General features: G+C 66.3%; 106 protein-coding genes, 1 tRNA gene and 1 pseudogene. 45 read left to right on the forward strand and 63 right to left on the reverse strand.

What is annotated here, in order from left to right:
• Nucleotides 1-237: 237 nt before the first annotated feature.
• Both ACTHQX_RS16005 and ACTHQX_RS16010 read right to left on the reverse strand, forming a co-directional pair.
• Entirely contained in the window at nt 238-1170 is a 933-nt protein-coding gene (locus tag ACTHQX_RS16005; RefSeq protein WP_236803416.1) for a glutaminase, read from the reverse strand.
• Entirely contained in the window at nt 1167-2765 is a 1599-nt protein-coding gene (locus ACTHQX_RS16010) for a PucR family transcriptional regulator (RefSeq protein WP_236803415.1), read from the reverse strand. The genes ACTHQX_RS16005 and ACTHQX_RS16010 overlap by 4 nt, the downstream gene beginning before the upstream one ends.
• Before the next feature lie 188 nt (nt 2766-2953).
• Between ACTHQX_RS16010 and ACTHQX_RS16015 the strand changes: the two genes are divergently transcribed.
• Complete coding sequence (locus ACTHQX_RS16015) at nt 2954-3610, forward strand: cyclodeaminase/cyclohydrolase family protein (protein WP_236803414.1); 657 nt, start codon at nt 2954-2956, stop codon at nt 3608-3610.
• Nucleotides 3611-3630: 20 nt separating this feature from the next.
• Here ACTHQX_RS16015 and ACTHQX_RS16020 read toward each other — a convergent pair whose 3' ends face one another.
• Together ACTHQX_RS16020 and ACTHQX_RS16025 are read right to left on the reverse strand one after the other, a co-directional pair.
• Nucleotides 3631-3879: a hypothetical protein gene (locus ACTHQX_RS16020; RefSeq protein WP_236803413.1), complete on the reverse strand. Its 249-nt coding sequence runs from the start codon at nt 3877-3879 to the stop codon at nt 3631-3633.
• 135 nt (nt 3880-4014) lie between these two features.
• Nucleotides 4015-4800 carry an MBL fold metallo-hydrolase gene (locus ACTHQX_RS16025; protein WP_440158463.1) on the reverse strand — a complete coding sequence of 262 codons (786 nt, stop codon included), beginning with the start codon at nt 4798-4800 and terminating at the stop codon, nt 4015-4017.
• Between the two features lie 82 nt (nt 4801-4882).
• Here ACTHQX_RS16025 and ACTHQX_RS16030 point away from each other — a divergent pair, with 82 nt between their 5' ends.
• Entirely contained in the window at nt 4883-5701 is an 819-nt protein-coding gene (locus ACTHQX_RS16030) for an alpha/beta fold hydrolase (RefSeq protein WP_440158465.1), read from the forward strand.
• Between the two features lie 46 nt (nt 5702-5747).
• Here the strand turns inward: ACTHQX_RS16030 and ACTHQX_RS16035 are convergent, their stop codons facing one another.
• The 5 genes from ACTHQX_RS16035 to ACTHQX_RS16055 all read right to left on the reverse strand — a co-directional run bounded on the left by ACTHQX_RS16035 (nt 5748) and on the right by ACTHQX_RS16055 (nt 11368).
• Entirely contained in the window at nt 5748-6911 is a 1164-nt protein-coding gene (locus tag ACTHQX_RS16035; protein WP_236803410.1) for a serine hydrolase domain-containing protein, read from the reverse strand.
• 871 nt (nt 6912-7782) lie between these two features.
• Nucleotides 7783-7977, reverse strand: coding sequence for a hypothetical protein (locus tag ACTHQX_RS16040; RefSeq protein ID WP_236803409.1), 195 nt, complete (start codon nt 7975-7977; stop codon nt 7783-7785).
• Nucleotides 7978-8078: 101 nt separating this feature from the next.
• Nucleotides 8079-10469 carry an ATP-binding cassette domain-containing protein gene (locus ACTHQX_RS16045; RefSeq protein WP_440158466.1) on the reverse strand — a complete coding sequence of 797 codons (2391 nt, stop codon included), beginning with the start codon at nt 10467-10469 and terminating at the stop codon, nt 8079-8081.
• 35 nt (nt 10470-10504) lie between these two features.
• On the reverse strand, nt 10505-10915 hold the full coding sequence (locus tag ACTHQX_RS16050) for a VOC family protein (protein WP_236803407.1): 411 nt from the start codon (nt 10913-10915) through the stop codon (nt 10505-10507).
• Between the two features lie 9 nt (nt 10916-10924).
• The gene (locus ACTHQX_RS16055; protein WP_236803406.1) at nt 10925-11368 is read right to left on the reverse strand and encodes a helix-turn-helix transcriptional regulator; all 444 of its coding nucleotides are present in this window, start codon (nt 11366-11368) and stop codon (nt 10925-10927) included.
• Nucleotides 11369-11475: 107 nt separating this feature from the next.
• Here ACTHQX_RS16055 and ACTHQX_RS16060 point away from each other — a divergent pair, with 107 nt between their 5' ends.
• The 4 genes from ACTHQX_RS16060 (at nt 11476) to ACTHQX_RS16075 (ending at nt 15310) form a co-directional block, all read left to right on the forward strand.
• Entirely contained in the window at nt 11476-12657 is a 1182-nt protein-coding gene (locus tag ACTHQX_RS16060; RefSeq protein WP_236803405.1) for a type III polyketide synthase, read from the forward strand.
• 11 nt (nt 12658-12668) lie between these two features.
• Nucleotides 12669-13415 carry a class I SAM-dependent methyltransferase gene (locus ACTHQX_RS16065; protein ID WP_440158518.1) on the forward strand — a complete coding sequence of 249 codons (747 nt, stop codon included), beginning with the start codon at nt 12669-12671 and terminating at the stop codon, nt 13413-13415.
• On the forward strand, nt 13412-14545 hold the full coding sequence (locus tag ACTHQX_RS16070; protein WP_236803404.1) for an FAD-dependent oxidoreductase: 1134 nt from the start codon (nt 13412-13414) through the stop codon (nt 14543-14545). The genes ACTHQX_RS16065 and ACTHQX_RS16070 overlap by 4 nt, the downstream gene beginning before the upstream one ends.
• Before the next feature lie 75 nt (nt 14546-14620).
• Nucleotides 14621-15310 (forward strand): peptide deformylase, encoded by a 690-nt coding sequence (locus tag ACTHQX_RS16075; RefSeq protein WP_236803403.1) that lies wholly within the window; start codon nt 14621-14623, stop codon nt 15308-15310.
• A 43-nt stretch (nt 15311-15353) separates the two neighbouring features.
• On the opposite strand, the gene ACTHQX_RS16080 is transcribed toward ACTHQX_RS16075, so the two are convergent.
• A complete protein-coding gene (locus ACTHQX_RS16080) occupies nt 15354-17426 on the reverse strand; it encodes a S9 family peptidase (protein WP_440158467.1) in 2073 nt (690 codons plus the stop codon).
• A gap of 74 nt (nt 17427-17500) precedes the next feature.
• On the opposite strand from ACTHQX_RS16080, the gene ACTHQX_RS16085 reads away from it, so the two are divergent.
• The 4 genes from ACTHQX_RS16085 (at nt 17501) to ACTHQX_RS16100 (ending at nt 20778) form a co-directional block, all read left to right on the forward strand.
• Nucleotides 17501-18427 (forward strand): putative RNA methyltransferase, encoded by a 927-nt coding sequence (locus tag ACTHQX_RS16085; RefSeq protein ID WP_236803401.1) that lies wholly within the window; start codon nt 17501-17503, stop codon nt 18425-18427.
• Nucleotides 18428-18548: 121 nt separating this feature from the next.
• Nucleotides 18549-19010: an NfeD family protein gene (locus tag ACTHQX_RS16090; RefSeq protein WP_190605356.1), complete on the forward strand. Its 462-nt coding sequence runs from the start codon at nt 18549-18551 to the stop codon at nt 19008-19010.
• 103 nt (nt 19011-19113) lie between these two features.
• Nucleotides 19114-20100, forward strand: coding sequence for an SPFH domain-containing protein (locus tag ACTHQX_RS16095; protein ID WP_236803399.1), 987 nt, complete (start codon nt 19114-19116; stop codon nt 20098-20100).
• A 330-nt stretch (nt 20101-20430) separates the two neighbouring features.
• Entirely contained in the window at nt 20431-20778 is a 348-nt protein-coding gene (locus ACTHQX_RS16100; protein WP_003802221.1) for an RNA polymerase-binding protein RbpA, read from the forward strand.
• A 107-nt stretch (nt 20779-20885) separates the two neighbouring features.
• Here ACTHQX_RS16100 and ACTHQX_RS16105 read toward each other — a convergent pair whose 3' ends face one another.
• From ACTHQX_RS16105 to ACTHQX_RS16190, 18 genes are all read right to left on the reverse strand, one after another.
• Entirely contained in the window at nt 20886-21623 is a 738-nt protein-coding gene (locus tag ACTHQX_RS16105) for a polyprenol monophosphomannose synthase (protein ID WP_236803398.1), read from the reverse strand.
• Nucleotides 21624-22058: 435 nt separating this feature from the next.
• Complete coding sequence (locus ACTHQX_RS16110) at nt 22059-23720, reverse strand: amidohydrolase (protein WP_440158468.1); 1662 nt, start codon at nt 23718-23720, stop codon at nt 22059-22061.
• A gap of 75 nt (nt 23721-23795) precedes the next feature.
• The gene (locus ACTHQX_RS16115; protein WP_440158469.1) at nt 23796-26690 is read right to left on the reverse strand and encodes a DEAD/DEAH box helicase; all 2895 of its coding nucleotides are present in this window, start codon (nt 26688-26690) and stop codon (nt 23796-23798) included.
• A gap of 24 nt (nt 26691-26714) precedes the next feature.
• Nucleotides 26715-27509: a twin-arginine translocase subunit TatC gene (tatC, locus tag ACTHQX_RS16120; protein WP_236809321.1), complete on the reverse strand. Its 795-nt coding sequence runs from the start codon at nt 27507-27509 to the stop codon at nt 26715-26717.
• A gap of 48 nt (nt 27510-27557) precedes the next feature.
• Nucleotides 27558-27827: a Sec-independent protein translocase subunit TatA gene (gene tatA, locus ACTHQX_RS16125; protein WP_111904819.1), complete on the reverse strand. Its 270-nt coding sequence runs from the start codon at nt 27825-27827 to the stop codon at nt 27558-27560.
• Between the two features lie 35 nt (nt 27828-27862).
• Nucleotides 27863-28228 (reverse strand): hypothetical protein, encoded by a 366-nt coding sequence (locus ACTHQX_RS16130; RefSeq protein WP_440158470.1) that lies wholly within the window; start codon nt 28226-28228, stop codon nt 27863-27865.
• A gap of 58 nt (nt 28229-28286) precedes the next feature.
• Nucleotides 28287-30296: a helix-turn-helix transcriptional regulator gene (locus tag ACTHQX_RS16135; RefSeq protein ID WP_440158471.1), complete on the reverse strand. Its 2010-nt coding sequence runs from the start codon at nt 30294-30296 to the stop codon at nt 28287-28289.
• A gap of 122 nt (nt 30297-30418) precedes the next feature.
• On the reverse strand, nt 30419-30814 hold the full coding sequence (locus tag ACTHQX_RS16140; protein WP_440158472.1) for an FKBP-type peptidyl-prolyl cis-trans isomerase: 396 nt from the start codon (nt 30812-30814) through the stop codon (nt 30419-30421).
• Between the two features lie 49 nt (nt 30815-30863).
• Nucleotides 30864-31793, reverse strand: coding sequence for an FKBP-type peptidyl-prolyl cis-trans isomerase (locus ACTHQX_RS16145; RefSeq protein WP_440158473.1), 930 nt, complete (start codon nt 31791-31793; stop codon nt 30864-30866).
• Nucleotides 31794-31906: 113 nt separating this feature from the next.
• Entirely contained in the window at nt 31907-33271 is a 1365-nt protein-coding gene (gene pafA, locus ACTHQX_RS16150; protein WP_440158474.1) for a Pup--protein ligase, read from the reverse strand.
• Between the two features lies 1 nt (nt 33272).
• Entirely contained in the window at nt 33273-33980 is a 708-nt protein-coding gene (gene prcA / locus ACTHQX_RS16155) for a proteasome subunit alpha (RefSeq protein WP_236803390.1), read from the reverse strand.
• A gap of 1 nt (nt 33981) precedes the next feature.
• Nucleotides 33982-34803 (reverse strand): proteasome subunit beta, encoded by an 822-nt coding sequence (prcB, locus tag ACTHQX_RS16160; RefSeq protein WP_236803389.1) that lies wholly within the window; start codon nt 34801-34803, stop codon nt 33982-33984.
• 84 nt (nt 34804-34887) lie between these two features.
• On the reverse strand, nt 34888-35088 hold the full coding sequence (locus ACTHQX_RS16165; protein WP_076802936.1) for a ubiquitin-like protein Pup: 201 nt from the start codon (nt 35086-35088) through the stop codon (nt 34888-34890).
• A gap of 84 nt (nt 35089-35172) precedes the next feature.
• Nucleotides 35173-36792, reverse strand: a complete 1620-nt coding sequence (dop, locus tag ACTHQX_RS16170; RefSeq protein WP_236809319.1) for a depupylase/deamidase Dop — start codon at nt 36790-36792, stop codon at nt 35173-35175.
• A gap of 50 nt (nt 36793-36842) precedes the next feature.
• Nucleotides 36843-38588 carry a proteasome ATPase gene (gene arc / locus ACTHQX_RS16175; protein ID WP_236803388.1) on the reverse strand — a complete coding sequence of 582 codons (1746 nt, stop codon included), beginning with the start codon at nt 38586-38588 and terminating at the stop codon, nt 36843-36845.
• Between the two features lie 82 nt (nt 38589-38670).
• The gene (locus tag ACTHQX_RS16180) at nt 38671-39738 is read right to left on the reverse strand and encodes a tRNA (adenine-N1)-methyltransferase (RefSeq protein WP_236803387.1); all 1068 of its coding nucleotides are present in this window, start codon (nt 39736-39738) and stop codon (nt 38671-38673) included.
• A gap of 130 nt (nt 39739-39868) precedes the next feature.
• Complete coding sequence (locus tag ACTHQX_RS16185) at nt 39869-41038, reverse strand: site-2 protease family protein (RefSeq protein ID WP_236803386.1); 1170 nt, start codon at nt 41036-41038, stop codon at nt 39869-39871.
• 12 nt (nt 41039-41050) lie between these two features.
• A complete protein-coding gene (locus ACTHQX_RS16190) occupies nt 41051-41779 on the reverse strand; it encodes an HAD family hydrolase (protein ID WP_440158476.1) in 729 nt (242 codons plus the stop codon).
• Nucleotides 41780-41992: 213 nt separating this feature from the next.
• Between ACTHQX_RS16190 and ACTHQX_RS16195 the strand changes: the two genes are divergently transcribed.
• Nucleotides 41993-42898 (forward strand): PAC2 family protein, encoded by a 906-nt coding sequence (locus tag ACTHQX_RS16195; RefSeq protein WP_190605384.1) that lies wholly within the window; start codon nt 41993-41995, stop codon nt 42896-42898.
• A gap of 96 nt (nt 42899-42994) precedes the next feature.
• Here the strand turns inward: ACTHQX_RS16195 and mshC are convergent, their stop codons facing one another.
• Together mshC and ACTHQX_RS16205 are read right to left on the reverse strand one after the other, a co-directional pair.
• Nucleotides 42995-44278: a cysteine--1-D-myo-inosityl 2-amino-2-deoxy-alpha-D-glucopyranoside ligase gene (mshC, locus tag ACTHQX_RS16200; RefSeq protein ID WP_440158478.1), complete on the reverse strand. Its 1284-nt coding sequence runs from the start codon at nt 44276-44278 to the stop codon at nt 42995-42997.
• Between the two features lie 15 nt (nt 44279-44293).
• Entirely contained in the window at nt 44294-45127 is an 834-nt protein-coding gene (locus ACTHQX_RS16205; RefSeq protein ID WP_111904808.1) for an undecaprenyl-diphosphate phosphatase, read from the reverse strand.
• A gap of 50 nt (nt 45128-45177) precedes the next feature.
• Here ACTHQX_RS16205 and ACTHQX_RS16210 point away from each other — a divergent pair, with 50 nt between their 5' ends.
• A complete protein-coding gene (locus ACTHQX_RS16210; protein WP_102973614.1) occupies nt 45178-46116 on the forward strand; it encodes an aldo/keto reductase in 939 nt (312 codons plus the stop codon).
• A 23-nt stretch (nt 46117-46139) separates the two neighbouring features.
• Here ACTHQX_RS16210 and ACTHQX_RS16215 read toward each other — a convergent pair whose 3' ends face one another.
• The gene (locus ACTHQX_RS16215; protein WP_111904806.1) at nt 46140-46418 is read right to left on the reverse strand and encodes a hypothetical protein; all 279 of its coding nucleotides are present in this window, start codon (nt 46416-46418) and stop codon (nt 46140-46142) included.
• A gap of 39 nt (nt 46419-46457) precedes the next feature.
• On the opposite strand from ACTHQX_RS16215, the gene ACTHQX_RS16220 reads away from it, so the two are divergent.
• Entirely contained in the window at nt 46458-46691 is a 234-nt protein-coding gene (locus ACTHQX_RS16220; protein ID WP_111904805.1) for a DUF5703 family protein, read from the forward strand.
• Between the two features lie 90 nt (nt 46692-46781).
• Here the strand turns inward: ACTHQX_RS16220 and ACTHQX_RS16225 are convergent, their stop codons facing one another.
• The gene (locus ACTHQX_RS16225) at nt 46782-47942 is read right to left on the reverse strand and encodes an acyl-CoA dehydrogenase family protein (RefSeq protein WP_236809318.1); all 1161 of its coding nucleotides are present in this window, start codon (nt 47940-47942) and stop codon (nt 46782-46784) included.
• A gap of 27 nt (nt 47943-47969) precedes the next feature.
• Nucleotides 47970-49274 carry a M20/M25/M40 family metallo-hydrolase gene (locus ACTHQX_RS16230; protein ID WP_440158479.1) on the reverse strand — a complete coding sequence of 435 codons (1305 nt, stop codon included), beginning with the start codon at nt 49272-49274 and terminating at the stop codon, nt 47970-47972.
• Between the two features lie 194 nt (nt 49275-49468).
• Between ACTHQX_RS16230 and ACTHQX_RS16235 the strand changes: the two genes are divergently transcribed.
• Nucleotides 49469-49551: transfer RNA gene (locus ACTHQX_RS16235), tRNA-Leu, on the forward strand.
• 341 nt (nt 49552-49892) lie between these two features.
• Nucleotides 49893-50117, forward strand: a complete 225-nt coding sequence (locus tag ACTHQX_RS16240) for a helix-turn-helix domain-containing protein (RefSeq protein WP_440158480.1) — start codon at nt 49893-49895, stop codon at nt 50115-50117.
• A 188-nt stretch (nt 50118-50305) separates the two neighbouring features.
• Here ACTHQX_RS16240 and ACTHQX_RS16245 read toward each other — a convergent pair whose 3' ends face one another.
• Both ACTHQX_RS16245 and ACTHQX_RS16250 read right to left on the reverse strand, forming a co-directional pair.
• Nucleotides 50306-50443, reverse strand: a complete 138-nt coding sequence (locus ACTHQX_RS16245; RefSeq protein ID WP_236803380.1) for a hypothetical protein — start codon at nt 50441-50443, stop codon at nt 50306-50308.
• A 924-nt stretch (nt 50444-51367) separates the two neighbouring features.
• Entirely contained in the window at nt 51368-51895 is a 528-nt protein-coding gene (locus ACTHQX_RS16250; RefSeq protein ID WP_440158481.1) for a hypothetical protein, read from the reverse strand.
• 663 nt (nt 51896-52558) lie between these two features.
• Between ACTHQX_RS16250 and ACTHQX_RS16255 the strand changes: the two genes are divergently transcribed.
• The 3 genes from ACTHQX_RS16255 to ACTHQX_RS16265 all read left to right on the forward strand — a co-directional run bounded on the left by ACTHQX_RS16255 (nt 52559) and on the right by ACTHQX_RS16265 (nt 54011).
• Nucleotides 52559-52882, forward strand: coding sequence for a hypothetical protein (locus ACTHQX_RS16255; RefSeq protein ID WP_440158482.1), 324 nt, complete (start codon nt 52559-52561; stop codon nt 52880-52882).
• Nucleotides 52883-52975: 93 nt separating this feature from the next.
• Complete coding sequence (locus tag ACTHQX_RS16260) at nt 52976-53356, forward strand: helix-turn-helix domain-containing protein (RefSeq protein ID WP_440158483.1); 381 nt, start codon at nt 52976-52978, stop codon at nt 53354-53356.
• 16 nt (nt 53357-53372) lie between these two features.
• A complete protein-coding gene (locus ACTHQX_RS16265) occupies nt 53373-54011 on the forward strand; it encodes an IS3 family transposase (RefSeq protein ID WP_440158484.1) in 639 nt (212 codons plus the stop codon).
• A gap of 56 nt (nt 54012-54067) precedes the next feature.
• Here the strand turns inward: ACTHQX_RS16265 and ACTHQX_RS16270 are convergent, their stop codons facing one another.
• Both ACTHQX_RS16270 and ACTHQX_RS16275 read right to left on the reverse strand, forming a co-directional pair.
• Complete coding sequence (locus ACTHQX_RS16270; RefSeq protein WP_440158485.1) at nt 54068-54562, reverse strand: DUF3592 domain-containing protein; 495 nt, start codon at nt 54560-54562, stop codon at nt 54068-54070.
• Between the two features lie 496 nt (nt 54563-55058).
• On the reverse strand, nt 55059-61106 hold the full coding sequence (locus ACTHQX_RS16275) for an Ig-like domain-containing protein (protein WP_440174623.1): 6048 nt from the start codon (nt 61104-61106) through the stop codon (nt 55059-55061).
• 264 nt (nt 61107-61370) lie between these two features.
• Between ACTHQX_RS16275 and ACTHQX_RS16280 the strand changes: the two genes are divergently transcribed.
• From ACTHQX_RS16280 to ACTHQX_RS16290, 3 genes are read left to right on the forward strand one after another with little or no spacing between them, the layout of a single operon-like run.
• Nucleotides 61371-61742: a DUF3311 domain-containing protein gene (locus ACTHQX_RS16280; RefSeq protein WP_440158488.1), complete on the forward strand. Its 372-nt coding sequence runs from the start codon at nt 61371-61373 to the stop codon at nt 61740-61742.
• Entirely contained in the window at nt 61739-63415 is a 1677-nt protein-coding gene (gene mctP, locus ACTHQX_RS16285; RefSeq protein ID WP_440158489.1) for a monocarboxylate uptake permease MctP, read from the forward strand. The genes ACTHQX_RS16280 and mctP overlap by 4 nt, the downstream gene beginning before the upstream one ends.
• A 36-nt stretch (nt 63416-63451) precedes the next feature.
• A complete protein-coding gene (locus ACTHQX_RS16290; protein ID WP_440158490.1) occupies nt 63452-64570 on the forward strand; it encodes an aminotransferase class V-fold PLP-dependent enzyme in 1119 nt (372 codons plus the stop codon).
• Between the two features lie 169 nt (nt 64571-64739).
• On the opposite strand, the gene ACTHQX_RS16295 is transcribed toward ACTHQX_RS16290, so the two are convergent.
• Nucleotides 64740-65195: an SRPBCC family protein gene (locus ACTHQX_RS16295; protein ID WP_440158491.1), complete on the reverse strand. Its 456-nt coding sequence runs from the start codon at nt 65193-65195 to the stop codon at nt 64740-64742.
• Nucleotides 65196-65279: 84 nt separating this feature from the next.
• Between ACTHQX_RS16295 and ACTHQX_RS16300 the strand changes: the two genes are divergently transcribed.
• From ACTHQX_RS16300 to ACTHQX_RS16320, 5 genes are all read left to right on the forward strand, one after another.
• A complete protein-coding gene (locus ACTHQX_RS16300) occupies nt 65280-65822 on the forward strand; it encodes a hypothetical protein (RefSeq protein WP_440158493.1) in 543 nt (180 codons plus the stop codon).
• A gap of 109 nt (nt 65823-65931) precedes the next feature.
• Entirely contained in the window at nt 65932-66849 is a 918-nt protein-coding gene (locus ACTHQX_RS16305) for a LysR family transcriptional regulator (protein WP_236803369.1), read from the forward strand.
• A 136-nt stretch (nt 66850-66985) separates the two neighbouring features.
• Complete coding sequence (locus tag ACTHQX_RS16310) at nt 66986-68083, forward strand: tartrate dehydrogenase (protein ID WP_236803368.1); 1098 nt, start codon at nt 66986-66988, stop codon at nt 68081-68083.
• Between the two features lie 138 nt (nt 68084-68221).
• Nucleotides 68222-69709, forward strand: a complete 1488-nt coding sequence (dctA, locus tag ACTHQX_RS16315) for a C4-dicarboxylate transporter DctA (protein WP_236803367.1) — start codon at nt 68222-68224, stop codon at nt 69707-69709.
• Between the two features lies 1 nt (nt 69710).
• The gene (locus tag ACTHQX_RS16320) at nt 69711-70898 is read left to right on the forward strand and encodes a glycerate kinase (protein WP_440158496.1); all 1188 of its coding nucleotides are present in this window, start codon (nt 69711-69713) and stop codon (nt 70896-70898) included.
• A 58-nt stretch (nt 70899-70956) separates the two neighbouring features.
• On the opposite strand, the gene ACTHQX_RS16325 is transcribed toward ACTHQX_RS16320, so the two are convergent.
• Nucleotides 70957-71154 (reverse strand): hypothetical protein, encoded by a 198-nt coding sequence (locus tag ACTHQX_RS16325; RefSeq protein WP_236803365.1) that lies wholly within the window; start codon nt 71152-71154, stop codon nt 70957-70959.
• A gap of 139 nt (nt 71155-71293) precedes the next feature.
• Nucleotides 71294-71758, reverse strand: a complete 465-nt coding sequence (locus ACTHQX_RS16330; protein WP_236803364.1) for a GatB/YqeY domain-containing protein — start codon at nt 71756-71758, stop codon at nt 71294-71296.
• 189 nt (nt 71759-71947) lie between these two features.
• On the opposite strand from ACTHQX_RS16330, the gene ACTHQX_RS16335 reads away from it, so the two are divergent.
• The 4 genes from ACTHQX_RS16335 to ACTHQX_RS16350 are packed head-to-tail and all read left to right on the forward strand — an operon-like array spanning nt 71948 to nt 75211.
• Complete coding sequence (locus ACTHQX_RS16335) at nt 71948-72106, forward strand: hypothetical protein (protein WP_190243154.1); 159 nt, start codon at nt 71948-71950, stop codon at nt 72104-72106.
• 39 nt (nt 72107-72145) lie between these two features.
• Nucleotides 72146-72910 (forward strand): M50 family metallopeptidase, encoded by a 765-nt coding sequence (locus tag ACTHQX_RS16340; protein ID WP_236803363.1) that lies wholly within the window; start codon nt 72146-72148, stop codon nt 72908-72910.
• Between the two features lie 9 nt (nt 72911-72919).
• Entirely contained in the window at nt 72920-74071 is a 1152-nt protein-coding gene (locus ACTHQX_RS16345; RefSeq protein WP_440158497.1) for a glutathione S-transferase family protein, read from the forward strand.
• Between the two features lie 18 nt (nt 74072-74089).
• Nucleotides 74090-75211: an FUSC family protein gene (locus tag ACTHQX_RS16350; protein ID WP_440158498.1), complete on the forward strand. Its 1122-nt coding sequence runs from the start codon at nt 74090-74092 to the stop codon at nt 75209-75211.
• A 37-nt stretch (nt 75212-75248) separates the two neighbouring features.
• On the opposite strand, the gene ACTHQX_RS16355 is transcribed toward ACTHQX_RS16350, so the two are convergent.
• From ACTHQX_RS16355 to ACTHQX_RS16365, 3 genes are read right to left on the reverse strand one after another with little or no spacing between them, the layout of a single operon-like run.
• Nucleotides 75249-76160 (reverse strand): MaoC/PaaZ C-terminal domain-containing protein, encoded by a 912-nt coding sequence (locus ACTHQX_RS16355; RefSeq protein WP_236803361.1) that lies wholly within the window; start codon nt 76158-76160, stop codon nt 75249-75251.
• Nucleotides 76157-77491 carry a 3-oxoacyl-ACP reductase gene (locus tag ACTHQX_RS16360; protein WP_236803360.1) on the reverse strand — a complete coding sequence of 445 codons (1335 nt, stop codon included), beginning with the start codon at nt 77489-77491 and terminating at the stop codon, nt 76157-76159. Before ACTHQX_RS16360 ends, ACTHQX_RS16355 begins: the two co-directional genes overlap by 4 nt.
• Nucleotides 77484-78836, reverse strand: coding sequence for an acetyl-CoA C-acetyltransferase (locus ACTHQX_RS16365; protein ID WP_236803359.1), 1353 nt, complete (start codon nt 78834-78836; stop codon nt 77484-77486). The genes ACTHQX_RS16360 and ACTHQX_RS16365 overlap by 8 nt, the downstream gene beginning before the upstream one ends.
• Before the next feature lie 67 nt (nt 78837-78903).
• Between ACTHQX_RS16365 and ACTHQX_RS16370 the strand changes: the two genes are divergently transcribed.
• Nucleotides 78904-79584 carry a TetR/AcrR family transcriptional regulator gene (locus tag ACTHQX_RS16370; protein ID WP_236803358.1) on the forward strand — a complete coding sequence of 227 codons (681 nt, stop codon included), beginning with the start codon at nt 78904-78906 and terminating at the stop codon, nt 79582-79584.
• Nucleotides 79585-79636: 52 nt separating this feature from the next.
• Complete coding sequence (locus tag ACTHQX_RS16375; protein ID WP_236803357.1) at nt 79637-81721, forward strand: acyl-CoA dehydrogenase family protein; 2085 nt, start codon at nt 79637-79639, stop codon at nt 81719-81721.
• Nucleotides 81722-81843: 122 nt separating this feature from the next.
• Here the strand turns inward: ACTHQX_RS16375 and glgA are convergent, their stop codons facing one another.
• Nucleotides 81844-83040 carry a glycogen synthase gene (gene glgA, locus ACTHQX_RS16380; RefSeq protein ID WP_236803356.1) on the reverse strand — a complete coding sequence of 399 codons (1197 nt, stop codon included), beginning with the start codon at nt 83038-83040 and terminating at the stop codon, nt 81844-81846.
• 99 nt (nt 83041-83139) lie between these two features.
• On the opposite strand from glgA, the gene glgC reads away from it, so the two are divergent.
• The 4 genes from glgC (at nt 83140) to ACTHQX_RS16400 (ending at nt 87163) form a co-directional block, all read left to right on the forward strand.
• On the forward strand, nt 83140-84552 hold the full coding sequence (gene glgC / locus ACTHQX_RS16385) for a glucose-1-phosphate adenylyltransferase (RefSeq protein ID WP_236803355.1): 1413 nt from the start codon (nt 83140-83142) through the stop codon (nt 84550-84552).
• A gap of 63 nt (nt 84553-84615) precedes the next feature.
• Complete coding sequence (locus tag ACTHQX_RS16390) at nt 84616-86067, forward strand: SDR family NAD(P)-dependent oxidoreductase (protein ID WP_236803354.1); 1452 nt, start codon at nt 84616-84618, stop codon at nt 86065-86067.
• A gap of 39 nt (nt 86068-86106) precedes the next feature.
• The gene (locus ACTHQX_RS16395; protein ID WP_236803353.1) at nt 86107-86598 is read left to right on the forward strand and encodes a pyridoxamine 5'-phosphate oxidase family protein; all 492 of its coding nucleotides are present in this window, start codon (nt 86107-86109) and stop codon (nt 86596-86598) included.
• Nucleotides 86599-86680: 82 nt separating this feature from the next.
• A complete protein-coding gene (locus ACTHQX_RS16400; protein ID WP_236803352.1) occupies nt 86681-87163 on the forward strand; it encodes a pyridoxamine 5'-phosphate oxidase family protein in 483 nt (160 codons plus the stop codon).
• A 32-nt stretch (nt 87164-87195) separates the two neighbouring features.
• Here ACTHQX_RS16400 and ACTHQX_RS16405 read toward each other — a convergent pair whose 3' ends face one another.
• The 3 genes from ACTHQX_RS16405 to ACTHQX_RS16415 are packed head-to-tail and all read right to left on the reverse strand — an operon-like array spanning nt 87196 to nt 90558.
• Nucleotides 87196-88047, reverse strand: a complete 852-nt coding sequence (locus ACTHQX_RS16405; protein ID WP_236803351.1) for a transglutaminase family protein — start codon at nt 88045-88047, stop codon at nt 87196-87198.
• Entirely contained in the window at nt 88044-88970 is a 927-nt protein-coding gene (locus ACTHQX_RS16410) for an alpha-E domain-containing protein (RefSeq protein WP_111904779.1), read from the reverse strand. Before ACTHQX_RS16410 ends, ACTHQX_RS16405 begins: the two co-directional genes overlap by 4 nt.
• Nucleotides 88963-90558, reverse strand: coding sequence for a circularly permuted type 2 ATP-grasp protein (locus ACTHQX_RS16415; RefSeq protein WP_236809314.1), 1596 nt, complete (start codon nt 90556-90558; stop codon nt 88963-88965). The genes ACTHQX_RS16410 and ACTHQX_RS16415 overlap by 8 nt, the downstream gene beginning before the upstream one ends.
• Nucleotides 90559-90714: 156 nt before the next feature.
• Between ACTHQX_RS16415 and ACTHQX_RS16420 the strand changes: the two genes are divergently transcribed.
• On the forward strand, nt 90715-91740 hold the full coding sequence (locus tag ACTHQX_RS16420; protein WP_236809312.1) for a YeiH family protein: 1026 nt from the start codon (nt 90715-90717) through the stop codon (nt 91738-91740).
• 39 nt (nt 91741-91779) lie between these two features.
• Nucleotides 91780-94425: an aminopeptidase N gene (pepN, locus tag ACTHQX_RS16425; protein ID WP_440158500.1), complete on the forward strand. Its 2646-nt coding sequence runs from the start codon at nt 91780-91782 to the stop codon at nt 94423-94425.
• A gap of 61 nt (nt 94426-94486) precedes the next feature.
• Here pepN and ACTHQX_RS16430 read toward each other — a convergent pair whose 3' ends face one another.
• The 6 genes from ACTHQX_RS16430 to ACTHQX_RS16455 all read right to left on the reverse strand — a co-directional run bounded on the left by ACTHQX_RS16430 (nt 94487) and on the right by ACTHQX_RS16455 (nt 99139).
• On the reverse strand, nt 94487-95581 hold the full coding sequence (locus ACTHQX_RS16430) for a lipoate--protein ligase family protein (RefSeq protein WP_440158501.1): 1095 nt from the start codon (nt 95579-95581) through the stop codon (nt 94487-94489).
• 82 nt (nt 95582-95663) lie between these two features.
• Entirely contained in the window at nt 95664-95921 is a 258-nt protein-coding gene (locus ACTHQX_RS16435) for a type B 50S ribosomal protein L31 (protein ID WP_003802336.1), read from the reverse strand.
• A gap of 167 nt (nt 95922-96088) precedes the next feature.
• The gene (locus tag ACTHQX_RS16440; RefSeq protein ID WP_440158502.1) at nt 96089-96898 is read right to left on the reverse strand and encodes a TrmH family RNA methyltransferase; all 810 of its coding nucleotides are present in this window, start codon (nt 96896-96898) and stop codon (nt 96089-96091) included.
• A 37-nt stretch (nt 96899-96935) separates the two neighbouring features.
• Nucleotides 96936-97721: a sulfite exporter TauE/SafE family protein gene (locus ACTHQX_RS16445; RefSeq protein ID WP_440158503.1), complete on the reverse strand. Its 786-nt coding sequence runs from the start codon at nt 97719-97721 to the stop codon at nt 96936-96938.
• Between the two features lie 18 nt (nt 97722-97739).
• Nucleotides 97740-98525 carry an ABC transporter ATP-binding protein gene (locus tag ACTHQX_RS16450; protein WP_440158504.1) on the reverse strand — a complete coding sequence of 262 codons (786 nt, stop codon included), beginning with the start codon at nt 98523-98525 and terminating at the stop codon, nt 97740-97742.
• Between the two features lie 11 nt (nt 98526-98536).
• Entirely contained in the window at nt 98537-99139 is a 603-nt protein-coding gene (locus ACTHQX_RS16455) for a CGNR zinc finger domain-containing protein (RefSeq protein WP_440158505.1), read from the reverse strand.
• Between the two features lie 22 nt (nt 99140-99161).
• Between ACTHQX_RS16455 and ACTHQX_RS16460 the strand changes: the two genes are divergently transcribed.
• Nucleotides 99162-100424 (forward strand): MFS transporter, encoded by a 1263-nt coding sequence (locus ACTHQX_RS16460; protein ID WP_440158506.1) that lies wholly within the window; start codon nt 99162-99164, stop codon nt 100422-100424.
• Here the strand turns inward: ACTHQX_RS16460 and ACTHQX_RS16465 are convergent.
• Nucleotides 100401-101174: a phosphatase PAP2 family protein gene (locus tag ACTHQX_RS16465; protein ID WP_440158507.1), complete on the reverse strand. Its 774-nt coding sequence runs from the start codon at nt 101172-101174 to the stop codon at nt 100401-100403. The genes ACTHQX_RS16460 and ACTHQX_RS16465 overlap by 24 nt on opposite strands.
• 117 nt (nt 101175-101291) lie before the next feature.
• Here ACTHQX_RS16465 and serB point away from each other — a divergent pair, with 117 nt between their 5' ends.
• On the forward strand, nt 101292-102197 hold the full coding sequence (gene serB, locus ACTHQX_RS16470) for a phosphoserine phosphatase SerB (RefSeq protein WP_440158508.1): 906 nt from the start codon (nt 101292-101294) through the stop codon (nt 102195-102197).
• Between the two features lie 10 nt (nt 102198-102207).
• On the opposite strand, the gene ACTHQX_RS16475 is transcribed toward serB, so the two are convergent.
• The 3 genes from ACTHQX_RS16475 to ACTHQX_RS16485 form a co-directional block, all read right to left on the reverse strand.
• Complete coding sequence (locus ACTHQX_RS16475; RefSeq protein WP_440158509.1) at nt 102208-103068, reverse strand: VOC family protein; 861 nt, start codon at nt 103066-103068, stop codon at nt 102208-102210.
• A 145-nt stretch (nt 103069-103213) separates the two neighbouring features.
• On the reverse strand, nt 103214-103966 hold the full coding sequence (locus ACTHQX_RS16480; protein ID WP_440158510.1) for an SDR family oxidoreductase: 753 nt from the start codon (nt 103964-103966) through the stop codon (nt 103214-103216).
• Nucleotides 103967-104151: 185 nt separating this feature from the next.
• Complete coding sequence (locus tag ACTHQX_RS16485; RefSeq protein WP_111904768.1) at nt 104152-104877, reverse strand: beta-ketoacyl-ACP reductase; 726 nt, start codon at nt 104875-104877, stop codon at nt 104152-104154.
• A 139-nt stretch (nt 104878-105016) separates the two neighbouring features.
• Here ACTHQX_RS16485 and ACTHQX_RS16490 point away from each other — a divergent pair, with 139 nt between their 5' ends.
• From ACTHQX_RS16490 to ACTHQX_RS16505, 4 genes are read left to right on the forward strand one after another with little or no spacing between them, the layout of a single operon-like run.
• Nucleotides 105017-105466, forward strand: coding sequence for a DUF3099 domain-containing protein (locus tag ACTHQX_RS16490; protein WP_440158511.1), 450 nt, complete (start codon nt 105017-105019; stop codon nt 105464-105466).
• Nucleotides 105463-105723, forward strand: a complete 261-nt coding sequence (locus ACTHQX_RS16495) for a hypothetical protein (RefSeq protein WP_236803337.1) — start codon at nt 105463-105465, stop codon at nt 105721-105723. The genes ACTHQX_RS16490 and ACTHQX_RS16495 overlap by 4 nt, the downstream gene beginning before the upstream one ends.
• Nucleotides 105724-106596: an SURF1 family cytochrome oxidase biogenesis protein gene (locus ACTHQX_RS16500; protein WP_440158513.1), complete on the forward strand. Its 873-nt coding sequence runs from the start codon at nt 105724-105726 to the stop codon at nt 106594-106596. It begins immediately after the preceding gene.
• A gap of 16 nt (nt 106597-106612) precedes the next feature.
• Complete coding sequence (locus ACTHQX_RS16505; RefSeq protein ID WP_440158514.1) at nt 106613-107080, forward strand: YbaK/EbsC family protein; 468 nt, start codon at nt 106613-106615, stop codon at nt 107078-107080.
• A gap of 34 nt (nt 107081-107114) precedes the next feature.
• Here the strand turns inward: ACTHQX_RS16505 and ACTHQX_RS16510 are convergent, their stop codons facing one another.
• Nucleotides 107115-107693, reverse strand: coding sequence for a dihydrofolate reductase family protein (locus ACTHQX_RS16510; RefSeq protein ID WP_440158515.1), 579 nt, complete (start codon nt 107691-107693; stop codon nt 107115-107117).
• 305 nt (nt 107694-107998) lie between these two features.
• Here ACTHQX_RS16510 and ACTHQX_RS16515 point away from each other — a divergent pair, with 305 nt between their 5' ends.
• Nucleotides 107999-108901 (forward strand): pentapeptide repeat-containing protein, encoded by a 903-nt coding sequence (locus ACTHQX_RS16515; protein WP_440158516.1) that lies wholly within the window; start codon nt 107999-108001, stop codon nt 108899-108901.
• Nucleotides 108902-108972: 71 nt separating this feature from the next.
• Here ACTHQX_RS16515 and ACTHQX_RS16520 read toward each other — a convergent pair whose 3' ends face one another.
• From ACTHQX_RS16520 to ACTHQX_RS16540, 5 genes and pseudogenes are all read right to left on the reverse strand, one after another.
• The gene (locus tag ACTHQX_RS16520) at nt 108973-109245 is read right to left on the reverse strand and encodes an HNH endonuclease (protein WP_440174627.1); all 273 of its coding nucleotides are present in this window, start codon (nt 109243-109245) and stop codon (nt 108973-108975) included.
• Nucleotides 109246-109293: 48 nt separating this feature from the next.
• Nucleotides 109294-109956 (reverse strand): annotated as a pseudogene (locus ACTHQX_RS16525) (hypothetical protein); the annotation flags it as partial.
• Complete coding sequence (locus ACTHQX_RS16530) at nt 109857-110357, reverse strand: DUF222 domain-containing protein (RefSeq protein ID WP_440174625.1); 501 nt, start codon at nt 110355-110357, stop codon at nt 109857-109859. The gene ACTHQX_RS16530 and the pseudogene ACTHQX_RS16525, both read right to left, overlap by 100 nt.
• Nucleotides 110350-110712: a hypothetical protein gene (locus ACTHQX_RS16535; protein WP_440159060.1), complete on the reverse strand. Its 363-nt coding sequence runs from the start codon at nt 110710-110712 to the stop codon at nt 110350-110352. The genes ACTHQX_RS16530 and ACTHQX_RS16535 overlap by 8 nt, the downstream gene beginning before the upstream one ends.
• Before the next feature lie 247 nt (nt 110713-110959).
• Nucleotides 110960-112558: an ABC-F family ATP-binding cassette domain-containing protein gene (locus tag ACTHQX_RS16540; protein WP_440159059.1), complete on the reverse strand. Its 1599-nt coding sequence runs from the start codon at nt 112556-112558 to the stop codon at nt 110960-110962.
• Nucleotides 112559-112817: the final 259 nt, after the last annotated feature.

Here is a 112817-nt window from a genome sequence, read left to right on the forward strand (position 1 = left end):
ATCATCTGGATCTGCCGCGGTTTGAGGCTCTTGTGGTAGCCCTTGTCCTCCGCGTGGAGAAGGTTCTCGGTGGCATGCAAATGGTGCGGGACAGCCTGATGCAAAGCAACCTCGTCCTTGAAGTTGTCCTGAGGCATGTTGTTCCTTTCGATCCGGAAAGATCTGGCCGGTTAGGGGGAATGAGGTGGAGGAATGTTTGTCGGTCTGGGGCCGGCGGGGGGACGGCTGGGCAGCCCGTTAGAAGACCGACCAACCTGTGCGGTCGGAGAGATCGGCGAGCGCAGCGCTGCCAGCAAGGGAATTGCCTTTGGCGTCCAGCCGGGGACTCCAGACGCAGATGGCGCAGTGACCGGGAACGATGACCAGGATGCCTCCGCCCACGCCGCTCTTTCCGGGCAATCCCACGCGGTAGGCGAATTCGCCGGCGGCGTCGTACATGCCGCAGGTCAACATGATCGAGCCGATGCGTTTCGCCTCGCTTTGGGACACCACAGTTCCCAAGGCTCCGCGTCCGTCATGGGCGAGGAACAGGCCGGCCTTGGCCAGTTCCACACAGGTCATCATGATGGAGCACTGGCGGACGTAGTTTTCCACCACGGATTCGGCGGACTGCCTGAGGTTGCCGAAATTCTTGAGGAAGTGGGCTAGGGCCAGGTTGCGGCTGCTGTTGGAGAGTTCACTGGCGGCGGCCGCTGCATCGATGAAGGGCCCTGCCTGTCCGGTCAGTCCGGTGAGAAAGCTCAGGAGCGCGCCCGCGGCGTCGGGGGTCTCCTCCATCAGGTGGTCGGTGACCACCAGGGCGCCGGCGTTGATGAATGGGTTCCGCGGAATGCCGTGTTCCACCTCCAGCTGGACCAGGGAATTGAAGGCGGTGCCCGAAGGTTCGCGCAATACCCGGGACCACAGTGTTCCTAGGCTGTCCCGGCGGAGCGCCATGGCCAGTGTGAACACCTTGGAAATGCTTTGGATGGAAAAGGGGACATCCGCGTCACCCGAGAAAAAGACCTCCCCGGCTGCGGTGGCCACAGCTATTCCGAACCGGTTGAAGGGAACCTCCGCCAGGGATGGGATACTTGCCGGGACAGAGCCGGCTTCCCTCTGTGGCCTGTGGCAGCGGACGATGTCATCGAGCATCGGGCCCAAGGGCGGAGCGTCAAGTGTTGTGGTCATTTCCTGCCTTGAAGTTCGTTGTGCGTGCAGGCCCACTCCTGGACATGCAGCAGTGCCACCAGCGCATCGCGGGGCTTGCCGAAATCCAGGCCCGTGACCCGGGCGGCCTTGCTTATCCGGTAGTAGACGGTGTTCTTATGCAGTGCCATGCGTTTTGCACACTCAGCGACGTCGAGGGAGGAGTCGAAATATGCGCGCAGGGTTTCCGCGAGTTCGACGTCGTCCTGCAAAAGAGCGGACAGGCTCCGGTGGCGGAAAGAGGAGGACCCGAACCTCCGGACGGCGTCCTGGAATAAAATTTCGGGCTCGAAGTCAGTCACCGTGGCTACGGGGGTGTCAGGGGAGGCGCCGATGCAGTCCAGCAGGGCCTCGGTGATGGGGGTGACCGAGTGGAGAGCCAACAGATCCGGTGCCACCGGGCCGACGGCGGCGAAGGGGCTGATGCCCAGGTGCCTGGTTGCGTCCCGGACGATGGATTCGGCCAGGCTCCGGAGCCCAGGTTCCGCCGCAGCGGACAGCAGACCTGGAACGATGACGGCAGTGTCGCCCTTGTATTGCCCGACGACGGCGGACGCCTTGTAAGCGGCCGCGTGGATGGACGCCAGGCTGGCGAGCTCGCCGTGCTTCAATGCGGCATCGTCGGCCTGGGTGTCCGCGCGGGACATTCCTATCAGGATCAGCGCCGCGGGACGCTCCACCGGGATTTTCCCGCTCCGGGCACTCGCAGCGGCCTCGGCGGCGCCGGACAGAATCCGGGCAATGCGGTCCTCGCGCATGTGCACGGACTGCTGATTGCGGTAACGGATTAGCTCAGCGGAGGCCCGGGCCGCGGATCCCGTGAGCACATAGTCAACATCGGCGGTGAAGCCGTCCCCGGTTTCCTGAAGCCAGATATAGCCCATGATCCGGTCACCGGCGAACAGCGTGATGGCTACACGTTCCCTCAGGCCGTCCTGCGGCCTGGCCGGCACACGCACAGGGAGCCGGGTTCTGTGCAGTTCCCGGTAGGCACCGAGGTCCTTAAGCAGCAGTTCGTATTTCCGCGGGCCGCGCCGGGCCAGGATGGACGCCGTCCGCAGTTCGTCGATGTCGTTCGAGACCGTGGAGTAGGCCAGGACCTTGTTGGCGGCATCCTCAATAACCACATGGCTCGAGGTCAGGCGTGCGGTGGTCTGGGCGATGGCAAACAGGTCTTCTTCCAGCAGCGTCAGCACTTCACTCTGGTAACTGCGCGGCTGGATCCGGTCCTTGGCGATCGACAAGAGCCGGTCCCAATCGGCAGCCGGGTCCACCAGCAGCAGCCCCGTGCCCGCAGCGCCCAGCAGTTCCTCGGCGTCAGTCAGCTCTTCCCGGCTTCCCTTGACCGCAACAACCGACGGCGGGTTCTTCAGGAGCCGGCGCAGCACCGGCAAAGCCGAGCGGCCACGGACGCCGATCAGCAGGACAAAGGCTGCACCGGCGTCGGACGTTTCGTCGTCGGCATCGACGATCAGGAACCTTTCGACTGCCGAACGCTCGGGGGCGGGCCGCATGATGAGGGTGGCGAAACCCAGGGGGAAGTCCGAGAGGATATCGTCCACCGTAACCGCGGCCATGGTTTCCTTCTGCGTCGTCCGTCCGGACGGCTCTGTCCGGTCACCTCATGGTATCGACTGGATTTCCCCCGAAATATGTGACGGAATCCAAACGGGTTTGCGGCTTTTAGGGTTCCAGCCCAATGCGCTTGGATTCCGGTTCACGCGGCTAGCCCTGATCGTGCTCCGGCTTAAGGCAGACTGGTGCCATGAATGATGATGCGAAGGCTGTTACGACCCAGCGTTCGACAGTTGAGGACTGGACGCAGGCGTTGGCGGAGTCCGTTGGTTCCCCTGGCGGCGGCGCGGGGGCGGGCGTGATGCTTGCGATCGCCGCGTCACTAGCTTCGATGGTCGCCGGATACACGGAAGCTGACGGGGACCAGCGGCAGGACCTGGCCGATGTGCACGCGCGGGTCCGCTCGCTCAGGGAAGCCGCCCTTCGGCTGGCCGATGAGGATGCTTCAGCATCCCAGTCTTTCGGTGCCGCCTTCCGGCTGGATCCGGGGCCGGAACGGGAGGATGCCATACGCCGGGCATCCGTGGACGCCGCCAAAGCCTCTGCCGTGCTCGGCGAGCGCGCCATCGATGCCATTGGGGACCTGGAGTGGCTGGCGTCCAACGGGAACCCGGCGCTTGTTGCCGACGTCGTGGTCGCGTGCGGGGCCCTGAGGGCAGCGGTGACCGGGGCCCGTACCAACGTGAGTTTCGATCTCGCTGCGCTCACCTCCGCGGGCCGCACGCTGGAGCAGATTCGGGAAGAGCAGCCCGCCCTGTGGTCGACAGTTGAAAGCCTTGACGCCGCGGTTGACCGGATCGACCGGCTGACGGCAAAGATCAACCACCGTGCCCCATCCGCCGGCTAGGGCATCATCCTCCCCAGGCGTTACTCGGCTGGCGGTGGGAATTCGTCCTCATGGGCTTCCGGTAAGGGGAAAACACTGTGGCCCAGCGCCGTGCCGAAGAGTTCCCGGGGTTCGCAGCCGGATGCCCGGATCCAAAACAGTTCCCCGGAGGGCACGACGGTGTCCACGTAGCCCACGCGGATGACGCTTCCCGCCTGTTCCACCCTGACCTTTGTCCCTACGAGGTCTCGCGCATCATGTGTGGTTCCTGCAACTGTCGCCGGCGTCATTGTCGGTGGCTCCTTCGGCTTTGATCGGCGTCGGCCCGACTCTGTCCCGGGGCGGACGCAATAAATGAATGATATTCATTTTATGCGGTCTGGGCCCTTTTACATAACGGCATGCTCCGGGTTGCGCCGTTGCCTTCAGTGCCTCGAGGCCGGCCCCTGGCTCCGCAACGCTGCCAGCGCGTGCGCCAGAGGCATCCGGAGGGCAGGGCCATGGCCCGGCAGCACCACCGCGGCCTCGATTCCGTCGAGGCGGTGTGTTGCCGCCAGCGCCTGTGCGGCGTCTGTATGGAACATGGGGTGTAGCATCTGCGGTCCCTCTTGCCGGCTCAGCGGATGGCCGCTGACGAACGAGTCGCCCACCGCTATCGCTCCTGTTGCGGAAAGAAGGATCGCGACATTGCCCGGTGTATGCCCTGGCAGAAGAACGGCCTCAGGCTTCCCGGGAAGGCTACTGAGCGTATCGGCGCTCCAGGCTTGGGCGCCGGTTGCCGGTTTCGCCTTGAGGGCTCCCGCCCTGATGGCGTGGGCCATCCAGCGGAATACGCGGGGACGCCAGGCGCGCAGGACGACTCGGCCGAACGTGACCTGGTGCTTTTCCTTCCCTTGGACATGAGCCAACTCTTCCGGCGCACACAGGATGGGGGTTCCGTAGGTTTCGGAGAAGTAGGCAGCTGAACCGGTGTGGTCGACGTGGCCGTGCGTGATGAGCAGGGCCCGGGCGTCGGCGGGCCGCAGACCTATACGGCGGATGGATTCCAGGACCAGTGGGCGGTCGGAGGGATAACCGCTGTCGATAATCATGAATCCGCTGTCGTCGCGGACTACGATCCAGTTTGACGCGGGCCCCTGGACAAGAAAGACGCCGGGACACAGTTCCGATGTGCTGGAGGAGGGCTGCCATCTGGTGTTCTGCTGCTTCACATGCACATCCTAGACATCGGCCGCGGGGCCCGGCACCATTTAATCCGGGCACGAACCCACGCGCGCAGATTAGGCTGACGCTGTGGAGTACAGAGTCCGCGGGATACCCGTACATTATGTCGAGCACGGTAACGGGGCCCCGATCCTGGTACTACATGGTGCCGGCGTGGACCACCGCGAGATGGTCGGTGCCATGGAGCCGATATTCAGCGAGCTAGCTGATTGTCGGCGCGTTTACCCTGACTTGCCGGGCATGGGGCACACACCCGCGGGCGCGCTGGAAAGTGCCGACGACGTTCTTGACCTCCTGCTCGCGTTTATCGATGGGGTGATTGGCGACGGGCAGTTCCGGCTTATCGGCTATTCGGCAGGGGCGTACTACGCCCGAGCCATCGCCGGCAGACGCCCGGGGCAGGTGACGGGGCTGGCGCTGATCTGTCCGTTGGTCGAGAACGCCCGGAATCTTCCCACGCACCAAGTCCTGCGCGCGCTGGTCAATCCGCGCGAGACGCTCGGCCCGGACGAGGAGAGCGTGTTCCGTGATTACTTTGTCGTGCAGACGCAGGCCACGCTGGCGCGATACAAGGAGTACGTCCTGCCCGCCCTTGGCCTGGTGGACGAAGACGGTCTCGAGCGGATCGGCCAACACTGGCTGTTCAGCGCCGGTCCCGAAGGGGGCACGCCGTATTCCGGGCCCGTCCTCATAGTCACCGGACGCCAGGACTCCGTGGTGGGGTACGCCGCGCCATGGGATCTGCTCGAGCACTATCCGCGGGCTACATTCGCCGTGCTCGACGGAGCCGGTCATGCGTTGCCGCACGAACAGCCCGGCCTCACCAAGGCGCTCATCACCGAGTGGCTCGACCGCGTGCGCGAACGTCGCTTTGGCACTGACCTGTGAGTTTCGCGGCCATCGACCTGTTACTGCCACTCCCACTGCCAGCCGACTAGCAGAGTCTGTCCAAGGTTTCGTTGAGGGTGGACTCGATCTGGCCATTCAGGAGGTCACGCTTATTCTGGCTGGCCTCGTCCTCTAACTCAGTGGGCAATGGTGGCGTGGTGACGGTCATCGCGGCCTGGTATCGCCCGTCGTCGCTGCTGACCGCGACCGTCTGGTAGTCCCAGAAGCTGCCCCGGCCCTGGTGCCGTGACTCGATCGAGCATCCGTCCGCGTGCTGCCACAGTCCCAGCCCATACGGCACGAATCCGGGACTTGTCTTCATCTCCCGCAGCGATCCCGGCGAGAGGGCACGCCCCTGGAAGAGGCCTGCCATGAAGAGGTTCATATCTTTCACTGTCGACACGGCCCCGCCTGCCGGAGAACCGGCGGAGAAGCTGTTGTCTGTTGTGTCGACGCGTTCACCTCGCAGGGTGACGTAACCGTGCAAAAGGCCGGTCTCGTGCAGGTCGACACGGTCGAGGCTGGTGTTCTTCATGCCGAGCGGGTCAAAGACGTCCTCACGCATGACTTGGACGAATGGCTTGTGTCGCAGTGCCTGGATCAGGAGACCGAGAGCGAGGTAATTCGTGTTCGAGTACTTGAAGGAGCCCACACTGGACACGGGCCAGGGGAGCGTTCCGGCCAGCCTAATGCCCCGCTCCATCGTCATCCGCTGCGAGAGAACAGGGCGGAAGTCAACATCGTGCGGCAGCGCGTCGTTGACCTCGGGCATCCCTGACGTGTGGCTGAGCAGTTGCCTCACGGTGATCGGACCCGGAGGCTTTAGCGAGGCCGTGAACCCGGGGATGACGTCATTGACGGGGTCGTCGAGGCCGATCAGGTGGTCGTCCACAAGCTTGAGCACCGCCACGGCTGTCATGGTCTTAGTGACGCTGGCGATCTGTACCCGGTCCGTCGGCTGGGCTGGCGTCCTGGACTCGAGGTCCCGCACGCCGTATGCCTTGGACCAGTCGCCCTCCGGCCACCGGACATGGACGACGGTGGCCACCGCACCTTGATCCATGAATAGCTGGACCTGCCGCTCCAAAGATGCGAAGGCACCCGGCGAAGTTGGTGATTGTGCGGTGTCGTCCGTGGTGTAGGTGCAGCCAGAGACCGCGAGGACAAGGGCGAGGACCGCTCGCCTCCAGGTGCGATTCTTCGAGCGCATGCGAGCCCTCCGATGAGGGGAGAGATGGCACTGGTGTGGCCGTGTGCGGCACCACGCCCGGCCAGGCCTGTATTAGGCGCCGTCGCCCCAGCAAGTCAATGCTAAGGCTAGCCCTCATGTTGAGGAACCCGCCGCCGGGCTGGTTGGCTCATGAGAAGTTTGGCGCCTCCGTGCCGGTAACTGCGAAGTGGGGGAGACGTGGCAACAACACTGCCGGAGCGCAACACCTTAAGGACCAGTCGCCCTTCGTTCTGCTGGCCGTTGCAGCGTGCGCGGCCCGCATGTGACCCGACAAGAGCCGGATATCCGGTCGCATCTCGAACCGTCCAGACTTCTTGGTTCTTGAGCATTTCACGGTCAACGGCGCTTGCGTGCGCGGCGCTGGTGCTCACGAGCCGTCCTGCCAAGACTTTGCACTACTGCGCCGTGTACATGACGGCTCGGTCGATTTGACCGGGCTGCCGGGAGGACAGCGCGGGAGGGCAGAGCGGAGGAGGAGCGATCGGGCATCGGATGCAGTAATTTGGGTTTACTTTACATAATGCTGATTATCGGCGTTATACCGGTGGGTGCCGGAAGTGGGCGCGAGCGCGCTTCCATGGATGGCTACGCCGGCAGCTCGAATGAAGCACTCGGCCGGCGTCGACTTCACGCCTCCAGGATTCGAACCATGTGTCTGCGTCGCCAATGTCCCGATGGATGCTCATTGGACGATCACATCGTCCTGCCAGCTCACTTTGGACGAGCTCCGCGGGAACTCGCTGCGGCCGCAGCCAGCAGCCACCGCCTGTCGCAGCAGTTCGCCATACCGGCGTCAGCTCCGCCGTTTACTTGACATAATGTCGCTCAAGCGACCACCCCGGCTCCCGGCCTAGTTCGGCGTGTGGATGTCAGAGGCTGCTGCGCCAAGCACGTCAGCGCGGTCGTGGAATTTCCGCGCCAATGCGTAGGCCTCGCGGGACTCGTCCGTGTACTCCGCACCTGCAAGATCGCCTGCCCAGTCCAGTAGGTCGGCGATCTTCTTCAGGTGCTGATAACGAGGCTCGTCCCTCTGTTGCATATTCATGTGGGTCCCCCAATGTCTCGGTGGCAAGGCTGAATCCCTACCCCGATGTTTCTAGGTATACCACTGGCTTGGTTGAGGCTTCAATAAGTTGGCTTACTAAGTCAGCTGGCGCCGATGTAGGCGGAGAGATGTTCGCCAGTCAGCGTTGAACGGCCGGCAACAAGGTCAGCCGGCGATCCTTCGAAAACGATCTTGCCGCCGTCGTGCCCTGCCCCGGGTCCGAGGTCGATGATCCAGTCGGCGTGGGCCATGACTGCCTGGTGGTGCTCGATGACGATCACCGACTTGCCCGAGTCGACCAGCCGGTCAAGCAGGCCCAGCAAATTTTCGACGTCGGCCAAATGCAGTCCCGTGGTCGGTTCGTCGAGGATGTAGACGTCGCCCTTGTCGGCCATCTGCGCGGCCAGCTTGAGCCGCTGCCGCTCACCGCCGGACAGCGTTGTGAGCGGCTGGCCGAGGGTGAGATAACCGAGCCCGACGTCGGCCAGCCGGTCGAGGATCTTGTGAGCGGCGGGCGTGCGCGCATCGCCCTCCTCAAAGAACTCCTCGGCCTCGGCCACCGACATCGCCAGCACCTCGGCGATGTTCTTGCCGCCCAAGGTGAACTCCAGCACCGCTGCCTGGAACCGTTTGCCGTCGCACTCCTCGCAGGTGGTCTCGACCGTGGCCATGACACCCAGGTCCGTGTAGATGACGCCGGCGCCGTTGCATGTGGGGCAGGCGCCCTCGGAGTTGGAGCTGAACAGCGCGGGCTTCACGCCGTTGGCCTTGGCAAACGCCTTGCGGATCGGCTCGAGCAGCCCCGTGTACGTGGCAGGGTTGCTGCGCCGTGAGCCCCGGATGCCGGCCTGGTCGATCACCACCACGCCCTCGCGCTTGGCCACCGAGCCGTGGATCAGCGAGCTCTTTCCGGACCCGGCAACGCCGGTCAGCACGCACAGCACGCCGAGCGGGATGTCGAGGTCGACATTCTTCAGGTTGTTGGTTGACGCGCCGCGGATTTCCAGCGCGCCGGAAGCGGAGCGCACGGAATCCTTGAGCTGCGCCCGGTCATCGAGGTGGCGGCCGGTGATGGTGTCACTCCCCCGCAGCCCGTCGACCGTGCCTTCGAAGCAGACGGTACCGCCGCCGGTGCCGGCGCCGGGTCCGAGATCGACGATGTGGTCGGCGATGGCGATGCTCTCCGGCTTGTGTTCCACGACGAGCACCGTGTTGCCCTTGTCGCGCAGCTGGAGCAGCAGGGAGTTCATGCGTTCGATGTCGTGCGGGTGCAGGCCGATCGTGGGCTCGTCGAAGACGTAGGTGACGTCCGTGAGGGATGAGCCCAGGTGGCGGATCATCTTGGTGCGCTGCGACTCTCCACCGGACAGCGTCCCCGACGGCCGGTCGAGCGAAAGGTAGCCCAGTCCGATTTCCGCAAACGAATCCAGAAGGTGCTGCAGCCCGGCGAGCAGCGGGGCCACGGACGGCTCGTTTAGGCTCCGGACCCAGTCGGCGAGGTCGGTGATCTGCATCATGCAGACGTCGGCGATGTTCTTGCCCTTGATCTTCGACGACAGTGCTTCCTGGCTGAGCCGGGTGCCGCCGCAGTCCGGACACGTCGTGAAGGTGATGGCCCGCTCCACGAACGCGCGGACGTGCGGCTGCAGTGCGTCCACGTCCTTGGACAGCATCGACTTCTGGATCTTGGGGATGAGGCCCTCGTAGGTCAGGTTGATGCCCTCGACCTTGATCTTGGTCGGCTCCTTGTAGAGCAGGTCGTGGAGTTCCTTCTTGGTGAACTTGTTGATCGGCTTGTCCATGTTGAAGCCGGCTCCGCTGAAGATGCGGCCGTACCATCCGTCCATGCTGTAGCCGGGAATGGTCAGGGCGCCCCCGCTGAGTGACTTGCTGTCGTCGTACAGCGCCGTGAGGTCGAAGTCGCTGACGTTGCCCATGCCCTCGCACCGCGGGCACATGCCGCCGAGCCGGTTGAACGTTGCCTTCTCGGCCTTGGTCTTGTTGCCGCGTTCCACGGTGATAGCGCCGCTGGCCTTTACCGTCGGGATGTTGAAGGAGTAGGCGTTGGGAGAGCCGATGTGCGGCTGGCCCAGCCTGCTGAAAAGGATCCGCAGCATCGCGTTGGCGTCCGTCGCGGTGCCAACGGTGGAGCGCGGGTTGGCCCCCATCCGTTCCTGGTCCACGATGATGGCCGTCGTCAGACCCTCCAGCACATCGACCTCGGGCCGTGACAGCGTCGGCATGAAGCCCTGCACGAACGCGCTGTAGGTCTCATTGATCATCCGCTGCGACTCTGCAGCGATCGTGCCGAACACCAGCGAGCTCTTGCCCGAGCCGGACACGCCGGTGAACACGGTGAGGCGGCGCTTCGGGATCTCGACGCTGACATCCTTGAGGTTGTTCACACGCGCGCCCTGCACACGGATCAGGTCATGGCCGTCGGCGGTGTGCGGTCCGGATGACTGCGTGTCCGTCTTCGTCGTTATCGTCATCGTGTCTCCATCTGTTAAACGGATAGTAGCCGTGTTTAGCTAACCTCGTTGATGCGGATCAGGTTCCCGGCCGGATCGCGGAAGGCGCAGTCGCGGACACCGTACGGCTGTTGGGTGGGTTCCTGAACCACCTCTGCGCCGCTGGCCTGCACCTTCTCGAACGTGCCGTCCAGGTCGGAAGTGCCGAGCACGAGGCGGGCGTAGGTGCCCTTGGCCATCATTTCGGTGATGGTGCGCCGCTCGTCCTCGGTGATCCCCGGGTCGGCGGCCGGCGGTTCCAGGACAATGGACGTGCCGGGCTGGTCCGGAGGGCCGATGGTGAGCCAGCGCATTCCGCCATATCCCACATCGTTGCGGAGCTCGAACCCAAGGGTGTCGCGATAGAACGCCAGGGAGGCGTCGGCGTCGTTATGCGGAAGGAATGTCCAGTGAATGGTGAGGTTCATGCCGCCAGTCTAGGTGCGGCCGGACGGGACGGCTTCTCGATTCCTGACCGGTCTGCTCACCTGTTTCACCACGCATGACGGCATGCCTGCCGCCTCCCCCGCGGCCTGCGCCCGGTACGCACTGGGCGGCATGCCGACGAGTTCGGTGAAGCGGCTGCTGAACGTCCCCAGCGAGGAACAGCCGACGGCGAAGCACACCTCCGTGACGCTGAGGTCACCCCGGCGCAGCAGCGCCATCGCCCGCTCGATGCGCCGCGTCATCAGGTAGCTGTACGGGGGCTCGCCGTAGGCCTCCCGGAACTGCCGGCTGAGGTGCCCGGCTGACATGTTCACGCCACGGGCCAGCGCCTCGACGTCCAGCGGCTGGGCGTATTCCCTGTCGATGCGGTCACGGACGCGGCGCAGCAGCGCCAGATCGTCCAGGCGCTGCGCTGCGGCGGGTTTGCTGGTCACAATCGAGATGGTGCTACGTCGGGCGGAAGTTGTCCAGTCAGGAGTTGTCCAGCCGAACCCCAGTCCAATCCATTGTCTTAACCTGCGGTCTCGTTAAGAATGAACAAATGACGGTCTATGTGAGAGCCCTCGAAACCGCAGTTCCGCCGACTCTGCTCATCCAGCACGAGGCCCGTGACGTGTTCGCAGCCCAGCCCGGCCTGACACGCCTTGGCTCACGGCTCGTGTCAACGTGCTTTGATTCCGCCGCCATCGACACCCGGTACACCGCAGTCAGCGAACTGACCCTGGACTCCGCCGCCGAAAATCCCCAGTTTTTCGATCCCGCGACCGGTTTGCTGCGCAGCCCCAGCACCAAGGCACGCAACAACCTCTTCGCCGAGGAAGCAACGAAGCTTTTCATCGATGCGGCGGACGCGGCCGTATCCAAATGCGACGGCATTGATCCGCTGGACATTACCCACCTCGTCACGGTCTCCTGCACCGGTTTTTTCAACCCCGGCCCGGACTACAAGATCGTCCGCGCGCTGGGCCTCAACCCCGCCGTGCAGCGCTACCACCTGGGCTTCATGGGATGCTACGCAGCGTTTCCGGCGCTCCGTGCGGCCAAGTCATTCTGCGAGGCGGACCCGACGGCGGTTGTGCTCGTCGTATGCGCCGAGCTTTGCTCCCTGCATGTCCGGACCTCCAACGATCCCGACACCATCATGGGATCCGCGCTGTTTGCGGACGGCGCAGCGGCCGCCGTCGTGACAGCCCGCGCGGACCTGGAGTCCACGCCGCTGCTCCAACTGGATCACTTCGAGACGGTCCTGACTCCCGTGGGTGAGGACTCGATGGCCTGGAACATCGGCGATGAAGGCTTTGAGATGGTGCTCGGCAACTATGTGCCGCACATCATCGACGAGCACATCGTGGGCGCGCTCGAGCCGCTGCTGGCACGCGACCCCTCCCTGCGGGAACTCGCCTACCGCGACGTCACCCACTGGGCCATCCACCCTGGCGGCCGCAGCATCCTGGACAAGGTCCAGTCCCGGCTGGACCTCACCGACGAGCAGCTGCGTCCGGCCCGCGAGACACTTCGGAACTACGGCAACATGAGCAGCGCCACGGTGCTGTTCGTCCTCAAGCACATCCTGGACCTTCCGTCGCGGGAGGGGGACGAACGCGTCTGTTCCATGGCCTTCGGCCCGGGCCTGACCGTGGAGACCGGGCTGTTCACCAAGGTGAAGCAGCCGGCCGGTGAGCTTTACCCCATGGCCGGCGGGGCCCAGCCGTCGCTGGCCTGACGGCCGTGCGGATCCCAGGAAGCGGCCCGGGCGTCCTCGGCCTGCGGGACACGGACGCCGTCGAGGACATGGACCGGCCGGATTGCGACCCGGACCGGCTGCAGCGCACCTACAAACAGTTCGCACTGGTGAACCGCGTGGTGTCGGGCTGGCGCCGGCTGTACCGCAGCACGGTGCGTCCGAAGCTGGCAGGCGGTGGCACGCCAACGCTGCTGGACGTCGGCTGCGGCGGCGGGGACCTGGCCGTGATGCTTGCCCGCTGGGCGGCCAGGGACGGGATCCAGCTCCACGTGACCGGGATCGATCCGGATGAAAGGGCCTTTCATTTCGCCGCCAACCGCAAACCCGTCCCCGGGGTCGAGTTCCGCCAGGCAAGCAGCGGCGACCTGCTCGCCGAGGGCAAGTCCTACGACGTCGTCATCTCCAACCACGTGCTGCACCACCTGACCGCGCCGCAACTGCAGTCATTCCTGGACGATTCCGCCGGGCTGGCCCGCCGCCTGGCCCTGCACAACGATCTCAGCCGGAGTGCAGCCGCCTATGCCCTGTTCAGTGCCGGCGCCCTGCCGCTCGCCGGCTCCTACATCCGCGGCGACGGACTGACGTCGATCAGGCGCAGCTACACCGTCCCGGAGCTTGCCGCCGTGGTTCCCACCGGCTGGACGGTGGAGCCGCACTCCCCCTTCCACTGTCTGCTCACCTACCGGCCGCACGATAGCTACCGGCCGCACGATAGCTACCGGCCGCGCCAGGCATGACCGATGTCCTGATCGTGGGCGGCGGTCCCGTTGGGCTCTTCCTGGGTTCACTGCTGCTGCAGCACGGCGTCGCGGTGCGGGTCCTCGAAAGGCGGACCGGGCGGAATGCCCACACCAGGGCCATCGGAATCCATCCGCCGGCGCTCGCCGCCCTGGAACGCATCGGCGTTGCCCAGGAGCTGATCGGCCGGGGTGTTCCGATCCGTCAGGGCTTCGCCGTGAGCAGGGGCCGGAGGATTGCGCACATGCCGTTCGCTCCGGTCTCCGACCGTTTCCCGTTCGTCCTCGCCGTGCCGCAGCCCGTGACCGAGGAGGTCCTGGAGCGGCGGCTCCGGGAGCTGGACGGCGGCGCGCTGGTCCGCGACGCCCGCGTTACGGGAATGCACGACGACGGCGCCCGGGTCACGTTAAGCGTCACCACTGCCGGGGCTGCCTCCAGTTACACCGCCGCTTTCGCGGTGGGCGCCGACGGCGCCTACTCGACCACGCGGTCCCTTCTGCGGGTCGCGGCGCCGGAGAAACAGTATCCGGACGACTACCTGATGGGTGACTATCCCGAATCCAGCCCCTATGGCTGCGATGCCGCGCTGTTCCTGGAAAGCGACGGCATCGTGGAGTCCTTCCCGCTCCCCGGCGGCGTCCGCCGCTGGGTGGTCCGGCTGGGCAGCCCGCCGGCCAGCCCAAACGCGGAGCAGCTGGCGGCGCTCGTTGCCCGCAGAACGCGAGTGGCACTGGACCCCGGCGCGAACACCATGCTCAGCAGCTTCGGTGTCCGTTCACGGCTGGCCGCGCGCATGGTCTCGGGCCGGACGGCGCTGGTCGGTGATGCGGCGCACGAGATCAGCCCCATCGGCGGGCAGGGAATGAACCTTGGCTGGCTGGATGCAGAGGCGCTGCTGCCGGCGATCCTCGCCGTCCTGCGCGGGGATCCTTCCGCTGAAGCCCTCCGGCGCTTCGATGCCTCACGACGCCGGGCGGCAGTTGCGGCCAAACGCCAGGCCGAGGTGAACATGGCGCTTGGCCGGCCGCTTCCGGCCGGCCTGCTGGGGCCCCGGAATGCGGTCATTGCCCGTGCCGCCGCCGTACCGGCCTTCAACGCCCTCGTAGCCCGGCGCTTCACCATGCAGTAGCGCGCCACTGCACGGCACATGACCGCGCATCTCAAGACTTCACAGCCCTGCACCAGACAGCATTAGGCTGTCCCCATGAACCACGTTTCGCCGCCCACGACCTACAGCCCCGCCCGCATCAGGGAAACAGTGCAGGAACTGCTGGCCGCAGAGGGCTTGCCACCCATCGTGCAGGCCGGACACCCGGTCCTGAGGCAGCACGCCGCTCCCTTCGAAGGCCAGCTGGAGCCCGACGAACTTACCCAGCTGATCGTCCTGATGAGGAAGGTCATGCACGCCGCGCCCGGCGTCGGCCTGGCGGCGCCGCAGCTGGGTGTTCCACTGCAGCTGGCCGTCCTCGAGGACCAGTTCGAGATCGACGAGGCCACGGCCGCGGCTCGGGGCAGGGCGCCGCTGGAGTTCTTTGCCATGCTGAATCCGTCGTACTCCCGCCTGGGCAACGGGTCCGCCGCCTTCTTCGAAGGCTGCCTATCGCTCTCCGGACTGCAGGCTGTGGTGGAACGTCCCGAAAGCGTGCGGCTGGAGTACGTAACACCCGACGGCGGTCAGGTCACCAACGACTTCAGCGGCTGGCAGGCGCGGATCGTGCAGCACGAAACCGACCACCTCCACGGCAGGCTCTACATTGACCGGGCCGAGCTCCGGTCGCTCAGCACCAACAGCGAGTACGCCGCCCGCTGGGCAGAACCGGGCATTGGCTCCGCCAGCCGGGAGCTCGGCTTCCCGGCCGGCGCGCAGGCCGGCCGGGAAGCTTTCACGGATTAGGCAGGGACAGGTTTAGGCGGCGCCTGCTTGGGCCGGGTCCGACTCAGGCGGTGCCAATGCGGTTGCTGTCCGTCGGCAGGTACTTTGCCCACCAGGCCAGGATGTGTTCGAACCGCTGCCGCCGGTGATGCGGCGTTCCCGAGCGCGACAACTCGTGGTCCTCGCCCGGGAACACGAGAAACGCGGAGTCGACGCCCTGCTGCTTGAGGGCGGTGAAGTAACGCTGGCCCTGTTCCACCGGGCAGCGCAGGTCGTCCTCGCTGTGGATCACCAGCGTGGGTGTCCGGACCGCGGCCACCGTTTCCATGGGGCTTTGCGCGGCAATCTGCTCGGCAGCCGAGCCAACATACTCACCGCCAAAGAACCAGCCGATGTCTGACGAGCCCGTGAAGCTCACGGGATCAAGGAAACCCCGCTCCACGATGGCTGCCTGGAACCGGTGGTCCTGGCTGATGGTCCACGCTGTGAGGTAGCCGCCGTAGGAACCGCCCATGATTCCCAGGGCACCGGCGTCGAGGGAAGAGAACTTCCCGAGGCTTCCGTCCAGGAAGGCGAGCACATCCTGCATGTCCACGGTGCCCATCCGCTCCTTGATGCTCCGGCCGTGGGCCTGGCCGTAACCGGCCGAGCCCCGCGGGTTGCACATCAGCACCGCGTATCCCGCCTCGGCATAGACCTGTGCTTCATCGAAGAACGCGGTGGTGTACTGCGCGAACGGCCCGCCGTGGATGTTCAGCAGCACGGGGTGGGGACCCTTGCCGGGCGGCAGTACCAGCCAGCCGTGGACGGGATAGCCGTCCGGGGCGGGGAACGTCAGTTCCTGCGGTTCGATGATGCCTGCCTCGCTCCGCAGGGCGGCCGAGAAGTCGCTGAGCAGGCGGAGCTGTCCGTCTTCGAGGACCCCCACATCCCCCGCGGTGGCGGGGTCACTGTAGCTGAGGAACACCGTGCCCGCACCGTCGCCGGCCCCGGCGACCACCCGGTCGCCATGAACGAGGAGGGAGTGGTCCCCCGTGGCGCTGAATTCGAGCAGCTCCACCGTTCCCTGGGCACTGTTGAGCACCAGCGCACTGTCCTTGCCGTGGAGGCCGATGGTGGCACCGGGCGCTTCGACGTCCATGGTCTCCGCGTCGCTCAGGGCCGTGGCGTCGCCGCCCGCTGTGGGCATGACGTAGAGGACCGTGTTCTTGGCGACGAAGTCCTGGCGGGTGCTGCCCAGGTCCTGGCCAGTGAAAAACAGCCAGCGCCCGTCCGCCGACTCCCGGACGTCGGTAACGGTCTGGGCACCCAGGTTGGGGACCGGCACCAAAGCCGGTGTGCCGCCGTCGGCCGCCACACGGTAGATCCCGGATACCAGGTCCTGGTCGGCATCCTCGTGGAGGGCTGCGACGAAGTAAATGGCGCTGCCGTCGCTGCTGAAGGTTGCACCGGTGTGGTCGGTCGCCGACGTCGTGAGCCGGCGTGCCGCCGGGAAACCGCCGGATGCCTCGCCGGGCTGCGCCGGACTTTCAGGCTCGCCATTGGTCTTGGATTTCTCATTGTCGCTCCGCTTGGCGGCGCGCCCCACTGGCTTGACCCAGGGTTCGCCGCCCAGCTCCGGAACGTCGAGCAGGAAAAGCTGCAGCGGCTTGTCCCGGGTGTAGCCCTCACCGTTCATCCGGTACTTGTAGTCCTGGATGAGCCGGGCGTCCTCGGCGCCGGACCCCACGCCGTCGAGCGTTCCATAACGGCCCGCCTCCGGTTCCCTTGAACCGAACACGATGCGGTTCGAATCCGGCGACCAAGCGAAGGAGCTGACACCCATCTTCCTGTCGGTCAGGGCCTGCGGCTCCCCGCCAGCGGCCTCCACCACGTGAAGCTGGGGCGGGCGGCCGGGGGCGGCGCGGAGGAACGCCAGCACGCGGCCATCCGGCGAAAAAGCCGGCGCGGTGTCCCGGAAGCCCCGGGTCACGCGGCGGGGAAGCTTTTCCGGGTCCCGGGGCACACTCCACAGCTGGCCTACATAGGAGTCGGAGTCGAAGTCCGGCCGGACGACGGACACAACGGCCCTGGTGCCGTCGGGGTGCACGGCAGGGGCGGAGACAGAGTTGAGCAGCGGAAGATGTTCAGGCTTCATCCACGTGAGCCTAGCGGGTCAGGCAAGGGCACGGAACGGCAACCGAGGAAAACACCTGCCCTAGGATTGTCCTCATGCTCTCGCGCCTGCCCGTTCTGCTTTGTCCCGTCTGCCGCCAGAACCTCCGGCCCGTCGGCGACGGCGGCACCGGCCGGGTCCGGGCGCTGGCGTGCCGGGAGCGGCACAGCTTCGACGCCGCCCGGCAGGGGTACTTCAACATGCTGGTGGGCAAGGGAACCGCCTTCGAATCGGATACCGCCGAGATGGTTGCTGCACGGTCAGCCTTCCTCGACGCCGGTCATTACCGGCCGCTGGCCGAGGCGCTGGCCCAGGCAGCCGAGCCGGCGTTGAACGGCCCCGCCCCAACGGTCCTCGACTCCGGGACGGGAACGGGCCACTACCTGCGGGCGGTCCTTGACTATCTGGGCGATCACTTGAAGACCAGTGCACATGGTGAGGGCGGCGACGGCGTGGCCGCCGTCGGGCTGGACATCTCCAAGTTCGCCCTGCGCCGCGCCGCCAAACTCAACCCGGAAGCTATCAACCTGGTGGGTGACGTCTGGCAGCCACTGCCGCTCCCGGACGCCGCCGTCGACGTCGTCACCGTGGTGTTCGCGCCCCGCAACGCGGCCGAGTTCGCCCGCGTACTCAAACCCACGGGCAGGCTCATCGTAGTGACCCCGCGCGCAGGCCACCTCGGGGAAATCGCCAGCCAGGCCGGGATGCTGGGCATCGACCCCGCAAAGGACGAGCGCCTCGCCGACGCGCTCGCAGGCCGCTTCTCGCCGCTGTCGACGCAGGACCTCGACGTGGACCTGTCCCTTTCCCCCGAGGACGTGGCCAACCTGGCGCTCATGGGCCCTGCCGGCCACCACACGGACCGCGCCACACTGACCGAACGGCTGGCCGGCTTTCCGCAGACCACAAGGGTGTCCGCCCGGTTCCGGATCAGTATCTTCGTGCCGGCTGAATCCGTGCCTTCGGAAAGCCCCGCTCCATAACGGCTTGGCCACGTTCCTGCGCTGCCTCCCATTCTCCTGCCGGGCGGTCCTGCTTCGGTCTACGATGGAAGAAAGTTACTGAGGGTCTGCCCCGCAGCCCTTGGAATCAAGGGGGAACGCGATGTTTGAATGGCTTGGGCAAAACTGGTGGGCGCTGTGGCTCACCCTCTTCCTGGTGTTCGCCGCCGTGGAAATGCTGACCCTTGACCTGTTTTTCATCATGCTGGGCGGAGGCGCCCTGGCCGGTCTGGTGGCCGACTTCGCCGGCGCTGACCTCTGGCTGCAGATCGTGGTGTTCTGCGTCGTCTCGCTGCTGATGATCGCGTTCGTCCGCCCGGTGACACTCAAGCACCTCCACAAAGGCCCGCCCGAGCAGCGCACCAACATCGACCGCCTGATCGGCGAATCAGCGCTCGTCTTGGAGGCCGTTACGGCCACCGGCGGACGCGTGAAGATCGGCGGCGACATTTGGAGCGCCCGCTCGCAGTCCGGTGTCCTGCCCGAAGGCCAGCGCGTGATCGTTTCGGCCATTGAAGGTGCGACGGCGGTCGTGTCACCCCAGGCTGAGACCGCCGTCCAGTAGGCGGATCCCCATGAGTTTCTGCTCCCGCCGCGGCGGAGCGGCAGATTGCGGCGAGTTTTCGCCAGGTTAGAGCTTCACTGAAAGTTGGGGACAAAGGAGAAGTATGGATAGCCCAGGAGGAATCGCACTCACGTTCGTGCTGGTGGTTCTGATCATTTTCGTCATCATCGTGCTGGTCCGCTCCGTGCGGATCGTGCCGCAGGCCCGCGCCGGCGTTGTGGAACGGCTGGGAAAATACCAGCGGACGCTCAATCCCGGCCTGACCCTCCTCATCCCCTTTGTTGACCGGCTCCTGCCGCTGCTGGATCTGCGCGAGCAGGTGGTGTCCTTTCCGCCGCAGCCCGTGATCACGGAGGACAACCTCGTGGTGTCCATCGACACCGTGGTCTACTTTCAGGTCACCGATCCGCGCGCTGCCACCTACGAGATCGCCAACTACATCCAGGCCGTGGAGCAGCTGACCACCACCACCCTGCGTAACGTGGTGGGCGGCCTGAACCTGGAAGAGGCGCTCACGTCCAGGGACCAGATCAATGGCCAGTTGCGCGGAGTCCTGGACGAAGCCACCGGCCGCTGGGGCATCCGCGTTTCCCGGGTGGAACTGAAGGCGATCGACCCGCCGCACTCCATCCAGGATTCGATGGAGAAGCAGATGAGGGCGGAACGTGACCGTCGCGCCGCGATCCTGACCGCAGAGGGAACCAAGCAGTCCCAGATCCTGACCGCTGAAGGGCAGCGGCAGGCCGCCATCCTCAAGGCCGAGGGTGACGCCAAGGCCGCCATCCTGCGCGCCGACGGCGAGTCGCAGGCCATCCAGAAGGTGTTCGACGCCATCCACAAGGGCAACCCGGACCAGAAGCTGCTGGCCTACCAGTACCTGCAGACCCTGCCGAAGCTTGCGGAAGGCTCCTCCAACAAGCTGTGGATCATCCCCAGCGAAGTCGGCGAGGCATTGAAAGGCATCGGCAGCGCTTTAGGCGGAACCAACCCTGATCCCCGGTCCGGCGACCTGTTCGGGGGCACGGACGGCGGCTCGTCCGGCCAGTCCGACGGCCATCCCGGCGAGGCGGCAGCCCGGACCCAGGCGTAGAGTTCCGGGGCAAGCAAAGGGAGGCAGGCCGCTTGGCCTGCCTCCCTTCTGCTAGCGCTGCTGGACGCGTTGCTGCGTCCGGCCGGATTGCTACGCCCAGCCGAATTGCTGCCCTGTGCCGGATTGCTGTATGGCCGGATTGCTGCGGCCTGCCGGAATCCGTATAATGGGATATTTGTCCGGCCGGATCAGTCCGTGCGGAACAACAATGCTTGGCGAAGCGTTTCACCTAGTGATGCTACGTGAACCACACCGTAGTCCGGAGGCACCCTTATCAGGGCTTCCGGCTAGCGCGGAGTCCGCTCCGCGAACCGATTAGAGGGAGAAATCATGAGCGATCGCAGCCTGCGGGGCATGCGTCTTGGCGCCCAAAGCATGGAGACCGAATCCGGCGTGGAGCCGGCTCCGCGTCAGCGGGTTGAGTACCGGTGCGAGGACGGCGAACAGGTTTTCGTAACCTTTTCCTCCGAAGCCGAAATTCCCCCTGTCTGGGTTTCCAAGACCGGCAAGGAAGCGCTGCTCGTTGATGGCGAACGCCCGGACACCAGCAACGAAAAAGCAGTCCGTACCCACTGGGACATGCTGTTGGAGCGCCGCTCGCTTCCCGAGCTTGAGCAGATCCTCGAAGACCGCCTCACCATTCTGCGCGAGCGTCGCGGCGAACGGCGTTCAGCCTAACCGCTCCTAGCCGGCAGGCAGGCGCTACAGCCAAAAAGGCCGGATCCGCTGCACCATATGGTTGCAGCAGATCCGGCCTTTTGCGTATCCGCCCGGTCTTTGTGCCGCTAGTCGCGCGGGGTCTTGCCGGTCAGCTTCCGCCAGCGGGCGGTGAGGCCCCACTTGGTCACGTTGACCATGGCCTCAACCACGATATTGCCGCTCATCTTGGAAGCGCCCAGTTCACGCTCCACGAACGTGATGGGCCGCTCCACGATGTTCAGCCCCATCTTCGCTACGCGCCACGCGAGGTCCACCTGGAAGCCGTAACCCACGGAATCGACCTGGTTCAGGTTCAGCTTCTCGAGCGTGGTGCGCCGGAACGCCCGGTACCCGCCGGTCACGTCCTTGATCTTGAGGCCGAGCATGATGCGCGCATATGTGCTCCCGGTCCGGGAAATCGCCTGGCGGTACAGCGGCCAGTTCACGACGCTTCCGCCCTTCACCCAGCGGGAACCCATGGCGAGGTCTGCGCCCTGGTCCACGGCCTCCAGCAGGGAGGGCAGCTGTTCGGGCTGGTGCGAACCGTCGGCGTCCATCTCCACAAGGACGTCGTAGCCGGCGTCCAGTCCCCACTTGAAGCCCGCGATGTAAGCGGCCCCCAGGCCTTCCTTGCCCTTCCGGTGCAGGACGTGGACCTGGTTGTCCCCGGCAGCGATGCTGTCCGCCAGCTGTCCGGTGCCGTCCGGGCTGTTGTCGTCCACAACGAGGACGTCGGAAGCCGGCACGGCGGCGCGCAGGCGTCCCAGAGTCTTGGGAAGCGACTCCAGCTCGTTGTAGGTCGGGATGATGGTGAGGACACGCACAGGGGAGGCCTTTCCTGGATGGGAGCGGTCAGCACGCGCGGAGCCTGGCGGGAATGCCGGCTCGCAAAGCGCAACTCCCCATTATACGTGCCCCGGACGGCTCTTCCGTCCGTTTGGCCGGCATCGGGGCGGCAAGTGCCCGTTCGCGCTTGTTTTGCAGCAGCACGTGTGGCCGGGGTCGGGCTACGCCACGGGCGGGTCCACGCGCCACGGGCCAGTTGCCGATGCCGCGATGAGCGGATGGAGGAACTGTTTTCTGCTGCGCTTTGGACCCGCCCCGGAAGCTCAATGCTACGGACTGGCGGGGGGCTGTCAACAGCCCTCTGACCTGCCAGTTCATGTATCGCCGCAGGTCAGCGGCACTTCTGGGCGGGTGATGTGTCGTCAGATGGCGGCTGGATGGCGCAATAAGTCGCCGCCGGACCCGCGGGCTGTTCAGCCGCGCAGGGCCTCTGCGGAGAACAGCTCCAGCCCGCTGCGCACCGTCTGCAGGCACCGGGGGTCCGAGCCTGTGTCAAGTGCCGGCAGCAGGGGCGTGCGGGCACGGGGATCCGTGCTCCAGGACTGGACCCTGCCGTCAGCCACCTGGACCATGAGCTCATCCACTTCCCAGACGGCGAAACTTGCGGGTGCGCCAGGTACCAGCTGGCCGGCCATCGGGTTTTCATACCGTGCGGCGCGCCAGCCCGCCCGCGTGTGGCCGAGGAAGGCTGCACGGGCGGAGATCCGCTGTTCGGCGTCGTGGTGTTCGAGGCAGGCCCGCACGCTGGACCATGGACGGAGCGGCGTCACCGGGCTGTCGCTCCCGAAGCAGATCGGGACACCGGCGGAGTAGAACGAGGCGAACGGGTTCATGCCCCGGCTGCGGGTGCCCAGACGCTGCTCATAGAGGCGTCCCTGGCCGCCCCACGCGGCGTCGAAGGCGGGCTGCGCGCTGACCGTCACGGAGTACTTCGCGAGGCGGGCAATGGCGTCGGCGTCGGCCATTTCGACGTGCTCGAAGCGGTGCCCTGCGGCCCGGACCCGCTGCTCCCCCACCTCGGCGGCTGCCTCATCGAGGGCCTGCAGGGCTGCATCGAGGCCGGCGTCGCCGATGACGTGGAATCCGCCCTGGATACCCAGCACGGAACAGGCCGCCAGGTGCGCGGCCGCGTCAGCGACGGAAAGGTAGGTAGTGCCGCTCTCCTCCGGTGCGTCGGCGTAGGGTTCCCGCAGGGACGCCGTGCGGGAGCCGATGGATCCGTCGATGTTCAGGTCCCCGGCAAATCCGCGGGCCCGGACACCGAGCTCGGCAAGCAGCGCCTCGGCGTCGGCCGCCGTCGGTGTCAATTGCCCCCAGTACGGGAGCACCTCCGGCGCGGGGCGGGCGCCTGCCGCGTCATTCCATCCGGCCGCCAGCCGCAGGTCCTCCATGCTGCTGATTTTTGGTGCACCCATCTCGGCCAGCGCCACATACCCGTTGGCCGCAGCCTCGTCCAGCGCACGACGCTGGTATTCCTGCAGCGCGGCCGATGACAGGCGGCGGGTGGCCTGCCTGGCGGCACTGTGGGCCTGGCGCTTGACGTGACCGCCGGGCGCGTAGCCGTCCAGCTCCGCCAGCCCGGCACTGGCCATGAGTGACGGCGAGACGAGAGCCGAGTGCACGTCAACACGGGAAAGGTATACCGGACGGCCAGCGGCAGCCCGCTCCAGCTCTCCGGCATCCGGGAGCGTGGGGTTGTCCCAGCGGGACTCATCCCAGCCGTGTCCCAGCACTGCGCCGTTTCCGCCCGAGGCCGCGACGGCGTCCAGCAGTTCGCGGGCGGACCGGACACCGCCCAGCCGCAGTGAGTCCAGGGCGATGCCTGTCTCCGTCAGGTGGGCATGGGAATCGACAAATCCCGGGGCGACGAGGGCGCCGCGCAGATCGATGATGTCCATGGAGCTGTCTGCGATGGAAGCAGCAGCCTGCTCCGAACCGACCCACGCGACGGTGTCACCGTCCACGAGCATGGCCGTGGCGAAGGGATCGGCCGCGGTGTAGACGGAACCGTTGCGGTACAGCGTGACCTTTGACGGTCCGGTTCCCTCCTGCGGGCGGGCGGGGGCATCGGCCATGGAGGCGCTCCTTGGGGTGTTCAAACGGCGTGCTGGTACGGAATTGACTGGTGCGGGGACGGGCCGTGCGGGCCGTCAGCCCACCGTGGAGTAGGCGACGACGCCCCGCCTGATCTGTTTGATGGCCTCGGCGCAGAGCCGGGCCAGCCGGGGGTCCAGGCCGGGAATCTTGGCAAGCTGGTCCAGCAGGTCGATCACCTGCTTGACCCACCGGACGAAGTCACCGGCGGCCAGGTCGGTTCCGCTGAGCACCTCCTGCAGATGCCGGCCGCGGGCCCACTTGTACATGGGCCAGACCAGTCCAAGTTCTGGCTCGCCGGTAAGCGGCAGCTTGTTCTGTTCCTCCACGTCCTCCAGCGCGGACCACTCGTGAACCGCGATATCCACGGCCGTCTCAAGTGAAACGCTGGGCATGCGGGGCCGCAGGCCGCGGTCCTCACGCTTGGCCTGGTACACCAGCACGCTGGCGAAGGCAGCCACCTCCACGGCGTCGAGGTCATCGAACGCGCCCTGCCGCAGTGCCTGGGAGATCAGCAGGTCCTTCTCGCCGTAGATCCGGCGCAGCCGCTGGCCGTCAGTACTGATGCGGTGCTGCCCGTCCCCGGTGGATTCGAGGTAGCCGTAGGCCGACAGGACATCGCAGACCCGGTCGAACGTCTTGGCGATGGTGTTGGTGCGCCCCTGGATCTGGCGGACCAGGCCGTCGGTTTCCTTGCGCAGCTTCCACCAGCGTTCGGACCACCTTGCGTGGTCCTCGCGTTCGCTGCAGCCGTGGCACGGGTGGGCGCGCAGGGCACGCCGCAGGTCGGCGATCTTCTTCTCCTGGTTCTGCATGGCAGAGCCCAGCCCGAAGTCGGTGTTGCGGCTGCTTCCCCGGGCCGGCGGCCGGTTCTCCCGCAGCGCGTTCCGGACCGACGAGGCCAGGTCCCGCCGCGACTTGGGAACCTTGGCGTTGAAGGACTTGGGGATCCTGATCCGGGTCAGTGGGGCAATGGGCCCCTCGAGGTCATCGACGCCGATCCGGCGCAGCTGGTTTTCCAGCGTCAGGATCGCGGGCCTGGGTTCCCGGGAGCTGTGGTCGGAGCTCAGCACGACGGCAAAACCCGGGGCCCTCCCGGCCGGGACATCCACAACATCGCCCGGCAGGAGCCGGCTCAGGGAATCCTCGTTGAGCGACTTGCGGGCCCGCGACTTGCTCCGCGACGTGAAATTCTCAGCGTCGGAAAGTTCCCGCCGCAGCCGCGCGTATTCGGTGAAGTCGCCCAGATGGCATGTCATCGACTTGGCGTAGCCCGCCAGGGATTCCTCACGGCTGCGCACCTGACGGGCCAGCCCGACCACCGAACGGTCAGCCTGGAACTGGGCGAAGGAGGACTCCAGGATTTCCCTGGCCCGCTGCCGCCCGAACTGGGCCAGCAGGTTGATGCTCATGTTGTACGTGGGCTGGAAGCTGGAATTCAGCGGATACGTCCGGCGGGAGGCAAGGCCGGCAACGGCGGCCGGGTCCGTGCCCGGCTGCCACAGGACCACGGCATGGCCTTCGACGTCGATGCCGCGCCGGCCCGCCCGGCCGGTGAGCTGGGTGTACTCCCCTGCCGTGATGTCCACGTGGGATTCGCCGTTGAACTTGTCCAGCTTCTCCAGCACCACCGAGCGGGCGGGCATGTTGATGCCGAGGGCCAGCGTCTCGGTGGCGAAAACCGCCTTCACGAGGCCGTCGGCAAAGAGTTTTTCGACGACTTCCTTGAAGGTGGGAAGCATGCCGGCATGGTGGGCCGCGAAGCCGCGGAGTAGCCCGTCGCGCCAGTTCCAGAAGCCCAGCACCTCAAGGTCGTCAGTGGGGATATCCTGGCCCGCTTCGTCCACGCGCTGGGCGATGATGCGCTGCTCCCGCTCCGTGGTGAGCCAGAGTCCGGACGCCACGCACTGGGCGACGGCAGCATCACACCCGGCCCGGGAAAAAATGAAGGTTATGGCGGGCAGCAGGTCCTGCCGGTCAAGGCTTGCGATGACCTGCGGGCGGCTGGCCCTCCGTGCCGCGGTACGGGTCTCCTGCTGGGGCCGGTCGCCGTAGCGCTGGCGCTGCTGGCGCCGCTGGCTCCGGCCGCCGTGGCCGAAGCGACCCTGGAAGTTGAGCTGGCTTTCGGCCCGCGAGAGGGTCAGCAGCTCAGGATTGACCTCGAAACCGCGCTGACCGGCGTCCTCGGGTGACGGCGCCAGTGGCAGGGCATCCGCCGCCGCAGGGCTGCCGGCGGGGGCGATTTCGTCGAAGGTGGTCTCGCCCGCGAAAAGGTCCAGAATGTCCCGGCCCACCATGACGTGCTGCCACAGCGGCACGGGCCGGTGCTCGGAGACGATCACGTCGGTGTCGCCGCGGACGGTGTCCAGCCAGGCGCCGAACTCCTCGGCATTGGACACCGTGGCGCTGAGGGAGGCCACCTGCACCTCGCTGGGCAGGTGGATGATGACTTCCTCCCAGACTGCTCCCCGGAAACGGTCGGCAAGGTAGTGGACCTCGTCCATGACCACAAAACCGAGGTCGAACAGAGTGTCGGAATCGGCGTAGAGCATGTTGCGGAGGACCTCGGTGGTCATGACCACCACGGGTGCGTCGCCGTTGATGCTGGTGTCGCCTGTCAGGAGGCCGACGTTCGCCTCGCCGTATTTCTCCGTCAGCTCGGTGAATTTCTGGTTGCTGAGTGCCTTGATGGGCGTGGTGTAGAAGGCCTTCAGTCCGCGCTGGAGTGCCAGGTAGACGGCGAACTCGCCCACGATGGTCTTGCCGGCACCAGTGGGCGCGGCGACCAGCACCCCGCGGCCTTCCTGCAGGGATTTGCAGGCCTGCCGCTGGAAGTCATCCAGTTCAAAGCTCAGTGTGCGGGAAAACGCGCCCAAGTGGGTCTTTGCTTCCGCGGCCCGTTCGGCGCTGGCGCGGTACCGTTCGGAGGGCGACGGAGTGGTGGTGGACATTCCTCAAGCCTAGCGGTGGCGTGCCTAGAGATTCTTCAGCTCGCTGCTCGGAGTTCCGATATCGGCTGTGGCCTCTGTCTCAGCGGCGCGCTTCACTGCCCGGCGTGCCCGCCGGCGGTCGTTCAGGACGCACAGGCCGATGGCCAGGAAGAAGAGCAGGAGCATGGGGCCGGCAAGGTAGAACATGCTCATCGCGTCGCCGCCGGGGGCGGCCATGGCTGCGAACAGGCAGACAAGGAACACTGTGATGCGCCAACTCTTGATGAGCTGCTCCCCGCGGAGGATTCCGGCGAGGTTCAGCCCGACCAGGACAACAGGGAGCAGGAAGGCGATGCCGAACGCCAGCAGCAACCGCAGCACAAAGGACAGGTAGACCTGCGCGCTGATGAAGTTGGACCCACCGGAGGGCGTGAAGTCGGTGAGGACCCGGACTGCATTGGGCAGGACAAGCCATGCCATCGTCACGCCGCCGATGAAGAGCGGCACTGCGGCCGCCACGAAGGACAACGCCAGCCGGCGTTCCTTCTTGTGCAGTCCGGGGACGATGAACGCCCAGAGCTGGTACAGCCAAACCGGGCTGGCCAGGATCAATCCCAGGAACACCGACACCTGGATCATCAGATCGAAGGAGCTCGCCACGCCGTCGAAGTTGAGTGACGCCTGCCGGCCTTCGCTCTCGTTGAGGTCCTTGATCGGTTTGATCAGGGCCGCGAGCATGGGCTGGTAGACCAGGAAACCCGCAACTGTGGCAAGCACAACGGCAATGGCGGATTTGAACAGCCGGTTCCTGAGTTCGCGCAGATGGTCCAGCAGAGCCATCCGTCCCTCAGGGTTGGATTGACGACTCATGGTCAGTGCCACGAAATCCTAGGCGCGGTTGGGCGGCGGAACGTCGTTCCCGTCTGCGGGACGGTTGTCCGTGGCGGCGGAACGCGGGTGGTTGACCACGGTGCCTTCGACGGGATCCGAGCCGTCCTTGGCTTCAGGGGCTCCGTCCTTTTTCATTTCGCGGACTTCCGACTTGAAAATGCGCATCGACTGGCCGAGGCTCCGGGCCATGCCGGGAAGTTTCGGTGCAGCGAAGAGCACCAAAGCCAGGACGATGATGATGATGAGATGCCAGCCTTCAAGCCTCATGGTGGGTGTTCCTTTCGTTTAGCTACATCCTACGTTTATCTGAATTCGATGTCGCGCAGCCGCTGGGGCTGGCCCCGATCGGCCTTCCGGCGGACCCGGCGCTGGCGCCGGGCCTCCCTGCGGGCCTCTTTGGAAGCGCGGTAATCATGCTGCACCTGGTGCGGCGAGGCAAAAGGCGCCATGCCCGGCGCCACCCCGACGGCGTACGGGCCAGGCAACGGGTCCGCGCCCGCGGACGCTGCCGCCGCAACCGGAAGGCTGGTGAGCTTGTCGCCCGCTTCGCCGAGCTCCTTGACCGTTGCCATGAACTGGCGGAACAGGCGAACGCCCATGAGCACGAAGAACAGCAGCGACAGTGACACAAGCGCCACCCAAATAAGAATCCAGGACCACCAAGGCATGCTGAGTAGTCTAACTGCCGGACAGGTTAACCGTTGTACGGGCCAGCCGTTGTGCCGGCTAGCCCTTGTACTGGGCCAGGGCCGCCGCGATCCAGTCCCGCGAGGCGCGGGCAAGTGGCTCAGGTTCCAGGATCCGTGCCGTCCCGCCGTGCTGGGCCACAAACATGGGGAGCCATGCCGTGTTGCCGAACCGGATCTCGGCCACCAGGCCCCCGTCCGGCAACGGCGCTGTCCGCTCGGCATAGTAATCGTCCGCGAGCCCGGCACCGCGCGCGGTGAGCTGGACGGTGACCAGGGTGTCGTCGTCATTGGGGGTGAACAGCTTTGCCGGGAACCCGCCGTCGGGCTTCATGCCGGACGAGACCGGCCTTCCGGTGGGGGTGAGGCCCTCGATCCGGTCCAGCCGGAAATTCCGCAGCCCGGCCGCCGAATGGCAGTAGGCCTCGAAGTACCAGGTGTTGTCCATGGAGTAGAGGCGCAGCGGATCCACGTCCCGCTCCGACAGGGTGTCCTTCTGCGCGGAAAGGTAGACGAGGTGCAGCTGGGACCCTGATTCAATCGCGTCCCGGATAACCTCGAGGTTGGCCGAGTTGCCGGGTCCCACCTCCGGCCCGGAAAGGGCAGCGGCACGGAGCCCCTCCTCCCCCGCGGCCGCCATCAGCTTAAGCGTCACCGATTCCAGGGCGCTGCCCTCGGCCAGCTCCGGCAGGCCGTTCAGGGTCTCGAGGCCCGTGAGCAGCGCGCAGGCCTCGTCCACCGTGAAGCGGACCGGCCGATTCAGCTCCATGGACTGGCTGATGAAAACGTGCCCCTCCTCCCACTGGATGTCCAGCAGCTCGTCCGGGTATCCCTGCGGCAGCCCGGAACAGATCAGGATCAGCAGATCGCCCTCCAGTTCCTGGCGGGTCACCCCGAACCTGTCGGCGACCTCCTCGATGGGCAGGCCCTGGTTGCGGACCAGAAAGGGGACCAGCTGCAGCATCCGCTTGAGCTGGTCTTCCGACGTGCGCTTGCGGGTCCGTTTTCCCGACCCGGCATGCGCGAACGAATAAGTCGGCACCGGAGCGTCCATGAAGGCGGCGGCATTCTGCAGGCGGCGCTGCACGGCGGCGGACAGTTCCGCGGGGCCCACCACCCTGACGTTTGGCCCGTAAGAGGCCAGCTCCTCCCCGAGCACCTCAGCATCACGGTAGGGAACGGTCAGCCGGTCCCACCCGGCGTCGGCCTCCTTGTCCTGGGAGACGTCCCGGTACGCGTCCCGGGACGCAGTGGCCTCGGCGGCGCGCTTGCGCAGGCCCAGCAACTTGCTGCTGCGGACGTCCACGACGGCGGCCTGGACCGGAAGCTCCGGAAGGCTGTCCAGCTCGGCACGCACGTTGAAACCGGCGGGCGGGGTGAAGGCCTCCCGCTCCAGAATTGTCACGGCGGACGTGAAGCGCGACAACCGGTAGAAGCGCTTGGCGCCGCGGCCCCGGTCAAAGCCCACCAGGTACCACTGGCCGAAGCGGCTGCCGAGGCCCCAGGGTTCAACGACGCGCTCCTCTTCCCGCCCCGTGCTGCCGGCCAGGTAGAGGAAGCGGACGGCGTGCTGGGCGTGCATGGCGGCCACGAGGTCCTCGAACGCCTGGCCCGCCGGCTTGATGCGCGGCTGCACGCCGGCCGGAAGTTCGACGTCGGCCAGGCCGCCCGCTGCCTGAAGTTTGCGTAGCGCGTTGCTCGCCGCCGTGCCCAGCGCCGCCTGCTCCCACAGCTGCGAAGCCAGCAGCAGGACCGCCCATTCGTCCGGGGTCAGCTCCACGTCCGGGAGGCGGTTGGATTCCTTGCCGATCCGGTACCGCGTGGTGCCGGGATCGTCCGAACTCCAGCCCAGGTCCGTGACCGTCTCGACGTCGAAGCCGAAGTCGCGCAGGTCGTTCTTGTCGCGTTCGAACATGCGGCCAAAGGCGGCGTCGCTGGCCGCGCCGCCGGCATAGATTTTCTCCCGCAGCTCACTGCGCCGGAGGCCGTACCGCGAGTTCAGCAGGGCGATCAGGAGGTTCAGCAGGCGTTCAGTACGTTGGGCGGACACCCTCGTTACGTTACTAAAGCCGTTCCGGCAAAAACGCGAAAGCGCGGCAACAATCCGGAAAATCCTTCCGATTGTTACCGCGCTTAAGCATGAGGAGGCAGGTAAACCCACGCCGGTGGGGATTAGCGGACGCCCACCAGGTCCACGACGAAGATCAGGGCCTCATTCGGGCCGATGGCTCCGCCGGCACCGCGTGAGCCGTAAGCCAGCTCCGAGGGGATCTCAAGGCGGCGGCGTCCGCCGACCTTCATGCCGAGCAGCCCCTGGTCCCAGCCCTGGATGACCTGGCCGACGCCGACGCGGAAGTCGAGCGGGGCTCCCCGGCCCCAGGATGCGTCGAACTCTTCGCCGGTGGACCAGGCCACACCGACGTAGTGGGTGGACACGGTGTCGCCGGCCTTGGCCTCGGGGCCGTCGCCCTCAATGATGTCCGTGATGACGAGTTCCGTAGGCACGGGGCCTTCGGGGAACTCGATTTCCGGCTTTTCACGGTCGATTTTGCGCTGACCAAATGACATGGTTGCTCCTTCTGCTGGTGGTGTTTGAGTTGCTTACTAGACGCTTGGCTTATTTAACACCGAGGATGTCGACGACGAACACGAGGTCGCCCTTGGCGTCACCCTGGCCGGAGTCGCCGTAGGCGAGATCCTTGGGGATGACGAGCAGGACGCGCGAGCCGACAGTCTTGCCGGCGAGGCCCTGGGTCCAGCCCTTGATGACCTGGTTCAGCGCGAACGAGGCCGGCTCCTTGCGGTCAAAGCTGGAGTCGAACTTCTTGCCGCTGGCCAGGGCCACGCCGACGTAGTTGACCGTCAGGGTGTCCGTGGCCTTGACGGCGGCGCCCTTGCCCTTGATCAGGTCCTGGGCGATGAGCTTCTTGGGGGCCGCCACTCCCTTGACCGAGATCTCCGGGATGCCGTCCTTCTCGGTGACGGTCGGAAGGCCGGCCGGCGGGGTGACCGGATCGCCTTCAGGCTTCTCCAGGACCTTCGGAGCCTCCTTGGCCGAGATCACCTTGATGATGAGGAGCTGCGTCGGCTGGGCAGCCTGGCCTTCAGCCGCTGCCTTGCCCGGTACGGCGAGGGCGAGCTGTGAGCCCACCTTGGCGCCCACGAACGCGTTGTAGACGATCGCGCTGCCGGTCTTGAGTTTGTCGTTCAGTTCAATGGGCTCGGGATCGCGGGGGAAGCTGTCGTCCAGCGTGGAACCGTCCTTGGCGTTGAGGGCAAGGACGGAAATCTCGGCAATCTGGTTAGCCTTGACGCGGTCCCCGCCGCCTTCCGTGACAACCTTGACGGTGGGTTCGGTGACCTCCAGCGGCTTGGTGAACTCGACCTTGGGGGCTTTCTTGTCACCGTTGTCCGTCAGCTTGAGCGAGTCGAACTTGGCGGTGTTACCCGCGGACTGGCTGGTCGGTTCCGGGGCTGCTGGCTCCTGGCCACCGCAGGCGGTCAGCAGAAGCAGCGCGGGAAGAAGGATTGCTAGTAGTCGGCGCACGTAAGAACTTTCGTCGGGGCAAGATGGATGCCCTGCCGGTGGAGGTGCCGCACACGGCAAGGCAGTCAGGACCGCAGAACGGCCTCTTCCAGAGTAACGCGGAAAGCTGGGTATCAGCCCATAGAGTCCAGAAGGGCATCAACCCGCTCGTCAACGTTGCGGAACGGGTCCTTGCACAATATGGTCTGGTGCGCGCGGTCGTTGAGCTTCAGGTGGACCCAGTCCACGGTGTAGTCCCGGCCCAGTTCCTGCGCCTTGCGGACGAAATCGCCGCGCAGCTTGGCCCGGGTGGTCTGCGGCGGGGCGTCCACGGCGTCCTTGATGGCGGTCTCTTCGGTCACCCGGCGAACGGCGCCTCGGGACTGGAGCAGGTAATACAGGCCGCGGGAACGGGAGATGTCGTGGTAGGTGAGGTCCAGCTGCGCGATCCTGGGGGCGTCCAGGCCCAGGCCGTGGCGCCTGCGGTAACTGTCCATCAGCTTCTTCTTGATGGCCCAGTCGATTTCGGTGTCGATAGTGCTGGTGTCGCCGCTTTCGATGGCGCGCAACGTCCGCCCCCACAGGTCCAGGATCAGCGGCACATGCGGGTTGTGGGCGCCGTTGTCCTCGACGAACGCCGTGACCTTGCTGAGGTACTCCTGCTGGATCTCCAGAGCGGTGAGCTGGCGGCCGTTGGCGAGGCGGACCAGCGCGCGGCCGCTCAGGTCATGGGAGATCTCCCGGATGCTGCGGATGGGGTTTTCCATCCGCATGTCCCGCATGATCACGCCGGCCTCAATCATGCGCAGGATGAGGTCCACGGTGCCCACCTTGAGCAGCGCCGTGGTCTCGGACATGTTGGAGTCGCCCACGATCACATGGAGCCGGCGGTAGAACTCGGCGTCGGCATGGGGCTCGTCCCGGGTGTTGATGATGGGCCGGGAACGGGTGGTGGCCGAGGACACGCCCTCCCAGATGTGGTCCGCCCGCTGCGAAAACGCGTAGGTGGCCCCATGCGGCGTCTTCAGGATCTTGCCCGCACCGGCGATGAGCTGGCGGGTGACGAGGAACGGGATGAGGATCTCGGCCAGTCGGGTGAACTCGCCGCGGCGCGGAATGAGGTAGTTCTCGTGGCTGCCGTACGAGTTGCCTGCGGAATCGGTGTTGTTCTTGAACAGGTACACCGTCCCGTTGAAGCCCTCGGCGGCAAGCCTGGACTGGGCCTCGTCCACGAGGTCGTCCAGGATGAGCTCCCCGGCGCGGTCATGGGCGATCAGTTGGGCGAGGTCATCGCATTCCGCGGTGGCGTATTCCGGGTGGGAGCCCACGTCGAGGTACAGGCGGGACCCGTTGGTGAGGAACACGTTGGAGGACCGGCCCCAGCTGACCACCTTGCGGAACAGGTAGCGGGCCACTTCCTCGGGTGCGAGGGGCCGGGAGTCCGGGCTCGAGTAGGAAATCCCGAATTCGGTTTCGATGCCGAAAATCCTCTTGTCCATGTCAGCTCTCCTCAGCCAGCAGTTCCACAACGTCCTGGTCGGACAACCTGCGGAAAGCCCTCCGCGTCCCCCTGCTGCTTTCCGAACTGCGGTCCAGCACCGCCACTTCCAAGGCCTTGGCCGGCAGGTCGGGTGCCTCGTTGTCCGTCACGAGTCCCCGGACGGCGAGCCGGATCGCGGCCGCGAAGGACAGGTCCCGCTGCCAGCCGCCCTCGATCGCTCCGGACACCTTGTCCGCCTGGCCGCCCATCACTATGAAGTTGTGCTCGTCCGCGATCGAGCCGTCGAAGGTGAGGCGGTAGAGATGGTCGAGGTCCTGGCTGGCTCCCACCTCTGCTACGGCCAGTTCCACCTCGAACGGCTTCTGCTCCGCGGTGAAGACGGCACCCAGGCTCTGGGCGTAGACGCTGGCCAGTCCCCTGGCCGTGACGTCCTCGCGGTCGTAGGAATAGCCGCGGACGTCTGCATAGCGCACCCCGGCCTGGCGGAGGCTCTCAAACTCGTTGTACTTCCCCACCGCGGCGAAGGCGATCTTGTCGTAGATCTCGCCGATCTTGTGCAGCGACGGTGACGGGTTCTCGGCCACGAGGGCAATGCCGTCCTCGCAGCTGACCACGATCACGGACCGTCCGCGGGCGATGCCCTTCCGTGCGAAATCCGCACGGTCCTTCATCAGCTGTTCGGGAGAGACATAGAACTGCTGTGTCATATCAGGCCTCCCTCCGGGCTGCTGCCCGTGACTCGATGATGTTTCCGGCCATGGTGGCGAGTTCCCGCTCCGAGACCCGGCGGGCGCCGGCCCGGTTGACGGCATACACGACGGGCCACAGCTGCCGCACGGGGTCGGGGCCGCCGGTGGCGGAGTCGTCGTCGGCGGCGTCGTAGAGGGACTCCACCGCGACGGCGATGGCTTCGTCCTCGGGCAGGTTGGGCCGCCAAAGCTTCTTGAGTGCGCCGCGGGCGAACATTGATCCAGAGCCAACAGCGTGGTGTTCCTGTTCCTCGTAACGGCCGCCGGTCACGTCGTAGGAGAAGAGCCGCCCCGCTCCCGCGGCAGCGTCAAAGCCAGCGAACAGCGGGACCACGGCCAGGCCCTGCAGGGCCATTGGCAGGTTGCCGCGGATCATGGCTCCCAGCCGGTTCGCCTTGCCCTCCAGGCTCAGTGGGGTGCCTTCGATCTTTTCGTAGTGCTCCAGCTCCACCTGGAACAGGCGGGTCAGGTCGATCGCGATGCCTGCCGTGCCGGCGATGCCGACTACAGAGTACTGGTCGGCGGGAAAGACCTTTTCGATGTGCCGGCTGGCGATGATGTTGCCCATGGTGGCGCGGCGGTCGCCGGCCATCACGATGCCGCCGGCATAGGTCATGGCCACGATGGTGGTGGCGTGGGGCACGGCGGGCGGCGTGCCGGCGGCTGTGCCGGCAGCGAATGGTGCGTATTGGGGAAGCAGTTCCGGACGGTCTCGTTGGAGATGCTCAGTGAACGACGACGTCGCGTGGGCGGCTACCTTGTTGGCTGTTGTCTCCTGCACTGGTGCACTCCTTCAACGTCATAATTCAGCGGCTGTCCGGTAGCTGTGGCTTCCGTGCCCGGTGCGGGTGGCGTGGCTGCCGGTCTACTGGCCGCCCTTTTGCACGAACGCCCGGACGAATTCCTCCGCGTTGGACTCCAGGACGCCGTCGATCTCGTCGAGAAGATCGTCAACACCCTGCGTTGAAGCGGATGCCTGTCCTTCTGCTGGCGCCGGCGGTACTGGGACCTCTTCCTCGACCTCGGTGTCGCGTGGCTGTGGCTGCTGCTGCTCCTGGCCTGCCATGTCCTTCTCCTTCATCCAGTCCCCCACTCCGGAGGGACATCCTGTATGCCCATATTGCCACGCAAAGGGCCCTTGCGGGGTGCATTATGCCGGTGGCGGAGCCGGTGCCGTTCCGAGCAGTTCCGCAAGGAACGAACCCGCCTCGCGGTGCCTGGCAAACAGCCCTCCTGTGAGCGCCTTCGTGCCCCGCAGCGGCTCCCGGGTGGGCACGCGCTGCAGCCTTCCGTAGCCCGGCACGTCGAAGATCACCGAGTCCCAGCTGGCCCCCACCACGTCCTTGCTGAAGCTGCTGACGCAGCGTCCGCGGAAGTATGCCCGGGTGTCCGACGGCGGTTCCGTCACCGCGGCGGCAATGTCGGCGTCGTCCACGATCCGTTGCATCCTGTTCCGGGAGAGTAGACGGTAGTAGAGCCCTTTTTCGGGCCGCAGGTCGGACCATTGAAGATCGACCAGGCCCAGCCGGGCGTCATCCCACTGGAGCCCGTCGCGCTGGCGGTAGCCCTCCAGGATGGACAGCTTGGCCAGCCACTCCACCGACGTGGCGGCGGCAGAGCGGTCGCTGTCCAGCTGCGTCAGGGTGGTGGCCCACCGCTCCAGCACGGCGTGGGTATGGCCGTCGCCGTCGACGGCGTCCGAGACTCCCGTGTCCTGCGCCAGCTTGGCGGCGGCCTCGTGGTACATCCATTGCAGGTCAAGGGCCGTCACCCGGCGGCCGTCCTGCAGCCTGACCGTGGTGGTCAGGGTGGTGTCGTGGCTGATGGCCTGCAGCGCGGCCACCGGCTCGTGCACCTCGATGCGTGGCGCGAGGCCCGCCTCGATCAGGCTAAGCACCATGGCGGTAGTGCCGAACTTCAGGTAGTTGGACACCTGGCTGAGGTTGGCGTCGCCGATGATGACGTGCAGCCGCCGGTACTTGTCCGCCGTTGCATGCGGCTCGTCGCGGGTATTGATGATGGGGCGCCGGATAGTGGTTTCGAGCCCCACCTCCGCCTCGAAGAAGTCCGCCCGCTGGCTGATCTGGTAACCGGACCGGGAGCCGTCCTGGGCCATGCCCACGCGCCCCGAGCCGCAGATGATCTGCCGCGACACGAAAAAGGGGGTCAGCCCGCGGACAATGTCGCCGAACGGGACGGACCGCGGCATCAGGTAGTTTTCGTGGGACCCGTAGGACACGGACTTATTGTCGGTGTTGTTCTTATAGAGGTTGACGGCGGGCAGCTCGGTGTCGCTGGCCAGCCTGCGGACCGCGGCCAGGCCCACGAGGTCGCCGGCCGCGTCCCAGGCCACTGCGGCCGCGGGGTTGGTGACCTCCGGGCTGGAGTACTCGGGGTGTGCGTGGTCCACGTAGAGCCTCGCCCCGTTGCCGAGCACCATGTTCATCAGCAGCGAGCCCGATTCGTCCTCGCCGTCCAGCTCAAGTTCCTCACGCCCGTAGGCAAGCGCCACTGCCTCGGCGTCCAGCACAGGCGGCTGGTCCGTCAGCTGGCTCGGGTGGGCCTGTCCGCGCTCAAGCGTCCAGCCGCGGGCGTCGTGCAGCGGCTCCTCGTCCGTGTAGTCCCAGCGGGTCTCGGCGCCGCCCGCAGCCCGGAGCCGGGTGACCTGGGCGTAAGCCTGGACCACCCGGGCGGACATCATGGTGGCATTGGCGCCTGGAGCAGCCGGCGCGTGAATCCCGTATTCGGTTTCCGAACCCATGACCCGCATGGCGCCGCCAGCCGGCAGGCCACCTCCCAGAACCGACTCGGAGCCGGCCGTCACAGGTACTGGCCCGTGCTGGGCATGGTTTCGATGGATTTGCCGGGCTCCTGGCCGGCTTTGCCCTGGACGATGGTGCGGATGTACGTGATGCGCTCACCCTTCTTGCCGGAGATGCGTGCCCAGTCATCCGGGTTGGTGGTGTTGGGCATGTCCTCGTGCTCGCGGAACTCATCGACGACGGCGCGCAGCAGGTGGTCGATGCGCAGGCCCTTCTGCTGCGTGGTCAGGAGGTCCTTGATGGCGTACTTCTTGGCGCGGTCCACGACGTTCTGGACCACGGCCCCGGAGTTGAAGTCCTTGAAGTACAGCATCTCGGTGTCGCCGTTGGCGTAGGTGACTTCCAGGAACTCGTTGGACTTCTCCGTCGAGTACATCGATTCCACGGTGCGCTGGACCATGGCGTCGACGGTCTCCTGGACATCGCCGTCGTGCTCCACCAGGTCATCCTCGTGGAACGGCAGGTCCGGGGTGATGTATTTCCTGAAGATATCCGCCGCGGCCTCGGCGTCGGGACGCTGGATCTTGACCTTAACATCCAGGCGGCCGGGGCGCAGGATGGCGGGGTCGATCATGTCTTCACGGTTGGAGGCGCCGATGACAATCACGTTGTCCAGCCGCTCCACGCCGTCGATCTCGCTCAGCAGCTGCGGCACAATCGTGGTTTCGACGTCGGAGGAGATGCCCGTGCCGCGGGTGCGGAAGAGCGAATCCATCTCGTCGAAGAAGACCACAACGGGGCTGCCGTCCGAGGCCTTTTCGCGGGCCCGGGAGAAGATCAGCCGGATGTGGCGTTCGGTCTCGCCGACGTACTTGTCGAGGAGTTCGGGTCCCTTGATATTGAGGAAGTAGCTCTTCAGGTCGATATTTCCCGAGCGTTCCGCGGCGCGCGCGGCCAGGGAGTTGGCCACCGCCTTGGCGATGAGGGTCTTGCCGCATCCTGGCGGGCCGTAGAGCAGGATGCCCTTGGGGGCCTTGAGACCGTGCTCGCGGTACAGGTCCGGATGCAGGAACGGCAGCTCGATGGCGTCCCGGATCTGTTCGATCTGCGGGCCGAGTCCGCCGATGTCCTCGTAGGTGATGTCCGGGACTTCCTCCAGGACGAGGTTCTCAACTTCGGACCGCGGGACCTTCTCGAGGGCGTATCCGGTGCGCGAATCGATGGAGAGGGCATCTCCTACCCGCAGCTTTTCGCCCAGGAGCGGGCCGGCGAGCCTAATGACGCGCTCTTCGTCCGCACGGCCCAGCACCAGGGCGCGGTCCGGGCCGAGCAGTTCCTTGAGCGTGACGAGTTCGCCCGCGCGCTCGTAGCCGAGGCCGGCCACCACCAGGAGCGCCTCGTTGAGGAGGACCTCCTGGCCCACGGCCAGCTGGTTGATGTTGACCAGGGGGCTGATGCCAACCCGCATTTTGCGTCCGGCGTTGAAGATGTCCACCGATTCCTCGGTGACCGCCTGGCCGCTGCCGGCAGCCAGCCGGCGCGGGTTCAGCTGGAGGACGGTGCCAAAGCTGTACGGCGGCTGCCCCTCCTGGTCCAGGGCGTTCTTCAGCCGGAGTATTTCGGCCTTGGCAGTTTCCAGCATTGCCACGAGCTTGGTGTTGTTCTGCGTGGCAGCTGCCAGCTGGCGGTCGATATGCCTCAGTTTGTCCCTGAGGATATTGACCTGCCGGTCCGCGACAGACAGTTCGTTGGCGCCAGCCTGTTCAGCCGGCGTAGGCACGGAGTCCTTGTTTGGCGTCTCCATGATGCATCAGCCCCTTCCTGCGCTCTTCTTAAGACGATAGCCCCAAGTTGGCTGGTAGAGCCGACGACATCCGAAATACGGACTAGTTTGTGATCTCCGGTTCGTCCTTCACGTTTGTCCCCGCGATCGCGTCCCGGGCCGCACGGCGCAGCTTTTTGTCCGAGACCAGGCGTTCCCCCACGGCGCCCGGTGTCCAGGCGTTGACGTCCTCTTCGTTGAAATCGGTCTTGGACGGACGCCGCTTAACGGAGATGCCGGTGACGCCGTCGGCGAGCCGCCGGGTCACCAGCAAGAAGCCTGTGTGGGCGACCATGCGGTGGTCGGGGCGCACGGCGAGTCCTTCGAGGTGCCAGCCGCGGACCATGGATTCCCAGGCGTCCGGTTCGGTGAACCGGCCGTCAGCGCGGATGGCCTCGGCCGTGCGGGAGAGCTGGGTGACGGTGGCAACGTAGTTGATCCACACGCCGCCGGGGGCCAGGACGGTCGCCACTGCGTCCAGGCATTCCCAGGGGGCCAGCATGTCCAGGACCACGCGGTCGATGGAGCCCGGCTCTTCGGTGCGGACCACTTCATCCTGGAAGTCGCCCAGGGAGATCTGCCAGGCCGGGTGCGGGCCGCCGAAGATGGTTTCCACGTTGCCACGGGCAATGGCGGCGAATTCCTCGCGCCGTTCGAAGGAGTGCAGGTAGCCCTGGTCCCCCACAGCGCGCAGCAGCGAGATGGAGAGTGCGCCTGAGCCAACGCCTGCCTCCACCACCCGGGCCCCGGGGAAGATGTCAGCCATGGTGACGATCTGTGCGGCGTCCTTGGGGTAGACGACGGCGGCGCCGCGGGGCATGGAGAGGACGAAGTCGGACAGCAGCGGGCGCAGCGTCTGGTACTGCTGCCCGACGTTGTTGACCACCACCGAGCCGTCAACCTTGCCGATGATGTCATCGTGGTTGAGGAAGCCGCGGTGGGTGTGGAAGGCTCCGCCGGCCTCGAGGCTGATGGTATTCATGCGGCCGCGCTCATCCGTCAGCTGGACCCGTTCGCCTTCCCGGAAGGGGCCGCGCCGCCGGGCAGCGCCGGCCGGCTGGTCCGCCGTGCCGGCTGCAGTGCCGGAGGAAAGGCCCGTGCTGGTTCCGTTGGCGGCAGATTCGCTGCTCATGACTGTGTCCTCGCTCCTGTGAAAGCTGTGTTGGCGTGCACCGTGGCGGTCCGGCAGGGCGCCGTGCACCCGCTGCCGATTTCACGACCGGCACGTAACTCTACCGGTTCTGGCCCTGCCGGCGCGTGTTTTAGCGGGGGGCCTTGCCTGTTATGGCGGTCACCACGGTGGACTGCCGAAGCAGGCCGGTGACCCGGCCGTTGTGGTCAACAACCGCGTAGTCGTGTCCCTCGAGCTGTGCCAGGTACTGGAGCAGCTCCTGGCCTTTGGACCATTCCGGCACATACGCGCCGGCGCCGAGCGGGTAAGCCACCGCTCCGGCGGGGGTGGTGCCGGCCACGGCGGCGGGTACCGCGGCCAGGGCCGCCGGGTCTACCACGCCGCTGGGCCTGCCGTCGGGACCGCAGAGCACGACGGCAGTCCGCCCGCCTGCTGATACCCGGAGGACGTCGCTGACGCTCCCGGCATCGGGAAGCCCGACGGCGGGTTCGGCCAATGCGGCGGCGCTCACCAGGTGGAGCCGGCTGCGCAGGCGGCCCTGCTGGATCGAGGCGGAAGCGCCCATCCACAGGAATCCGCCCACCAGGATAGTAACGAGCAGCATGCTGGTGTCCGGGGCGCCTCCGCTGAGCAGCGGCAGGACGATGAACCATAGCCCCAGGGCGATGACGATGATGCGCCCGCCCCAGCCGGCCGCGACGGTGCCTTTGGCGTGGCTGCCGGTGGCCTTCCAGACAGCGGATTCCACCAGGCGGCCGCCGTCCAGCGGCAGCCCGGGCAGCACGTTGAAGATGCCGATCACGAGGTTCGCCCAGAAGAAGATGTTCAGGAGGGTGTCCGCTACGCCGGACAGGCCGCCCGAGGAGATCACCAGCCAAGCCGCCCCTGCCAGCACGAAGTTGGCGGCGGGGCCGGCCATGGCCACCAGCACGGACCGGCCGGGGGTGGCGGTGAAGCTTTCAAACTGGGTGTGGCCGCCCCAGAGATTGAGCACGATCTTCTCGCTGGGCCAGCCGTAGATCTTTGCGGTCAGCGCGTGAGCGAGCTCATGGACGAGCACTGACAGCAGGAGCAGCAGCGCGTAGGCGAAGGCCACGTAATACGCGCCGATGCCCAAAGAAGGGGTGCCATGCTGCAGCACCGGTCCGTACGCAATCACGGTGAAGGCGGCAATGATGAACCAGGAGTAGGCCAGGACGATGGGAATGCCGGCGATCCTGCCGAGCGGTATACCCTCGCGGCGGCTGTTCTTGGTCTGCACGTTCGGGGGCTGCTGACCGGATCCCGCGGGATCAGACACGTTCCGGGCTCCTTAGTTGACGTTCTCGAAGGTTGCCGCCGGCTCGCGCGAGCCGAGACGGAGCCTGACCAGCTCCTCGAGTTCGGCCACGGTGCGGTCTGCGAGGCTATCCCATGTGGTTCTGCGGGCATCGTCCGGCAGCGGCACGAGGTGCGGAATGGCCACGGTCACGGCGCCCGATGCCACGGCAGCGGCAGCACCCGGTTCCGAGTCCTCCAGCGCCACGCAGTGATCGACGGTGAGTTCAGGGTCCTGCTGCTTCAGCAGGTCCACAGCCTTGAGATAGGCCTCCGGGTGCGGTTTGCCCTGGGTTACGGTGTCGCCGGTAACGAGGAACTCGAAGTAGGGCCGGGGAAGGCTCGCCACGATCTCGCGCGCCAGCGGTGCCTCTGACATGGTCACAAGGGCACAACGCACGCCGGCAGTGAAAAGTTCATCCAGCAGTTCCCGGGCCCCCGGGCGCCACGGCACGTTCTCCCGGACGCGGCTGATGACCTGGCCCGTAAGGGTGTCGATGATCTCGCGGATCTCCAGGCGCACGCCGGCCCGCTGGAGGATGCCGGCCGAGTGGACCAGTGATTGCCCTACGAGCTGCATGGCCTGTTCGTGCGACCATGTCCCCCCGTACGACTCGACAAGGTTGTGTTCGGCTTCGATCCAGTACGGTTCTGTGTCAACGATGGTGCCGTCCATGTCCCATAAAACGGCTTTGAGCAAGGGCTGAGTGGCGGCAGATTCCATGCTTTCCACTGTACCGGGCCGCCCGGCGGCGCCCTGCCGCGGGCCCCGGCCCTACGCCGTCGGCGAATATCCGCGCAGGACCCGCCAGGGATGACGCGCAGGGATGAACAGCAGGGGTAACCGGCGGGGTGACCTGCGCGGACGTGGAGTTTGTCCGGATCTGCGGCGGTTCGTTCTATGCAACAGCAACACTTGTGGACGTAGGGTGAAGGGATGAACAGCTTTGACGGAGACACCAACGAACCGGGCACAGCGCCTGAGACGGAGCAGCTGCTGCAGCCTGTTCCCGAGGGCCAGCGTATTACTGTGATGCTGGCTGCGTTCGAGGGTTGGAATGACGCGGGGGAAGCCGCCAGTGATGCGCTCCGTTACCTCAACAAACTGTGGGGCGGGAAGAAAGTCGCCTCCATAGATGCCGATGAGTACTACGACTTCCAGTTCACCCGGCCTACGGTCCGCCGCACGGCCTCCGGAGAACGCAAGATCAAGTGGCCGTCCACGCGGATCTACAAGGCCAGCGCCCCCGGCACCAACGTTGACGTGATTTTCATCCAGGGCACCGAACCGTCCTACAAGTGGCGTGCATATACAGCGGAACTGCTTGTGCACGCCGAGGCGCTTCATGTGGATTACGTCGTCCTCGTCGGCGCGCTGCTGGCCGATGTGCCGCATAGCCGCCCGATCCCGGTCAGCACCTCCACGGACGATAGCGTGCTGCGGGAACGGCTGAACCTCGAGGCCTCGCAGTACGAGGGACCCGTGGGCATCGTCGGCGTGCTGTCCGAGGTATCCCTGCTGGCCGGCATTCCCACCGTCTCCCTGTGGGCGGCGGTGCCGCATTACGTTGCACAGGCCCCGTCACCCAAGGCGCAGCTGGCGCTCCTGCACCGCATCGAGGAACTGCTCCAGGTTCCGCTGGACACGCACGAGCTGGCTGAGGAGGCCGAGGCATGGGAGCGCGGCGTCAACGAGCTGGCCACCGAGGACCCCGAAATTGCCGCCTATGTGCGGCAGCTGGAGGAAGCGAAGGACACCGCCGACCTGCCCGAGGCCAGCGGCGAATCGATTGCGCGTGAGTTTGAGCGCTACCTGAAGCGGCGGGGCAAGGACAAGCCCTAGGCGTTAGCAGAACCGGCGCCCGCGCCGTTTCGACGGTTCCCTGCCCGCAAGACGTTGCGGAACGTCGTGGGGGCAGGGAACCGTCTAAACCGACGTTTAGAGTTCGACGCCGAGAAGGGCGTTCACGGCGTCGCGCACCAAAGTTCGGTCTGCTTCAGACGTGTCGTTGTCGCCGGCGCTGTTAAGTGCGCGCTCTGCCCATCGGTCGACGGCGGCCAGGGCCGCGGGCGCGTCCAGGTCGTTGGCCAGGGCCTCGCGCATCTGCCCGATCAGTTCCGCGGCGGTCACGGCCGGCGCCGCCGCCAGGGCTGAACGCCACCGTTCCAGGCGTGCCTTGGCCTCGTTGAAGCCTTCCGCCGTCCAGGACCAGTCGGACCGGTAGTGGTGCGCCAGGATGGCAAGCCGGATGGCCGCGGGATCTTCACCCGCAGCGCGCAGCTTGGAGACCAGGACCAGGTTGCCCTTGGACTTGGACATCTTTTCGCCGTCCAGTCCCACCATGCCTGCGTGGGCGAAGTGCTCGGCCAGCGGCACGCCGGAGAGCGAGTACGCATGGCCCGCGCCCATCTCGTGGTGCGGGAAAACCAGGTCCGAGCCGCCGCCCTGCACGGTGAAGGGCGCGGGCAGGTACTTCTGGGCGATGACGGTGCATTCGATGTGCCAGCCGGGCCGGCCCTCCCCCAGCTCGCCGCCGGGCCAGCTGGGTTCGCCGTCGCGGGCCACGCGCCACAGCAGCGGGTCGAGGGCCTGGCGCTTGCCGGCCCGGCCAGGGTCGCCGCCGCGCTCGGCAAACAGTTCCAGCATTTCTGCTTCCGGAAGTCCGGAGACGGCTCCGAGGGTCCAGGCGTCCACGCCGACGGCATGCTTGCTGGCTGCCTCGACGTCGTAGTAGACATCGCCGTCGGGCTCACCCGGGGTGCCGTTAACCCGGTAGGCCAGCCCCTGGCGCAGGAGCCGTTCAATCGCGGGGACGATCAGCGGCATGGCTTCGACGGCGCCCACGTAGTGATCGGGGGCGATGACGTTGAGGGCTTCCATATCAGTGCGGAAAAGCTCGATTTGGCTCTCCGCCAGCTCGCGCCAGTCAACGCCGGTGGCCTCGGCACGTTCCAGCAGCGGGTCGTCGATGTCCGTGACGTTCTGGACGTACGCAACCTGCTGGCCGGCGTCGCGCCAGGCACGGTTCAGCAGGTCGAACGCGACGTAGCTGGCGGCGTGCCCCATATGGGTGGCGTCATACGGGGTGATCCCGCAGACATACATCGATTTTTCGCCATCGGCATTCAGGGTTACGGCGCGCTGTGCGGTTGTGTCGAACAGTCGGAGCGCGGGCATTTCCCCCGGCAGGACAGGCACGGGGCGGGAGATCCAGGACTTCACAGACCAAGCCTAGTGCTAGGCGCTGATGACATTGAAACCGAGCAGGAGGTACAGGGCGAGGCCAAGGAAGATGCGGTACCAGACAAACAGCCGGTAGCTGCGCGTTGAGATGAACTTCAGGAACCACCCGATGATGACGTAGCCGACGACGAAGGCGATCACTGTTGCCAGGGCCGTCTCCCCCAGTCCGAACGGGCCGCTCGCTCCGTCCTTGGCGACCACCTTGAACAGCTGGTAGAGGCCGCTGCCGAAGACGGCCGGGATGGCGAGGAGGAAGGAGTACCGGGCGGCCGCTTCACGGGTGTACCCCATGAGGAGACCCGCGGTGATGGTGCCGCCGGAGCGCGAAACCCCGGGAATCAAGGCCATGGCCTGGGCGAAGCCGTAGAGGATGCCATGCTTGTAGGTGAGCCCGGAGAGGTCGCGGTCCTGCTTGCCGATGGCGTCGGCCACGGCCAGGATGAGGCCGAAGACGATGAGCATGGTGGCTACGATCCAGAGGCTTCGCAGGACGGATTCGATCTGGTCCTGGAACAGGAGGCCCAGGACGATGATGGGCAGGCTGCCCAGGATCACCAGCCAGCCCATCCGTGCGTCGGGGTCCTGGCGGGAGACCCGTCCGGACAGGGAGCCGAACCAGGCTTTCACGATCCGGACGATGTCCCGCCAGAAGTAGACGATCACGGCGGTCTCGGTGCCGAGCTGCGTGATGGCGGTGAAGGCCGCGCCGGGGTCAGCCGCGTTCGGCAGGAAAGAGCCCACGATCCGGAGGTGGGCGCTCGATGAAATAGGTAGGAATTCGGTCAGTCCCTGCACAAGACCCAGCAGGGCCGCTTCAATCCAGTTCACGCTAAGACCCTACGTCATGATGCGGGTGGTTTCCCCGTAAGCTAACTGCTATGCAGCAGCGTTACATAGGCAACAGTGGGCTCCGCGCGTCATCCCTCTCCCTGGGCACAATGTCCTGGTCCCGTGAAACGGACGAGCAGGATGCCTCGGAGCTGCTGCGCACGTTCGTGGACGCCGGCGGAACCCTCGTGGATACCGCGGCCTCCTACGCCGACGGCCAGGCCGAAGCCATGCTTGGGTCGATGCTCGGCGACGTCGTGTCCCGCACGGAAGTGGTCATCTCCACCAAAGCCGGTGTGTCGCCGTCGGACGGGCGGCAGCGGGTGGACGCATCACGCAACGCGATGCTGTCCGGGCTGGAAGCCAGCCTGGCGCGCCTCGGCACCGACTACGTCGACCTCTGGTTCGCCCAGGCGTGGGACCCCAATGTCCCGCTTGAGGAGACGTTGTCCGCCCTTGACTTCGCCGTCCGCAGCGGACGGGCACGCTATGCGGGAATCGCCAACTACAACGGCTGGCAGACCGCCAAGGCGGCCGCGGTCGCCGGGTTCCCGCTCGTCGCCAACCAGTCCGAGTATTCACTGCTGCGCCGCAAGCCCGAGGCGGAACTGGTTCCCGCCGTCGAGGATGCGGGCCTGGGACTGATGGCGTGGGCGCCGCTGGGCCGTGGCGTGCTCACCGGCAAGTATCGCGGGCATGTGCCTTCCGATTCCAGGGCAGCGGGTACACGGCTGGCCACCTACGTGGAGCCCTACCTCGAGCAGCCCGCGTCGCAGGTGGTCGAAGCTGTTGCCATGGCCGCCCGCGGCCTGGGTCGGTCCTCCCTGGACGTTGCGCTGAGCTGGCTGCTGTCCCGGCACGGGGTGGCGACGGCCATCGTGGGCGCGCGCACGCCGGTCCAGCTCAAGGAAATCCTGGATGCCCAGCTCACGCCGCTGCCGGCGGAAATAGCACGTGCCCTGGAGGATGTCTCCAGCAGCCTGGCTTAGCCGGGCCCGGATCCCGCCGGGATCTAAACCGAGCCGGGTCTCTCCTCGACGATTTCCAGATCCTCGTCATCCACTTCGCTGTCTTCTTCTTCGTCTTCCTCGTCATCGAACACCTGGAGCGGCGTCACTTCGTTGTAGGCCTCATAGAGGGCGTCCTCGTAGACTTCGAAGGCATCGGCAACTGCAAAGAATGCCGCCTCCACCGAAGGGTCACCATCCCCGCGGCGGGCTGAGGCGGCTGCAAGATGTTCTTCCAAGGCGGCAGTCAGGGACTGAAGCGCGACACGCGGATCGATGCTCATGCCTTCACGTTAGCGGGAAAAGGACGAAAATGGAGAGCAATGAAGGAACATTTTCTGACCAGCTCGGTCCTGCGGGAACGGGACTATGCCCGGCAATACGAGTACCTCGTATTGACCGTCGGTCCTGAGGATTCCCTGCCCGAAGCCCGGCGCCGGCTCGTGGAACATTCGGAGTACGGCAAGTGGGAACTCGAGCGCAGCAGGCTCTATGTGGGCGGGGGCAGGCGCTTCTGGCTTCGCCGCCGGGTCACCCAGGTGCAGCGCACGGCCTAGGCCGCTTGGGCGGGTGGGCGCGCGCCTTGGATGGCGTGCGCCCACTTTCGTGCTGCCTGCTTCAGGTGTCCGAGCCGGTGAACGCTGCGGTCATTCTTCGAGCGGGCCCAGCCAGGCGTTGGCAACGGTGTTGTGCGCCGACTCGTCGTCCGAGGGGTGGAACATCCCGGCCAGGACGTCACGGTACAGGCGTTCCAGTTCCGACCCCCTGAAGTAGCTGGATCCCCCGGAGACCCGGACGGCAAGGTCCACCACCGTCCGCGCCGTTTCCGTCGCTCGGATCTTGACGCCCACGAGCTTCGGAAACCACTGGCTGCCGTGGTCCGCCAGCCGGTCCACATCGCCGGCCACCACGGAAAGCTGGGGGTACAGGGCGTCCATGGCGAGGGCTGCCTCGGCCACCTTCCAGCGGATATCGGGGTCCTGGGCCAGGCTCCGGCCCCCATTCTTGAATGATGTCCTGCGCTTGGCGGCGTCCACGGCCAGCACCAGGGCCCGTTCCCCGATGCCCGCGTAGACGCCGGCAAGCAGTGTTTCAAAGCACGCGAAGATGGCGAAAATAAGGGGATCCGCGTTGGGCCCCACCGGAAGCTTTCGGAAGATGCGGCCGGGCGGGACAACTGCGCCGTCCAGAATGGTGGTGTTGGACTGGCTGGCGCGCATGCCCAGCGTGTTCCAGTCCTCCCGGATCCGGTAGCCGGCTGTGTCCCGCCGGATGAAGCCGTGCACCAGTTCACCTTCACCCTCCCGCGCGGCCGGGTCCTTCCCGAAGATGCCCAAGCGCGTCCAGGCCGGCGAAAGGCTCGTGAAGATCTTGGTGCCCGTGAACGAGTAGCTGCCGTCCCCCAGGGGCTTGGCCTCCGTCAGCGAATCGAAAAGAACGGAGTCGTTGCCGGCCTCGGAGTTGCCGAAGGCGAAGATCTCCCCCGCCGCCGCTTCCTGCAGCACGAAGTCCAGGGAAGAGTCGCCGCGTTCGGCCAGGACGCGCGCCACCCCGGTCCAGACCAGGTGCATGTTGACGGCCAGCGCGGTGGCCGGGGCCGCCGTCGCCAATCGCCGTTGGCAGCGGACCGCAGCCTCCAGTCCAAGGCCGGCCCCGCCGTCGGCCTCCGGCACGAAAAGCAACAGGTACCCGGCGGCGGCCAGTTCCTCGAGGTCCTCCGTGAAGAAGCTGTTCCGCTCGTCGTATCCCGCCGCTCTCCCCCGGATCCGTTCGAGCAGGTCATCAGGCAGCAGCCGTTCGGCGTCCAGGGGTGTTTGGGGGTCCACTCGCGTCCCTCAGTAGTTCGTGAGCAGCGTGTTCAGGACGCGTGCGCCGAACTTCAACGAATCCGCCGGGACGCGCTCGTCAACGCCGTGGAACATGCCGGTGAAGTCGAGGTCGTCCGGCAGCTGCAGGGGCGCGAAGCCATAGCCTGTGATGCCGAGCTTGCTGAGCGCCTTGTTGTCGGTTCCGCCGGACAGCGTGTAGGGCAGGACCTTCGCGCCGGGGTCCTCGGAGTGCAGCGCGTCGATCATCGAGTCGACGAGGTTGCCGGAGAACGGAACTTCCAGGGAGACATCCTGATGGACGTAGCTGACGTCGACGCCGCTGCCCGCCAGTTCACGGACGACCTCCAGGACGTGCTCCTGCTGGCCCGGCAGGGTCCGGCAGTCCACCAGCGCCTCGGCCGATTCGGGAATGACGTTGTGCTTGTAGCCGCCCCTCAGGAGCGTCGGGTTGGAGGTGTTCTGCAGCGTGGCGCCCACGAAGCGCGCCACAGTGCCCAGTTCCTTCAGCAGCCTGTCGGGGTTGTCGGGATCAAACTCGACGCCGGTTAGTTCCGTGACTCCGTCGAGGAACTGGCGTGTAGTGGCCGTCAGCTCGATGGGCCACTCGTACTCGCCGATGCGGGTCACGGCTGCCGCGAGCCGCGTAATGGCGTTGTCCGTGCTGATCTGGGACCCGTGGCCGGCGCGGCCGTGGGCCACGAGGCGCAGCCACGAGATGCCCTTCTCCGCCGTCTGGAGGAGGTATGTGCGCTGGCCGCCGATGGTGGCGGAGAATCCGCCCACTTCGGAGATGGCCTCCCTGGCTCCCTCGAACAGCTCGGGCCGGTGCTTCACCGCAAACTGGGAACCGTGAACGCCGCCGGCTTCCTCGTCCGCGAAGAACGCGAAGATGATGTCTCGCTTCGGCTTGCGGCCAGTGCGGGCAAAGTCCCTCAGGACGGACAGGATCATGGCGTCCATGTCCTTCATGTCCACCGCGCCGCGGCCCCAGATGAGCCCGTCCTTGAGCTCGGCACCAAACGGGTCCACAGACCACTGCTCACGGAGGGCGGGCACCACGTCCAGGTGGCCGTGGACCACGAGGGCGCTTGCGGAGGGGTCCTCCCCCGCCATGCGGGTAACCACGCTGGCCCGGCCTGGTTCCGACTCGAAGATTTCCGCGTCCAGCCCCACCTCGCTGATCAGGCCGGCGGTGTATTCGGCCGCGGCACGTTCGCCGGGACCCGAACCATCCCCGTAGTTGGATGAATCGATGCGGATGAGCTCCTGGCAGATGCTGACGACTTCATCCTCTGGCCGGATCTGTGTCATTGATCACTCCTAATAGCGGGAAAAACGCGGATTCATGCGGGTTGTGGCGGATTTTGGCCGCCGGAACACCCAGGTTCAGCCTACCCAGTCGACTCGATTCCATCTTTCCGGAAAGTTCGTGTTAGAGTTTTTCTCGCTGCTTCGGAGAGATGCGAACCGCTTGAAGGCGGAGAAAGTCCTTCGAAATACCACCTGCGCGGGTGGCGGAATGGCAGACGCGCTAGCTTGAGGTGCTAGTCCTCGAAAGGGGGTGGGGGTTCAAGTCCCCCTCCGCGCACAAAGGGAAAACCCCGGGAATCCAATGGATTCCCGGGGTTTTTTCGTTTGCCAAAACACGGATCCCTCATAATCCGCGCGAGTGTCACAATGCGACACCTGCAAACGCTATCGCCGCAAAGCCGGCCGTTTGTGGCACAGCCGAAGCAAGAAAAGTTAATGTGCTTCCGTTACCCGCAGCGGCGTCCGCGGACTATCGGACGTAAATCCCGGCATGGCCCCTGCTGGGTAGCCTCGATGGCCGGACCACAGTCCTCGGCCGAGCCAGATACTGCCCTTGAAGGAACCCACCGAATGCCGGTCAGAATTGACGAACTGTTTGAGAACCTGCCCATGTTCTGAGTGTCACCGCCCCTGACGCGGATCCTTGGCAAAGACAGGACCACTGTCTACCGGTGGCTGAATAAGGGCGAGGTTCCCGGCGTCCTCATCGACACGACGTGGATCATTTACCGGGACGAAGTTAAGGGCTTCCTGCTGAGCCGGCATAACCAGGCAGGCGGCGCTCCGCAGCCGAGCAACCCGGACCAGGACACTGACTCCCGAGACAAACCGAGTGCGGACTAGGTAAGCCGCGCGGGAGATCGACCTCGAACAGTCCGGCCACTCACCGTTGGATACGTGACTATCCTCCCCGCTTCATCGAACGGGTCGCTCGCACCGTTGCCACCCGGGACAGCGATTTTGGTGTCAAAAGGCCGCCCCGACCAAGAACGGTGAGGGCGGCCCTTTGGGTGACGCTAATACGGTTGGACTTAATGCGGCCACCAGCCGACGGTTGCGTGGTTAGCCGTGGTGGTGTCCTTGTCCTTTGGTGCGGCGTTGGCCGGAGCAGCGAACCCTGCTACGGCGAGAATGCCGGTCATCAGAAGTGTGGCGGCAAGTTTTTTCATCGCAATTTCCCCCCTCGTGGTGTTGCTGATGTTGCACGTGTACCACGTACGGCGTCAATATATGCCTCCATTCTCAAGCCTCAAGTGATGATCGGACCGGCAGTCTGACTTGCCGGTCACATAGACTCCTCGAGGATTCCCGACCCCGACCGCAGAGACAGCTATGCCCGCCCTTGACCCCTAGTATCTGAGCTTCCATTACAACTGCGAGTCCCGCGGCGTCCCGGACCATGACCCGGGCGACTTTCCCATCGGCTGGTCTGCGTCGGTCACCGGGACCGACTGGTCCGATGGCGAGGATGGCAACGGCGAGGGGGTTCATGTCGGCGGGGCATTCGACAGGATCGTCCCCGACGCCGGCGCCATGACCTGCTCTACACCATGGATGCCGTCGACTCGGAGATGATGGCGTGGCAGAGATGCTCGCCCACGAGCGACCCAATCTTGTGCGTTCCGGCGTGAAGCACGGCGGTGACCTGCTCGTTCTGTCGTCCATGACTGTCGAGCCCAGGTTCCGGCAACCGCACCGGCCATGCGATGCTGGGCACCGTGGGCCGCAACGCCGCCCTGGTCGTCCTTGAGGCCGCTCCCCAGGTGAGTGTGGACGTCGGCGGCGGACTGGGTTAGGAAGCCAGGTCCCGGAGGGTGGACCGTTGGCCCACCGCCGCCGACTGACGTAGACGGCGCCACATCGGGCAAGGACTGTCAGAAGGGAAATGCGCGTGCGCTTCGCTGAACTGACCGCAACAGGTAGCAGGGCCGCTGTGAGCGACATGAGCTCTCCAAGGGAAATGGAGGCATGGCGGATTGATCGGGCTTCAGGGATTCCTTGCGATGTCAGGGGAGCGTTCGTGCTGCTGACTTGGTGCAGGAAGCCGGATCGGCAAGCCTCGGAGCACTTATTTCATGTGTGCGGAGGCTGCGTTAGCCGTCTCCGGGGGTCGGCCGGCAGCGCTCCATCCAACGGTCATAGAGTGCTCCTCGGTCTTTCAAGAGCGTCGTGGTCCGCCGTATGCCGACCCCTACCAGCGGCGCCCAGACCGACAGCATGGCGGAGATCGGGATGACGTCGGGGGCTGTACCCCTGGGGGTCAGGAACGTCATCGCCAGGAGGATGGCTGCCATGAGGGCGTTGGAGAAGACGACGACGCCTGGGTTGATGCGTATTGCCTGCTCAGCCCGCCGCACATCCATGGCCGGTTTCGGCAGCTTCCGGGAAAATCGCTTCGGTGCTGACGCGAGCCAGCCCAGAGCCGCCAGCGCCGCACCGAGGACGATCATGAAGGCGCCGGTTTCCGGGTTGTTGCCGGTGAGCCAGGAGGCGAGGACGTAGGCGGTGCCGGCAGCTGCGATCAGTGCCCCGTACGCCCAGGACCACATCACCCAGGAGCGTTGCTGGGCGTAGGCGAGAGCGTAGTTGTCGGCGGTGGCTTCGGCGGCGGTGGTCTTCAATATTCCTCGTTCGTCGGGTGGTCAAACCTATCTTGCCAGAGCGCCGGGCGCTGGCCCCGGCAGCAGTGATCGCTCACGGCGGCCGACCTGGGCCACGTCGGCCGCCGTGAGCGTGGTCCGCTGGCCTAAGCTAAAGCATTACAAAGCTTGGAAGTCGTTTGCGGCGCACTTACCGGTCCAATCACGCAACCGTCGGAGCTCGTCGCGGGGCTGGTCTTGGACGAGGAGCTACGGATCGTCGGCACAACCACCCGCTTTAGGCCACAACCGCGAGGGGGCTCGTCCGGTGGTTGAAACCACCCCACGGCATTCACCCCTGGCCCACCACTGTAAAGGGCACCACTTGGGTCAGATTCAACCGCGAGAAAGCACCCCTGCCCCTCACACTGGTGGAGCCACTTGTGGTTGAAATCACCGCGGACACCGCCCGGTTCGGACGAGACCACCCCTAGATCAGCCAATAACCACCTGCGCCGAAACCGCTGCCCGTCTGGGCCTCGACGCCATGGTGGCCGCCGCTCGCCCTCGTCCAGCTGCACCCGGGGTCCCAGCGCCAGTGGCGGCTGAAGGCACAGTCCGTCCGGGACAGGCAACTGGCCGACACCGTGGCCCGCCGCCGGGCCTCCGGCAGCGCCCGCGCGCCTGGCGATGCGCCTAGGTCTCATGGCCGCGGCTATCGCGCCGCCGGCGTACATTGTGGCCACCGATCAGGACGGCTACTTGAAGCTCCTGATCACCGGCATCCTTTGCCTCGTGGCAGCCCTGATCGGCGGGCACTTCCTGACCATCCGCGCCCGGGTCCCGGTCATGCCGAACATCCGCGGGCCATGGCTTGCAGAGCTTCCGGAGGACGTGGTCGACGCGACCCTGGTGGCCATCCCGCAGAACAAGGGCGCCGGCCTTGATTCGCGCACAGCAGCCGCCGGCCAGCGCGGCTGGGACAGTATCTTGGCCGCGTCAAAGGCCCTGGCAGCATTCCACAGTTGACCGTTCCGCAGACGACGACGCCCCTGCACGTTTTGTACTGCTCCCCGGAAGTTGGACTGAGAAATTCAGTTCCGACTTCCGGGGAGCAGTTTTATGCATGCAAGTAGTTCGTTATCCGAGGCTCAGCGCGAGGCCGCGGCAGCGTGGTTTGAGAAAGGCCATGCAGATACGGCGACAGCCACCTTGCTGGGCGTGTCGCGCTGGCCGGTCAAGCTTCTGTATCGGCGGTGGAGGATCCATGGTCAAGGAGCGCTGGTGGCCAAGCCGAAACAGTCGTATTCGTTCGACTCCAAGCTCGCGTTGGTGGAACGGATCCTCACGGGTGAGACTGCCCCGGATCTGGCAGCCGAGGCTGAGTTGTCTTCACTGGGCTTGGTGAAGACGTGGGCTCGTGCCTATTGTCGCGAAGGCGTGGATGCCTTGCGCCCCAAGCCCAAAGGCCGACCCCGGACCTGGGAAAATTGCGGGCCTTGAGGGCTCAGAAACAACGGTGAAGGTTCAGGCTCTCATCGCCCTCAAGGCGGACTTCTCTCTTCCGGTTCTGCTGCAGGTCTCAGGTCTTGCCCGATACACGTTCTTCTATCACCAGGCCCGGCTCCTGGCCCCTGACCCGCAGGAGGAACTCAAGTCCTCCATCATGGACATCTTCAAGAAGAACTATGACCGTTACGGGCACCGCCGCGTGCATGGGGAACTGCTCAACCAAGGCTGGACGGTCGCGAAGAAAACCGTGCTGAAGATAATGCGCGCACTCGGGCTGTCTGCAAGGTCCGGCAGCGGAAGCGCTACAACTCCTACCAAGGCGAACAGCGGGCAGAAACCGCTCGTGCATTCAGACCAGGGATTCCAGTACCGGCACACCTCGTGGCGGACGCTCCTGGGGAGCGCCGGCGCCGTCCAATCAGGGTCCCGCAAAGGCAACTGCTACGACAACGCCGTGATCGAGAACTTCTTTGGACACCTCAAGGAAGAGCTCTTCCACCACGTCCGATTCCTCAACACGGATGCACTGGCTACGGCACTGCACGAATACATCCGCTGGTACAACACCGAGAGAATCTCCACAAGGCTAAAGGGCCTGAGCCCGGTGCAATACCGTGCTCAGGCCCGTGGCCTAGGCTCTAACTAAACCGTCCAACTTCCGGGGACCAGTTCATTTCCTCGTGCCGGGGTTTCTCTGTGCTGTCAGGCGGTGCGCTGTTTCCGTCGCCTCCGGAAGTTCTTGATGATGAGGACCAGGCCCAGCGGGATGGTGAAGATCAGTGTGAAGAGGGCGCCGATCCCGCCGACGGACATGCCGCCGCTTTCGTAGCCCACCACGACTGACTCGTTGGGGTTCGATTCGCGGTAGATCACCGTGACGTCGTCCCCGACGGTCGGGTGCTGGTCGTGATCCACAGAGGCATACGTCGAATATGGTGAGCCGTCCGCCGACATGTACTTCACCGAGATGTTCCGCTGTGAGGCCCTTCTGGCGTCGGAGAAGTCGACGATCGTTCCGGCGGTGTGAACACCCGTGCGCGCGAGCTCCTCATCGGCGTGGGTCATGGAGGAACCGATCCCGATCATCACCGGACCAGTCAGGAGCAACAGCGCGACGAACGCGATGCCTCCAAGTTGTGACCAGAAGGTCTGGGCTTTGCGGGCTACAGCGGTGTCCGGGGAGTTCACGATGCCCATTCTTCCTGATTATTCGCCAGCTATGCGCCGGCCCGGAGGATCGACGAAATTCCGCGTCCATTACGTACTAGGTCCTACGGACCGATCCGGATACAACTCCCCACGCTGAAGCTTCGCTCGTGACCTCACCCTCCTGCCGGTCCAGCCCACGCGCCGAAAGTGCCGGTTCCGCCGCCGCCACGGTCGTCATCCTTGCCGCACCGCAAACAGCGCTTATACAGACTCCCGTCGTCGGTATGTTCGACGTGCCATTCGTTGAGAATGTTCAGCTTGCACAGCAGGGCCTTAATCATGACCTTCTCCGATCTGAGTGCACCGCCGCCGCCCGGCACTCCTATGATGGCCGCTTCCTCTCCGCAATCGAAAAGGTCAGGTATGACCACGGCACGTTGACCTGCACCGCTCCGTGATTTTCGCGCTGCCCTGAACGGCGAACTCCCCGGCCGCGCAAGCGGCCGGGGAGTTCAGCTGGATAGTCCGGGGCCCCAAGGCCACGTCAGCAGGCCGGAACCCCCGAATCCACCGGCCCGTCGGTCGGACGGATCCAGAGGTTGTTGATCACCTTGTACCAAACGTTGCTCGTGGACCCGGTGGGGCGGCCGGTGGCTCCGTCGTAAATGGTGTACGCGGCACCGGTGGTCACGCACTGCACCTGCACCCGCGTGCCCTGCGCCACGAAGGTTCCGCCGCCGGCGGCACAGTTGGCCGCTGTGTCCGGAGAAGAGGTGCCGTTGGTGGGCCATTCGCAGGTGCCGGGACTCGCGGTGCCGTTGTCCACCATGAGGTACTTCGCCGGGGCCGTCCTTCCGGACGCCGAGACCGCTGTGCGCTGGCCGAGGTCATCCACGACTGTCACGGTGAAGGAGATGGATTGGTCGTACCCGTTACCGGTGGTGACGGATCCTCCCCCGGCACCCAACGTGCCTGACTTCCCGTCCGATGACTGGTACTCCAGCGCCACGACCCGGCGTCCGTTATTGACCACGGCACCGACGTCGAACCTCACCGTCGTGGTCACAGTAACGGGGTTGACGCTCGCCGCATGCGGTTTGCCGTACGGCGCCACTGGGTTGGAGTTGGTGACCGGCCCTTCGTAGGTGGCGCCGTCCGCGCTGTTCACGGCGCGCACCCCGATGGTGTAGTTGCCGTTGTTGGGCACACCGGACCGGATGACCTTGTCCGACGGCACTGCCAAGAAGCTGCCTCCGTTGACCTGGTACTGGTAGCTCGGTGTGGCACCGTTGCCCGCGGCCGCACCGAAGGAAAGCTGCACCGCGTTGTCCAATGGATCGGCCCGGACGCCCGGGACGGCACCGGGCGCGCCGAAAGCACGGCGGGGGTCCGACGGAGCACTCGCCGCTGACGTACCTGCCTTATTTTTGGCCACAACCGTGAAGGTGTAATCGGTGGCGGAGTTGCCGACGGTCACAGGCACGCTCAGCTGACTGCCGGACACGGTGCTGCTCGCTACCGTGGACCCACCCTGCATTGCGTTGACGGTGTAGGTGTCGATGGAGGCGCCGTTGTCCGCTGCCGGCGTCCACGACACCACCATGATCGATTCCGTCCCGCCGGAGGTGGTCCGGGTGGTGCTGGGCTTGCCGGGAGCTCCCGGCGCGCCGGCCGGAATGACACTGGCTGAATAGGCGCTCCACTCCGATGGATCCGGCGCCTTGTTGGAAGCCTGGATCCTGACCTGGTACGGCGTCCCGTTCTGGAGGCCCGTCCACCGGTAGGACGTCCCCGTAACCTTGCTTGCCCTAATGTTTCCTGCCGGAGGTGCGGGTGAGATCTCCAGGTTGTAGCTCTCCACCGGTGAGCCGTTGCTCTTGGGAGGTACCCAGTTCACCGTGAGGGATTTGTCGCCAAAAACCAGCGCCGGCGCTGCCGGGGTATCCGGCTTCGCGTCAGGACGGGCAGGTGCCGAAGCCGGAGACGGTGCCGAGTCGCCCAGCTCGTTCGTGGCTACCACAGTGAAGGTGTACTCCACGTTGTTGGTCAGGCCCGTCAGCGTGCACGTGGTCGCAGGGCACTGCTGCGAGAACCCTCCGCTGCCACTGACCTTGTACCCGGTGATTGCGGCTCCGTTGTTGGCGGGAGGCGACCAGTTGAGGACCACGGTACGGTCGCGCACTTCCCCGACAGTTGGCGTGGACGGAGCGTCCGGCTTGTCCTTGACGGTGAGCCGAACGCGGCCGTCAACTTCGCGTTCCGCGTCCTGCGTTTTGTCCTGGACGCGGTAGCGGACCACCATTGTGCCAACGAACTCCTCGGCGGGCGTCACGACGACGATGCCGCCCTCCACGGCTGCCGTACCCGCTCCGGTTTCGACGGCGGCGCTGAGTATTTTCAGCGGTGATTCCGGGAACGGGTTAATGTCGTTGTCCAGCACCGGTACCTGCTGTGATTGCCCGGCCCGGGCGCTGGCGATGACGTCGTCGTTCGCTGCGGCAAGGGGACGCTTGGACGCGACCACCCGGACGTCCACGGCACCTGCAACCGGTGCGCTGCGGCCGTCCGAGACGGTGACGCGCACGGTCAGCGTGCTCCCCTTGGCTGCACTGCCGACGGTGGCCTTGAAAAGGCTGCCGTCCAATGAGGCCTTGATGCCGGCCGGCGGTGTCCCTTGGAGGGCAAAGGTGAGCTTGTCCCTATCTGCCTTGTCGACGTCGGTAGCCACCTGGCGCAGGTCCAGGGTGGCTTCCTCGCCCACCGCAGCGTCTACGGTGCTGGACGGGAAAGCCGGCGGATGGTTGCGCCCCGGGTCGGGAAGGACCCTGATGCCAATGGTCAGGACCGCAGTACGTCCGTCAGGGTCATCAACGCTCACGCCGTCGGTGACCTCGAGGGAAACCGCTGCCGGGCCTGCGTAGTCGTCGGCGGAAGTGAACACGATGGTGGTCGCGTCCTTCACCAGCGGCGCTCCATTGGAAGCGACCGCCTGGACCTTGGTGTCCTGGGTGATGCGGGGGCTCTTGCCGGCACGGACCACCACCAGGTCCCGCAGGTTCATGGTCAGCTGTTGGCCGCTGACCACGTCCAACGGTGCGGTGCTCCGTAGAGCGGGTGCCTGGCCTTGCAAGCCGGGTACCACGATGAACGCCGTTGAGCTGAGCTTGTCCACGTCGGTGACGGTGTATGCGATGATCTGCGGCTGGCTCTCCAGCCGCACCGAAACCTTACCGGGAGCCGAGATGCTGGCAGTGGGTGCCGCTTCCGGGAAGGTTATCTTCAGTTCCGCGGCGACTCCGTCCGGGTCTTCGTCGTTCTTCAGGACGGGGACTTCGACGACGGCCTTGCCCAGGGTTTCCGCGAACGCCACCCGGTCGTCCCGGGCGACTGGCGCCAACGTGGCGGCGTCCTTGCGCGCCTGGACTTTGAGGGTTCCGACGGCGGTGCCGCCGCGGCCATCGCTGATCTCGTACCGGACGATCGCTGTGGTGGAGGCTTCGGAAGGCGACGGTGCGGTGAGTTGCACCCGTCCGTCGATGACCTCGGCCTCCAACTCCGGGGCAGCTTCCAGCCGGTTGGATGTAAGGGTGACATTGTCGCCGTCGGGGTCGGAATCGTTGGCCAGCACGTCCACTGCCACGTGCCGCCCCGGGAGGACGGTGATGCTGTCCTCAACGGCCACGGGACGCTGGTTGGATCCGGGCGCGGGTGCGATGCCCACGGCCACGCGGGCGGTGGACCGTGCCCCGAACCGGTCCTCCACCACGTAGGTGAAGGTGTCCTGTCCGGCGGCGTTGGTGGGCGCAGTGTATTCGACATAGTGGGCACCTACCACAGCTGTTCCCTTGCGCGGTGCCTGCTCCAGCCCCACCAAGGTGACAGAGTCGCCGTCGGGATCAATACCGTCCAGCGGAATTGCGATCCTTGTGGTGTTGCCGGCTACGACCCGACCGGTGACATTGTGGGGAAGCGGCCTGGAGTTCGTGCCCTCGCCGCGAATGTGAATGGTCACTTGCGCCGAGTCTTCCTGCCCGTCGGGGCCGGTAACGGCGTAGATCGCGTGCACCGTTCCTCCTGCCCTGCCTGCCTTGAACCGAAGCACGTCCCCCGACACAGCGAGGAGGCCTTGGGCTGGGCTGATTCCCTGCACGAGGACCGGCTTCAGCTTCAGCTTGGCGCCGTTCGGGTGGGCGTCATTGGCAAGCACGGCGATGGTGGCGACGTCGTTCGCCCGCACTGTGATTTCATCCGGGGCCGCGACAGGCGGGAGCAGTTTGGCAGGAGCCGGAACGGGCAGGATGGTTACCTGCCCGGTTGCGCTGGCCACGCCGTTGGACACCGTGTACGTCAGGCTCGTGGGCGCAGTCAGGCCACGGACGTCGGTAATGCGCAGGATCTGGTGATTGACCACGGCGACGGCTACAGCCGAGTTCCGGGGAAGCCCCACGGACTGGATGACAAGAACGCCACCGGCCGGGTCCGAGTCGTTGGCGAGCGCGTCCAGCAGCACTTCGCCTCCCACCGGCAGCAGTGCTGTATCGGCGACGGCGACCGGCTCACCCCGCCCAGCCCCGGCGGCACGGACATCGATCCGCACGAGTCCCTCAGAGCTGTCAGGTCCATTGGTCACCAGATACGTCACGTAATACGTTCCGGCGTTGGCTGCACGGAAGGTGAAGGTCCCCGCCTGGTAGTCGGGGGTAATTGCCTGCTCCTTCGCGCCTGCCACGCGTGTCAGCCGCAGTCCTTCGCCGGTGGGGTCGCTGTCATTCTTCAGCGGAGAGACCAGAATGTCCTGCCCGGCGGTACCCGAAACGTGGTCCGCGTTGGCCTTCGGCGGAAGGTCGCCTTTGGCGCGGACATCCACCACCACCGTGCCCTCGACCTGGTCCCGGCCGTCGGAGACAGTGATCACGACGTCCTTTTTGCCCAGCGTTGATCCCACGTCCTTGAAGGTCAAAAGACCGTCCGCCCGGGTACGCACCTGGTCGCCTTCGCTGGAAGTGCGTGCTCCCAGAAGCAGCAGGTCGTCGCCGTCGGGATCGGCCCAGTCCGTGAGGACGTTCTGGGAGATACTTTTGCCCTGCTCCAGGATGATGGTGGGCGCACGTTTCTGTGCCGGCGCCCCGTTGCTGGCTGGGTCCTTTACGGTCAGGGTAACCGTGGCTCCGGCGGTGCCGCCGCGGCCGTCACTGGCCAGGTACCGGAACTGTGACGTTCCGGTTGCATTGGCTGGCACCTTCACCTGCAGGCCGGTTCCGTTGTAGACGGCCTGCACACTGCCGGCGCCGGGGTTGTCGCCCTGGAGCTGGACGGTGAGGACGTCTCCGTCCGGGTCCGAGTCGTTGTCCAGAACTGGCAGTAGCGTTGTCCGGCCGGGCCGCACTCCGAACTGGTCGTCCCTGGCGGAGGGCGGCCGGTTCTCTTTGGTGCGATCCGGGAGAGTGTCCACCAGGTTGTCTTCCGCGGCGGGTTCGTCCTGTGCCTCGGTCTTGCTCGGCGGAGGAATGATCTCGTCCCAGTTGGCTACGAGCCTCATGTTCTCGGTGACTAACCAGACGTTGCCGGACGTGACGTCGTTAAGGACCACGATGTCCCGGTTGACGCGAAAGACCAGGTTGGAGCGGGCGCCTGCACCGGGAATGTCAGCCCTCCGGCTGTCAGCCGCGTTTGCACAATCCCGCAGATATTTGCCTGCCCCGGACCACGCCGCGTAGACGCAGCCGTTCACATGGACCGGAGTGGCAGGTGTCCCCGACGTTCCGAGCTTTACAACCGTCGCCGCAGAACCGTCCAGGGGTTGCTTGATCAGGCCCTTCTTTGTGGCGACGGCGACAAAGTCCGCGGCGGGGCCGCTTTGCTGCAGCTTGGCGTCCGCCGCATCCGGCACCTGCGCCAGCCGGCCGGAAGGCAGGTGAAGGGTCCCGGCGTCGGCGTCGAATATGACGGGCTGATCCCCGACGGCGGCGACCTGGACATTTTCCTTATTCCGGATCGACTGGTACTCCACGGTGTTGCGGGAATCCACTCCGCCGGTCGCATTCACACGAAGGGAAGTTACTTCCCCGCGCCCAGGGTCCGCGGCATAAACGACGTCATCGGCTCCTACCGTCGCGACGATGCCTTTGGCATCGCTCAGGACGGGCTCCTGTGAATCGAAGTCGACAGAGCCGAGCATACTGCTCTGCGTCACCCAGAGCCGGCCCGAGTTCGGGTCAGCCAGCGCCACCGCTTTTTCCCCGAAAGCCGGGACCGCCGATCCCGGAAGCTGCTGGGGCGGTTCAAGGGTGACCTCGGAAACCTTGACCCTGCCCAGGGAGGCGTTGCCGCGGTCAGACACGAGCACAGTGCTGCTGTGTTGGAGGACGTCAAAGTCGGAGCTCGCTGCCATGAGGCCGCCGTCCAACGTTTTGGACTGAAAGTTCAGGTGGCCCACGAGGTTCATGTCGGAGTTTGTTACCCACACGCCGCCGTCGTTCAGGTCGATCTGCGTGGTCCGGAATCCCGGGTGGATGACTGCCACCGCCACAAGCAGTCCAATGGCCGAAAACGTCGTTGCCGACGCCAGTGCGCGTTGTTTTGCACGCGTCAATAAACGAAGCGGCATCCGTCCCCCAGTCTCGTGATTAGCCCGAAGCTAATATACGCGGACATACCGGCAGTTTCCGAGCCAACGCCGGCGTCGGGAGCGCTACCGGTGCCGGTCCCCGCACCCCCTGCCTCGGCCGGAACCGCTCTCTTCCAGAGCGGGCTGGAGCGGCGTACAAAGGAACTGGAGGGCAACGTTTGTAACCTCCGCCCCACCGCCCTCCGGGGATCCGGAGTCCGGGAGACGGGCTGACAAGGAGGTCGTGGGGTGTCCCATCAAGATCGTCCTGGCCCGAGGCAGCGCCCCATCCCAGGGGTTCCCCCCGGCAGCGGACAGCCAACCCGTAACACCGCAACCCGAGGCCCGGCGCGGCGCGGGCGGTATGTCATCGCCGGCGTACTGCTTTCCGTCGCGATCCTGCTACCGCTCATGCCGCAGACTTACTCCTTCAACGCGCCGACCTTGGGCGGCATGCCGTTCTTCTACTGGTACCAGCTGCTCTGGGTTCCACTTTCCGCTGCCTTAAGCGGCGTGGCGTACTGGCTCGTGAACACGGAAGACCGACGACGGCGGGCAGCGGCCCGAGCTGGATCATCCGGGCCAGACGGTGAAGCAGCGGACGGAGATGAAGGGCCGTGAACGGGCGCCAGATCAACTGGGTCGCCCTCATCATCGTGGTGCTGCTCTTCGTCGTCGTCGCCGTCATGGGCTTCCTGGCCGCCCGGTGGCGCAGGACGGCGGAGAGCGAGGGGCTGCACAGCCTCGACGAGTGGGGGCTGGGCGGACGAGGCTTCGGGACATGGATCACGTGGTTCCTGCTGGGCGGCGACCTCTACACCGCCTATACGTTCGTTGCCGTTCCTGCCGCGATGTGGGCCACTGGGGCCGTCAGCGGCTTCTTCGCGGTGCCCTACACGATCGTCCTCTACCCGATCATCTTCATCATTATGAGCCGGCTCTGGTCGGTGTCCCACCGGCACGGCTACGTCACCTCGGCGGACTTCGTGGGAGGCCGCTACGGGAGCCGCTGGCTGTCCCTTGCCGTCGCCGTCACCGGCATTGTGGCAACCATGCCGTACATCGCCCTCCAGCTCGTGGGCATCAAGGCTGTCCTCACCGTGCTCGGCCTGGGCAGCTCCGAGAATGTGCTGCTGACGGACCTGCCGCTGATTCTGGCGTTCGTCGTGCTGGCCGCGTACACCTACACCTCTGGGTTGCGGGCACCGGCGATGATCGCCGTCGTGAAGGACCTGCTCATCTACCTCGCAGTGATCGTCGCGGTCATCTACCTGCCGATCAAGTTCGGCGGGTGGGACGCGATCTTCGGGGCGGCGAAAACGAAGCTGGACACCGTCAACGAGGCGACCGGCAAGCCCACCGGGGTATTCATCCCATCGGGCGCCAACTACTCGGCCTACTGGACGCTGGCACTCGGATCGGCCATGGCGCTGTTTATGTACCCGCACTCCATCACCGGCGTGCTCGCGTCCAAGGGACGCAACACCATCCGGCGCAACGCCGCGATTCTGCCGCTGTACTCCCTTATGCTCGGATTCCTCGCGCTGCTAGGCTTCGTGGCCATTAAGGCCGGCACCAAGCCGATCGACCTGAACGGGGCGGTCAATCCCCAGCTAGTGGTGCCGCAGCTGTTCCTGGACCACTTCCCGGCTTGGTTTGCGGGGGTGGCCCTGGCTGCCATCGCCATCGGGGCGCTGGTACCGGCAGCCATCATGTCCATTGCCGCGGCCAACATGTTTACTCGCAACATCTACCGGGACTTCCTCCGGCCCGACGTGGATCCGAAGACTGAGGCGAAGGTGTCCAAGATTGTCTCGCTCGTGGTGAAGGTCGGTGCGCTGATTTTCGTCATCGCCATGGACCAGTCCGCGGCCATCAACATGCAGCTGCTGGGCGGCATCTGGATTCTGCAGACGTTCCCCGCTGTCGTGGCCGGCCTCTATACGCGGTGGTTCGACCGCTGGGCACTGCTGGTGGGATGGGCGGTAGGAATAGCCTTCGGCACCGCCTCGGCCTACAACGTCATCAATCCTGTCACGCACGCACACTTCGGCGGTTCCATTGCTCCCCTCCCGGGGACCGACTTCACTGTGTATATCGCCGTGGCGGCGTTCGTGCTCAACCTGCTGGTCGCCGTCGTGCTGACCCTGGTGCTGAGGGCACTGAAGGTGCCCCAGGGAGAGGACAAGACACGCCGGTCTGACTACGGCGCTGATGAAACGGACCCGAAGGTTGCCGAGATCGAACGGACCCAGCGTTTCGTCGAACCGGGAGGACCGTCACCCGTGGCTTAGATGCACCCGTGGCCTAGATGAAGGACGGCCCATGCCATGAACGTCAGCGACATCCGGGGGCTTTTCCCCGGGCTCAAAGACACCATCTACCTGAACACTGCCACCATGTGCGTCGGCTGCGCACCTGCCAGGGAAGCATACGAACTGGCTGCGGAGCGCTGGGCGGCCGGGCGGTTCGACTGGATGGAGGCCGAGCAGGCGGGTGAGCACGCCCGCGGCATGTTCGCGGAGATCATTGGAGCCACAGCGGCGGACATCGCCATCGTCCCCGCCGTCAGCACTGCGGCGGGGATTGTTGCCGCCAATCTGCCGCCCGCCAGGCGCGGGGAGAACATCGTGGTGGGCGAGAACGAATTCACCTCGAACTACTACCCCTGGCTCTTGCTCCGGGAACGCGGCTACGACGTGCGGGCCGTCGCTGCGGACGGGGAGGTGGTGCCGGCCGAAGCCCTCGGCCGGGCTGCCGACGGCGGAACCCGCCTGATCGCTGTCAGCGCCGTTCATCCCGTTACCGGATTCCGGGCGGACCTGGCGTCGGTCAGCCGCATCGCCGCCGGCTCAGGAGCCTGGTTTTTCGTTGACGCCTGCCAGGCGGCCGGTGCCGTTCCCCTTGACGTGGCGCGCGACGGAGTGGATTTCCTGGCAGCCGCCAGCCACAAATTCCTTCTCGGGTCGCGGGGCATGGGTTACCTCTACGTCCGCCCCGGGCTGCTCGACCGCCTTCAACCCATCGTGCCGGGCTGGAAGGCCGCCCGCCTGCCGTTCGAGAGCTTCCTTGGCCCGGACATGGACCTGTCGCCGACGGCGTCGAAGTTGGACGCTTCGTTGGCGTGGTTTCCGGCGCTGGCCGACCAGGCGGGGCTCTCTGTCCTTCGCCGGTTCGGTATGGGTGCGGTCTTGGAGCGTAATGCCCGGCTGGCGCTCCACCTGCAGAACGCGCTGGAAGCGGCTGGCGTCAGCTTCCGGTCCTTCCCCGCAGAACACCGCTCCACCATCATCTCCGTTCCGGTGAGCGCCCCGGACGAGGTCATGGCCCGGCTGCGCGGTGCAAACGTGGTTGTGTCACTCCGGGCCGGCAGGATCCGCCTGGCGACCCATTTCTATAATCTTGAGGAAGAGCTGGTTCGGGTCGCAGAGCTCATTGCGGGCCGGTGAGATGAGCAATGCGTCCGTAGCAATGGAGCAGCGCTGTTGGGCGAAGGCACGGAAAGGCAGGCAGCCACTGCGCCCAGTCGCGGAAGTCCCGGAAGGCGGCAGAACACGAACTTGCCGTGCAGGAGCTAGCAGTTCAGTAGGCGGTTGCTTGGGCTTGGCCGCCGGAGCATCACTCAGCCCGTGCTCCGGCGGTCAGGTGCTGGTTGCGCGTCTCAATGAGCTTGCGGAGGTAGCGCGCCAGGAAGAGTCTCTCCGCGACGCGTCCCAGAAGCCCGAACGGCGCCGCGAAGTCGATCCGGTCCACCATGACAGTTCCGGCCGGGACCTCACTGAATTCGTGGAGGTGGCGAAAGCGGAGGAACGGCCCCCGGACCTGTTCATCGACGAAGTAGTGCGGTGCCTGCATCTCCGTGATCCGGCTCGTCATCCGTATAAGCAGCCCGAAGTGCCAGGCGCGCCAGGTGACCTCCTGCCCCAAAGCGATAAGCCCGGACGTGACGCCTCCAACGGCTTCCTCCCGGGAACGGGCCATCGAGTCCTTGTGGGCGTCGATGCTCCGGGAGAGGTCGAACAGCTCGGTCATCCCGATGGTTGTCCGCGAGGTGCATTCGAAGGTGACGGCCATGCTCAGAGTATGCCAGCCGTTTCACCGGCGCGTTGACAGCCTTTGAACGCTTGCCCTCGGCACCGCCTCACGTAGGCTCGGGGCATGTCAGGACTTGGGGGAACACGGCAGGCACGGATACTTTTGGCAGGCCTGCTCGTATCCGGCAGCATGGCCGGCTGCGAGTACGCAACCGAACGAGACACACCGACGGACGCCGTGTCACCAGCTACCCGCCGCCCGCCGCAGCCGGCAGACGATCCCGCGCTCGCTGCCCGCATCGCCAGCAACCGAACCAAACTGGACCAACTCCTTGGCAGCGCACCGGCCACCGGGCTCGTCCTGGCCGACTCCGTACTTGTCGGCGGCGGGCAGTCCATGGGCTCTTCCAAGACCGGACAGGTACCGGCGGCCGGGCAGTACACAGTCACCTTCGCGTGCGTTGGCGCCCCGGACGCGCAGCTGTCGGTCAGCCAGGCGAATCAGGGGGACCCTGAGATCGTGGAGACTGCGTTCGACTGCGGCGAGGTCTCAGAGCACGCGGCCAAACTGGAGCGCGGCCCAATCCAGGCGCGTTTGCTGCGGCTCGAGTCCGGTCACCCCTCCGGCGCCGTGGCGGGCTTTCGGATCACGTCCCGCGGCCGCTGATAGGCGTAAGCTATCAGAGCCCCGCCGGGCCTCCGCCACGAAGGGAAGGGCCAGGTCCGGGCCAAACGAACGGACCGGGCCAAACGAACGGACCGGAGAAGGAGCTGGCGTGGACACCCGGAAGCTGAAGTATTTCCTGGCGGTGGTTGACCACGACGGATTCAACCGCGCGGCAGAACACCTGCTCATCGCCCAGCCGTCCCTGTCCCAGACCATCGCCAGCCTGGAAAAGGACCTGGGCGTGCCGCTGTTCCACCGCATCGGGCGAAGGGCTGTCCTCAGCGAGGCCGGAAAGGAATTGGTAGGCCCCGCCCGGCTGGTGATGCGGGATCTGGACGCGGCCCAGTCCGCCGTTCAGTCGCTTCGCGGCCTGCGGAGCGGCCGCCTGGACATCATCACCATGCCCTCCCCCGGCATCGAGCCGCTGACATCCATGACCGCCGAGTTCACCAGGCTGCACCCGGAGGTCCGCCTCAACGTCAGCGCCGCCTTCACTCCGGAGGAGGTGGTCGAGTCGGTCCGCAGCGGCAGCACCGAAATCGGCCTGGCCGGATCCTCGAGTCCCATCCGCGTCCCCGGAGTCAACGTCCTGGACCTGGAACGCCAGCCGCTCATCCTCATCGTCAACCCCCACGCCGACACGTTCACCGCCGGGAGCACCATCCAGCGGGAGGACCTCGACGGGCACCGGCTGATCGCCAGCCAGCGCGGATCACTGATGCGGTGGCTCGTGGACGACGCCCTTGCCCATGGCGTCAAAGCAGAAATCGTCGTCGAAGTGGCGCACCGGACCTCGATCCTTCCCCTGGTGCTGGCGGGCGTCGGACATGCCGTCATGCCATCGTCCTGGGCGCCGACGGCACACAAGGCCGGACTGCGGACCGTTCAGATCGAACCCGTTTCCCATCTGGACGTGGCCATCCTGAGCCGGAAGGACGGCCTGACGCCCGCTGCCCATGCCTTCCTGAAAGTTGCTGAGCTGCACGTGGTCAAGGAACCGGACGCCGACCGGACGCTGGAACGATAGGCAGAACCTATCTGCCGTATCGAAACTAAGTCTTGGACGCGAACAGCCGCCGGACCGTCTACTTGAAGAGGAAGAAAACAGTGTGACCCCGCTAACAGGGCCACGCTGCCAACAAACTCAACGAGGAGGTCGGCACATGAGCGCCACCCAGAAATTCAGCATCGCTTCAATCCCCGCAGACGGCGTCGGCAAGGAAGTTGTCTCCGCCGGCCGCCGCGTCCTGGACGCCCTGGCAGAGAACTCCGGGGGCAAGTTCGCCTTCGACTGGACCGAGTTCCCCTGGGGCTGCGGCTACTACGAAAAGACCGGCCAGATGATGGACCCCAACGGCCTGGACGCCCTGAAGGACTTCGACGCCATCTACTTCGGCGCCGTCGGCTGGGAAAACGTCCCGGACCACATCAGCCTGTGGGGCCTGCGCCTGAACATCACCCAGAACTTCGACCAGTGGGCCAACATCCGCCCGGTCAAGTTCCTCCCGGGTGTCGAGTCCCCGCTCCGCAAGGCGGACAACACCGAACTCGACTGGATCGTGGTCCGCGAGAACAGCGAAGGCGAGTACGCGGGCCTCGGCGGCCGGAACCTCAGCGGCCGCGGCCCCGGCAACGAAGTGGCCCTGCAGACCGCGCTGTTCACCGAGAAGGGCTGCGAGCGCATCATGCGCTTCGCCTTCGACCTGGCCCGGACCCGGACGGTAAAGAAGGTTTCCTCGGTCACCAAGTCCAACGCCCAGCAGTACGGCATGGTCCTTTGGGATGAAGTCTTCAACCGCGTGGCCCTGGACTACCCCGACGTACAGACCGAAAGCGTCCTGGTGGACGCCATGAGCGCGAAGTTCATCCTCAAGCCCGAGGACCTCTCCGTCGTCGTGGCCTCGAACCTGAACGCGGACATCCTGTCCGACCTGGGCTCGGCACTGGCCGGCAGCCTGGGCCTGGCCGCCAGCGCCAACCTGAACCCCGAGCGCCGCTTCCCGTCCATGTTCGAACCGGTCCACGGCTCCGCCCCGGACATCGCCGGCAAGGGCATCAGCAACCCGATCGGCGCGATCGCCAGCGCCGCGCTGATGCTGGACCATTTCGGCCTGCACGAGGAAGCCCGCAAGGTGGAGGCCGCCATCGAGCAGACCACCGGCGCCGGATACCTGACCCGCGACATCGGCGGCGACGCCAACACCGAGGACGTCACCGAGGCGATCATCAAGGCCCTGACCAGCACGCTGGCAACCGTCTAGCCACAACACCTCCCGCGCCCGGCCCGCCGAGCGCACAAACCAGCACCGGGACGGGCGGCGAGGTAACTAACTCCCGCCCGTCCCGCACATTCATTCTTCAAGACATCTCCAGCGACATTCCACAATGAGGTAGGAATCATGGACCACATCACCACCGCCGGCCAGGCAGCCCCTGCCCGCAAAACCCGCTGGTACAGGCAGCTGTACTTCTGGGTACTGACCGCCATTCTCATCGGCATCCTGGTCGGCTGGCTCGCGCCGTCCACGGGCATCGCCATGGAACCCATCGGCACCACGTTCGTGAACTCGATGAAGATGCTCATCGGCCCCATCGTGTTCCTCACGATCGTGGGCGGCATCGCCAGCGTCGCCGACCTGAAGAAGGTCGGCATGACAGGCCTGAAGGCCCTGACCTACTTCCAGATCGGCACGATCTGCGCCATGGTCTTTGGCCTGGTCGCCATCAACGTCTTCCGCCTCGGTGACGGGGTCAACGCCGACGCGTCCACCATCAAGACCTCCGAGTCCGCCGCGAAGCTCATCGACGCCGGCGCGCACCAGGAATGGTGGCAGTTCCTCACCCACATCATTCCCAACAGCATCGTTGGCCCGTTCGTTGAGGGCGACATCCTGCAGATCATCTTCATCGCCGTCGTCTTCGGCATCGCCCTGAACGCCATGGGCAAGGTCGGCGCCCCCGTCCTGGACGGCGTGCAGCGCCTCACCGGTGTCATGTTCAAGATCCTGAGCTTCATCATGAAGGCCGCCCCGCTCGGCGCATTCGGCGCGATGGCGTTCGCTGTCGGCAAGTACGGCGTGTCCTCGCTGACCAGCATGGGCGGACTCATCGCCCTGTTCTACGTCACCTCCATCCTGTTCATCGTGGTGGTTCTCGGCTCGGTCATGGCGTTCCTGAAGCTGAACATCTTCACGATGATCCGGCACCTCAAAGAGGAATACATGCTCATCCTGGGCACCTCCACCGCCGAACCGGCCCTGCCCGGCCTGATGCGCAAGCTCGAGCACGCCGGCGTGAAGAAGGAAACCGTCGGCCTCGTCGTTCCCACCGGCTACAGCTTCAACCTCGACGGCGCCGCCATCTACCTCTCCCTGGCAGCCCTCTACATCGCCCAGGCAACCAACACCGACCTGACCATCGGGCAGCAGCTGGGCCTGCTCGCCGTCATGCTGCTCACCTCCAAGGGCGCAGCAGGCGTCGCCGGCGGCGGCTTCATCGCCCTCACCGCAACCCTGACCACCATCGGCACCATCCCGGCCGCCGGCATCATGCTCATCTTCGGCATCGACAAGTTCATGTCTGAATGCCGGGCCATCGTGAACTTCACCGGCAACGCCGTCGCCACCCTCTTCATTGCCTGGTGGGACCGGACCCTCGACGCCGACCGCGCCCGCCGCGTCTTCGCCGGAGAAACCGTCGAGCCGATGCCCGCTGAGGATCCCGTGCACGTCGACGACGTCACCGACATCGACGACGACCTGACCGAATACGGCCACCACTCACCCAGGCAGCACCCTGACGGCGAAAATTCGACACCCCGGCACGTAGCCGACGCCGAACGCTCACCGTTCGCTGATCGCCGCCCCGCCTACTCGGAAAACGTCTGACATGACCAGCACCCCCGCCCCGCAGACCGTGCGGACCCTCATCGCCCCCGACAAGTTCAAAGGCAGCCTCACCGCGGCCGAAGTCGCGCAGGCGCTGGCCGCCGGGCTCCGCTCGGCAGCTTATGTGCCCGGTACGGCCGGAGCGGTCCGGTGCGAACTGCTTCCCCTGGCCGACGGCGGCGACGGCAGCGTCGACGCCGCCGTCGCCGCAGGCTTCACCCGCCGCAGCTACACGGTGGCCGGCCCCACCGGCCAGCCCGTCCAGGCCAGCATCGCGTTCGACGGCTCCACCGCAGTGGTCGAGGTCGCCAACACCTGTGGACTGGCACTCCTGCCGGAAGGCAAGCTGGCGGCGCTGAACGCCTCCAGCCGAGGTTTCGGCGAAGCCGTCCTGTTTGCCCTCAGCCTTCGTCCTGCGAGGATCGTCCTGGCTCTGGGCGGAAGCGCCAGCACCGACGGCGGCATGGGAATGCTCACCGCCCTGGGCTACCGCTTCCTCGATGCCAACGGGCGGCGGCTGGACGGCAACGGCAGGACCCTGGGCCGGATCCGCTCCATCCACCCCGCGGTTCTGCCGGAACTCGCGGATACAGACCTCATCGTGGCCAGCGATGTGCACAATCCGCTGCTCGGTCCCACCGGTGCCCCCGCCGTCTTCGGACCGCAGAAAGGCGCCGGGTCCACGGAGATCGCGGCCCTCGACGCCGGCCTGGCGCACCTCGTGGCCAAACTGTCAGAGGCAGGCGTTCCCCAGGCCGGGGCCCTGGCAGGGCACGAAGGGGCCGGAAGCGCCGGAGGACTCGGCTACGCCTGCCTGCTGCTCGGGGCAAGGCAGGTGTCAGGTGCCGATTACTTCCTTGACCTGCTGAACTTCAACGCCCGCAAGGACAGCTGCGACGTCGTCATCACCGGCGAAGGCAGCATCGACGAACAGACCCTGGCCGGCAAGCTTCCCGCCGCCGTCGCCCGCCGGTCGGGCGGCCGCCCGATCATCGCGGTGGCCGGACGGTCGCTGCTCCCGCAGGAGCGCTGGTCCGAGATGTCCTTGGACCGGGTCTACACCCTGGCCGACTACACGGACCAGGACTCCTCCAAAGACCCCGAACTGTCCGCCGCACTGCTGCACCGGATCGGACAGGACATAGCAGCGGGACTTCGGCAGCGAAGCACTGGCCATCCGGCCTCCTGACGGATGGCCGCAAGCAGAAAGAAAGGCCCCGCCGCTGCGGGGCCTTTCTTTGCTGTGCCTATGCATTCTCGCGGATGCGGTCACGCCCACGGTCAGCGGTTTCCTCCAGCCGGGCGAGGTAGGCCCACATCCTGCTTTCCTCTGCCTGCACCTGGGGTTCGGGGGTCTCGGCCGGCCTTGCTTCCGGGCGTCCCTCGGCCTCCTTGGCCGCTTCCTTCCTGTAGTTCCGCCATCCTTCACACGATGAATAGCACATCACCGACCTCCTAACAGTTGGTGTACTTTTATCGTCCTCCCATTGCCGGGCAGTGTCGATTGCCGTTCAGTGTCGATCACCGGCCAGTGCCGGTTGGCAGGCAGTGTGGATGGCTTGAGGTCGCCCCGTCCCACCCTGCTCAGGTCAGCCTCTGCCGGACGATATCGCTCACCGCCTTGCCGTCGAAACGGCCTGCCACCCGGGCCGTCACCGGCTTCATCACGGCGCCCATGTGCCGCACGGACAGCTCCGTGCCGTCCGCCCGCAAACCTTCGATGACCTCGTCCACGATGCCCTCCACCTCGGGTGCGGTGAGGGCCTTCGGCAGGTAGGCCTCAATAACCTCTGCCTCGGCGACTTCCGCGGCGGCCCGCTCCGTTTCCCCCGCTTCGGTGTATATGCGGGCGGTGTCGCGCCGTTTCGCCGCCTCCTTCTGCAGCAATGCCGTCACCTGCGTGTCGTCGAGCGCCACCGGCGTCTTGCCCGACTTCTCCCGGGTCTCGATCTCGCCCAGGACACTACGCACGGTGCCCAGGGCCACCTTATTGTGCTCCTTCAGGTGTGCTACGACGTCCCCGTGCAGGCGTTCTTTCAGCGTGGCCATGACTTCCTTCTCTCGACAGGGTGTGTACCTCAATCGTGGACCCGCTGGCCTGCAGCGACTAGGACACAGCAATGCCCAGGACCCCGCATCGCGCAGAAACCCGCGCTGCAAGGGACCGGTACCGCCCAGGATCAGGTGTTGCCGCGTGTCCTTCCCCGCTGCCACGGTCTTCGCACATATGTTCTATGTATGGAAGAGGAACATCCCGGGGAGCTTGCCGGGCAGATGTCGATCAATGAGCTCCTGATCGCGATGGGCGAAGCCCCCGTGGAAAGCATGCTGCATTTGGTGGTCCCTGACGACGCCTCATCGCTGATGGAGGATCCGCCAACCCTGCCCGGGCTGTGACCCGGACCCGAAAGGCATTCCCCTGTAGCCTTGATTCCTATGGTTTATGTGCAACTCCCCGGCCCATCCCTGCCCGAACAATGGTGGGACCGGGTGGCTGCCGGATTCACCCAGACCGCTATTCCAGCGGTCTCCGTCACCGAGCTCCTGGCGGTCGTGCTCATCGCGGCGGCGCTGTCCGTTCCCAATGCCACATGGCGATATTTCGGCCTGCTCGCCACGGTGACCCATGAACTGGGGCACGCCTTTGCCGCACTGACCAGCGGCCAGCGGCTGGGCGGCATCCGGCTGCAGCTGAATCACGGCGGGACCACCACGTCCTATACCCGCGGGCGCGCCGCCGCCGTGTGGTCAGGATTCTGGGGCTATCCAGTTCCCGGAGTGACCGGCGCCGCCCTGGTGTGGGCGGGCTTCAGTGGTTGGGGCCCGGCCGCCATGTCTGCCGGACTGCTGATCCTGCTGGCGTCACTGCTCTTCATCCGCAACGCCGCCGGCGTGCTCATCCTCCTTGGGGCGGTGGTGGCGGTGGCGGCCATGATCATCAATGTGCCCGCCGCGTTCACCGGCCACGTGGCTATCATTCTTGGCGTCGCACTTCTCGTTGCTGCCGTCCGGGACCTGCTCAAGCTGACGAATGTCCACCTCCGCCGCCGCGACCAGCTGCGGTCCTCCGACGCCTACATCCTCTACCGCGCCACCGCAGTGCCCTCCGGCGTCTGGATCGTCCTCTTCTCCCTGGTGGTGGCGGCCTGCTGGCTGGTTGCCTGGCAGCCGATGTCGCGGGTCTTTGGAGCGGCAACATAGTCTGGAACCATGAGTGAGAAGACCAGCACAGTCGAAGCACACGGCGGGGGACGCCACGCGGGGGAACCCCAACGCACCGAATTTCACAGCGCCGAGCCCCGCAGCAAAGAACCACACAGCAAAGAACCACACAGCACCAAGGGCGCGTACGTCACCGGCGGCGAGTTCAACCGGGACACCAACTACATCGAGGACCGCATCACCCGGGACGGCACACCCGGCCAAAACGGTGAACCAGGCTGGCCCGTGGAACCGGGGCGCTACCGGCTGATTGCCGCGCGGGCATGCCCGTGGGCCAACCGCACCGTCATCGTCCGCAGGCTCCTGGGGCTCGAGGACGTCATCAGCCTCGGCCAGCCCGGCCCCACCCACGATTCCCGGTCCTGGACCTTTGACCTGGACGCCGGTGGCAAGGACCCCGTGCTGGGCATCGAGCGGCTGCAGCAGGCATACTTCCGGCGCTTCCCGGACTACCCCCGCGGCATCACAGTTCCTGCTGTGGTGGACATCGCCAGCGGCGCGGTGGTGACCAACAACTACCCCCAGATCACGCTGGACTTCTCCACGGAATGGACCGCGTTCCACCGGACGGGCGCGCCGCAGCTGTACCCGGAACACCTGCGCGGGGAAATCGACAGTGTTAACAAGCGGGTTTTCACCGAGGTCAACAACGGTGTTTACAGGTGTGGCTTCGCTGGGTCCCAGGAGGCTTATGATGCCGCCTACACCCGTCTGTGGAACGTGATGGACTGGCTCGAGGAACGGCTCAGCGGCCAGAGATACCTGGTGGGCGAGTCCATTACCGAGGCGGACGTCCGGCTCTTCACCACCCTCGCGCGCTTCGATGCCGTGTACCACGGCCACTTCAAGTGCAACCGGAACAAGCTCAGCGAAATGCCGGCGCTGTGGGGTTACGCCCGGGACCTGTTCCAAACGCCCGGCTTCGGGGACACCATCGACTTCGTGCAGATCAAGCAGCACTACTACATAGTGCACGAGGACATTAACCCCACGCAGATCGTTCCCGCGGGCCCGGAGCTGTCCGGCTGGCTGACCCCCCATGGCAGGGAGTCCCTGGGCGGGAGCCCCTTCGGCGACGGCACACCTCCCGGCCCGGTGAAGGCGGGCGAGGAAGTGGCCGCCGGCCACGGAGCCGGATAGCGCCGCGCGCGGGGCCCGATGAGCACCTCGAAACAGCACCAGGCAGCTGCCCGTGATCCCCTGCCGCGCAGGGTCTGGCGGTCAGTGTCCACCAGGGTTGCCCGCGCCCTCGCCGCGCCGCGCCTTCAACTTGCCGCCAAGGCGGGTCTTGCGGCGGGTATCGCGTTCTGGGTGGCACCCTTCATGCCCGGGGCCGCCGCCCACTACGCGTATTACGCCCCGCTCGGCGCCCTGGTGGTGATGTACGAGAACGTGTCCGGTTCGATGCGTCAGGGTCTCCAGACCCTGGTGGGACTGGGTGCGGGCATCGCCCTGGCATTTCTCCTGCTCAGTTTCGGCGCCACGCCACTCAGCGTGGCAGTGGTCATGGCATTCGGCGTGCTGCTCGCGGGGCTTCCGCGCCTGGGCGCGGGCCGGGACTGGATTCCGACGGCGGCCCTGCTGGTGCTGCTGGTGGGCAGGCAGAACCCGGACGACTTCTCCTACGGCTACCTGCTGCAGATGGGCGTGGGCGTGGTGGTCGGCGTCGCCGTCAACCTGCTGGTCTTTCCACCGCTGCATTTCAACGCCGCCGCCCTGAGCCTCGCGGAGCTCCGGTTGTCGCTCGCACGCCAGCTGCACGATATGGGGACGGCCATGCACGAACAATGGCCTCCGGAACATGAGGACTGGTCGCGCCGGTCCGAGGACCTGGCGCAGTCAGCCCGCTCCGTACGGGCAGCGGTGCAGAAGGCGGACGCCAGCCGGGAGGCCAATCCGCGGCGCCGCTTCCATCCGCGCGACGTGGACAAGGACTACCAGAGCGTCCGCGACCTTGAGCAGATCACCTTCCACATCCAGGACATGACCGAGGTGCTTGCCGACGTCATCTGGAGCGAGGACATGCCCTTCACTATCCCCCTGCCCTACAGCGAACCGCTTGCGGAGGCCCTTACTGCCGTGGGTGAGGTGCTCCGTTCGGCAGAGGAGGACGACGCCGAACGACAGGTGGAGCTGTTCCAGGCAGCCCATGCGGCGGTCGCCTCGCTCGAAGACCGCACCGCCGCCGAAGGCAACGGGGCCGGCACCCCGAGCGCGGCAGGATCAATCCTGCTTAGCCTGCACCGCATCCTTCGGGTCGCCAACCCCAACGGCACGTAGCCCCGGCTGCACCCGCGCGGGCTGAGGCATTCCCGTGCTAGAGCGCCGCCACCGACCCGCTGAAGTGCTTGCGGCCGGACCGCGGACTCCAGGCCACGTAGCCGGACCGCAGCCAGCCGCCGTCCCCGGCCTCCGCCGTCGAAATGTCCAGCGCCACCCGTGCGGGAAGGAAAACCGGGGCCTCGAACGCCACCTCCCAGCGGAACGCGTCGCCTTTGGCCGCGCCCACGTCCGCCAGCGCCCGCGACGCCAGGTACATGCCGTGGGCGATGGACCGGCGCAGGCCCAGTGCCTTGGCGGAAAGCACACTCAGGTGGATCGGGTTGAAGTCCCCGGACACGGCAGCGTAGGCACGGCCGGTGTCCACGCCGAGCTGCCAGAGGGCCGTAGGGTCCGGAGCCGAAAAATCCTTTGGCGCGACTGCCGCCGAGGCCTTGTCGATGCCGGGCAGGAACACGCCCTTGGCCAGGTAGGTGGACACTCCGCTCCAGCAGATGTCGCCGCCACCGGAAGCGCGTACCTCCGCCACGATGTCCAGCTGTGTTCCGGCGCGGTGTGCGCGAAGCCTTTCCGCCCTGGCCACAATGTCCAGCGGTTCCGTGAACCTGACCGGCCTGCGGTACTCAATCACGTTCCGCAGATGGATCATCCCCAGCAGTGGCAGCGGGAAGTCCTCGCGGTTCATGACGCTCATGGCCACGGGGAACGCCAGGGCATGGATGAACCCTGCCGGCAGCACGTCACTGGCAGTCTCACCCAGCAGGTGCTGGTACGCCGTGAGGTTTTCGACGTCGGGACGGACGTCCCGGACTTCGTGGCTCACGGCGGGCAGCACGACGGCGGCATGTGAGCCCAGGATCCGGCGGCGCGCCGCCGTGGCCGCCGCGTTCACATACAGCTTGGAGAGGGACGGCATTTCTCCCAGGATGCGGGGCTGGGCGCCGGTCATGCCCCCACCAGGTTTTGTCCGCACACCCTCAGTACCTGTCCGGAAACGCCTCCTGCGGAATCGCCGGCGAGGAAGGAAATAGCCTCGGCGACGTCCTCCGGCCGCCCGCCCTGCTGCAGGGAATTCAGCCGCCGGGCAATCTCCCGGGTGGCGAAGGGAATCCGGGCGGTCATCTCTGTTTCGATGAAGCCAGGCGCCACGGCATTGATCGAACCTCCGTATTCCGCAAGCAGCGGCGCGGTGGCCCTGACCATGCCCATCACCCCGCCCTTGGATGCCGCATAGTTGGTCTGTCCGCGGTTGCCGGCAATGCCGCTCGTGGAGGCAACCGAAACGATGCGCGGCGCGGAACGGAAGTGCTCGGAGGCCAGGAGCGCGTCGTTGATGCGCAGCTGGGCGGCGATGTTCACATTGATGACCGAACCCCAGCGGGGCTGGTCCATGTTGACCAGCAGCTTGTCCCGGGTGATGCCGGCATTGTGGACCACGACGTCGAGCCGGCCGTGGCGCTGCACGGCATGGTCAATGATTCGTTGCCCGGCATCGTCGCGGGTGATGTCCAGCTGCAGCGCGGTCCCGCGGATGCTGTTAGCGACCTCCGCCAGGTGGTCCCCGGCCGCGGGAACGTCCACCGCCACCACGGTGGCGCCGTCGCGGTGCAGTGTCCGGGCGATGGCGGCCCCGATCCCCCGGGCCGCGCCGGTCACCACGGCGACCTTTCCCGCAAGCGGTGCGTCGGCGTCGTCGGGCACCCTGCCCTCCGCGGAACTGACGCGGACGAACTGGCCGTCCACGAACGCTGACCGGCCGGACAGGAAGAAGCGCAGGGCGCCCAGGGCTGACGGGGCGGTGGGACTGATGTCTTCTTCCAGGAGGATGCCGTTGCCGGTGGCGCCCGCGCGCAGTTCCTTGGCCAGGGAACGCAGCAGCCCGTCCACGCCTTGCCTGGCGGCGGCGATGGCCGGCGTTCCGCCGGGGACGCGCGAGACAGTCACCACGCGTCCGCCGGGGGCAAGATCACGAAGTGACGGCGCTGCCGCCAGGACCGGCTGCTCCAGGTCGGCAGGCGCTTCGACGTCATCAAGGACCAGCACGATTCCGCCAAGCTTTTCCTTGGGAACAGTGTGGCGGCGGACGTCGAGGCCCCAAGAAAGCAGCGCCGCCGCGATCCCGTCTGCGCCTGGTCCGGAGCCGCCCACCAGGACTGGTCCGTCGATCAGCGGCTGGCCCGGCTGGTAGCGCCGAAGCTCAGTCGGCTGCGGCAAGCCGAGCTTCCGGGCCAGGTCCCTTCCGAGGCCGTGGCTGACCAGCTTTGCGTAGGTGTCAGTCATGGATGTCCCCCAGGGTGTTGCCTTCCGTGTACGCCTCAAGCAGCGCGACGACGCCCTGGCCGCCGGCGGCACAGACGGACACGAGCCCCAGTGCGGGGCGCCCGCCGGAAGTGCCCTTTTCATGCAGAATTTTAGCCAGCGTGGCCACGATGCGGCCGCCGGTGGCAGCAAACGGGTGCCCGGCGGCCAGCGACGAGCCGTTGACGTTCAGCCTGGAGCGGTCAACCTTGCCGAAGGCACCATCGAGCCCGAGGCGCTCGCGGCCGAACTTGTCGTCCTCCCAGGCGGCGAGGGTGCTCAGCACCGTCCCGGCAAAGGCTTCGTGGATCTCGAAGAAGTCGATGTCATCCAGGGTGAGGCCGTTGCGTGCCAGCAGGCGCGGGACTGCGAACACCGGCGCCATGAGCAGCCCGTCCTTGCCGTGGACGAAATCGACGGCGGCTGCCTCGCCGTCCAGGACGGTGGCGAGCTTGGGCAGGTCGTGCGCGTCCGCCCAGTCCTCCGAAGCGAGCAGCACCGTGGAGGCGCCGTCCGTCAGCGGCGTGGAGTTGCCGGCCGTCATGGTGGCTTCGGAGCCCAGGTTCCGGCCGAATACGGGCTTCAGCGACGCCAGCTTCTCGGGGCTCGTGTCCGGCCTGAGGTTGGAGTCCCGGGTGAGACCGCGGTAGGGCGTGAGGAGATCATCGAAGAACCCGGCATCGTAGGCGGCCGCGAGGTTCCGGTGGCTATTGAGGGCGAGCTCGTCCTGCGCCTCACGGGAGATGTTCCACTGGGCCGTGGTCAGGGCCTGGTGCTCACCCATCGACAGTCCGGTCCTGGGCTCGCCGGTATTCGGCGCGTCCGGGGCGAGGTCCTTGGGGCGGAGCCGGGCCAGGATCTGAAGCCGCTGCGGGAGTGTCTTGGCGCGGCTGAGGTCCAGCAGCACCTCGCGCAGGCCTTCGCTGACGGCAATGGGGGCATCGGAGGCGGAGTCCACGCCGCCCGCGATGGCCGAGTCCAGCTGGCCGAGCCTGATCTTGTTGGCCAGGCCCAATACTGTTTCCAGGCCGGTGGCGCAGGCCTGCTGGAGATCGTAGGCGGGAGTTTCCGGTGACAGCGCCGAGCCGAGGACTGCTTCACGCGTCAGGTTGAAGTCCCGGGAATGCTTGAGGACGGCGCCCGCGGCCACCTCGCCGATGCGCTCCTCCTGCAGGCCGAAGCGGGCGATCAGGCCGTCCAGGGCTGCGGTGAGCATGTCCTGGTTGGATGACTTGGTGTACGCACCGCCCGTCCGGGCGAACGGGATCCTGTTGCCGCCGACCACCACGGCCTTCCGCACGGTTTGAGGCTGTCCATCCACGGGCATGTGCTATCTCCTTTGATCCGGCTGATTATCGATACCCAGCGTACCTGATACGCTGGGTATCGTGAACATGACTTCTCCGCCCGCGGCTCCGGACTCCTCCTCAGAACCTGTGGACGGCCGCGCCTCGCGCTGGCAGGGGCACCGCGAAGAACGCCGGCGGGAACTCATCAAGGCTGCCCGGCGGGCGGTGCACATGCTCGGCAGCGACGCCTCCATGGAGGACATTGCCGCGGCGGCCGGCACGTCGAAGTCCGTGTTCTACCGGTACTTCGGAGACAAGGCCGGGCTGCAGCAGGCGGTGGGCGAAGTGGTGCTGGGACAGATGCAGCAGCGCATCAGGGAGGCGGCGCAAAGCGCGCAGACACCCCGCGAGGGCTTGTTCGCCATGGTCTCGGCCTACCTCCAGATGGCTGAAACCAGCCCCAACGTCTACATCTTTGTGACGCGATACTCCGCTGCGGAGTCCGACGGCGGTCCCACCACCATTACGACGGCCGGTGCCCTGGGCCACTTCTTTGAGGCCATTGCAGACATGATTGCCACGCCCATGCGCACTCATCTCGGCGAAGGCAGGGAGTCCGTGATCGGCTACTGGCCCAACGCCGCTATCGGCTTGGTCCGCAACGCCGGCGAGCAGTGGCTGGCCAGCCCGGACTCCCCCGCCAAGCCGGACCAGGAAACCATGGCGCGGCAGATCACCGACTGGCTGTGTGTCGGCATCGCGCCGGAACTCAGGGACATTCAGTAGCACCGAAACCTGCCAGAAGCAACGAGGGACCAGTACCAACGAAGGGATCGACATGACTGAAGTAGCGGACCGCCCGGCGGGCACCACCCATGCAGCAGCAGCCGGGATGGCAGGCCCATCGCCCGCCGTCGACGTCGCTGCCCTGGGTGAGCTGTTGCTGGGCCGGTGGGCCGACGTCCGCCGGCAGGCGCGTGAGCTGGCGGCCCGCGAGGAGCTGCACAAGGCGGAAGGGCTTACGCACACGGAGCACCGTCAGCGCACCTTCGGCCAGCTGAAGCACCTGGTGGACTGCGGCGCCGTGCACCGCGCCTTCCCTGCTAGCTTCGGCGGATCCGACGACCACGGCGGCAACATCGCCGGATTCGAGGAACTGGTCACCGCTGACCCGTCCCTGCAGATCAAAGCCGGTGTGCAGTGGGGCCTGTTCGGCTCGGCCGTGATGCATTTGGGCACGGCGGAGCACCACCGGAAGTGGCTGCCCGGCATCATGAACCTGGACATCCCGGGCTGCTTCGCCATGACCGAGACCGGACACGGTTCGGACGTCGCCAGCATCGCCACCACGGCAACCTACGATCCGGACGCGCAGGAGTTCGTGATCCACACCCCGTTCCGTGCCGCCTGGAAGGACTACATCGGCAACGCGGCCGTCGACGGGCTCGGTGCCGTGGTGTTCGCCCAGCTCGTGACACGCGGGGTCAACCACGGCGTGCACGCGTTCTACGTGGACCTGCGCGACCCCGTCAGCAAGGCGTTCCTGCCGGGGATCGGCGGCGAGGACGACGGCGTCAAGGGCGGGCTCAACGGCATCGACAACGGCCGGCTGCACTTCAACCATGTCCGTGTGCCCCGCACCAACCTGCTCAACCGCTACGGCGATGTGGATGCCGAAGGCAACTACAGCTCGCCCATCGCGAGCCCCGGACGCCGGTTCTTCACCATGCTCGGCACGCTGGTGCAGGGCCGCGTGAGCCTGGACGGTGCCGCCGTCGCCGCGTCCAAGCTCGCCCTGAAGACCGCCATCACCTACGCAACCGAACGGCGGCAGTTCAACGCCTCATCCCCCGTCGAGGAAGAGGTGCTGCTGGACTACCAGCGGCACCAGCGCCGGCTCTTCACCCGGCTGGCCACCACGTACGCCGCGGGCTTCGCTCATGATCAGCTGCTCGAAAAGCTGGACGACGTCTTTTCCGGCGCCCATGATTCCGACGAGGACCGCCAGGACTTGGAAACCCTCGCTGCGGCGCTGAAGCCGCTAAGCACCTGGCACGCACTGGATACGCTGCAGGAATGCCGGGAAGCCTGCGGCGGAGCCGGGTTCCTGATCGAGAACCGCTTCGCCTCGCTCCGCGCTGACCTGGACGTTTACGTCACGTTCGAAGGCGACAACACCGTCCTGCTGCAGCTCGTGGCCAAGCGGCTGCTGGCCGACTATGCCAAGGAATTCCGCAGCGCCACCTTCGGCGTGCTGGCACGCTATGTGGTGAACCAAGCAGCCGGTACCGCCGTCCACCGCACGGGCCTGCGCCAGGTGGCACAGTTTGTGGCTGACACCGGCTCCGTCCAGAAGGCCGCCATTGCCCTCCGCGACGAGGAAAGCCAACGTGCCCTGCTCACCGACCGCGTCCAGACGATGGTTGCCGAAGCGGCCGCTGCCCTCAGGGGGGCCAACCGGCTTCCGCAGCGCGAGGCGTCAGCGGTGTTCAACCAGCACCAGGACGAGCTCATCGACGCCGCCCGGGCACACGCCGAACTCCTGCAGTGGGAAGCCTTCACCGAGGCGCTGGACAAAGTCACGGATCCCGGAACCAGGACTGTGCTGACCTGGCTACGGGATCTTTTTGGGCTATCCCTCATCGAGGACAACCTCTCCTGGTACCTGATGAACGGCAGGCTCTCGATGCAGCGCGCACGGACGGTAGGCGGTTACATAAACCGGCTCCTGGTCAAGCTGCGCCCGCATGCGCTGGACCTTGTGGATGCCTTCGGCTACGGCCCGGCGCACCTCCGCGCCGCCATCGCCACCGGCGCCGAAAAGGTCCGCCAGGACGAGGCACGGGATTACTACCGCGTCCAGCGTGCCAGCGGAACAGCCCCCGTGCCGGAGAAGTCGCTGCGCTCCCCAACCGCTCCCTAACCTCGCAAGCTCGGCCAGGGGACCCTGCGGTCGTGGGCCCAAACCGCCAATAAGTCCAATGCCCGACGGCGACGCTCCCCTTTCCGGAGACCGTCGCCGTCGTTGTTTGCCTTTGCGTGAGGCTAGCTGAGGACTGACCGGTAGACGTCCAGCGTGGTCTGGGTGATGGACTCCCAGGAGAAGTGCTCCTCGGCGCGCTTGCGGCCGGCCCGGCCCATTTCGCGTGCACGCGACGGGTCGGACACAACCTCGGTCAGGGCCGCGGCGAATTCAGTGACGAACTTCTCCGGATCCAGCGGCGTGCCCGTACCGTCGGTCACCTGCTCGAGCTCCACCAGCAGGCCGGTCTCGCCGTGGTTGACCACCTCGGGGATGCCGCCGGTTGCACTGGCCACCACGGCAGCACCGCAGGCCATCGCTTCCAGGTTCACGATGCCGAGCGGTTCGTAGATGGAGGGGCAGGCGAAAGCGGTGGCGTGGCTCAGCACCTGGATCAGCTCATTGCGGGGAAGCATGCGCTCGATCAGCACCACGCCGCTGCGCTGGCTCTGCAGCTCCTCGATCAGGCGGGCGGTCTCCGCTGCGAGTTCCGGCGTATCCGCCGCGCCGAGGCAGAGGACCAGCTGGACGTCCGCGGGGAGCTTCGCGGCGGCCCGCAACAGGTACGGGACACCCTTCTGCCGGGTGTTGCGCCCAACGAACACCACGCTGGGGCGGGCGGGGTCGATGCCCAGGGTTCGGATGACGTCATCGTTTTCGTCACGGTTCCACAGGCTGACGTCGATGCCGTTGTGCACCACCTTGACCTTCTCCGGGTCAACCTCCGGGTAGCTGCGCAGGATGTCCTGGCGCATGCCCTCGGACACGGCGATGATTGCGGCAGCCGCCTCATAGGCGGTCTTCTCCACCCACGAGGACAGCGCGTAACCGCCGCCCAACTGCTCAGCCTTCCAGGGCCGCAGCGGTTCCAGGCTGTGAGCGCTGAGCACATGCGGGATGCCGTGCAGCAGCGACGCCAGGTGGCCGGCCATGTTGGCGTACCACGTGTGCGAGTGCACCAGGTCCGCGCCGGCAACGTCCGGAACAATTCGCAGGTCCACGCCGAGTGTCTGCACGGCGGCGTTCGCCGCACCCAGATCCTCGGGCACCGAGTAGGACGTCACGGCGGCGCCATGGTAGTCGGCATCCCGGGGCGCGCCAAAAGCGCGCACCTGAAGGTCGACATGCTGGGCCAGGACCCGGCTCAGCTCGGCCACGTGGACGCCCGCGCCCCCATAGATTTCCGGCGGAAACTCTTTAGTCACAATGTCTATTCGCACGTTACCCAAGGTAGTCGTTACGGTTGAACTGTTCTAGTGTGAAGAAAGTCCGGACAAACCGGATTTTTTGGGGAGATACGAAGGCGTACAGGAGCGACCATGCCGTCAACTAAGAAAGTCCTGGCCATAGTCCTCGCCGGGGGCGAGGGAAACCGACTCATGCCGCTGACGGCAGATAGGGCCAAACCTGCTGTGCCGTTTGCCGGCAGTTACCGGCTCATCGATTTCGCGCTGTCCAACCTCGTCAACTCCCGGTACCTCCAGATCGTGGTCCTGACGCAGTACAAGTCGCACAGCCTTGACCGCCACATCTCCGAGACGTGGCGAATGTCCACGCAGCTCGGCAACTATGTCGCGTCCGTTCCGGCCCAGCAGCGCGTGGGCAAGAGCTGGTTCCTCGGCAGCGCCAATGCGATCTACCAGTCCCTGAACCTGATCCACGACGCCAACCCCGACATCGTCGTCGTGGTGGGCGCGGACCACGTTTACCGCATGGACTTCTTCCAGATGGTCGAACAGCATGTCAAGAGCGGCGCCAAGGCCACCGTGGCGGCCGTCCGCCAGCCCCTCAACATGGCCGACCAGTTCGGCGTTATCGAAGTCGATCCGGAAGATCCCCAGAAGATCGCCGCATTCGTGGAGAAGCCCGCATCCACGCCCGGGCTGGCCGCTGATCCCACCCAGTTCCTGGCCTCCATGGGCAACTACGTCTTCGACGCCGACGCCCTGGTGGACGCCCTCCACGTCGACGCCGAACGGCTGGACACCAAGCACGACATGGGCGGGGACATCATCCCCTACTTCGTCAACCAGGGTCAGGCCGGCGTCTACGACTTCACCCTCAACGACATTCCGGGCTCCACAGAACGGGACCGGACCTATTGGCGTGACGTAGGGACCATCGACTCCTTCTACGACGCCCACATGGACCTGATCTCGCCGCTGCCGGTGTTCAATCTGTACAACTCCGAGTGGCCCATCTACACCCGCCAGAGCATTTCCCCGCCCGCCAAGTTCGTCCGCGGTGACAACAACACCGTGGGAACGGCCCTTGATTCAATCGTGGCCAGCGGCGTGGTCATCTCCGGCGGAATCGTGGAAGGGTCTGTGCTGTCCAACGACGTCTACATCGGCTCTGCCAGCCGTGTCATCGACTCAGTGCTCATGGACAAGGTTCAGATCGGCAAGGGCGCCGTGGTGCGCCGGGCCATCATCGACAAGAACGTCAAGGTCCCCGCGGGAGCGGCCATCGGCCTGGACCCGGACCTCGACCGCGCCCGCGGCTTCAAGGTGACGGATTCTGGCATCACGGTCCTCTCCAAGCACCAGATCGTGCCGGAACCCGACGACGCCGAGCGTGCGCTGTCCGCGGCGAACCTGCACCTGGTTCCGGACGCCGTGAAGGCTGCAACGGAGAACTGGCCCGAGATCCGCAGCTCGGTCGAACACGTGGGCAAGGTTCAGGCCGCCGCCGCTGGTGTTAACTCCCCGCAGCAGGCCGTCCGTTCCTGATCCCCTGTTCAAGCAACGCCCTTGAGGCAGGTCTGACCCTCCACAGGCTGTAAAATCAGATCAATGAGCTCCGCCGATCTGACGCCTGAAGAGATTCAGGCCTGCCTCAAGGTTTTGAACACCATCCACGTCTATGACGAGGAGCACCCTGACTACGTCTCGGTGCGCCGCGCCACCGGCAAAATGTTCAAGGCCGTCAAGCGGCACCGCCGCGTCACCAAGCGAGACCTGATCGCCGAAGCGGACCGCGCCGTGTTGGCCCAGACCGCCACCGCTGCGCCGGACCGGATCGACGACGAGACGCGCGGCAACAAACTCGCCACGTCCGCCACGGGGAACGTCGCAGGCCACCTCATCAGGTCCCGGCCCTGCTACATCTGCAAGCAGCATTACACCCAGGTGGACGCCTTCTACCACCAGCTGTGCCCCGAGTGCGCGGCGTTCAGCCATTCCAAGCGCGATGCCCGCACCGATCTCACCGGCCGGCGCGCCCTCCTGACCGGCGGCCGCGCCAAGATCGGCATGTACATTGCCTTGCGGCTGCTGCGCGACGGCGCGCAGACCACCATCACCACGCGGTTCCCCAAGGATGCCGCGCGGCGCTTCGCGGCCATGGAGGACAGCGGTGAATGGCTGCACCGGCTGAAGATCGTGGGCATCGACCTCCGCGACCCCTCGCAGGTCATGGCCCTCACCGACAACCTCAATGCCGCCGGGCCGCTGGACATAATTATCAACAACGCCGCCCAGACGGTGCGCCGCTCCGGCAATGCCTACAAGCCTTTGGTCGACGCCGAGGACGAGCCGCTCCCAGCAGCCCTGGAGGCAGCCAACGGGGGCCCGGAACTGGTCACCTTCGGCCACGCACACGACAAGCACCCGCTCGCGATTGCCACCAGCGTCACCGAACACCCGGTCCTGGCAGGCGACGCCGTCACGTCCCTTGCCCTGTCCACCGGTTCGGCGTCACTGGAGCGGATCGCCGCCGGAACAGCCATCGACGCCGGCGGCCTGGTCCCGGACCTCGCCACCATCAACAGCTGGACGCAGGTGGTGGACGAGGTGGACCCGCTGGAGATGCTCGAGGTGCAGCTGTGCAACGTCACCGCGCCCTTCCTGCTGGTCAGCCGGCTGCGGGAGGCCATGAAGCGGTCCACTGCGCACCGCAAGTACATCGTCAACGTGTCCGCCATGGAGGGCCAGTTCTCCCGGGCCTACAAGGGACCGGGCCACCCGCACACCAACATGGCGAAGGCGGCCCTGAACATGATGACCCGGACCAGCGCCCAAGAGATGCTGGACTCGGACGGGATCCTCATGACCGCCGTCGATACCGGCTGGATCACCGACGAACGCCCCCACTTCACCAAGGTCCGGCTAATGGAGGAAGGCTTCCACGCGCCGCTGGACCTGGTGGACGGCGCAGCCCGCGTCTACGATCCGATCGTCATGGGCGAGAAGGGCGAAGACCAGTACGGAGTGTTCCTGAAGGACTACAAGTCCAGCCCCTGGTAAATGCTCGCGACTGCTGCCGTCGTTTCGTAGCATGGGTCCATGAACAGGCCATCAGACGACAGCGCACTGCAGGACAGGGCATCACAGGACGGAAAGCTCACCTTCGACCAGTGCTGGGACCTGCTTGCTGCTTCGGTGGTGGGGAGGCTCGCCCTCATCGTGGACGGCCACCCGGAAATATTTCCTGTCAATTTCGTCATCGAGCACCGCAGCATCGTCTTCCGCACCGCGGGCGGCACCAAGCTCTGGCAATCCAGCAAGGAGATGCCCGCTGCGTTTGAGATCGACGGCTACGATGCGGACAGCCAGGAGGCCTGGAGTGTCGTGGCACGCGGCACCACCGCCCTGGTGGACAGCAGTACCGAGCAGGCCGCGGCGGACGCACTGGGCCTGGAGCCATGGGAGCCCGGCGTCAAATCCCATTACGTCCGCCTGTCACTGCAGGTACTGACCGGGCGGCGCTTCAAGGTTACTGCTCCGCACATCTGGTCAACCCGGCTCGAGGACCAGCGCAGGGAGTCGTTCGAGTAGTCAGCCGCCCCGGAAGGCGGCCCGCGGCGGCAGGCTGCCCCGACTCTGGCAGGACAGGGGGCTCGGGCGTAGGCTCTGGTGCATGGCAGCTGACGCGTCGCCCGGCCCCCCTCCGGAGTCCGTGGAACATCTCGAATCCCGGCAGTGCTGGGACCTGCTGAGGCAGGTTTCGGTGGGCCGCCTCGCCGTCTGGGTGGACGACCACCCGGACATTTTCCCGCTCAACTACACGGTGGACCACGGAACGCTGGTGTTCCGGACAGGCACGGGAACCAAGCTTGGCGGCGCGCTGGGCGAAGCCCCGGTGGCGCTGGAGGCCGACGGCGTGGACGCCGTTTCGGGGCTGGCCTGGAGCGTGGTGGTCAAGGGCAAGGCCGCACCGGTCACCGGCATCGAGGAAGTGCTCGATTCCGCCTCGCTCTTCCTCTTCCCGTGGCAGGCGGGACAGAAGGACCACTTCATCCGCATCACGCCGGACTCGATCACCGGGAGGCGGTTCAAGGTCACCGCGCCGCTCACCTGGTGGACCCAGCTCAGCGGCGCGGTGAAGTCCTCACCGGAGTGACTCTCGAGTAGAGCGCACCTCAGACAGTGCGCCTAGGCCAGGCGGGTGATCTCCACGCTCACGCTCAGCTTCGAGCCGCCGCCGCCGGACAGGATGCCCTTCAGCGGAGGCACGTCCCGGTAGTCACGGCCGCGGGCCACCGTCACGTGGAAGTTTCCCGCCGGCTTGTGGTTGGTGGGGTCCCAGCTGCGCCATTCGCCGTCCCACCATTCCAGCCAGGCGTGGGACTGGCCGGCCACCGTCTCGCCGATGTCCGCCGTCGACCGCGGGTGCAGGTAACCCGAGACGTACCGGGCCGGGATACCGCAGCTGCGCAGGGCGCCGATGGCGAGGTGCGCCAGGTCCTGGCACACCCCCTGGCGCTGGGTCCAGGCTTCCTCGGCGTTAGTGGTGACGCCGGTAGTGCCTTTCATATAGGTCATCTCGCCGCGCATCCAGGCGAAGATGGCAAGGGCTGCCTCATGCGGGTTCTTGCCCTCGACTACGCCCGGGATGATGGCCAGGACTTCCTCCCCCGGTCCAGTCAGCTGGGACTGCGGGGCCCAGTCGCTGAACTGGTTGAGCGTCTCCGGGGAGGCGAGGTCGTCCCAGCCCACGATGTCGGCCTCCGACGGCACACGCACCGCGCGGTGGACCTCAACGGTGGTGGTGGCCAGGACTTCCAGATGCTCGTGCGGCATCTGCATGTCGAACGCGGTGACCCTGGTACCCCAGTAGTCGCGGTAGCTGCTGACAGCAGCCTGCGACGGCGTGACCTTCATGGAGGACTCCAGCACCACCTGCTGCGGGTCCGTCAGCGGGGTCATGCGGGCCTCGTTGTAGGACAAGGTGACGCGTCGCTTGTACTTGTAGCCTGTCCTGTGGACGATGCTCAGCCGGGTCATGAAACTTCTCCCACCCAGGCCAGTTCATCCGCCTGATTGAAGTACTTACGGGAAATGGCGTCCGACGCCTGCGCGACTGCCTTCTGGACGCGCTCCATGTGCTCCGGAAGCTCGGACATGAGGTCATCCGTGCGGTGGAACTCCAGGAACGTGCGGGCCTGGCCCACAATCCGCCGGGCGTCGTTGATGAAGCCGACGCGCTGGGCCGAGGGGTCCAGCTTGGCCAGGCACTCGTCGGCGTCACTCAGGGCGTAGACGATGGACCGCGGAAACAGTCGGTCCAGCAGGAGGAACTCGGCCGCGTGCTGGTCGCCGAAAGCCGCGCGGCGGGTCCGCAGGAAGGATTCGTAGGCGCCGGCACAGCGGAGCATGTTCACCCAGGACATGCCTGCGGAGAGGACGTCGCGGGTGGAGAGCATCCGGGCGGTCATGTCGGCCCGCTCCAGGGAGCGGCCCAGCGCCAGGAAGAGCCAGCTGTCGTCGTGGCTGACGGTGGTGTCGGCCAAGCCGCTGACCATGGCGGTGCGCTCGAGCACCCAGTGGCAGAAGCGGTACGTGCCCACCACGTCCTTGCGGTGCTGGTTCAGCCCGTAGTAGGTGGTGTTCAGGCTTTCCCAGAGGCCGGAGGAGACCGTCTCGCGGGCGCGCCTGGCGTTCTCACGGGCGGCGCCGAGGGACCCCGCAATCGAGGTTGCGCTGTGCTTGTCGTAGGCGAGGGCGTGAAGCAGTTCCTCCAGCCCAAAATCCTCGCTCTGGGGGCGCGCCCCCATGACGCCGAGGAGCTCGCGGGCAACGCTGCGCCGCTCTTCGGTGGGCAGGTGGTTCAGGCGCTCCAGGTGCACGTCGAGGATGCGTGCCGTGCCATCGGCCCGTTCAACGTAGCGGCCGATCCAGAACAGGGACTCGGCAATTCGGCTAAGCATTTGCGGTTACCTCCTGCGCGTCAGAAATCTGCTGTTGCTGCTGTTCCGACTGCCGGTCCCGCCAGTTGCTCTCGACCGGCCAGACGGAGACCCGCTCACGGACGGTGATCGACTGCTGCGGCAGCCGTTCCACCGGCACCTGCGGGGAACCAGCCAGGACCCAGGTGTCCTTCGACCCGCCGCCCTGGCTCGAATTCACGATCAGCGACCCTTCCTTGAGGGCCACGCGGGTCAGACCGCCGGGCAGCACCCAGACGTCGTCGCCGTCGTTGACCGCGAACGGCCGGAGGTCCACGTGCCGTGGGCCGAACTTGTCGCCGCTGAGGGTGGGCACGGTGGACAGCTGCAGCACCGGCTGCGCGATCCAGCCGCGCGGGTCGGCGATGACGCGCTTGCGCAGCGCCTCAAGCTCTTCTTTGGACGCGTCCGGGCCGATGACCAGGCCTTTGCCGCCGGAGCCGTCAACCGGCTTGACCACGAGTTCGTCCAGGCGGTCCAGGACGTGCTCGCGGGCTTCCTTCTCCTCGAGCCGGAAAGTGTCGACGTTGGCGATCACCGGTTCCTCGCCGAGGTAGTAGCGGATCAGGTCCGGGACGTAGCTGTAGACGAGTTTGTCGTCAGCCACGCCGTTGCCCACCGCGTTGGCGATCGTGACGCCGCCGGCACGGGCGGCGTTGACCAGGCCGGGGCAGCCGAGCATGGAGTCAGAGCGGAACTGCAGGGGGTCGAGGAAGTCGTCGTCGATACGCTTGTAGATGACGTCCACGCGCTGTTCGCCGGCGGTGGTGCGCATGTACACCCGGTTGCCGCGGCAGATGAGGTCGCGGCCCTCCACGAGTTCCACGCCCATCAGGCCGGCCAGGAGGGTGTGTTCGAAGTACGCGCTGTTGAAGACGCCGGGGGTCAGCACCACCACTGTGGGGTCGTCCACGCCCGACGGCGCCGTCTTGCGCAGCGCCGAAAGCAGCCGGCGCGGGTATTCCTCCACCGGGCGGATGAGCTGCTGGCCGAAGGCTTCCGGCAGGCCCTTTGCCATGGCCCTCCGGTTCTCCAGCACGTAGCTCACGCCGGAGGGCACGCGGACGTTGTCCTCCAGGACCCGGAACGTTCCGGCGGCGTCGCGGACCACGTCGATGCCGGAGATGTGCACCCGCACGCCGCCGGCCGGTTCGAAGCCGTGCACGGCGCGGTGGAAGTGCGCGCTGGTGGTGATCAGCTGACGCGGGATCACGCCGTCGGACACCACGGTCATTTTGTCGTAGACGTCGTTCAGGAACGCCTCGAGGGCCCGGACCCGCTGGGCCACACCGCCTTCCAGCACATCCCATTCGTCGGCGGGGATGACGCGCGGCACGATGTCCAGCGGAAACGGGCGCTCCTCCCCCGCGAAGTCGAAGGTCACACCGCGGTCCAGGAACGTCCTCGCCATCGAGTCCGCCCGCGCGCTGACGTCTGCCAGGGACAGCTCCCGCAAGGCGCCCGCAACCTGGCCATACGACTGGCGTGCCTTTTGCCCGGGGGCAAACATCTCGTCGTAGGCGCCGGTGCGGCCGGCAGCCTCGGAGTAATCCTGGAATAGGTCAGACATGGTCATTAGCCAACCACCTTTTTGTTGCGAATTCATTTCCCGTCCCGCCCTGGCGTGTTGGCGGGCTTCCGGTTGGTCTTTGGCGGCGGCGTCCGGCAAGGTTGGGAGGTGCCAGACTTCCGACTTCCGCCACCGCTGCTGCTGCAGTTGCGCGGGATGACGCATCAGAACTTTACCCGGATTCTGCCCGGCCTGCTGACCGCCGTCGTCGCCCTGGCCTTCGCCTTCGCAATACACGCCGCCGTGCCCGCGCTGCCGGCCATGACCCTGGCCGTGGTCCTGGGCCTGCTGGCGGCCAACCTGCCCTGCACGGGGGTGTGGACGGCCGGCCGGGCGCGGCCCGGGCTGGACTTCGCCGGCAAGCACCTGATGCGCGGCGGCATCGTGCTCCTGGGGCTGAAGGTGAGCCTCTCGGACGTGCTGGGCCTCGGCTGGCTGGCCCTCCTGCTCATCGCGGCGGTCGTGGTGGTCAGCTTTGCCGGCACCTATGGGATTTCCCGGCTGTTCCGGCTTCCGGCCGACACAGCCCTGCTGATCGCCACCGGATTTTCCATCTGCGGCGCCTCGGCGATCGGCGCGATGGCGGCGGTGCGGCGGATTAGCCACCGTGACACAGTCCTCCCGGTCGCGCTCGTAACGCTGTGCGGGACGCTGGCCATCGGCGTGCTCCCGCTGCTGGTCCATCCGCTGCAGCTGAGCGCCGGGGCCTTTGGTGCGTGGACCGGCGCCTCAGTCCACGACGTCGGGCAGGTGGTGGCCACGGCGCAAACCGCGGGTCCGGCGGCACTGGCCCTCGCCGTCGTCGTCAAACTCACCCGTGTGATCCTCCTGGCGCCGATGGTGGCCTTGGCCGGGGCAGAGCAGCGGATCCGGCACCGACGTGAGGCAGGCGCCCGGGCCGGCGGCCCCGCGGCGGGCAAGCCTCCGCTTGTCCCACTGTTCGTCGTTGGCTTCATCGTGATGGTGGCGCTCCGCTCCAGCGGCTGGCTCTCCGGCGGCTGGCTGGAAGCAGCGGCCTGCCTGCAGGACGTGCTGCTGGGTGCTGCCCTGTTTGGCCTGGGATCAGCGGTGCGGATCCGCACCCTGCTGCACACCGGTGCCCGCGCCGTGCTGGCCGCCTTTGCGGCGTGGCTGCTGATTGCCGTCCTGGGGCTGGCCGCTGCGCTGCTCATGGTGCAGTAGCTGCCCGTGGTGCAGTAGCCCGCGTGATTCAATAGCGTGGTGTCGAATCAGAACCTCCAGCGCAACGAAGCGGCAGAGCGGTCCGCCCTGGTCACCACCCACAGCTACGACGTCTCGCTCGACGTCCGCAGCGCAGCGGATCCGGACACGGCCGGCTACACCAGCCGCAGCACCATCGCCTTCTCGGCAGCGAAGCCGGGCGCATCCACCTTCCTGGACTTCATCGCCGGGGACGTGCACAGCGTGGTCCTGAACGGCGTGGAACTGCCAGTGCCGGACGTGGTGGACGGGGCGCGGATCCGGCTGGACAACCTGCAGGCCGAGAACAGGGTGACGGTCACCGGAACTGCCCTCTACAGCAGTTCGGGCGAGGGCATGCACCGGTTCTTCGACCCCGCCGACGGCCAGTGCTACCTCTACACCCAGTACGAGCCGGCCGATGCCCGCCGGGTCTTCGCGAACTTCGAACAGCCCGACCTCAAGGCCCGGTTCACCTTCTCCGTCACCGCCCCGGCCGGCTGGGAGGTGGCCTCCAACGGTGCCGAGGCGGTGCGCTTGCCCCTGACGGAGGACGACGCCGCGGCCCGCTGGAACTTCGCCCCCACCCTGCCCATGTCCACCTACATCACCTCAGTGTTGGCCGGGCCCTACTTTAGGGCCGAGGACCACTGGAGCAGGACGGACGACGGCGGGACCCGCCTGGACGTGCCGCTGGCACTTTACTGCCGGGCCTCCATGGCGCCCTCGTTCGACGCCGCCGAGCTGTTCAGGCTCACCAAGCAGGGCCTGGACTTCTTCAACCAGCTCTTTGATTACCCCTATCCGTGGGGCAAGTACGACCAGGCCTTCGTCCCGGAATACAACCTCGGGGCCATGGAAAATCCCGGGCTGGTCACCTTCACGGAAAACTACGTGTTCACTTCCCGGGCCGCCGACTCGCAGTACCAGGGCCGTGCCAACACCCTGCTGCACGAGATGGCGCACATGTGGTTCGGTGACCTCGTGACCATGCAGTGGTGGGACGACCTGTGGCTGAAGGAATCCTTCGCGGACTACATGGGCACCCTCGGCGTGGACCGCGCCACGGACTGGGACACGGCCTGGGTCAACTTCGCGAACAACCGCAAGGGCTGGGCGTACGTCCAGGACCAGCTGCCCACCACCCACCCCATTGTGGCCGACATCCCCGATCTCGAGGCGGCCAAGCAGAACTTCGACGGCATCACCTACGCGAAGGGCGCCTCCGTCCTGAAGCAGCTCGTGGCCTACGTTGGCTTCGACGCCTTCATTGCCGGCTCCCGGCAGTACTTCAGGGAGCACGAGTACGGCAACACCACGCTGGCTGACCTGCTCGGCGCACTGGAGAGCGCCTCCGGCCGGGACCTCACCACCTGGGCCCGGCAGTGGCTCCAGACCTCGGGGATCTCCACGTTGAGCGCCGAGCTGGAGACGGCCGAAGCGCCGGACGGAACTGCGGCCCTCGGGCGTGTCACGCTCCGGCAGGACGCGCCCGATCCCGTGACCGGCCGGCAGGAGCCGCGCCCGCACCGGCTGCGCATCGGGCTCTACAACTTCGACGACGCCGGCATGCTGGTCCGGACTGATGCGGTAGAGATTGATCTGGCCGGCGCGGCCGAGGAAGTCACGGCCCTGTCCGGGAAGGCCCGGCCTGCCCTGCTCCTCGTCAACGATGAGGACCTGAGTTATGCCAAGGTGCGGCTGGATCCGGCCTCCGAGGTGACCGTCCGTTCCTCCCTGGACCGGATCAGCGACCCCATGGCCCGTGCCCTGTGCTGGTCCGCGCTGTGGAATTCTGCCCGGGACGGCATTACACCGGCTTCGCAGTATGTGGACGCTGTCCTCCGCTTCGCTGCCGCCGAGTCCGGAATCGGCGTCCTGCTGAACATCCTGGGCAACGCCACCATGGCCCTTGAACAGTACGTTCCGGCCACTGGCCGTGAAGCACTGCGGAAGTCCTTTGCCGAGGGCGCGGCACGGGAGCTGCGCGCGGCGGAGCCCGGCTCCGACCAGCAGCTTGCCTGGGCCAGGACACTCGCCGCGGTCAGCCGCGCGGACGGCAGCCAGTCCGGACTCCTGCGCGGGCTGCTGGACGGCAGCGAGCGGGTGCCCGGACTGTCCGTGGACGCCGAGCTCCGCTGGAGCCTGTGGCACGCCCTGGCGGCCCGGAGCCTGGCCACGGAGCAGGAGCTCGGCGCCGAGCTGGCCAGGGACACCACGGCCTCCGGGCGGGCAGGCCACGCCACGGCGCTGGCGGCCCGGCCCGAGGCGGCCGTGAAGGCCGCGGCCTGGGAAGCAGCGGTCCGCGGGACGGCGCTCTCCAACCAGCTGCTGAGCGCTACCATTGCCGGATTCAACACCGCTTCCGAAGAACTCCTGGACCCGTTTGTGGAGCCCTACTTCGAGTGCCTGGAAACGGTGTGGGCGGAGCGGAGCATCGAAATCGCAAGCCGGATCGTCCGCGGCCTCTACCCGGCCGTCCGGGACATGGGCCCGGCCGGGACCCCGGAGGACCATGCGGTGGTGGCACGCACCGACCGCTGGCTGGCAGAACACGCGGACGCCCCGCGTGCCCTGCGCCGGATCATCATCGAGCAGCGGAGCCACCTGCACCGCTCCCTGGCCGCCCAGGCACTGTCGGTGAAAACCTCATCGACTGCTCCGTAGGTGCCCTTATCACCCCTCAAAAGGGCGCCTACGGAGCAGTCGGCGGGTTTGTCCAAGGGCGTTAGGGCACCCGGTGCAGCCAGGCGTCCGTGCTGAACTTTGATGCGACACGCTCGCGGGCGGTTTCCAGCTCCTGGGCCGTGATCTCCGACGGCGTGGCCCCGTAGCGCTCGGCGAACACCTCCGTCATGGCCGCTACGATCTCCGCCCGGGCCAGGCCGGTCTGGCGGCGCAGCGGGTCCACGCGTTTCTTGGCGCTGGTGGTTCCCTTGTCCGAGAGCTTTTCCTTGCCGATCCGGAGCACGTCCACCATCTTGTCGGCGTCAATGTCGTAACTCATGGTCACGTGGTGCAGCATGCCGCCGTTGGCGAGCCGCTTCTGCGCTGCCCCGCCGATCTTTCCCTGGCCGGTGGCGATGTCGTTGAGCGGGACGTAGAAGGCGTCGATGCCGAGCTTCTTCAGGGCGGCCATCACCCAGGCGTCGAGGAACGCGTAGGAGTCGGCGAAGCTTATTCCGTCCACGAGCGTCTGCGGCAGGTAAAGCGAATAGGTGATGCAGTTGCCGGCCTCCATGAACATCGCTCCCCCGCCGCTGATACGGCGGACCACGGTGATGCCGTGCCGGGCCACGCCGTCGGGATGCACCTCATTGCGGTAGGACTGGAAGCTGCCGATCACCACCGACGGTTCCTCCCAGTCCCAGAAGCGGATGGTGGGGTTGCGGCGGCCGGCGCCGACCTCCTCAGTGAGCACCTCGTCCAGCGCCACGTTCAGGTGCGTCGGCAGCACGCCGGGGGCGATGATGTTCCAGTGGTGGTCCGTCCATGCGGTAGCCTCGGCCAGCGCCCTGCGGACGGCGATGGCCACGGCGTCGGCCGAGAACCCGAACAGTACGGCGTCCTCCGGGAGGGCGGCCTCCACGGCGGCGGCGATGTCGGCCGCCGTCGAACTTTCCGGCAGTCCCACGAGGGCGCCGTTAATGGCCAGGAGGGCCTCGTCCGGTTCGAGGAAGAAGTCGCCGCTGAGGGAAACGTCCGTGAAGGCGCCGTCCTCGACGTCGAGATCCACCACCACGAGCTTGCCGCCCGGGACCTTGTACTCACCGTGCAGCCCTCGGGCCGCCTCTCTCCCTGCAGATGTTGGCGTGGCAGTCATGCCTTCCATCCTGCCCCACAAACGCGAAAAGCCCACACCGTTGCCGGTGCGGGCTTTCCAAAGAACCTTGGGGAGAAGTGAACTACTTCTTGCCGCCGAAGCCCTTGAAGCGAGCGTTGAAGCGCTCGACGCGGCCAGCGGAGTCCATGATGCGCTGCTTGCCCGTGTAGAACGGGTGGGACTCGGAGGAGATTTCGACGTCGATGACCGGGTAGGTGTTGCCGTCTTCCCACTCGATGGTCTTCGAGGAAGACACGGTGGAGCGGGTCAGGAACTTCGTGCCGGAGGCCAGGTCGTTGAAAACAACAGCTTCGTACTTCGGGTGGATATCAGACTTCATAATGGGACCTTTTGTTCACGCAACTGGATTTTGCCAGTTGCCAGGTATGAATGGGATGGCTTCCATTCGTGATTCGGCCAGCCGCGAGGCCAGCAAAAAGCACAGGGGAACCAGCTATCAATCATAGCGGATGGCGGAGGAACTAACGAACCATCGTTCCGGCGGGTTCAGGCCCGCGGCCGCAGTTCCCAGAATGCGACGGCGGACGCCGCTGCCACGTTGAGCGAGTCCACGCCCGCGCGCATCGGGATCTTCACGGCGAGGTCGACGGCGGCCAGCGTCTCGGCGCTCATGCCGGCACCTTCCGTGCCCAGCACCAGGGCGAGCCGCTCCGGGTTGCCTGCCGCCAGTTCGTCCAGGTCCACGGCGTCGTCAGTGAGTTCCATGGCCGCCACGGTGAAGCCCTGTTCCTTGAGGAGGGTCAGGTCCTGCGGCCAGCTGTCCAGCCGGGCCCAGGGCACCTGGAAGACAGTGCCCATGCTGACGCGGACGCTGCGGCGGTACAGCGGGTCGCCGCAGCGGGGCGAGACCAGGACGGCGTCGACGTCCAGCGCCGCTGCCGACCGGAAGATGGCCCCCACGTTGGTGTGGTCCACGATGTCCTCGAGCACTGCCACGCGCCGGGCGCCTGCCAGCAGTTCCGGCAGCGGGACCGGCGCCGGGCGGTGCATGGCCGCCATGGCTCCGCGGTGCAGGTGGAATCCGGTGATTTCCTCCAGGAGGCCGGCGCTGCCGATATAGGCGGGAACATCGGGGTATTGCTCGAAGATGTCGGCGAGGTCCGGCATCCACTTTTCGGCCAGGAAAAAGGACCGCGGCCGGTGCCCGGCGGCGAGGGCGCGCCGGAGGACACGGGAGGATTCGGCGATGTACATGCCCTCGGCGGGTTCGCGGAGCTTCCGCAGGTGGACATCCGTCAGCTGCGTGTAGTCGGCGACGCGTGGATCCGCGGCAGACTCGAGATAGTGGAAAGTCACCGGGCGGTCATTTCGGGAATCACGTGTATTTCATCAATCATTTGAGCAGGTTCGCAATTAGGAAGCCGAGTGCCACCAGGCCGAGTGCAAAGATGACGCCGCGCAGGACAGGCGGGGAGAGCCGGCGGCCCACCTTGGCGCCGACGAGGCCGCCGATGAGGGAGCTGACGGCGATGATGGCCACCACTGCCCAGTTGATCCGGTCGAAGGCAAACAGCAGATAGGAGGCGGCCGCGATCAGGTTCACGCCCAGCACCAGGACGTTCTTCATGGCGTTGGCGTTCTGGATGGTGCCCGTCATGAACACGCCGAGGATGCCCACCAGCAGGATTCCCTGGGCCGCGACGAAGTAGCCGCCGTACACTCCGGCGAGGAAAACAAGCACCACCAGCAAAATGCCGTGGTGCTTGTCGCGGAGGGCATGCTCGGGGTTTTCCTCGCGGTTCCGCACCCACCGTTGAAGCCTGGGCTGGAACACCACCATCAGCAGGGCCACGACAATGAGCACCGGCGCCGCGTAGTGGAAGACCTTCTCCGGCAGATGAAGCAGGAGCCAGGCGCCGGTGATGCCGCCCAGCAGGGAAGCCGGGAGCAGCCGCAGGAGTTGCCGGCCGCGGCCCTTGAGCTCGCGGCGGTAACCCCACGCGCCCGCGGCGCCACCGGCGACGAGGCCCATGGCGTTGCTCATGGAGGCCGTCACCGGTGCGAGGCCCAGGGCGATCAGCACCGGGAAGGTGACAAGGGTTCCGGACCCGACAACGCTGTTGATGGTGCCGGCCCAGAGGCCGGCGAAGAACACAAGGATGCCGCTGAAAAACTCCACGCTCTGCCGCCCGCGCCGCTAGCGGCGGGCGGTTGCTGCGTAACGGCCGGCGTTCACCGTGACGTCGAGGGGCAGGCCGAAGGTCTCGCTCAGGTTGCCCGAGGTGAGGACCTCTTCGACCGGGCCGGCAGCCACCACTTCGCCGTCGCGCATGAGCATGGCGTGGGTGAAGCCCGGGGGAACTTCTTCAAGGTGGTGGGTGACCAGCACTATCGCCGGGGCGTCCTCGTCCATGGCCAACTGGCTAAGGCGGTGCACGAGGTCCTCGCGGCCACCGAGATCCAGGCCGGCGGCAGGCTCGTCGAGCAGCAGCAGTTCGGGGTCGGTCATGAGGGCCCGGGCAATCTGGACGCGCTTGCGTTCCCCCTCGGACAGCGTGGAGAACTTGCGGTTCAGGAGCGGGCCCATGCCCCAGTCGTTCAGGAGGGCGAACGCACGGCGTTCGTCGTCCTTCTCGTAGCCCTCGCGCCAGCGGCCGGTCACGCCGTAGGCGGCAGTGACGACGACATTGAGTACCGTCTCGTATTCGGGAATTTGGTTCGCCAGGGCGGCCGAGGAGAGGCCGATCCGCGGCCGCAGCTCGAAGACGTCCACCTTGCCGAGGCTTTCGTCCAGGATGCCGGCGATGCCGCTGGTGGGGTGCAGCCTCGCGGCCGCGATCTGCAGCAGAGTGGTCTTGCCGGCGCCGTTGGGGCCGAGGATGACCCACCGCTCGCCTTCACTGACCTGCCAGTCCACCTTGCTCAGGAGCGTTTTGGCTCCGCGCACAACGCTGACGGCGGCCATTTCAAGAACATCACTCATAGAAGTAGACACTAGGACAAAACACCTTGCGACTGATAACCGGCCCGCAATCGGCCGCGATAGCGCTGCACGGCATCGGCGTTGCCGCACCGGGCTGAGCAGTACCCACGGTTGCCGCCACGGCTGGTGTCGGCGAATACGCGGCCGCAGTCCCGCAGGGCGCAGACGCCAAGCCGTTCACCGGCCGCCTCCGTCATGAAGATGGCCAGCCCGCCGGCGGTCACCGCACGCACTCTTTCGACCACGGTTTCGCTGGCGTCGGCAAAATGAAGATGCGGGAGCATGCCGTCGTGCGTAGTCAGAAACACGCGCCGCACGCCCCCGGCCAGCAGGTCATTGACTGCAGAGCAGCGGGCCCCCTGGTCCTCGGCGGCGAAAACCGTCTGCAGCCGGATTGCCCGCTCCCGCAGTTCGTCCTGGTTGGCGGCTGTGACCCTGGGCGAGCGGAACAGGTGGCTTGTCAGGAGATCCTGCAGCGCACCGCTGTCCCACAGGCCGTCCGCGAGCATGTTGACGAGGGACTCCGCCAGCCGCACACCGTGCATGTTGTCATGGTTGAACTGCATAAACCCATGACAACACAGTTGTCCTGTGGAGTTTTCCGCAACGAGCATCTGTCCGAGGGGACCATCCGAGTTGACCAACACCGCCGAAGCAACCCGTTCCACCCAGCGCCGCATTGTGCGGACCTTGTCGGTCGCCCAGATCTTCTCCGGCCTGGGCAACGGCTCAACCCTGGCCCTGGGCTCCATCCTTGCTGTTGACCTGTCGGGATCCGAGGCGTGGGCCGGGTCCGTCAACACCGCCCTCACCCTCGGCACCGCAGTCACGGCGATTCCGCTCTCCCGCCTGGCCCTTCAGCGAGGACGCCGGGTGGCCCTCACCACCGGCCTGGCCGCGGCGATCGCTGGCACCTTCCTGATGGTCGCCGCCGTCACCACGGAACTGTTTGTGCTCCTGCTTGGCGGGGCCTTCCTGGTGGGACTGGCTTCCGCGGTGAACCTGCAGGCCCGCTTCGCCGCCACTGACCTGGCCGAGCCCGCCCATCGGGGACGGGACCTCTCCCTGGTGGTGTGGGCAATCACCATCGGGGCTGTCGCCGGGCCCAACATGGTGGCTCCCGGGGCCGTCCTGGCAGGCTGGCTGGACATCCCGCCCGCTGCCGGACCCTTCCTGATTTCCGCGCTGGGGATGGTGGTGGGCGCTGCCATCGTGGCGCTGGCCCTCCACCCGGACCCGCTCCTGACCCGGCGCGGCCTCGACGGGGAAGACCTGCTTCCCGTGGCACAACGCTCGGGTGCCTGGCGGGAGGGCTGGCGGATCGTTAGGGAACACCCCACCGCCCGCGGGGCGGTCACAGCGGTCATTGCCGCCCACGCGGTGATGGTGGCCGTCATGTCCATGACGCCGCTGCATATGCAGCACCACGCCGGGCACTCCGCCGGCGCCCCCGACACCATCGCGCTGATCGGCCTCACCATCTCGCTCCACATCGCGGGCATGTATGCTCTGTCACCGCTGATGGGCGCCCTCACCGACCGGCTCGGACCGCGCACCACCGCGCTGGCAGGCCTGCTGACTTTGCTCGCGGCTGTGGCACTGACCGGACTGGCGGCCCAGAGCGTGGGCTCGGTGACCGTCGGCCTGATCCTCCTGGGGTTGGGCTGGTCGGCGACCACCGTCGCCGGCTCCACCCTGCTTGTCGCCTCCCTGACGCCTGCGGAGCGCATTCCCGTCCAGGGGTTCTCGGACGCCACCATGTCCCTGGCCGGGGCGGTGGGAAGCGCGGCGGCGGGGCCCATAATGGGCCTGGCCGGCTACTCCGGCGTCAGCGCCTTGGCGGCGGCAGTCGTCGCGGCCGCGGCCGTGGCACTGCTACGGCTGCGCGTCCGGAGCTGACGAATCAGCAGCGGGCAAACTGTTCGGCGCCCGGCCGTTGAGCGCTCCGGGGCGACTTTCCGCAGGACCGTGCCGGGCTGCGTCGGTAAACATGGCCACCGCTGCAACAGCCAGCGCGACCCCGAGGGAAGCCACGACATCGGTGAGCCAGTGATAGCCCAGATACAGCCGGCTCAAGCCAACCAGCGCGGTGAGTGCCAGGGCCGCAGAGAACCCAAGAACCGCCGTCGTACGCGTTCCGGACCGTGACAGGACGAGGTAGGCGAGCACTACCGTGAACACCCCGATTCCCACGGTGTGGCCCGAGGGGAACGAGAGCGCGTCGTCCGGGCCGAGCAGGAAGTCCGACGACGGCGGGCGGGACCGGCTGACAAGTTGCTTGATGAGGGTGGTCACCACCACGGCCAGCACCATGGCACCTGTGAGCACCGCCGGGCGCCACAATTCGCGCTTCCAGACGGCCCATACGAGGGCAAACACGGCGCCAATCACGGTCAGGACTTCCGGCGCTGTCACTATAGTCAGGCCGGCCAATAGTGCGGTGGCGGCGGGACTCCGGGAATCTACCATCACGCTGTGTACAGGTCCGTCCATGGCGGCCAGCCCGGAGTCCGACTGGATGGCAGCGAACATGAGCCAGAAAACTGCGTCACCAGCCACCAGGAGAGCCCCGGCCCACCCGAAAAGCGCGTGCTGCGACGCGCTCGGCGTTGGTGCCGGGCGCAGACGGGCAATCAGGGCAGAGATCATCCGACTATTTTGCCGGACCGGCCTCCGGGTTGGCCGGACGTTTGCTGGGAGCCGGCTGAGGACCGCTGCCGCGCAATGGATTCGGGCGGCGGCGCCACGCTGGATAAGATTACAGCCATGACTTCGAACGTGACTGCGGTCAGCTATGGCCTGAAACTGTCCCCCTCGGAACCGGAAAACCTGCGGTCCCTGCTGGCGGACTCTGGTGCCACTTTTGCGGCTGCCTCCAGCTCAGGCGACGGACGCTTTGAGGTCTGCACCCTGGACTTTTCCGTGCCCTCCGGATCCGCCGCCGACATCGCCGGCCTGCGGCATGCGATTGCCGCCGGCAAGGCGCGCGCCGAGCGGACCGGAGTGGGCACCGCCATCGTGCCCGCTGAACTGCGGAAGGCGGAGCGCAAGCTCCTCATCATGGACGTCGACTCCACCCTCATCCAGCAGGAGGTCATCGAGCTCCTCGCCGCCTATGCCGGTAAGCGCGACGAAGTCACCGCCGTCACCGAAGCAGCCATGCGCGGAGAACTCGACTTCGCGGAAAGCCTTCACGCCCGGGTGGCCGTCCTCGCAGGGCTGCCGGCCGCCGTCGTCGACTACGTCCGGGCGGAAGTGCAGCTGAGTGAGGGAGCCGCAGAGTTGGTGGCCGCGTTCAAGGCCGCAGGCCATGCCGTGGCGGTAGTGTCCGGCGGCTTCAACCAGATCCTGCGCCCCATCGCCGAGGACCTCGGCATGGACTACTGGATCGCCAACGAACTGGAGATTGTGGACGGCTTCCTGACCGGCAAGGTCCTCGGCGCCGTGATCGACCGCGCCGCCAAGGAAAAATACCTCCGCGAATGGGCGGCCGCCGAGGGCATCGCGCTGGAGCACACCATCGCGGTGGGTGACGGCGCCAATGACCTGGACATGCTCGGCGCCGCGGGCATCGGGGTGGCCTTCAATGCCAAGCCCGCCGTCCGCGCCGTGGCCGACGCAGCCATCAACATGCCCTACCTCGACGCGGTGCGGCACATCGCCGGCGTCTGAACGGCCGGAACTAGAAGCCCGACGGCGGCGTGAACTGGCTTGCCGTGAAGACAGCCCCGCCGGGGTCCCTGACCAATGCGGTCCGTGTCCACTCGGTGTCGTCCTGCCCCAGGACCTGGCCGCCAAGGCGCTCCGCCTCCTTCACGGCCCGGTCCCGGTCCGCCACCGTGAAGGTCACATGCCAGTGCGGTCGCTCGCCCGGGGCAGCCGGTGCCACCCAACCCACGGCGTCCTCGAAGCCGGCCGGCACGGCGTCTCCCGATTGCCGGGCCCGGATATCGGGGTCGATGGTGGCCTCCAGATGGTCGCCGTACCCGGGGCGGCGGATCATGATGCCGAAGTCGAGGCGGTCGAACTCCCAGCCGAACGCCCTGGCGTAGAAATCCGCGGCGGCATCCGTGTCCGCCGTGTGGAGGTCGCTGAAGTTCCAGCCGCCCGGGAGGTTGACGGCTTGGGCGCCCGGCCGCTCCCCTGCCTGCCAGATACGGAACTCCGCCCCCTCGGGGTCGGCCAGCGCGGCCCGTACGCCTCCAACGCCTGTATCGGCCGGAGCTGATTTCAGGGTAGCCCCGGCTGACAGCAGGTGCCGCACCGCAGCATCCGCATCGTCGACTGCAATGTATGTGTTCCAGGCCGGGACACCGTGGGGACCGGGCCCCAAGCCGGTGATGGCGCCCGTCTCTTGGCCCTCGAGCCGGGCCACTGCATAACTTCCGGTGTCACCGGCCGGCGCCGCACCGGCGTCGAACTCCCAACCCAACAGTCCCCCGTAGAACTTCATGGCTGCTTCCACGTCGGGCTGCTGGCAGTCCACCCAGCACGGCACGCCGGCCGGATAGCTCCGCTTCGGTTCTGCTGCGTCCTGTGCCATGGCTATGACCCTAGGCGTCACAGGCCGCCCGGACAACGCCTGTGCGGCGTGATTTAGGCGCCAGTGAGGAGACAGCGAAGACCCGGCGCTGATGCGCCGGGCCTTCGTACAGGGGTCCGCCGCGGGAAACCCGCGCCAGCAGAGACTACTGGGCGTTCTTGCCGAAGTAGTCCGCGCCGCCGGCGTATTCCGTGTGACCGGACTCGACGTCGGCGGTGGCCATGCTGGCAACCACTGCGGCGAACTCCTCCACGGAGTAAAGCTTTCCGGCCTCGGCGCGGCGGGCCTCGATGGCACCCGGGTTGGAGCGGTCCAGCAGCGTGGCAGTCACGGTACCCTCGATCATGTCGCCGGACACGACCACCAGGGAGATGCCCTTGTCGGCCAGGTTCGGCAGGAGCTCACGCAGCGCGTCCTCGCCGGCACGCTTGCTGCGGGCCACGGGCTCGTACTCCGGCATGGTGGGGACCGAGTTGATGAAATGCGCCTGGTGGCTGGTCACGAATACCACGCGGGAGCCCTCCTTCATGAGGGGCGCGGCGGCGTTGAGCATGTTGACCTGGGCGTCGCGGTTGAGCTTGAGGGCGTAGTCCTCCTCCATGCCGGATTCCATGCCGCCGGAGGCGTTGAGGACCAGAACGTCGAGCGAGCCGAAGTTTTCCATGGCGGCGCTGGCCAGCGCCTGCACACCTTCGATGCTGGTCAGGTCGGCGCCCACGGCGACGGCACGGCCGCCGTCGGCCTCAATGCCGGCCACCACCTTGTTGGCGCGCGGCGCCTTCTGGCGGTAGTTAACAACGACGGCGGCACCCTCGCCGGCGAGGATCTTGGCAACTTCGGCGCCGATGCCGCGCGAAGAACCGGTGACGATGGCTGTCTTGTTGTCCAGCTGTCCCATATGGGCTCCCTTGTCTAAAGCTATAACTTTGTTCAAAACGTCTAATTACTGATGACCTGAAGTCCATCATGCCAGCGGCCGCGCCGGTTTCCTTTGTCGGTACGCCACAAAGAAGCCGACGGCCAGCAGTGGGCGAAAGTTGCCCTGGTGTCTCGGCCCGGTGCCCAGTGCCTTGTGCCTGGTGTCTAGTGACCCATGCCGAGGCCGCCGTCGACCGGAATCACGGCGCCGGAAATATAGGCGGCTTCGTCACTGGAGATCCAGCGAACGACGTTGGCCACCTCGGAGGCGTCGGCGAAGCGCCCGGCAGGGATGCTGGACAGGTAATCCTTCTGGGTTGCTTCCGGCAGTTCTGCCGTCATGTCCGTGTTGATGAACCCGGGAGCGACGACGTTCGCAGTGATCCCGCGCGAACCGAGCTCGCGGGTCAGGGAACGTGCAATGCCCACGAGGCCGGCCTTGGAGGCGGAGTAGTTGATCTGCCCCGGCGCGCCGTACAGGCCCGAAACGGAGGAGATGAGCACCACGCGGCCCCGACGCAGCCGGATCATGCCCTTCGAGGCGCGCTTGATGACGCGGAAGGCTCCGGTCAGGTTGGTGTCAATGACGGACGTGAAGTCGTCCTCGCTCATGCGCAGCAGCAGCGTGTCCTTGGTGATGCCGGCGTTCGCCACCAGCACCTCAACGGGGCCGTGGGCGGCCTCCACCTCGGCGAACGCAGCGTCAACGGAGGCTTCGTCGGTCACGTCGGCTTTGACGCCCAGCACACCCTCCGGCAGCTTGGATTCGCTGCGGTAGGTTACGGCCACCTTGTCCCCGTTGGCCACGAATGCCTCCGCGATGGCCAGGCCGATGCCGCGGTTGCCGCCGGTGATGAGGACGCTGCGGGCCGTGGTTGCTGCTTCAGACATGTGTGCTCCGGTTTTCTGCGGAGCATGGCTCCGCCGTGGTGGCTGGATTTTTGACTGCCTCCGATCTTATCGCCCGATTGGGAGCCTCCTGTGGATGGTGAGAGAATTGGGGTAGCCATTGGAGCGTGATCAAACAGTCGTGACATCTGAACCCCAGCCCGGTCAGCAGTTGCCCGGGAAGCGTGACGCCACCTCCGGTCATCCGGAAGTAATCAGCATCACGGACGCCGCCGCAGCGCATTCCGAAGACATGCGGGAGCGCATGATCAAGTACGCCCTTGCCATGGCCATCCGCATGGTGTGCCTGATCCTGATCTTCGTGGTGGACGGCTGGTTCAAGCTGGTTGCGGTGGCGGGTGCGGTATTCCTGCCCTGGATCGCGGTGGTGATCGCCAACGGTTCGGACAAGGCGGAGATCCACAGCGACGCGCTGCTCGACTACACGCCGTACGCTGAGCTGGGGGCAGCCGAGGAATCCGGCACTCCGGAGAGCTCCGACACGGACGATGAACCGACGGTGCTCCAGGGCGAACTCATCACCAATGACGAAGAAGAAGAAGACGACGGCCGGGGACAGAAAGCTTCATGAACATTTTCAACCTGGGTGGCGGCAGCAGCGATCTTGCCGGGCCGGCGTCCACGGCCACGTGCTCCCGCAAAGCCTGCCGGGCCGACGCGTCCTGGCAGCTGCTCTGGAACAACCCCAAGATCCACACGCCTGACCGCCGCAAGGTGTGGCTCGCTTGCGGTGAGCACAAGGCGTGGCTGGAGGACTACCTGCAGACGCGCGGCCTCTGGAAGGAAACCGTGCCGCTCGAGCCCGCAGAGACCGGCGGGAACAGCTGAATGTACAAGTTCCTGTTTTCCAGCAAGTGGCTGGGCTACCTCTTGCTGGCCGCAATCTTCGCCACCGGCTGCGTCTTCCTCGGCCGCTGGCAGATGGACCGCCGCGCCGAGACCCTGGCCGAGATCCAGCGAGTCACGTCCAACTACTCGGCCACTCCCATCACGTTTGACCAGGCGCGCGACGAGTTCAATCAGCTGGACCCGTCGCGGGAATGGACCCAGGTTAAGCTCCAGGGCAGGTACGACGTCGACGGGCAGCGGATCGTGCGCAACCGCCCGCTCAACGGCCAGCCCGGGTACGAGGTGGTGGTGCCGTTCAAGCTCGTGTCGGGCGAGACCGTGGTGATTGACCGGGGCTGGCTGCCGATCGGCAACAAGACACCTGGACGGCCGGACACGATTCCTGCGCCGCCGTCCGGGCAGATCACGGCGGTGGTGCGGCTCAAGCACAGCGAACCCACACTGCAGCGCGGTGCCCCGGAAGGCCAGCTCGCCTCCATTGACCTGCCGGCCTACTCCGCCGAACTGGGCTCCCCGCTCCTCACCGGCGCCTACGGGCAGCTCGCGTCGGAGACGCCCACGGTGGCGGACATGCCGCAGCCGTTTCCGATGCCCTCGGTGGACGAGGGGACGCACCTGTCCTACTCACTCCAGTGGTTCGCCTTTGGCGTCCTCATGTTTGTGGGCTTTGGTTATGCGGCCCGGCAGCAGGCGCGAAACGCCGCCATGGACGCCGAGGATGCCGAGTTGTCGGAGGGCGAGGCTGCCACCACCGCCGCGGGAGCCCGCCGTCGTCCACCGGCGCCCCGGAAGCGCAAGCGCCCGACGGCGGAGGAAGAGGAAGACGCGATCCTGGATGCACAGGGCTACTGAGAACAGGAGCACTGAGATGCTTGCCGACCCGGTCGCCAACGTTCGCCGCGCTCTGACAGCAGCGGGCGCCCGCGACACAGTGACGGTTCTTCCGGGCGCGGTCCCGACGGCGGCCGCCGCGGCTGATGCCCTTGGTTGCGACGTTGCGGCCATCACCAACAGCCTGGTGTTCGAAGTGGACGGCACTCCCCTGCTGATCCTCGCCAGCGGCGCCGCGAAAGTGGACGTGCGCCTCGTCGCCTCCCAGCTGGGGACGGGACGGATCCGCCGTGCCGCGCCGGACTTCGTCCTGCAGCACACGGGCCAGGAAGTGGGCGGGGTTGCGCCGGTAGGCCACCCGGCCAAAATCCGCACGCTGCTGGACACCTCACTCGAAGAGTATGCGACGCTCTGGGCCGGGGCCGGCGACCACCACTCGATGTTCTCCATCAGCTTCGGCGAGCTGCAGCGCATTACGGACGCCCACGCGCTCCGGGTGCGTTGAGTGTCAGTCGTTTGGGGGTCGGGTCGCCCGTGAGTCAGGCGTGGAGGGTTGGCCGATAGATGAGCTCCAGAGTGTGTCCGTCGAGCGTGCGGCTCTCGATCAGCTCGAGGTCGAAGTCGGCGGCGCCCTGGAAGACCGGTTCTTCTCCGGTCTGACCGGTGATTACAGGAAAGAGAGTCAGTTGGACGCGGTCGACCAGGCCGGCGGCCATCAGCGCCCGGTTCATGGACAGGCTGCCGTGTGAGCGCAGTGGCACTGCTGACTCTTCCTTGAGCCTGGCGACAACGTCGACTGCGTCGCCGCTAACGACAGCCGCGTCCGGCCAGTCGAGCGGTTCTTGAAGCGTTCTCGAGACGACCGTTGCCGGCAGGTTCGTCATCCGCGTGACCCATGGGTCACGGACCTCGGACTCCTCGCTGCTCGAGGCCATCATCCCGGCGAACGCCCGATACGTGTTGGCCCCGAAGACCATCCGCTGCTCCTCGACGTACAGGGCGAGGCGGTGCTCGAGCAGCTCGGGGCCTTGCTTGCCCCAGTAACCGCCCCAGTTGCCCCTGTGGGAGCCGAAACCATCGAGGCTGGCAAAGACGTCGAAAGTGTAGATAGCGGTCATGATGCTCTCCTCGGGTGCGGCTGATCGGGTTTGCAAATGCAGCTGTCACGGCGGGAAGAGCCTAGCTACCGAAGCGAAGGATTACCACCAGGCTGTTCAGTAACGATTGCCCGCACGCGGCGTCGCGGTGCAGGTATTCTGGAGCCAGTGATTCTTCATACTTCTCTCTAGCTCACAGCCGCTGCCCTCTCGCGGCAGTGCTACCGCGTTCCGTTCCGGAGCGGTGATCCGGTGTGTCCGCCGAGGGAACTCGACTACGGGTTCCCAGTGCGACGTACACATCCGCATCATTCTTGGGAGATCAATTGAGCACCACATCCATTCCACGCACATCCATTCTGCAGCCTGCTGCCACTCCTGGCCGGGACGCACTGAAGCCCGACTGCAGTAACTGCTTCGCGCTGTGCTGCACCGCCTTCGGCTTTTCACGTTCAGCCGACTTCGCCATCGACAAGCCGGCGGGTACGCCGTGCCCCAATCTCGCCGCCGACTTCTCCTGTGGCATCCACGACCGGCTGCGCCCGCGCGGCTTCCGTGGCTGCACCGTTTTCGACTGCTTCGGCGCGGGCCAGGCTGTGTCGCAGGGGCTGTTCGACGGCGTCAGCTGGCGCGAAAAGCCGGAGAGCAGGTCCGGCATGTTCGCAGCCTTCAAGATCATGCGGCAGCTTCACGAGATGCTCTGGTACCTGGCGGAGGCGCAGGAACGAGCCTTTGACGCAGACACCGGCACCGCTGTGCAGGAGCTGCGGCTCACCATCAGCAAACTCACGAAAGGACCAGTGGCCGGGCTGCTCGCCCTCGGCGTCGAGACACTTCACAGCCGGGTGCGGCAGGTGCTGGCGGAGGTCAGCGAGGAAGTCCGGGCCGCCTTCTTCGCCTCGGGCGACGAGCTTGAAGAACGGCTGCAGCCTCAGGCGGACCTAGCGGGCGTGGACCTCCGGACGCTCCGGCTCTGCGGCGCCAACCTTCGGGGCGCCTGCCTCATTGCGGCAGACCTGCGCGGCGCTGATCTGGCCGGAGTGGACCTGCTGGGCGCCGACCTGAGGGATGCACGGCTGGAAGGCGCCGAGTTGTCCCGCGCCCTCTACCTGACGCAGCCGCAGCTCAACAGCGCGCGGGGCAACCCTGAGACACGGCTGCCCGGCGGACTTGAAGTTCCCGGGCGCTGGCACGTCAATCAGAACCACGCTGAAACGTGGACAGCGTGACGAGGCTCAGGTAGTCCTCGTTCAAGAGGCCCTCAACGCCGTCGGGCAGGGGTACCACACGCTCAGCCCGTTCATTCCCGGTGGGGTCGTGAGTGGAAGTAGTTGTTGCGGCGGGGTTTTCGGTGGGGGTCGAGTTCTGGTGGGGGTTTGAACCAGGGCACCTCGTTGGTGACTTCGATGTGCCAGTGTTCTTTGTGGATGAGGTGATGGTGATGGCTGCAGAGCAGGACGCCGTTGCCGGTGCTGGTGGTTCCGCCGCGGGACCAGTAGGTGATGTGGTGGGCTTCGCACCACGCGGCGGGGATGGTGCAGCCGGGGAACGCGCAGCCCTGGTCCCGGGCCATGATGGCTTTGCGGATGTGGGGCGGGAAGACGCGTGAGGCGCGCCCGATGTCCAGGATCCTGCCCTGGCCGCCGAGGACGACGGGGATGATGTCGGCGTCGCAGGCTATTTTGCGGATCGTGGCCGGGTTCACCGGCCCGCCGAACGCGAACAATGCCGTGCCTTGACTGGATCGGCCGGTGCTGCTCCGGCCGGCGGTAGCGGGCTGCGGACCCTCAGCGCTCTGGCCCCATTGAGCACTCTGGGCCCATTGTGTGTCCTGCCGGTGTTGGAGGTCGGCGAGGAGGTCGCGGTAGTTGATGGTGGCCAGGATCTGGGGCCGGTGGCCGCCGTTGGCCGGCAGGGTGTCGGTGGTGAGCACAGTTTGCAGCGCGCCGACGAGCCCGTCGAGCCGCTTCTGCCCCTGTGACCGGTGATCCAGGGAGATTTCCGGGACGCCGTCGGTGGCCCAGCCGTCAAGGCCAGCCGGTTCCACGTTCCCTGGCCCATCACTGCCCGCCCCGCTGCTTGGCCCGTCACTGCCTGGGCCGTCACTGTTTGGTCCGTCGGCGCTGGTCCCGTCGGTCCCAGTGCCGTGGCTGGGTGCCGGGGTGCGGGGGTTGGTGGCGGTGTTCATGACGGTGGTGATGGTTTCGAACTGTTCGGCGGTGGCGAAGATTTCCAGGTGCTGCAGGCCGTGTTTGGGGCGGCGGATGAAGGCGCCCTGGATTTGGCGGAGGGCCGCTTCGGAGGGTTCGGTTCCGTCCTGGTCGATCGCCTCGGCCCAGTGTTTGTGGCGACGCGGGTGAGGAAGTCGGCGTCGTTCTCGACGGCGGCCAGGGTCAGGTCGTGTTCCATTGCGGCTGTATGGTCCGGGGTGGTGAAATGCCGTGCCCGGTCCATGGCCAGAGTGATGGTGGTCGCCGCGCGGGAGCTGATCTGGGCGGTATCGACCGCGGCCGCGAGCTCCTCATACCTCGGGGGGAGTTGTTGCCCGCCGAAACCGGTCCTGGGCAGGACCGCGTCGGCCAGTCCGATCCGCCGGCGGGCTTCGGCGGAGCTGATCCGCAGCCTGTCCCGAAGGAGCTCCACGGTGTTCCGGGACCCGTCATCCCCCGGCAAAGTATCAGACACCGGGGACGGCGACGAGGGACGATGCCGCGGCGGTGAGCGCAGCGGTGCGGGAACGGTCCACCGCGCCGGCGGCGAGCACTTGCAGACGCTCCACCCGCCGAGAGAGCTGCTCGAGCCGGTCCGCGAAATCCGCGGCCTGCCCGAAACCCCACAACGCAGTGTCCTCGGCAGTGATCGTGTCCGGTTCCAGCAAAGCCAAGGCCTGATCAACCACGTCCCCCTCGACGACACTGGCGCCACCGCCAACAGGAACGCTCTGAAGGGCGTTGGCACCAACGGAAACCGGCTCAGAAGCCAACCCACCGGCACCCGGCCCTAAGGCCCGGTGTTCGGTGAATCCCCCAACGGCTTCCATAGAAACAGTCTGATCAGGGCGTCTGACATTATTAGCCCCCCCGGCCATGTCAGTGAGCGCAGGCAACCGTCCGCCGTCGTTCTTCCGGACGGAAGCCAACCCACCGGCACCCGACCCTAAGGCCCGGTGTTCGGTGAATCCCCCAACGACTTCCACAGAAACAGTCTGATGAGGGGGTCTGACATTAACGGACCTCTAGCGAGGCCGGGCAGGCATATCTGCGTGCTGGCGGCAGAACCGCCGCGAACTAAGCCAGCGTGATGAGGTCCAGGTAGTCCTCGTTCCAGAGGTCCTCGACGCCGTCGGGCAGCAATACCACGCGCTCCGGGTTGAGCGCCTCGACGGCCCCTTCATCGTGGCTGACCAGGACGACGGCGCCGGTGTAGTTGCGCAGTGCGCCCAAGATTTCGGCGCGGCTGGCGGGGTCAAGGTTGTTGGTTGGCTCGTCCAGAAGGAGAACGTTCGCGCTGGAGGCCACGATGGTGGCCAGAGCCAGACGGGTCTTCTCACCGCCGGAGAGCACGCCGGCGGGCTTGTCGACGTCGTCGCCGGAGAACAGGAACGAGCCCAGGATGCCGCGGACCTCGGCGTCCTTCATGTCGGGGGCAGAGGAACGCATGTTCTCGAGGACGGTGCGGTCGACGTCCAGGGTTTCGTGCTCCTGGGCGTAGTAGCCCACCTTGAGGCCGTGCCCGGGGACAATGTCGCCGGTGTCGGGGCGGTCCACGCCGGCGAGCATCCGCAGGAGGGTGGTCTTGCCCGCACCGTTCAGGCCAAGGATGACCACCTTGGAGCCGCGGTCGATGGCAAGGTCCACGTCGGTGAAGATTTCCAGCGAGCCATAGGACTTGCTGAGGCCCTCTGCCGTAAGCGGGATCTTGCCACAGGGCGAAGGATCCGGGAAGCGGAGGGCTGCCACGCGGTCGTTTTCGCGCACGGCTTCCAGCCCGCTGAGCAGACGTTCAGCACGTTTGGCCATGTTCTGCGCTGCAACGGCTTTGGTGGCCTTGGCCCGCATCTTGTTGGCCTGGTCGAACAGGACCTGGGCCTTCTTTTCGGCGTTGGCGCGTTCCCGCTTGCGGGCGCGTTCGTCTGTTTCGCGCTGCGTCAGATAGCGCTTCCAGTCCATGTTGTAGAAGTCGATCTGGGCCCGGTTGGCGTCCAGGAGGAACACCTTGTTGACGGTGGCTTCGAGCAGCTCGGTGTCGTGGCTGATCACGATCAGTCCGCCCTGGTGGTTCTTGAGGAAGTCGCGGAGCCACGCGATGGAATCGGCGTCCAAGTGGTTGGTGGGCTCATCCAGGAGCATGGTCTCGGCGTCCGAGTACAGGATCCGCGCGAGCTCGACGCGGCGCCGCTGACCGCCGGACAGGGTCTTGAGGGGCTGGTTCAGCAGGCGGTCCGGCAGGGCGAGGTTCGAGCAGATGGCTGCGGCCTCGGCTTCGGCAGCATAGCCGCCGGCGGCCAGGAACTCCGATTCGAGCCGGTCGTAGCGGTTCATCGCCTTGCGCTGGACCGCCGGGTCCTCGCTGGCCATTTCGTCGTGTGCCTTCTTCAGCTTGCCGACGACGATGTCCAGGCCGCGGGCGGACAGGATCCTGTCCCGCGCCAGCTGCTCCATATCCGGCGTCCGGGGGTCCTGGGGCAGGTACCCGATCTCGCCGCTGCGGGTCACCTTGCCGGCGGCAGGCAGGCCCTCGCCTGCCAAGACGCGGGTCAGTGTAGTCTTGCCGGCACCGTTGCGGCCCACGAGGCCGATCTTGTCGCCCTTGTCGATCCGGAAGCTCACCTGGTCCATGAGCAGGCGGGCGCCAGCGCGCAGTTCAAGATCCTGAACGGTAATCAAAGCAGGTAAGGCCTTTCACAACAGGGAAGCCGCAGCACGGCAGGTTGCATGCCGCACGGCGAAAAGTCTGGAACGCCGGGGATGCCAGCCGTGAGAACGGCCCGTTCAAGTCTACCGGCCGGCGCAACCCTGCCGGAACATGCCTTCCTCACATGGCAGGAGCGCCTTGCCGTCCCGAAGGAGCGGAGTATTTGTGCCCAGCACCAGACCCCGGGCAGTTCGTCTTGTAGGAGAGCAACAAAATGCGGCCATTCCCGGG

Source organism: Arthrobacter sp. SAFR-023, assembly GCF_051965295.1.
Classification (GTDB): domain Bacteria; phylum Actinomycetota; class Actinomycetes; order Actinomycetales; family Micrococcaceae; genus Arthrobacter.

Bases quoted from the DNA above. Each gene is read 5' to 3' on its own strand.
- ACTHQX_RS16310 (WP_236803368.1), top strand. From the start codon at position 66,986: ATGAGCGCCACCCAGAAATTCAGCATCGCTTCAATCCCCGCAGACGGC.
- ACTHQX_RS16320 (WP_440158496.1), top strand. From the start codon at position 69,711: ATGACCAGCACCCCCGCCCCGCAGACCGTGCGGACCCTCATCGCCCCC.
- ACTHQX_RS16475 (WP_440158509.1), bottom strand. From the start codon at position 103,068: ATGGCACAGGACGCAGCAGAACCGAAGCGGAGCTATCCGGCCGGCGTG.
- ACTHQX_RS16350 (WP_440158498.1), top strand. From the start codon at position 74,090: ATGAGCACCTCGAAACAGCACCAGGCAGCTGCCCGTGATCCCCTGCCG.
- ACTHQX_RS16375 (WP_236803357.1), top strand. From the start codon at position 79,637: ATGACTGAAGTAGCGGACCGCCCGGCGGGCACCACCCATGCAGCAGCA.
- ACTHQX_RS16070 (WP_236803404.1), top strand. From the start codon at position 13,412: ATGACCGATGTCCTGATCGTGGGCGGCGGTCCCGTTGGGCTCTTCCTG.
- ACTHQX_RS16360 (WP_236803360.1), bottom strand. From the start codon at position 77,491: ATGACTGACACCTACGCAAAGCTGGTCAGCCACGGCCTCGGAAGGGAC.
- ACTHQX_RS16130 (WP_440158470.1), bottom strand. From the start codon at position 28,228: ATGCCTTGGTGGTCCTGGATTCTTATTTGGGTGGCGCTTGTGTCACTG.
- ACTHQX_RS16405 (WP_236803351.1), bottom strand. From the start codon at position 88,047: ATGACCCGGCTGAGCATCGTCCACAGGACAGGCTACAAGTACAAGCGA.
- ACTHQX_RS16330 (WP_236803364.1), bottom strand. From the start codon at position 71,758: ATGGCCACGCTGAAAGAACGCCTGCACGGGGACGTCGTAGCACACCTG.
- ACTHQX_RS16340 (WP_236803363.1), top strand. From the start codon at position 72,146: ATGGTTTATGTGCAACTCCCCGGCCCATCCCTGCCCGAACAATGGTGG.
- ACTHQX_RS16295 (WP_440158491.1), bottom strand. From the start codon at position 65,195: ATGGCCGTCACCTTCGAATGCACCTCGCGGACAACCATCGGGATGACC.
- ACTHQX_RS16400 (WP_236803352.1), top strand. From the start codon at position 86,681: ATGGCAGCTGACGCGTCGCCCGGCCCCCCTCCGGAGTCCGTGGAACAT.
- ACTHQX_RS16300 (WP_440158493.1), top strand. From the start codon at position 65,280: ATGTCAGGACTTGGGGGAACACGGCAGGCACGGATACTTTTGGCAGGC.
- ACTHQX_RS16520 (WP_440174627.1), bottom strand. From the start codon at position 109,245: ATGGCCCGGGACCAGGGCTGCGCGTTCCCCGGCTGCACCATCCCCGCC.
- ACTHQX_RS16080 (WP_440158467.1), bottom strand. From the start codon at position 17,426: ATGAAGCCTGAACATCTTCCGCTGCTCAACTCTGTCTCCGCCCCTGCC.
- ACTHQX_RS16215 (WP_111904806.1), bottom strand. From the start codon at position 46,418: ATGAGCATCGATCCGCGTGTCGCGCTTCAGTCCCTGACTGCCGCCTTG.
- tatA (WP_111904819.1), bottom strand. From the start codon at position 27,827: ATGAGGCTTGAAGGCTGGCATCTCATCATCATCATCGTCCTGGCTTTG.
- ACTHQX_RS16535 (WP_440159060.1), bottom strand. From the start codon at position 110,712: ATGGAAGCCGTTGGGGGATTCACCGAACACCGGGCCTTAGGGCCGGGT.
- ACTHQX_RS16210 (WP_102973614.1), top strand. From the start codon at position 45,178: ATGCAGCAGCGTTACATAGGCAACAGTGGGCTCCGCGCGTCATCCCTC.
- ACTHQX_RS16335 (WP_190243154.1), top strand. From the start codon at position 71,948: ATGGAAGAGGAACATCCCGGGGAGCTTGCCGGGCAGATGTCGATCAAT.
- dctA (WP_236803367.1), top strand. From the start codon at position 68,222: ATGGACCACATCACCACCGCCGGCCAGGCAGCCCCTGCCCGCAAAACC.
- ACTHQX_RS16355 (WP_236803361.1), bottom strand. From the start codon at position 76,160: ATGACCGGCGCCCAGCCCCGCATCCTGGGAGAAATGCCGTCCCTCTCC.
- ACTHQX_RS16455 (WP_440158505.1), bottom strand. From the start codon at position 99,139: ATGCTCGTTGCGGAAAACTCCACAGGACAACTGTGTTGTCATGGGTTT.
- ACTHQX_RS16195 (WP_190605384.1), top strand. From the start codon at position 41,993: ATGAACAGCTTTGACGGAGACACCAACGAACCGGGCACAGCGCCTGAG.
- ACTHQX_RS16220 (WP_111904805.1), top strand. From the start codon at position 46,458: ATGAAGGAACATTTTCTGACCAGCTCGGTCCTGCGGGAACGGGACTAT.
- ACTHQX_RS16435 (WP_003802336.1), bottom strand. From the start codon at position 95,921: ATGAAGTCTGATATCCACCCGAAGTACGAAGCTGTTGTTTTCAACGAC.
- ACTHQX_RS16090 (WP_190605356.1), top strand. From the start codon at position 18,549: ATGTTTGAATGGCTTGGGCAAAACTGGTGGGCGCTGTGGCTCACCCTC.
- pafA (WP_440158474.1), bottom strand. From the start codon at position 33,271: ATGGACAAGAGGATTTTCGGCATCGAAACCGAATTCGGGATTTCCTAC.
- glgC (WP_236803355.1), top strand. From the start codon at position 83,140: ATGCCGTCAACTAAGAAAGTCCTGGCCATAGTCCTCGCCGGGGGCGAG.
- ACTHQX_RS16260 (WP_440158483.1), top strand. From the start codon at position 52,976: ATGCATGCAAGTAGTTCGTTATCCGAGGCTCAGCGCGAGGCCGCGGCA.
- ACTHQX_RS16045 (WP_440158466.1), bottom strand. From the start codon at position 10,469: ATGACGATAACGACGAAGACGGACACGCAGTCATCCGGACCGCACACC.
- dop (WP_236809319.1), bottom strand. From the start codon at position 36,792: ATGCGGGTCATGGGTTCGGAAACCGAATACGGGATTCACGCGCCGGCT.
- ACTHQX_RS16075 (WP_236803403.1), top strand. From the start codon at position 14,621: ATGAACCACGTTTCGCCGCCCACGACCTACAGCCCCGCCCGCATCAGG.
- ACTHQX_RS16115 (WP_440158469.1), bottom strand. From the start codon at position 26,690: ATGTCCACCACCACTCCGTCGCCCTCCGAACGGTACCGCGCCAGCGCC.
- ACTHQX_RS16230 (WP_440158479.1), bottom strand. From the start codon at position 49,274: ATGACACAGATCCGGCCAGAGGATGAAGTCGTCAGCATCTGCCAGGAG.
- ACTHQX_RS16420 (WP_236809312.1), top strand. From the start codon at position 90,715: ATGACGCATCAGAACTTTACCCGGATTCTGCCCGGCCTGCTGACCGCC.
- ACTHQX_RS16005 (WP_236803416.1), bottom strand. From the start codon at position 1,170: ATGACCACAACACTTGACGCTCCGCCCTTGGGCCCGATGCTCGATGAC.
- ACTHQX_RS16270 (WP_440158485.1), bottom strand. From the start codon at position 54,562: ATGGGCATCGTGAACTCCCCGGACACCGCTGTAGCCCGCAAAGCCCAG.
- ACTHQX_RS16390 (WP_236803354.1), top strand. From the start codon at position 84,616: ATGAGCTCCGCCGATCTGACGCCTGAAGAGATTCAGGCCTGCCTCAAG.
- arc (WP_236803388.1), bottom strand. From the start codon at position 38,588: ATGGAGACGCCAAACAAGGACTCCGTGCCTACGCCGGCTGAACAGGCT.
- ACTHQX_RS16505 (WP_440158514.1), top strand. From the start codon at position 106,613: ATGCTTGCCGACCCGGTCGCCAACGTTCGCCGCGCTCTGACAGCAGCG.
- ACTHQX_RS16245 (WP_236803380.1), bottom strand. From the start codon at position 50,443: ATGAAAAAACTTGCCGCCACACTTCTGATGACCGGCATTCTCGCCGTA.
- ACTHQX_RS16040 (WP_236803409.1), bottom strand. From the start codon at position 7,977: ATGAATATGCAACAGAGGGACGAGCCTCGTTATCAGCACCTGAAGAAG.
- ACTHQX_RS16110 (WP_440158468.1), bottom strand. From the start codon at position 23,720: ATGGCCGATGCCCCCGCCCGCCCGCAGGAGGGAACCGGACCGTCAAAG.
- ACTHQX_RS16365 (WP_236803359.1), bottom strand. From the start codon at position 78,836: ATGCCCGTGGATGGACAGCCTCAAACCGTGCGGAAGGCCGTGGTGGTC.
- ACTHQX_RS16290 (WP_440158490.1), top strand. From the start codon at position 63,452: ATGAACGTCAGCGACATCCGGGGGCTTTTCCCCGGGCTCAAAGACACC.
- ACTHQX_RS16100 (WP_003802221.1), top strand. From the start codon at position 20,431: ATGAGCGATCGCAGCCTGCGGGGCATGCGTCTTGGCGCCCAAAGCATG.
- ACTHQX_RS16495 (WP_236803337.1), top strand. From the start codon at position 105,463: ATGAACATTTTCAACCTGGGTGGCGGCAGCAGCGATCTTGCCGGGCCG.
- ACTHQX_RS16410 (WP_111904779.1), bottom strand. From the start codon at position 88,970: ATGCTTAGCCGAATTGCCGAGTCCCTGTTCTGGATCGGCCGCTACGTT.
- ACTHQX_RS16035 (WP_236803410.1), bottom strand. From the start codon at position 6,911: ATGCGCTCGAAGAATCGCACCTGGAGGCGAGCGGTCCTCGCCCTTGTC.
- ACTHQX_RS16370 (WP_236803358.1), top strand. From the start codon at position 78,904: ATGACTTCTCCGCCCGCGGCTCCGGACTCCTCCTCAGAACCTGTGGAC.
- ACTHQX_RS16450 (WP_440158504.1), bottom strand. From the start codon at position 98,525: ATGAGTGATGTTCTTGAAATGGCCGCCGTCAGCGTTGTGCGCGGAGCC.
- ACTHQX_RS16180 (WP_236803387.1), bottom strand. From the start codon at position 39,738: ATGAGCAGCGAATCTGCCGCCAACGGAACCAGCACGGGCCTTTCCTCC.
- ACTHQX_RS16190 (WP_440158476.1), bottom strand. From the start codon at position 41,779: ATGGAATCTGCCGCCACTCAGCCCTTGCTCAAAGCCGTTTTATGGGAC.
- ACTHQX_RS16015 (WP_236803414.1), top strand. From the start codon at position 2,954: ATGAATGATGATGCGAAGGCTGTTACGACCCAGCGTTCGACAGTTGAG.
- ACTHQX_RS16095 (WP_236803399.1), top strand. From the start codon at position 19,114: ATGGATAGCCCAGGAGGAATCGCACTCACGTTCGTGCTGGTGGTTCTG.
- ACTHQX_RS16395 (WP_236803353.1), top strand. From the start codon at position 86,107: ATGAACAGGCCATCAGACGACAGCGCACTGCAGGACAGGGCATCACAG.
- ACTHQX_RS16345 (WP_440158497.1), top strand. From the start codon at position 72,920: ATGAGTGAGAAGACCAGCACAGTCGAAGCACACGGCGGGGGACGCCAC.
- prcA (WP_236803390.1), bottom strand. From the start codon at position 33,980: ATGACACAGCAGTTCTATGTCTCTCCCGAACAGCTGATGAAGGACCGT.
- ACTHQX_RS16165 (WP_076802936.1), bottom strand. From the start codon at position 35,088: ATGGCAGGCCAGGAGCAGCAGCAGCCACAGCCACGCGACACCGAGGTC.
- ACTHQX_RS16415 (WP_236809314.1), bottom strand. From the start codon at position 90,558: ATGTCTGACCTATTCCAGGATTACTCCGAGGCTGCCGGCCGCACCGGC.
- ACTHQX_RS16255 (WP_440158482.1), top strand. From the start codon at position 52,559: ATGGCCGCGGCTATCGCGCCGCCGGCGTACATTGTGGCCACCGATCAG.
- ACTHQX_RS16510 (WP_440158515.1), bottom strand. From the start codon at position 107,693: ATGACCGCTATCTACACTTTCGACGTCTTTGCCAGCCTCGATGGTTTC.
- ACTHQX_RS16500 (WP_440158513.1), top strand. From the start codon at position 105,724: ATGTACAAGTTCCTGTTTTCCAGCAAGTGGCTGGGCTACCTCTTGCTG.
- ACTHQX_RS16465 (WP_440158507.1), bottom strand. From the start codon at position 101,174: ATGATCTCTGCCCTGATTGCCCGTCTGCGCCCGGCACCAACGCCGAGC.
- ACTHQX_RS16430 (WP_440158501.1), bottom strand. From the start codon at position 95,581: ATGACTGCCACGCCAACATCTGCAGGGAGAGAGGCGGCCCGAGGGCTG.
- ACTHQX_RS16480 (WP_440158510.1), bottom strand. From the start codon at position 103,966: ATGGGACAGCTGGACAACAAGACAGCCATCGTCACCGGTTCTTCGCGC.
- ACTHQX_RS16020 (WP_236803413.1), bottom strand. From the start codon at position 3,879: ATGACGCCGGCGACAGTTGCAGGAACCACACATGATGCGCGAGACCTC.
- ACTHQX_RS16485 (WP_111904768.1), bottom strand. From the start codon at position 104,877: ATGTCTGAAGCAGCAACCACGGCCCGCAGCGTCCTCATCACCGGCGGC.
- serB (WP_440158508.1), top strand. From the start codon at position 101,292: ATGACTTCGAACGTGACTGCGGTCAGCTATGGCCTGAAACTGTCCCCC.
- ACTHQX_RS16050 (WP_236803407.1), bottom strand. From the start codon at position 10,915: ATGAACCTCACCATTCACTGGACATTCCTTCCGCATAACGACGCCGAC.
- ACTHQX_RS16325 (WP_236803365.1), bottom strand. From the start codon at position 71,154: ATGTGCTATTCATCGTGTGAAGGATGGCGGAACTACAGGAAGGAAGCG.
- ACTHQX_RS16140 (WP_440158472.1), bottom strand. From the start codon at position 30,814: ATGTCATTTGGTCAGCGCAAAATCGACCGTGAAAAGCCGGAAATCGAG.
- ACTHQX_RS16010 (WP_236803415.1), bottom strand. From the start codon at position 2,765: ATGGCCGCGGTTACGGTGGACGATATCCTCTCGGACTTCCCCCTGGGT.
- ACTHQX_RS16060 (WP_236803405.1), top strand. From the start codon at position 11,476: ATGACGGTCTATGTGAGAGCCCTCGAAACCGCAGTTCCGCCGACTCTG.
- ACTHQX_RS16085 (WP_236803401.1), top strand. From the start codon at position 17,501: ATGCTCTCGCGCCTGCCCGTTCTGCTTTGTCCCGTCTGCCGCCAGAAC.
- tatC (WP_236809321.1), bottom strand. From the start codon at position 27,509: ATGGCTCTGCTGGACCATCTGCGCGAACTCAGGAACCGGCTGTTCAAA.